Source organism: Pseudomonas violetae (assembly GCF_023072615.1).
Lineage (GTDB): Bacteria > Pseudomonadota > Gammaproteobacteria > Pseudomonadales > Pseudomonadaceae > Aquipseudomonas > Aquipseudomonas violetae.
The window spans coordinates 170816-282678 of record NZ_JAKNRW010000003.1; the positions used below are offsets into that span (position 1 = coordinate 170816).

The following is a 111863-nucleotide window of genomic DNA, read 5'->3' on the forward strand; positions in this document are numbered from 1 at the left end:
GCCACTGATCCTTGCCGTTGTCCTGCTGTTCTGGCTGCCGGAATCGGCGCGCTATCTGGTGGTACGCAATCGTGGCACCGATAAAGTGCGCAAGACCCTGGCGCCTATTGACCCGGTGGTTGTTGCCCAGGCTGCAAGCTTCAGTGTGCCGGAGCAGAAAACCGTGAAAGCACGCAATGTGTTCGCGGTGATTTTCTCCGGCACCTATAGCACTGGCACGTTATTGCTGTGGTTCACCTATTTCATGGGACTGGTGATTGTCTACCTGCTGACCAGTTGGTTACCGACCTTGATGCGCGATAGCGGCGCCAGCATGGAACAGGCGGCCTTCATTGGCGCGCTGTTCCAGTTTGGCGGGGTGTTGAGCGCTGTGGGTGTGGGGTGGGCGATGGATCGTTTCAATCCGCACAAGGTCATCGGCACTTTCTACCTGCTGGCCGGGGTGTTTGCCTACGCGGTTGGGCAGAGCTTGGGCAACATCACGCTGTTGGCGACGTTAGTGCTGGTGGCCGGGATGTGCGTCAACGGCGCGCAGTCGGCCATGCCGTCGCTGGCGGCGCGGTTTTACCCGACGCAGGGGCGGGCGACGGGCGTCTCCTGGATGCTGGGAATTGGCCGCTTCGGGGCGATTCTCGGAGCGTGGATGGGCGCGACGTTGCTGGGCCTGGGCTGGAACTTCGAGCAGGTGCTGACGGCGCTGGTGATACCGGCGGCGCTGGCGACAGCGGCGGTGGTGATCAAGGGCATGGTCAGTCATGCGGATGCGACCTGATCTGGGTTGACGCACCAAGATCGCAGCCTTCGGCAGTTCCTCCAGTAATTCGCGTACACCGTAGGAGCTGCCAAAGTTTGCGCTCTTTTGCAGGTGAAACAGAACGATAGCTCAACAACAATATGTTCGATAATCGAACGATTAGTCGATTATCGGATTGTTTGGCGAATTCGTGAGGCTTACTCTTCAGTCACTCCGGCGCTGCGTATCGCGCCCTTTTAATCCACTGTCGGTTTATAACAAAACGGGAGCCTGCCCCATGGCTGAAATCCTTTCGCTGCACGAAGCGGTGAAGCAATTCGTAAACGACGGCGATACCGTCGCGCTCGAAGGCTTTACCCACCTGATCCCTACGGCGGCGGGTCACGAAATCATTCGCCAGGGCAAGAAAGACCTGACGCTGGTGCGGATGACGCCTGACCTGGTCTACGATCAATTGATCGGAGCCGGGTGCGCGCGCAAGCTGATTTTCTCCTGGGGTGGCAACCCTGGTGTGGGCTCGCTGCACCGTCTGCGTGACGCCGTCGAGAAGCAGTGGCCGCATCCACTGGAAATCGAAGAGCACAGTCATGCCGACTTGGCCAACGCCTACGTTGCCGGCGCCTCCGGACTCCCTTTTGCGGTACTGCGTGCCTACGCCGGTTCCGACCTGCCCAAGGTCAATCCCCTGATCAAGACAGTCACTTGCCCGTTCACTGGCGAAGTATTGGCGGCGGTGCCTTCGGTACGCCCGGACATCACCGTGATCCATGCACAGAAAGCCGATCGCAAGGGCAACGTATTGCTCTGGGGCATTCTTGGCGTGCAGAAAGAGGCGGCGCTGGCAGCCAAGCGTTGCATCGTTACCGTTGAAGAAATCGTCGACGACCTGAACGCGCCGATGAACTCCTGCGTGTTACCAACCTGGGCGCTTAGCGCGGTTTGCCACGTACCAGGCGGTGCGCATCCGTCCTACGCCCACGGGTACAACGAGCGGGACAACCGCTTTTACCAGGCTTGGGATCAGATCGCCCGCGACCGTGACACTTTCACGGCGTGGATCAACGAGTACATCCACGGTAGCGCTGACTTCAGCGAGTTCCAGGCCAAGCTGGCCGCCGCTTCGGAGGCCAAGTAATGACTTACACCACCAATGAAATGATGACCGTCGCTGCCGCTCGCCGCCTGAAAAACGGTTCGGTGTGTTTCGTCGGCATCGGCCTGCCGTCGAAAGCCGCCAACCTGGCGCGCCTGACATCCTCGCCAGACGTTGTGCTGATCTACGAGTCGGGGCCGATCGGTGCCAAGCCTAGCGTGCTGCCGCTGTCGATTGGTGACGGTGAGCTGGCGGAAACCGCTGACACTGTCGTCCCAACCGGTGAGATCTTTCGCTACTGGCTGCAGGGCGGACGCATCGACGTCGGGTTCCTAGGTGCCGCGCAAGTCGACCGCTTCGGCAACATCAACACCACCGTGGTCGGTGACTACCATTCGCCAAAGGTCCGCCTGCCGGGTGCCGGCGGCGCTCCGGAAATCGCCGGCTCGGCCAAGAGCGTACTGATTATCCTCAAGCAGTCGTCGCGGTCGTTTGTCGACAAGCTGGATTTCATTACCTCGGTGGGACATGGTGAAGGCGGTGATTCGCGTAAACGCCTGGGCCTTCCGGGCGCCGGTCCTGTAGGGATCATTACCGACCTGTGCATCATGGAGCCTGAAGAGGGCACTCATGAATTCGTGGTGACAGCACTGCACCCGGGCGTGACCCGTGAACAAGTGGTCACTGCCACCGGCTGGGCCATTCGCTTCGCGGACACGGTTGAGCACACCGCCGAGCCCACCGAAGTCGAACTCAAGGCGCTGCGGGATCTGGAAGCCCGCACTGCCGCCGCCCACGGCCAAGCACCCGGAGAAGCCTGATGCGTGACGTTTATATCTGCGACGCGATTCGCACCCCCATCGGCCGGTTTGGCGGTGGCCTGTCGGCAGTCCGCGCCGATGATCTGGCCGCAGTGCCGATCAAGGCCTTGATGGAGCGTAATCCATCAGTCGACTGGAGCGCAGTGGACGAGGTGTTCCTCGGCTGCGCCAACCAGGCCGGCGAGGACAACCGCAACGTCGCGCGCATGGCTTTGCTGCTGGCCGGGCTGCCGGAATCCATTCCAGGCGTTACGCTCAACCGTCTCTGCGCTTCGGGCATGGACGCCATCGGCACCGCGTTCCGTGCGATCGCCAGCGGTGAAATGGAACTGGCTATTGCCGGCGGAGTCGAGTCGATGTCCCGCGCGCCGTTCGTGATGGGCAAGGCCGATGCCGCGTTCTCGCGCAACATGAAGCTGGAAGACACCACCATTGGCTGGCGTTTCATCAACCCGTTGATGAAAGCCCAGTACGGTGTGGATGCAATGCCGCAGACCGCCGACAACGTTGCCGACGATTATCAAGTCTCCCGCGAAGACCAGGACGCATTTGCCCTGCGCAGCCAGCAGCGCACCGCTGCTGCCCAGGCAGCAGGCTATTTCGCGGAAGAAATCGTCGAAGTGCGCATTGCCCACAAGAAGGGTGAAACCGTGGTCAGCCAGGACGAGCATCCTCGTGGTGACACCACACTGGAAACCCTGGCCAGACTCAAACCGGTCAACGGCGCAGACAAAACGGTCACCGCCGGAAACGCTTCAGGCGTCAACGACGGGGCTGCGGCATTGATTCTGGCCTCGGCCGCAGCGGTGAAAAAACACGGTCTGACGCCTCGCGCTAAAGTGCTGGGGATGTCGAGTGCCGGTGTCGCCCCGCGGGTGATGGGCATCGGCCCGGTGCCAGCCGTGCGCAAGTTGACCGAACGCCTGGGGCTGGCGGTGAGCGACTTCGACGTGATCGAACTCAACGAAGCATTTGCCAGCCAAGGTCTGGCGGTGCTGCGCGAACTGGGCCTGGCGGACGACGCACCTCAGGTCAATCCGAACGGCGGCGCCATCGCCCTCGGCCATCCGCTGGGCATGAGCGGTGCGCGCCTGGTGCTGACAGCCCTGCATCAACTGGAAAAAACCGGCGGCAGCAAAGGCCTGGCGACCATGTGTGTCGGCGTTGGCCAAGGCCTCGCCCTGGCGATTGAACGCGTCAGCTAACAAGAACAGAGGAAAACGTAATGACTGACAAGCCTGGTTACCGCCGCCCGCAGGAGGGCACTCAGCCTGCCTACCTGCACCCGGCCTATCAATCCACCAATCTGCGTGCGCCGTCGCAGCCATTGGTATTTTTGCCACATTCGCTGTCGGAAATCACTGGCCCGACCATCGGTGCCGAGCGTATTCAAGAGCAGGACAACGACCTGACCGCCCAGCACTCGGGCGAACCCCAGGGTGAGCGCATCATCGTCCATGGCCGTGTGCTGGATGAAGACGGCCTGCCGGTGCCGGGTATCCTGGTGGAAATCTGGCAGGCCAATGCCGCCGGGCGCTACAACCATGCGCGCGACCTGCACGACGCGCCGCTGGACCCGAACTTCACCGGCACCGGTCGCACCGTGACCGATGCCGACGGCTGGTACCAGTTCCAGACCATCAAGCCGGGTGCTTATCCGTGGGGCAACCACCACAATGCCTGGCGCCCTGCGCATATCCATTTCTCGCTGTTCGGGCCAAGCATACTGACGCGCCTGGTCACCCAGATGTACTTCCCGGGCGACCCGCTGCTGGCGTATGACCCGATCTACAACTGCGTACCGGATACCCGCGCCAAAGAGCGCTTGATCGCCAGTTTCGATCTGGAAAAAACCATCCCTTCCTATGCCCTCGGTTATCGCTGGGACATCGTTTTGCGCGGCCGTGAAGCCACGCCGATGGAGAAATAAGATGACGCTCAACGCGACCACATCGCACACTGTCGGGCCCTATTACCACATCGGCCTGACCTGGCTGAACCGTGAAGACCTGACCGTCGAACAGACCCTGGGCCAGCGCGTCGCTATCAGCGGCCAGGTGGTGGACGGCAACGGTGACTTCGTCAACGACGCCATGCTGGAAATCTGGCAGGCCAATGCCGCCGGTAAGTACGATCACCCGGAAGATGACCAGGCCAAGTCCCTGGACCCGAACTTCGAAGGGTTTGGCCGGGTGCCGGTGGATGCTGAGGGGCGCTTTCGCTTTACCACCATCAAGCCAGGTATTGTGCCAGGGCTCAAAGGCACGACCCAGGCGCCACATCTGGTGGTGCTGGTTTTCGCGCGGGGTCTGGTGAAGCATCTGCTGACACGGATTTACTTCGATGGCGAGTCGGCGAACGTCGATGATCCGCTGCTGGAGTGCGTGCCGGCCGAGCGCCGCAGCACATTGCTGGCGAAGCAGGATGCGGCGGGCGTGTATCAGTGGAATGTGATTTTGCAGGGCACTGAGGCAGAGACGGTGTTCTTCGATTATTGAGAACCGCACAAATGGCAATCCCAGTGCGGGTTCCCCGCACGGGATCGGCCTTGCCTCATGCATCTGTGGAACGGGACTGTTGCAAAGTATGTCTAGACTGTTACTGTCCCTAAAGAGTGAAGAACAATGACAACCCCCACCGCTACTACAGCGCATTACACCGGCGAAGAGCGCAAGAAAAGAATCTTCGCCATTGTCGGTGCTTCGTCGGGCAACCTCGTTGAATGGTTCGATTTCTACGTCTATGCCTTCTGCGCCATCTACTTCGCCCCGGCGTTTTTTCCGTCCGACAACCCGACGGTGCAATTGGTCAACACGGCGGGCGTGTTCGCTGCCGGGTTCCTGATGCGTCCCATCGGTGGCTGGATCTTCGGTCGCGTCGCGGACAAGCACGGGCGCAAGAATTCGATGCTGATATCGATTCTGATGATGTGCTTCGGCTCCTTGCTCATTGCCTGCCTGCCAACCTACAAGGACATTGGCGTCTGGGCGCCGATCATGCTGCTGTTCGCCCGTTTGCTGCAGGGCCTGTCGGTTGGCGGCGAGTACGGCACCACCGCCACCTACATGAGTGAGGTTGCCCTGAAGGGCCAGCGCGGATTCTTCGCCTCGTTCCAGTACGTGACGCTGATTGGTGGCCAACTGCTCGCGGTGTCGCTGGTCGTGGTCCTGCAGCAATTTCTCACCGAGGACGACTTGCGCGCCTATGGCTGGCGGATCCCGTTCGTGGTCGGTGCAGTGGCCGCGTTGATCTCGCTGTTCCTGCGCCGTTCGCTCAAGGAAACCTCTAGCAAGGAAATGCGCGAGAACAAGGACGCCGGCAGCATCCGTGCGCTGTTCCGCGATCATAAGGCTGCATTTATCACTGTGCTGGGCTATACCGCCGGTGGTTCGCTGATTTTCTACACCTTCACTACTTACATGCAGAAATATCTGGTGAACACTGCCGGCATGCACGCCAAGACGGCCAGCTACATCATGACCGGTGCGCTCTTCTTTTACATGTGCATGCAGCCGCTGTTCGGCATGCTCGCGGACAAAATCGGCCGGCGTAATTCGATGCTCTGGTTCGGCGCCCTCGGGACCCTGTGCACCGTGCCGATCCTGCTCAGCCTGAAAAGTGTCAGCAGTCCATTTCTGGCGTTCGTGCTGATTACCCTGGCACTGGCGATCGTGAGTTTCTACACCTCCATCAGCGGTCTGGTGAAAGCCGAGATGTTCCCGCCGGAAGTGCGTGCCTTGGGCGTGGGTCTGGCGTATGCGGTGGCGAATGCGATTTTCGGTGGTTCGGCCGAGTATGTGGCGCTGAGCCTCAAGGCCGGGGGGATGGAAAACTCCTTCTACTGGTACGTGACGGTGATGATGGCGGTGGCGTTCCTGTTTAGCCTGCGTCTGCCGAAGCAGGCGAAATACCTGCACCACGACCTTTGATTTTGACCCGTGGGCCTGAACGGCCCACGCTTCCAGGGATTGTTTATGAACGAGCGACCGGGCAATCAGTTGTTCGATGCCTATTTCACTGCCCGTGATATGCGCGGCGTATTCTGCGATCAGGGGCGCGTCCAGGCGATGCTCGACTTCGAAGCGGCACTGGCTCGGGCCGAGGCGCGAGTCGGCTTGATCCCGCAGACCGCTGTGGCGCCGATCGAGGCTGCTTGCCGGGCCGAACACTACGACTTTGCAGCGCTTGGCGAGGCCATCGCCACGGCGGGCAATTCGGCTATCCCGCTGGTAAAAGCTTTGGGCAAACAGATCGCGGCGACGGATGCCGACGCCGAACGTTATGTGCATCTTGGCGCGACCAGCCAGGACGTGATGGACACCGGCCTCGTGCTGCAGCTACGCCGGGCGCTGGAGCTGATTGAAAGTGACCTGGCACAGTTGGGCGCGACCCTTTCGACTCAGGCCGAACGTTACGTCGCAACACCGTTGGCTGGCCGGACCTGGCTGCAACACGCAACTCCCATCACGCTGGGCATGAAAATCGCCGGATGGCTGGGGGCGGTGACCCGCAGCCGCCAACGCCTGCAAGAACTCAAGCCGCGTCTGCTGGTGCTGCAATTCGGTGGCGCCTCCGGAACCCTGGCCGCCCTCGGCGAACAAGCGCTGCCGATTGCGCAAGCGCTGGCGGCAGAGCTGCAACTGGGCCTGCCGGATCAGCCTTGGCACACTCAGCGTGATCGTCTGGTGGAGTTCGGCTCCGTGCTTGGGTTGATCGCCGGCAGTCTCGGCAAACTGGGGCGCGATGTCAGTTTGCTAATGCAGACGGAAGCAGGGGAGGTTTTCGAACCCTCGGCACCCGGCAAAGGCGGCTCTTCGACCATGCCGCACAAACGTAATCCGGTGGGCGCCGCAGTGCTCATCGGCGCGGCTACGCGGGTGCCTGGCCTGCTCTCGACCCTGTTCAGCGCAATGCCGCAAGAACACGAACGCAGCCTTGGCTTGTGGCATGCCGAATGGGAAACCCTGCCAGAGATTTGTTGCCTGGTGTCTGGCAGCCTGAAGCAGGCGCTGCTGGTGGCGGACGGCCTGGAAGTGGACGCCCAACGCATGGCCCGCAACCTCGACCTGACCCAGGGGCTGGTGCTCGCCGAAGCCGTGAGCATCGTCCTCGCTCAGCGTGTGGGGCGTGACGCTGCGCACCATTTGCTGGAGCAATGCTGCAAACGAGCTGTCGCCGAGCAACGGCACCTGCGGGCAGTCCTCGGCGAAGCGCCGCAAGTGACGGCTGAGTTGTCCGCCGCTGAACTCGATCATCTGTTGAACCCTGCCCACTACCTCGGCCAGGCCCAAACCTGGGTCGAGCGAGCGGTCGCTGAACATTCTGCATTGACTGCCTAAAGGAGATTGCTGTGGCTTTTGTACAACTCGCCGAGGGCGAACTGCATTATCAACTTGATGGACCGCTGGATGCGCCGGTCCTCGTGCTCTCCAACTCTCTGGGCACCGACCTGCACATGTGGGACGCGCAGATTGCCGCTTTCACTGAACATTTCCGGGTGCTGCGGTTCGATACCCGCGGCCACGGGAAGTCCCTGGTGACGCCGGGGCCGTACAGCATCGAGCAACTGGGGCGCGACGTCCTGGCGCTGCTTGATGCCTTACACATTGAGCGCGCGCATTTCTGTGGCTTGTCCATGGGCGGCTTGATCGGCCAATGGCTGGGAATCAACGCCGGGGATCGCCTGCTCAAGCTGGTGGTGTGCAATACCTCGGCAAAAATCGGTGACCCGTCGGTGTGGAACCCACGCATCGAAACCGTCTTGCGCGATGGTGCGGCGGCCATGGTCGCCCTGCGGGATGCGTCGATTGCGCGCTGGTTTACCCCGGACTTTGCCGCCACCAATCCAGCGGTCGCCAGCCACATCACCGACATGCTCGCGGCCACTTCGCCTGAAGGGTATGCCGCTAATTGCGCAGCGGTGCGCGATGCCGACTTCCGTGATCAACTGGCCTCAATCAAGGTGCCACTGCTGGTGATTGCAGGCACTGAAGATGCGGTCACGCCGCCAGCGGGTAGCCACTTCATCCAGGAACACGTGGCGGGCGCCGAGTACGCGGAGTTCCATGCCGCACACCTGTCCAACGTTCAGGCCGGCGCTGCGTTCAGCGAGCGCGTCGTGGCGTTCCTGTCAGCTCACTAAGGGGAATGTCGTGGACGAACAACAACGTTACGACGAGGGCCTGAAAGTTCGCCGCGCGGTCCTCGGCGACGCCCATGTCGATCGCAGCCTCAATGCCCTGACCGAGTTCAACTCGGAGTTCCAGGAAATGATCACGCGCCATGCCTGGGGCGACATCTGGACCCGCCCAGGCCTGCCGCGGCACACCCGCAGCCTGATCACCATCGCGATGCTGATTGGCATGAACCGCAATGAAGAACTCAAGCTGCACCTGCGAGCAGCGGCCAATAACGGCGTAAGCCGTGGCGAGATCAAGGAAGTGATCATGCAGAGCGCGATCTACTGCGGCATCCCGGCCGCGAACGCGACCTTCCACCTGGCGGAGTCGGTGTGGGATGAACTGGGCGTTGAATCCCGGGCGTGATTTGGTGATTTTTGTTGCCTGAACTGACGTCATCGCGGGCAAGCCCGCGATGACGATAGTGAGGCTTACAACAGGCTGATCGGGTAGCTGACGATCACCCGGTTTTCATCGAACTCATTATTGCTGTAGTCCCGGCGCATGCTTGAGTTACGCCATTTGACGTTCAGATCCTTCAGCGCACCGCTCTGCACGGTGTAGCCCAGTTCGCTTTCGCGCCCCCATTCCTTGCCATCCGTTATCGTACCGGTGTGAACGTTGCTGCCCCTGATGTAGCGGTTCATCAAAGTCAGCCCGGGAACACCGATGGCGACGAAGTTGTAGTCGTGGCGCAATTGCCAGGATTTTTCCTGGGCATTGTCGTAGCTCGAGTTGTAGCTGTCGTTGGCCAACGTACCGCCGCTGGTGCCGTTGACCCGCATCCAGGGACTGTCACCGGTGAGTTTCTGCAGGCCAACGTAGAAGGTATTGCCGCCATATTTCGCCGAGAGCAGGCCGGACCAGGTCTTGTTCTCCAGCTCGCCGGCGCGAGCCCTGCCATCGTCTTTACCGTAGAAAAAGCCGAGGTTGGCGCCCAGGGTCCAGTCGCCGAGGGGCTGGCTATGGATCACATTGACGAACTGCTGGCTGTAGATGTCCTTCAACTCGGCGTTCCACAGCGCCAGCTGGGTGCGTTTATCGTTGAAAACATATTCGCCGCCCTGGAAGTTGAATCTATCCGAAGTAAAGGCCGGCTTCCCGGTCATCGACAGGTCGCTCATGCTGCTGTCGTCCCGCGGGCTATTGGCGCGGAACTGGCCGCCGTACAGCGTAAGTCCGGCCAGCTCCCTGGAAGTGATCTGGCCGCCACGAAAGGTTTGGGGAAGAGATCGGCCGTCGTCCGAGCGCAGGATCGGCAGCACCGGCATCCATTCGCCGACCTTCACTTCGGTTTGCGCCAGCTTCGCCTTGAACGCCACATTGGTGCGACCGAAGTTGTCAGCCGGACGGCCGTTGTGATCCAGCGGCAACAACTGTGTCCCACCGGAACCCTTGCCGCCGTCGAGCTTTACCGAGTAACCCCCCAGCACATCCATGCCAAACCCGACGGTACCTTGGGTGAACCCGGACCTGGCATCCAGGATGAAGCTCTGCGTCCACTCTTCAGCCTTACCCTGCGCTTTGGTCGGGTTGGTGAAGTTGCGGTTGATGTAGAAATTGCGCAGGTTCAGGTTGACCTTGGCGCCTTCGACGAAACCCGCTTCCTCGGCGGTCGCGGTGCTAGCCGTTGCGGCCAGGGCGACGGCGACCAGGCTGGGGAACAAGTATTGCGCAGTGGAAGGCGTCATGGGCTCGGGTCTCTCTAATTCTTTGGGATGCAACGGGGGGATGCCGCAGCTTGAGGCTGCAGTTGAAGATGCAAATGGGGGGGTAGCGGAACGGAATCAGCCGGACAGGGTAGGGCGGTGGGACATGGTCGAACCTGGAGGTTATTGGTGTTGTGAGGCGAATGGTGCGGGGAATGTACTAGATGGTTCAATCGGTGATAGAGAGTTTTGGGCGATTATCGAACCATAAGATCAAAAGATCGCAGCCTGTGGCAGTTACAGGAATCTGTGCCGGTAGGAGCTGCCGAAGGCTGCGACCTTCTGATCCTGAGCCCTAATAAAAAGCCCACCTATAAGGTGGGCTTCGATGTTGCAACAAGCGCTATCAGAACAACTTCAGCTTCGGCGCTTCTTCCTTTACCGGCTCGTTCTGCGCAGTTTGCGCATTCCAGCCACCACCCAGTGCCTTGTACAGATTCACCGCGCTGACCAACTGCGCGAGACGGTCAGTGATCAGCACCTGTTGGGCACTGAACAACTGACGCTGGGCATCGAGGAAGGTCAGGTTGCTGTCGACGCCAATGCGATAACGACGCTCAGCCAGACGGTAGTAGTCTTGGTTGGCGGTGACGAAATCACGCTGTGCTTGCAACTGTTGGGTGTAGGTCTGGCGTGCGGCCAGGCCGTCGGCGACTTCCTGGAAGGCCGTTTGAATGGACTTCTCGTAGTTCGCCACGCCGATGTCTTTCTGGATTTTCGAATAATCCAGGCTGGCACGCAGGCTGCCGGCGTTGAAAATCGGCAGGTTGATCTGCGGCTGGAACAACCAGGTGCCCGAGCCCCCCTTGAACAGGCCGGACAGGTCCGGGCTCAGGGATCCGGCGTTGGCGGTCAGGCTGATGCTGGGGAAGAACGCCGCCCGTGCGGCGCCAATGTTGGCATTGGCGGCTTTGAGGTTGCGCTCGGCCTGGAGGATATCCGGGCGCCGTTGCAGCAAGTCCGACGGCAGGCCCGGCGGTACATCACTCAGCAAGTCGTCAGCCAGAGGCCGCGTGGGCTTCAGGTTCGCCGGGAGCCCGGTACCGAGCAGCAGCACCAGGCTGTTTTCATCCTGGGCGACCAGGCGGGTGTACTTGGCCCGTTGCGCCCGGGCGTTTTCCACCGAGGTGCGCGACTGGGCCAGGTCCAGTGCCGAGGCTACGCCCACTTCGTTGCTGCGCGAGGTGAGCTTATAGCTCTCCTCGAACGCACCGAGGGTGTCCTGGGTCAGCTTGAGCAGTTCCTTGTCGGCTTGCCAAGTGAGGTAGGCGTTGGCCACGTTGGCCACCAGGCTGATCTGCGTGCTGCGACGACCTTCTTCTGTGGCGAAGTACTGTTGCAGGGCTTCTTCGCTCAGGCTGCGAACCCGACCAAACAGGTCGAGTTCATAAGCGCTGATGCCGACGGTAGCGGAGTAGGAACTGGTGATCCCTGCCTCGCCGGTTTGCGAAGCGTTGGCTGGAACACGCTGGCGGCTGCCAGTGCCGTTCGCCGACACCGCCGGGAACAGGTCCGCACGCTGGATGCGGTACTGCGCGGCAAAGGCGTCGATGTTCAACGCGGCGACTCGCAGGTCACGGTTGTTTTCCAGGGCCACCTGGATCAGCTGTTGCAGGACCGGGTCATGGAAAAACTGCTTCCAGCCCTGTTCTGCCGCGGCCTGACCAGGCGCCTGGGCCGGCGAATATGCCGGTCCTTGCGGATACTGGCTCGCCACCGGTGCTTCAGGCTGCTGATAATCGGGTATCAGCGAGCAGCCACCGAGGACGAACGCGGCGACCGCTAGGGAGAGTAGCGACTTGCTCATTGGCCAGCCTCTTTAGGAGTTTCAGTGGTGTCATCCTGGTCGGTTTTTTTCCGCTGACCAATGGACGACACGGTAACGAAGAACAGTGGGACCCAGAAGATTGCCAGGACTGTGGCCGTGATCATACCGCCAATAACGCCCGTACCGATTGCATGCTGGCTACCCGAACCGGCACCGGTGGAAATCGCCAGGGGCACCACGCCCAGGACGAAGGCCAGCGAGGTCATGATGATCGGGCGCAGACGCATGCGGCAGGCTTCGATCGCTGCCTCGCGCAGGCTCTTGCCCTGCTCGTGCAGTTCCTTGGCGAACTCGACGATCAGGATGGCGTTTTTCGCCGCCAGGCCGATAGTCGTCAACAGGCCCACCTGGAAGTAAACGTCGTTGGACAGGCCACGCAGGCTGGTCGCCAGCAGTGCCCCGATGATCCCCAAAGGTACCACCAGCATTACCGCAATCGGAATCGACCAGCTTTCGTACAGCGCTGCCAGACACAGGAACACCATCAGCAGCGACAACGCGTATAGCGCCGGAGCCTGCGAGCCGGACAGGCGTTCCTCGTACGACAGTCCGGTCCAGGAAATACCCACACCCGCCGGCAGTTTCTTGGCCAGTGCTTCGACTTCGGCCATGGCCTCACCGGTGGAGTAACCGGGGGCTGGGGCTCCGAGAATCTCCATCGCCTCTACACCGTTGTATCGCGACAGCTTGGGTGCGCCGTAGATCCACTGACCCTTGGCGAAGGCCGAGAAGGGCACCATGGTTCCTTCGGCGTTACGCACGAACCATTTCTTGATGTCTTCCGGGCTCATTCGCGAATCGGGCTGGCCTTGCACGTACACCTTCTTCACCCGACCGCGGTCGATGAAGTCGTTGACGTAGCTACTGCCCAAGGCAATCGATAGGGTGGAGTTGATGTCGCTGAGCGTGAGGCCCAGGGCCCTGGCCTTCTCGTCATCGATTTCCAACTGGTATTGCGGTTCGTCGTTCAGGCCGTTAGGACGCACCTGCGACAGCACTTTGCTCTGCGCTGCCATGCCGAGGAACTGGTTGCGCGCTTCCATCAGTTTTTCGTGACCGATACCGGCACGGTCCTGGAGGAATACGTCGAAGCCCGTAGCGTTGCCCAACTCCAGTACCGCGGGTGGCGCGAACGCGAACACCATGGCATCACGGAACGAGAAGAAGTGCTTTTGGGCCCGAGCGGCCAGGTTGAATACGCTGTTATCGGCGTTACGCTGGTCCCAGGGTTTAAGCATGATAAAGGCCATGCCCGAACTCTGGCCCCGTCCGGCGAAGTTGAAGCCGTTCACGGTAAACACCGAGGCCACCGCATCGCCTTCACCGCCGTCCTGGGTCGGACGCAGCAGGAATTCGCGCATTTCGTCGATCACCACCTGGGTCCGCTGGGCGCTGGAGCCGGCCGGGGTCTGCACTTGGGCGAAAAGTACGCCCTGGTCTTCTTCCGGAAGGAACGCCGTGGGAATGCGGGTGAACAACCAGATCATGCCGACTACGATGATGACGTAGGCCAGCAGGTACGGGGCCTTGTGCGTGAGCATGTTGCCAACGCCGCGCTCGTAGCTTTTGACGCCGCGGTCGAAGCTGCGGTTGAACCAGCCAAAGAAGCCGCGTTTCGGAGTGCCGTGCTCGCCTTTCGGAATTGCCTTGAGCATGGTTGCGCAAAGCGCCGGAGTGAAAATCAGGGCGACCAGTACCGACAGGGCCATGGCCGATACAATAGTGATCGAGAACTGCTTGTAGATCACCCCGGTAGAGCCGCTGAAGAACGCCATCGGCAGCAGTACCGCAGAGAGCACCAGGGCGATACCGACCAGTGCACCCTGGATCTGCCCCATGGATTTCTTGGTGGCCTCCTTGGGTGACAGGCCTTCTTCACTCATGACCCGTTCGACGTTTTCCACCACGACGATGGCATCGTCCACCAGCAAGCCGATGGCCAGCACCATGCCGAACATGGTCAGGGTGTTGATGCTGAAACCGAACGCCGCGAGAATCCCGAAAGTACCCAGCAGTACCACCGGCACAGTCATTGTAGTGATGACGGTGGCGCGGAAATTCTGCAGGAACAGGAACATTACCAGGAACACCAGCACAATTGCTTCGACCAGGGTTTCAACCACACCCTTGATCGATTCGGTCACCACCGGGGTCGTGTCGTACGGGAACACCACTTCCATTCCTTGGGGGAAGAAAGGCTTGAGCGTATCGATGGTGTTGCGCAGTGCCTTTGCGGTGTCCAGAGCGTTGGCACCGTTGGCGAGTTTCACCGCCAGGCCGGAGGCCGGCGCGCCGTTGAACTGGGCGTTGATGCTGTAGTTTTCACCGCCGAGGCCGACAGTGGCGACATCGGACAGGCGCACTTGGGAACCGTCCTGGTTGACCTTGAGCAAGATCTTGTTGAATTGCTCGGCGGTCTGCAGGCGGGTTTTGCCGATGATGGTCGCGTTCAACTGCTGGTCAGGCGCAGCTGGCAAGCCGCCCAGTTGGCCAGAGGACACCTGGACGTTCTGCGCCGCGATGGCGGCCTTCACGTCCACTGGGGTCAGGCTGAAGTTATTCAACTTGGCCGGATCGAGCCAGACCCGCATCGCATACTGGGAACCGAAGACCTGGAAGTCACCGACACCGGCGGTCCGCGAGATCGGATCCTGCATGTTCGACACGATATAGTTAGACAGGTCGTCCTTGGTCATGCTGCCGTCGCGCGACACCACACCGATCACCAACAGGAAGTTTTTGACCGCCTTGGTCACGCGGATTCCCTGTTGCTGCACTTCTTGCGGCAGCAGCGGGGTGGCCAGGTTCAGCTTGTTCTGCACCTGGACCTGCGCGGTATCGGAGTTTGTGCCCTGCTCGAAGGTCGCGGTAATGGTCATGCTGCCGTCGGAGTTACTTTCCGAGGATACATAACGCAGGTTATCGATACCGTTGAGCTGTTGCTCGATCACCTGGACCACGGTGTCCTGCACGGTTTGCGCGGACGCACCTGGGTAGGCCACGGAGATGGCGATCGCCGGAGGGGCAATGCTCGGGTATTGGTTGATCGGCAGTTTGAGGATCGATAGAGCCCCGACCAGCATGATCACCAGGGCAATTACCCAAGCGAAAATCGGACGGTCGATAAAAAATTTCGACATGAGTTACTCCCCTTTGCCGCTGGAGGCCTTGTCAGCTGCCTGTGCGGGGACCGGGTTCTTGGTGCCTACATTAGTCGCTTCACTGGCTTTTACTTCGACGCCAGGTTTGACGAATTGCAGCCCTTCAGTGATCAGTCGATCGCCAGCCTTCAGGCCGTCTTCGATCAGCCACTGGCTGCCCACGGTGCGACTGGCCTTGAGCTGGCGCAGCTCGACCTTGTTGTCCGGGCCGACGACCAGTGCGGTCGGCGCGCCTTTGAGGTCGCGAGTCACGCCTTGCTGGGGGGCCAGGATCGCTGCGCTGTTCACACCGGCCTGCAGCTGGGCGTGCACAAACATGCCTGGCAGCAGGGTGTGGTCAGGGTTCGGGAACACGGCACGCAAGGTCACGGAGCCGGTGGTCTGGTCGACCGAGACTTCGGAGAACTCGAGCTTGCCATCCAGCTTGTACTGGCTGCCGTCTTCAAGGGTCAGCTTGACCGCCGCAGCGGTATCACCGGCCTTTTGCAGGCGCCCGCTTTCCAGTTCGCGGCGCAACTCCAGCAGCTCCACGGACGACTGGGTCACGTCAACATAGATGGGGTCAAGTTGCTGGATAACGGCCATGGCGTCGGTCTGGCCGTTGGTGACCAGGGCGCCTTCGGTCACATTGGAGCGACCGATTCGGCCGGTGATAGGCGCGTAGACTTTGGTGTAGCGCACATTGATCTGGGCGGCTTGCAAGGTCGCTTCCGACTGCAGGCGGTTAGCCAGCGCCGTGTCGTATTCCTGACGGCTCACAGCCTGCTCGTCGACCAGTTGCTTGTAGCGATCGGAAATAGACTTGGTCTGCTGCAGATTGGCTTCGGCACTTTTCAGCGTTGCTTCATAGACGGCTGGATCGATCTGATACAGCTGCTGGCCGGCCTTGACGTCGCCGCCTTCCTTGAACAGGCGCTTGAGAATGATGCCGTTGACCTGTGGACGAACCTCTGCGATGCGGAACGCACTGGTCCGGCCCGGGAGCTCGGAAGTCAAGGTAAAGGATTGTGTCTGCAGCGTCACGACGCCGACCTGAGGGGGTGGTGCGGCGGGGGCCGCCTCTTCCTTTTTACATCCGCTGAGCAGCGATGCAAGGGCGACGGCAGTGACCAGAGCGGTAACAGCTGGCTTGAATTGCATGAAAATCCTCGGGTCAGGCGCGCTAGGTGCGCACTAGAAAGTGTGAAAGGTAAAAAATGTGCGCTGAGTGGATAAGTAGCTTGCTAAGGAATATACTTACGTTCATGGTTGTTTGTAAATACCTTTTGCTGTGTACTCATCCCGTTACAAATACCCCGCAAAGGTTTGAATTGTAGGCCGCAGACGAGTCCCAAGAGCGCTCGCTGCACTTTTATTCAGCGGATATTCAGATCGCTGAAGCATCCTGATTGAGGTTGTACTGCCATGGTCCGTCGTACCAAAGAGGAAGCCCAGGAAACCCGTAGCCAGATACTCGAAGCGGCTGAAAAAGCCTTCTACGAGCGGGGTGTGGCGCGCACGACCCTGGCCGACATCGCGACCCTGGCCGGCGTCACTCGCGGCGCCATCTACTGGCATTTCAGTAACAAGGCCGATGTGGTACAGGCGATGCTCGATACCTTGCACGAGCCACTGGATGACATGGCCAGGGCCAGCGAGAGCGAAGAGGAACTCGACCCCCTGGGCTGCATGCGCCAGCTGCTGATTCATTTGTTTCATCAGATTGCCCTGGACCCGAAAACCCGGCGCCTCAATGAGATCCTGTTTCATAAGTGCGAATTCACCGATGAAATGTGTGACCTGCGTCAGCAGCGTCAGGCCGCCAGCCTGGACTGCAATGTGCGGATCGGCCTCGCGTTGCGTAACGCAGTGAACCGTGGGCAATTGCCGGAAGACCTCGACACCGTCCGTGCAGCCATCAGCCTGCATGCCTACATCGATGGCATCCTGTATCAGTGGCTGCTGGCTCCGGACAGCTTTGAGCTGCATGCCGAGGCCGAGCGCTGGGCCGATACAGGGTTGGACATGCTGCGCTTCAGCCCCAGCCTGCGCAAATTGAAACAAAGTGCGTAATTGGATCTTGTTGTGTCAATAGAAGCGGGCGAAGACGACTCTTCGCCCGCGTTGGCTGTGGGTAACGGTGGCTTTTATAATCGGATGCGCTCCGGGATGACAGCCGCAGGTCTGATTTTTTTGTAGGAATTTTGTGTCGTGACCCGACCGATGTGGGGAAAATCCATTTTTCCAGGCTACCCGGGGTTTGGGTTATCTATATAAATGGCCATGCTGTAGCTATAAGGGCTTCCAGCCATGCTGCGTTTGAGCTCGTATTCGCAGTTCAATCGGTACCTGCCTACCGATCGTAGACTGTGCTCCCTGATGACCGAGGGCCCATTAATATAATGGTGTCTTATGTACAGCTGTGTTGAGAAGTCGAAAGCAAACTTTGCGCTGCGGTAAGTGAAACCGTGATTCACTTTGCTGGATACCCGGACTTTCCGGTCGGGGTGGCGTTGCGGTATTGCGCTGCGTAGGGTGAACGACAGATATTGCAGGGGGCCTATTTCATACTCTTTCGCAGATTGGCGATTACTGTCCCAGCTGGAATAGTCAATCTTGAATGTTTCATTTGTGCTGTTGTAGATAAAAAACAGTACGCTGGTGTGGGAGGCGACAGGTCGAATAGACGCCCAGGTCCGCGCCTCCTCCCTCAAGCTCTTGCGCATCACCTCTTCCAGCTCCTCTCGCAGTTTTCGGTGTTCAGCGAGTCGTGCCTGTTCTTTCTCATTAGCCTCTTTGAAGTTTTTCCACATCCTTTCCTGTTCTTTCTGAGTGAACAGTGTGCTCGCAGCACTGCTCAACAAGTTTACGAGTGGGCCCAAGCCTGTCATCGTGGCAATGCCACTTAACTGGTCATAAACGTTTTTCTTGATGGTGACATCTTTAATGACTTCGTAGACCTCCTGGTCTTCGGAGTTTTCGTCGTTTTTGGTTTCGTCCATGATGTCGAGTACTCTTTAGTTCATTGGAGTGTTCGACGGTATCAGCAGTTTAAAGAGTGCGCGTTGTAGGTATGTGTTTTTTTATTGCGTAACCTTGACGAAAAAACCCCGGCGTTTTCGGGCCGGGGCTTTTTGCATTTAAAACATTATTACATCACTGGGTAGTCGATATAACCCACAGGCCCCTTGGCATAAAACAGTTCCGGACGCGGCTCATTCAAGGGCGCATCCGCCTTCAGGCGCGCTGGCAGGTCCGGGTTGGCAATGAACGGCACGCCGAAGGCCACTGCGTCAGCCTTGCCGGCTGCCAGCCAGGCGTTGGCGCTGTCCTTGGTGAAACGTTCGTTGGCAATGTACGGGCCGCCGAAGGCTTCTCTTAGTTGTGGGCCGAGGCTGTCGGCGCCTTCTTTTTCCCGTGAGCAGATGAACGCGATGCCGCGTTTTCCCAGCTCGCGAGCAACGTAGGTGAAGGTTTCAGCCAGGTTGTCATCGCCCATATCGTGGGAGTCGGCGCGGGGTGCCAGGTGCACACCCACACGGCCCGCGCCCCAGACTTCGATCGCGGCATCGGTCACCTCCAGTAACAGGCGCGCACGGTTTTCCAGGGAGCCGCCGTAGTTGTCGGTGCGCTGGTTGGTGCTGCTCTGCAGGAACTGGTCGAGCAGGTAACCGTTGGCGCCGTGAATTTCCACTCCGTCGAAGCCGGCGGCCTTGGCGTTTTCGGCACCGGTGCGGTAGGCGTCGACGATGTCGGCGATTTCAGCGGTTTCCAGGGCACGTGGGGTCGGGTAGTCGGCCAGCGGGCGCACCAGGCTGACGTGGCCCTTTGGTTGAATGGCGCTGGGTGCCACTGGGCGTTCACCGTTCAGGTACGACTCGTGGGAGATCCGGCCAACGTGCCAAAGTTGCAGGAAGATCTTGCCACCTGCGCCGTGAATGGCCTTGGTCACGTTGCTCCAGCCGCGCACTTGGTCGTTGGACCAGATTCCCGGGGTGTCCGGGTAGCCGACGCCCATCGGCGTGACCGAGGTGGCCTCGCTGAGGATCAGGCCAGCCGAGGCCCGTTGTACGTAGTACTCGGCCATCAACGCATTCGGCACCCGGCCTTCGTCGGCGCGGCAGCGGGTCAATGGCGCCATGATGATGCGGTTGGCGAGTTCGACGTCGCCCAGTTTGATCGGATCGAAAATAGTCGTCATGAAATACAGGCCTCGTGGGAGATCAGTGGGTAGCAGGGGCCAGTTCGGCATTGCCGTTCTGGCGGAAAGTAATCAGGGTCACCAGCAGGGCGAGCACCGCAAGGGCCGCAGCCGCCAGTGGCACGCGAGTCAGGCCGAAGCCGTGGGCGATGACGCTGCCGCCGACCCAGGCGCCCAGCGCATTGCCGACGTTGAACGCGCCGATGTTCAGGGTCGACACCAGGTTTGGTGCGGCCTTGCCGAAGGTCACCACGTTGATCTGCAGCGCCGGGACGGCGGCGAACGATGCGGTGGCCCAGAGAAACAGGGTGATTTCGGTGGGGATCAGCGCGACGCTGGTCCAGGTCAATACGGTCGAGACCACGGCCATCGAGATGAAGACGCCAATCAGGGTCGCCGCCAGTCGCTTGTCCGCCAGCTTGCCGCCGATGATGTTGCCCACGGTCAGGCCCAGGCCAATCAGCAGCAGGGTCCAGGTGACGCCGTTGGGCGAGACGCCGGTGACGTCGCCGAGCAGCGGCGCGACATAGGTGAACAAGGTGAACATCGAGGCGGAAAACAGTGCGGTCATGCTCAGGGACAGCCATATGCCGGCGCCCTTGAGTGCTCGCATTTCGGCGCGCATGTCGAGTTTCTCTTCGTCACGCTTGGCGGGCAGGAAGCGAATCAGCCCGATCAGCGCGATCACGCCAATCACGGTCACTGCCCAGAAGGTCGAGCGCCAGCCGGCTTCCTGCCCGAGGGCGGTGCCCAGCGGCACACCGAGGACGTTGGCAAGGGTCAGCCCGGTGAACATCAGGGCCACGGCGGAGGCGCGCTTGTTGGCCGGGACCAGGCCTGCCGCCACCACCGAACCGATGCCGAAGAAGGCGCCGTGGCACAGCGCGGTCACTACACGGGCGAACATCAGCACGTTGTAGTCACTGGCCAGTGCGCAAAGTAGATTGCCGATGATAAAAATGCCCATCAACGCTACCAGGGCGGCCTTGCGCGGCAATTTGGCGGTGGCCAGTGCCATGAATGGCGCACCGATGGCCACGCCCAGTGCGTAACCCGTCACCAGCCAGCCGGCGCCAGGAATCGACACCCCGAGATCGACCGCCACATCTGGCAACAGGCCCATGATGACGAACTCGGTGGTGCCGATGGCGAAGGCGCTCAAGGCCAAGATGAGGAGCGAGAGGGGCATGTTGATTCCTTGTTGGCTGGCTGACTGAAAGGGTCAGAGCTCTTTACTGAAGGTGCTGAGAAATTCCTGGATGGTTTCCTCGTTGCGTTTGAAAAAGTGCCATTGACCAACCTTGCGGCTGCTGATCAGGCCGGCGCGCTGCAGGGTCGCCAGGTGTGCGGAGACGGTGGACTGCGACAGGCCGCAACGTTGATCGATCTGTCCGGCGCAGACTCCGTGTTCGTTGCTGTGGGTCTGGTCGGGGAATTCGACAGTCGGGTCTTTCAACCAGTGCAGGATTTCTCGCCGGACTGGGTGTGCCAGGGCTTTTATTATTTCGTCGAGATTGATAGGCATGGTATTGGGCTCGTGATGAATAAAACGCTATATCGCGATGAACCGAACTTTAAATCGTTATTTCGCGATATACAAATACGAATTGGGTCTGACGGCCGCGTAATTCGGTATATCGGGTTGTAACGATACATTGGCTGTAACGATTCGAGTGTGCAGTGCTAAGCTGCTCGACATGAATTATCTCGCACATCTGCACCTCGGTGGCCAGCGCCCCGGTCAATTGCTCGGCAGCCTGTATGGCGACTTCGTCAAAGGGCGGCTACAGGGGCAGTTTGATCCGGAAGTCGAGGCGGCTATCCAGCTGCATCGCAGCATTGACGTGTTCACCGATCGGCATCCGTTGGTAGACGTTTCGTTGTCGCGTTTTTCCCTGACTCGCCGGCGTTATGCCGGGATCGTGCTCGATGTGTTTTTCGATCACTGCCTGGCGCGGGACTGGGCACTGTATGCCGAGCAGCCGCTGGAGCGGTTCACCTCGGATGTGTATCGGGTGCTGTCCAGTGAGCGGCAATTGCCGGAACGCCTGGCCAGGGTTGCGCCGCACATGGTGGCTAATGATTGGCTGGGGTCTTATCGGCAGTTCGAAGTGCTGGAACAGGTACTGCGAGGGATTTCGCGGCGGCTGACCCGGCCAGAGGAACTCGCCGGGGCGATGCAGGAGTTGCGGATGCTGTATGAGCCGTTGAGCGAGGATTTCCGGTTGTTCTACCCTCAACTTCAGCTCTTTGCGCAGAACCATCCAGCAAAATAGACCCTGTGGGAGCGAGCCTGCTCGCGATTTCGGTCTGTCATCCAACTTAAGTGTCGACGGATACACCGCTATCGCGAGCAGACTGTGCTCCCACAGAGGATCTGCTTTTTTCCGGGGAATTGTGTCAGGCAGCGATAGCAGGGCGCATCGGCCTGTGCTGCTGTTCCGGTACCGCCCCAAACAATGCTTTCTGCACCGCCTGCTGCGCATCAAACGCCAGCGCGGCGCGCTCGCGGCCTTCGCAGGCGATCGGCTTAAGCAGATGAACTTCCACATCACCGCGATCATTGCCGAACAAACGCATCAGATGCGACAGCAAGTCATCATCGCCGATAAAAGGCGCCAGCGAATCCAGCTCTCCCTCACGCAAATAACGAATCGCCACCGGTTGCAGCTTCACCTGCGAATCAATCGCCGCTGACAGCAGGCGACCGTGGAAGGTACGTAACGAGCGGCCATCGGTGGTGGTGCCTTCGGGAAACATCAGCAGGGGATGTGCCTGCTGCAAATGACGAGTCATCTGCTTGCGGATCAACTGGCTGTCGCCCGAACCTCGACGGATGAACAGGCTGCCGGCCTTGGCAGCCAACCAACCAGCCACCGGCCAGGTGCGCACTTCGGCCTTGGACAGAAATGACAGCGGCGTGAGCATACCCAACAGCGGAATGTCGGTCCAGGACACGTGGTTGCTGACCCAGAGCATCGGCTGCTGGGGCAGTTCGCCGTGGACTGTCACGCGAAAGGGCAAGGCATTGGCCAGCCGCGCCATGAAGAAACGCGACCAGCGCTGGCGGCGAGTCATGGAATGAGCAATGCCCAGGCGCTCGAATAACCCGAACATACCCGCCATGCTCAACCCCAGCGTGACCACTACCAGCACTCGCGCAATCCGCGCGTACACCCGTAACCGGCTCATCACATGGCCGCCTTGAAGTGCTTGGCGTAACGTGGGCAGAGCTCATCGCGCTTGAGCAGGATAAATACGTCGGCCACTTGGAAGTCTTCATCCCAGCAGGGCTCGCCGCAAATCTTCGCGCCCAGGCGCATGTAGGCCTTGAGCAGCGGTGGCATTTCGGCGATGACGTTGGAGGGGATGGCCAGTGCCGGCAGCGGCTTTTTCGGCTCGGCGCGCAGGTGTTCGGTGCACAGGTAGCGTTCGCGCAGGCGTTGCATGATCGCGTGGGCCTGAATTCCGCCATCCTGCATCGGGATGCTCGCGCAGCCCATCAGGTAGCTGTAGCCGCCCTGGTTCAACACTTCGGCCAGTTCACCCCAGAGCACGGCGATGGTGCCGCCGTTGCGATAGGCGGGATCGACGCAGGTGCGACCGATTTCCAGGATCGGGCCCTGCAGGTGGACCAGACCGTGCAGGCTGAATTCTTCTTCGCTGTAGAACTTGCCCAGGCTGCTCGCGGCTTGGTGGTCGAGTAAGCGGGTAGTTGCCACCAGGCGCCCGGTGTTCAGGTCACGCACCCCGATGTGGGCGCAGTGAGCGTCGTAGTCATCCATGTCCAGACCCCGCTCCGCGCCTTTGAGCTTGGCGTTGAATTCGCCGCTGAACACGTTGAAGCGCAACGCCTGGGCTTCCTGCAACGCGTTGGCGCCTACCAGGCGTTCGGCTTGCAGGCGGCGTTCATTGCCGGTGTCGCGGATGCGGGCGATCTGAGTCATGGCGAATCTCCGTGCGGGCTGGTCACCGGTCTTGGGTGGCAGTCGATCGACTTTCTTTATGGAGCCGTGTTGTGCAAAGTCAGGCTATGTAACCCCGGTGTCATCGCCATGAAGCTTTGGTGATGCTTGTATGACAGCCTTTGAGGAGCCTTCCATGCCTTGGCAGAACCTGCTGAAACGTTGTGATCGCGTGCCCGCCAGTCCAGACCCGGCAGACGGGTTTGCCAATCTGTTGCAGCAACTGGGGAGCGTCACGCCGTTCGAACTGGCGGTTGTCGGCGGACGGTTGATGGCGACGCCCGGGCTGGCGTTTCTGGTGGGGTATCAGGCCGCGTTGCGCATGCTCTGGCCAAGCGCGCCACTAAGCCTGGGCGCCATGTGTGCGACCGAGCAGCGCAGCCTGCGGGTGGCGGACATGCAGACTCGCCTGGGCGATCTACGCCTGAGCGGACGCAAGGATTTCGTTACTGCGGGTAATGCCGCTGAATGGCTACTGGTCGCCGCTCGCAGCGAGCAGCCCGGCGAAGAGCCTCGCCTGAGCCTGGCGGTGGTGTATCCCGGCGAGCCCGGCGTGCGCCTCGAACCGTTGCCGTCGATCCCGTTGATGCCGGAGATCAGCCACTGCCGGCTGTTCCTGGAAGAAGCTCCATGCGAATTACTGGCGGGGGATGGCTGGGACGCTTACGTCAAACCGTTCCGCACTCTGGAAGATATCTATGTGCTGAGCGCAATGACGGCGTGGCTGTACGGTATCGGACAGGACAGTGACTGGCCGCAAACTCTGCAGTTGCGTTTGCTGGCTTTGCTCGCCGGATGTGCGCAAGTCAGCCGGCAAGCGCCTGACAATCCGGCGGGGCATGTGTTACTGGGTGGTTTGTTCGCCCAGTTCGACGGACTCAAAGGCGAGATTGATCTGGCGCTGGCGGAGGGGCCGCAGCATTGGGCGGCGATGTGGCAGCGCGATCAAACGGTGATGGGGCTGGCGGCGGTGGCGCGGGGCAAACGGTTGGCGAAGGCGTTGGCAGGATTTGCATTGGATTGAGTGGCCCCGTTTCGATTTACGCATACTCCAAAACTGTCATCAACCTTGGCTAGGCTCACCAGGTGCAACCCTCCGAGCCCCCGCCATGCCCAAAGGCTTGTTCTTCTGTTTCATGCTCCTGCTCAGCTTTACGGCTCACGCCGACAACTGGCCGGCGGAGCATTGGTCAACTGGTCCGGTCATTTCGGGTCCGACGCTCCAGACGCTGGAGGCTTACGCCTTTGCATCGAGAGACGACACCACCCGAGCAGGCATCCGCACCGATGCCTTGCTGGTGATCCGCGATGGTCAACTGATCTACGAGCGCTACAGCGCGCCGACCACTGCCGACACCCCGCACCTGACCTGGTCGATCAGCAAGAGCCTCATGGCGGCGGTCCTGGGTGTGGCTTATGGCGAAGGTTTGTTCAGGCTTTCGGACCCGGTGCTGAAATTCTATCCGGCGCTGGGAAAATATCCGGCAATAACCATGGCCGACCTGCTGCACTGGGCCTCCGGTCTCGACTGGCAGGAAGATTACGAGTACGCCCCGCTGAAGTCCTCCGTAGTCGCGATGCTATATACCCGCGGCCACTTGGACATGGCCGCGTTCACTGCCGCCCATGACGCGTACGCCGAGCCAGGCCAAGTGTTTCGTTATTCCAGTGGCGACAGCAATCTGCTGTCTGCTGCGTTGAGAGGCATCGTCGGGCCGGCGCGTTATGCGGATTATCCATGGACAGCCTTGTTCGAACCGCTGGGCATTCACCACGCGACCTGGGAGACCGATGCCAGTGGTACGTTTGTCGCGTCTTCCTACGCCTACCTCACCGCCCGCGACCTGGCACGAATCGGCCTGTTGATGGCGCGCGACGGACGCTGGGGCGATCGGCAATTGCTGCCCAAGGACTGGGTTGCTTTCAATCGTGAGCCTTTCACGCACTACAAGGCGAATCAGGACGTCACTGTCCCGGGCGGGCATTGGTGGCTAAACCGCGCCGTCGATGGAGCCGCTTCACCCTGGCCTGATGCGCCTGCCGATACCTTCGCGGCACTGGGCCATTGGGGCCAGGCAATGTACGTGATCCCCAGCGAGCACCTGGTGATTGTGCGCTACGGTGATGATCGCGATGGCCGCTATAACCACAACACATTGCTCAAACTTGTGCGCCAGGCAGTCGCCGGGCAGGTGCAGCCATGACCCGCCGCAACTTTGTTCGGCGCCGGCCTCTCACGACGCTTTGGTTGATGGTGCTGCTCGCCCTGCTTGGCTGGATCTGGCAGGAGCGCGTTGCACTGTGGTCTTTTGCGGACATCATCAGCGCCTACACGGCGAAGGAGTATTGCTCGTGCCGGTACGTGATGAACAACCCCGCCGAGTACTGCCACAGCTATGTGAAGCAGTGGCTACCCACCACCTATTTTGCTGATGACTCCGCCAGCAAGCTTATTACCGTCAGCGGCATGGGCCGCAGTAGCCGCGCGCAATGGCTCGGCAAACACCAGGGCTGTCGCCTGATTCCTTGAAGACTGCACCTGCTGCTGGCGAAGCCCTGTGGGAGCGGTCTTGCCCCGCGAAGGGGCGCCACATTCCATATCTGTGTCAATTGACCCACCGCTATTGCGGACAAGACCGCTCCCACAGGGGACCCATGCAGCGCAGATCCCCTGTGATGTGAGCCTGCCGCCTGGCTGTATGCAATTGGTTCAGGGGCGGTTAATGTTCGCTCAAGTTTATCTGCCCCACGAGTCTTTATGTTCAAACGGCCCCTTTGCAAAACCTTCGTTTTCCTGCTGCTGGTCGGTGCTACTGCGTCGGCCCAGGCCAACTGGTACCTCGATGGCGAGTCCTCGCGGCTGTCGTTCATCAGCACTAAAAACGCCAATATTTCCGAAGTACAGCGCTTCCTGGTGTTGCACGGCAAGGTCAGTCCCAAGGGCCTGGCCGAGGTGGAAGTCGAGCTGGAATCAGTGAACAGCGGCATCCCCCTGCGCGATGAGCGCATGCGCAAGGAGCTGTTTGAGATCCAGACCTTCCCTGAAGCCCTGATCAGCGCGCAGATCGACTTGCGCCCGATCAACGACCTTGCCCCAGGTGCGCAACTGGAATTGCGCTTGCCGGTGACCGTCAACCTGCACGGCAAGATGCACGACTACAACGCCGAGCTGTTGGCGACTCGGCTCGATGATCGGCGCTTCCAAGTAGTGACCCTCGAGCCGCTGATCATCAATGCCGCAGACTTCGACCTGGCGCCTGGCCTTGAAAGCTTGCGCAAGGTGGCCGGTTTGTCGGCCATCAGCCTGTCGGTGCCGGTGGGTGCGGTACTGATCTTCACGGCGCGCTGATCGCCATGGCCGGTGCGATCTTTCCCTGGCGTGAAGGCAACAGCTTCGAGCTGCTGATCGATGGTCCGCAGTTCTTCCCGCGAATGCTGGTGGCAATTGCCCGCGCCGAAGAACAGGTCGGACTGGAACTTTACCTGGTGGAGGCGGGCGCCTGCGCGGAGGCCTTGGTGCAGGCGTTGACCCAGGCCTCCGAGCGCGGGGTGCGTGTGCGCTGCCTGTTCGATGACTACGGTAGCCTCGCTTTTACCCGCGCCCTGCGTCAGCGTCTGATGTCCTCAGGCGTTGAGTTGCGCTTTTATAACCGCTTGAGTTGGCGGCGCTGGGTGAGCAACTTCTATCGCGACCACCGCAAGCTGCTATTGGTCGACCAGAGACTGGCGGTGGTCGGCGGCATGGGCGTCACCGATGAGTTCTGGAACCCGGGCGAGGACGTCAGCGAGTGGCACGAGGTGATGGTGGAGATTTCCGGTCCCCTGGTGGTCGACTGGCAGTTGCTGTTCGACCGACAATGGATCGCCAACCGGTATCGCCGCGCCTGGAAACCCGCCGCGCATTTCGGCTTGCCGCGCCTGCCGCGAGTGCCTTCCACGGGAGAAGGCATGGGGCGGGTGGCGTACGCGGACGCCCGCCAGCACCGCGACATTCTGCAATCGCTGATCCGCGCGCTGAACAGCGGGCAGAAACGCATCTGGCTTGCCACTCCCTATTTCCTGCCGACCTGGAAAGTCCGTCGCTCACTGCGTCGTGCCGCCTCGCGAGGGATCGATGTGCGGCTGCTGCTGACCGGCCCGCGCACCGATCACCCGTCGGTACGGTACGCCGGGCATCGTTATTACCCCAGGTTGCTCAAGTCCGGAGTGAAGATCTTCGAGTACCGGCCGTGTTTCCTGCACTTGAAAATGGTCGTCGTTGATGAATGGGTAAGCATCGGCTCGTGTAATTTCGACCACTGGAATTTGCGGTTCAACCTGGAAGCCAACCTTGAAGCCCTGGACCCCGGGTTGACCCGAGCCGTGGTTGCCAGTTTCGAGAAGGATTTTGCCTTGAGCCAGGAAATTAGCCTGGAGGCCTGGCAGCGCAGGCCACTGTGGCGGCGGGTGAAGCAGCGGGTTTGGGGATGGGTGGATCGGTTGGTGGTGAATCTGTTGGATCGCAGAGGGTAGTTTTTTTAGATCAAAAGATCGTCCGAACGCGGGCCGAGCCTTCGGCAGCTCCTACGGGTGTACACAAAAATGTGTAGGCGCTGCTGAAGGCTGCGATCTTTTGCTTCTTGCCAGGGTTACAGCAGTTCAAAACTCTGTTGCGTCACATCCTGGGAGTCCAGGCCGATCTGCACGTTGAACGTGCCAGGTTCGGCCACATACTTGAGTTGGGTGTTAAAGAACTTCAGGTCATCCTCGGTGATGGTGAAGTGCACGACTTTTTGTTCGCCGGCCTTGAGCATGATTTTCTGGAAGTTCTTCAGCTCCTTCACTGGCCGGATCATCGAGCCGGTCACGTCCTGGATGTACAGCTGCACCACGGTCTCGCCATCACGCTTGCCAGTGTTTTTCAGCATGACACTGGCATCCAGCTTGCCGGTCTTGTTCAGCGTGGTCGATGACAACGCCATGTCGCTCAGGCTGAAATCTGTGTAGCTCAAGCCAAAACCGAATGGAAACAGAGGGCCGGTGGTGTCGTCGAAGTACTGTGAGGTGTAGTTGCCGGGCTTGCCTGGGGTGAATGGCCGGCCAATGCTCAGGTGGTTGTAGTAAGTCGGAATCTGGCCTACCGAACGCACGAAGGTCAGGGGCAGCTTGCCCGACGGGTTGTAGTCGCCGAACAGCACGTCGGCGATGGCATTGCCACCTTCGGTGCCGCTGAACCAGGTTTCCAGAATCGCATCGGCCTGCTCCTTTTCTTCCAGGATCGACAGCGGACGGCCGTTCATCAGCACCAGTACCAATGGCTTGCCAGTGGCTTTGAGGGCCTTGATCAGCTCGCGCTGGCTGGCGGGGATGTTCAGGTCCGTGCGGCTGGAAGATTCGTGGGACATGCCGCGCGATTCGCCCACCGCCGCCACCACTACATCGGCATCCTTGGCCGCTTTGACGGCTTCGTCGATCAACACTTGGGCAGAGCGCGGATCATCCACCACTTCTGGTGCGTCGAAGTTGAGGAAGTTCAGGTAATCCAGGACCTTCTTGTCGTTGGTGATGTTGGCACCACGGGCGTAGATCAGGGTCGACTTGTCGGCCATGGCCGCGTTCATACCGTCGAACAGGGTCACCGATTGCGCGGGTTTACCGGCGGCCGCCCAACTACCCATCATGTCAATCGGCGCCTTGGCCAAAGGACCGACCAGGGCGACCTTCGAGGTTTTCTTCAGTGGCAGGGTCTCGTTCTGGTTTTTCAGCAGCACCAGGCTGCGACGCGCCACATCACGGGCTTCGGCACGGTGCAGGCGGCTCTCGGCGTAGGTGTCGGTTGGGTCGTCCTCAGCCTTGCCGATGCGCAGGTAAGGGTCCTTGAACAGGCCCATGTCGTACTTGGCGTCGAGCACTGCCCGCACGGCGTTGTCGATGTCGCTCTGCTCGATCTCGCCAGCCTTCAGCAGCCCCGGCAGTTCCTTGCCGTAGAGGGTGTCATTCATGCTCATGTGGATGCCGGCCTTGATCGCCAGCTTCGCCGCTTCACGGCCATCGCGAGCAACGCCGTGCTTGATCAGCTCGAAAATCGCCCCGTGGTCGCTGACTGCCAGGCCTTTGAAGCCCCAGTCCTTGCGCAGCAGGTCATTCATCAGCCAGGTGTTGGCGGTGGCCGGCACGCCATTGATCGAGTTCAACGCCACCATGACCCCGCCAGCGCCGGCGTCGATCGCTGCGCGGTACGGCGGCAGGTAGTCCTGGTACATCTTGACCGGGCTCATGTCGACGACGTTGTAGTCGCGACCGCCCTCTACCGCGCCATACAAGGCAAAGTGCTTGACGCTGGCCATGATGCTGTCGGCCGCATTCGCGCCGGCTCCCTGGAACGCCTTGACCATGACCCCGGCGATGCGCGACACCAGATAGGTGTCTTCGCCGAAGCCTTCGGAAGTGCGGCCCCAGCGCGGGTCGCGGGAGATGTCGACCATCGGCGCGAAGGTGATGTCGAGGCTGTCTGCGGCGGCCTCTTTGGCGGCAATGCGCCCGGACAGGCCGATGGCGTCCATGTCCCAGCTCGACGCCAGGGCCAGCGGAATCGGAAAAATCGTACGGTGGCCGTGGATCACGTCATAGGCGAAGAACATCGGGATCTTTAACCGGCTGCGCATCGCCGCGTCCTGCATTGGACGGTTTTCCGGGCGGGTGATCGAGTTGAACGTGCCGCCGATGTTGCCGGCTGCAATTTCCTTGCGGATCAACTCGCGGGGCATTTCCGGGCCGATACTGATCAGGCGCAGTTGGCCGATTTTTTCATCGAGGGTCATCTGCTTCATCAGATTACTGATGAAGGCATCCTTGTTTTCCAGGGGTGCGGGCGTCGTGGCGGCCAGTACGTTATGACTGGCCAGGCTGACGAACAGGCCCAGCAAACACAGCTTCTTCATGAATTGTTTTCTCGAAAGCCTGAGCCGCGGTGACTTCGCGCCGGTCAGCCAAAATTGAGGGAGCGACTATTGTTGTTCAAGTAAATGCAGCAAACTTCTGAACTGTTTTAATCCTGGAGCATCTTTTAGCCCATCGGCAGGATGCAATCCAGTGGCGGCGCCGATTATGCCCCAAGAGCCGTGTTCAAAGTTCGCAGGTTGTTTTTTCAACGGAATGTGCAAGGGAGCGTCAAGCAGATGAACGTAAGACACCACTATCGGTCGAGCCTGCAGGTGGCCGCCTTGATGTTGCTGACCACGCTGTTGGCCGGCTGCGGCATCAATAATATTCCAACCCTCGACGAACAGGCCAAGGCAACCTGGGGTCAGGTGCAGAACCAGTACCAACGCCGTGCCGACCTTATCCCCAACCTGGTGGAAACGGTCAAGGGCTACGCCAAACATGAGGAAGAAACCCTCACGGCAGTCATCGAAGCCAGGGCCAAGGCGACTTCGATCCAGGTCGATGCCAGCACCCTCGACAACCCGCAAAAGCTCAAGCAGTTCCAGCAGGCCCAGGATCAGTTGACCGGTGCGCTCAGTCGTCTGATGGTGGTGTCCGAGCGTTATCCGGACCTCAAGGCCAACCAGAATTTCCTCGCGCTGCAGTCGCAACTCGAAGGCACCGAAAACCGGATCGCCGTCGCGCGTCGGGATTTCATCCTGGCGGTGCAAAAATACAACACCGAGATCCGCACTTTCCCTGGGCGCCTCTGGCACAGTGTGATGTACAGCGATCTGCCTGTGCGTGAAACCTTCGAGGCGACCAGCCCCGATGCCGATAAAGCCCCTCAAGTGAAGTTCTGATCGGGCTGCATTACCACGGATGAGGTTGCCAATGCGCGTGTTGAGAGTGGGTCTGGTGCTGCTGCTTTGGGTTTTTGCCGTGGCGGCCCAGGCCGAGTTGAAGTTTCCCCAACTGACCGGGCGGGTGGTTGATAACGCCCAGATGATCGAGCCCGCGGTTCGCGAGCAACTGGCCCAGCAGCTCCAGGCCCACGAAAAAGCCACCGGTGAACAGCTGGTAGTGGTCACCGTGGCGGATTTGCAGGGCACGGACATTGCCGACTTCGGCTATCAACTGGGTCGGTATTGGGGCATCGGCCAGAAGGACAAGAACAACGGCGCGCTACTGATCGTGGCCCGGGATGATCGACGGTTGCGGATCGAAGTCGGCTACGGGCTGGAAGATCGCCTAACCGATGCGCAGAGTTCGGTGATTATCAATCAGGTGATCACGCCATCGTTCAAGACCGGCAATTTCACCAAGGGCATCAGCGACGGTGTTGCAGCCATGCTGGTGGTGCTGGGCGGCAATCCGCTGGACGAGCCGTCCACGGTCTACGAGCCTCGCGCGGATCAGGGCGCCGATTTCCTGTCTCGGCATCCCGGTGTGTTCGTCTTCCTCGTCATGTTGTTCATCCTGACCGTGTTCGTCTGCCAGATGCTCGGCATTCTGCCCAGTGGCGGCGGTGGGCGAGGCGGTTCGGGCGGCGGTTTTGGCGGTGGCGGATTCGGTGGCGGTGGCGGCGGTGGCTTCAGTGGTGGTGGGGGCAGTTTCGGGGGCGGTGGTTCGTCGGGCGGCTGGTGATGACAATAAGTGAGCGAGCGTTTCTGATATGGCACTACTGAATGAACACGAACAGCGCAAGGTCGCCGAAGCGATCGCCCGGGTGGAGCGCGATACCGACGCCGAACTGGTCACCGTGCTCGCCGCTCGTGCTGACGACTACGCCTACATTCCACTGCTGTGGGCCAGCTTGTTGGCGCTGGTGGTGCCGGGTGTCATGCATTACCTGACCGGCTGGCTGACCCTGCACAGCCTGTTGCTGGTGCAATGGGCCAGTTTTGTCGTGCTGTGCCTGTTGTTTCGCATCCCGCGCATCACCACCCACCTGATCCCGCGATCGGTGCGGCACTGGCGCGCATCGAACCTGGCGCGCCGGCAGTTTCTCGAGCAAAACCTGCACCACACGGTGGGCAGCACCGGCATGCTGATTTTCGTCTGCGAAGCCGAGCGCTATGTGGAAATCCTGGTGGACGAAGGGATCTCCAGTCGCCTGGACGACAAGAATTGGGAGGCGATTGTCTCGGCGTTTACCCGGCAGGTGAAACTGGGGCAGACATTGCAGGGGTTTGTGACCTGCATCGAAGCCTGTGGCGAATTGCTCAAGGTGCATGTACCGGTTACCCATGCCAGGAACGAGTTGCCCAATCGCCTGGTGGTATTGGGTTAGATTTTTCCCTTGATTGTGTGACGCGGCGCTACAAGCGCTGCGCATTGTTCGGATTCCGGCTTGTCTTCAACATCTCTCTCCAATAGCGAACGCCCGGTATCGGGTGTTCTGACCAGGAGGGAGTTCTTGTCATGTCAGCACATCAACCGCTCAACTCTGTCACTCAAGGGGTACACAGTGCCGCCGGGCAACTGCCTGCCCGACTGACGGCCAAAGAAACACAAATCCTGCAATGGTGCTTCCACGGGAAGACGTCCTGGGAGATTGCCCGGATCCAGAATTGCTCGGTGTCCACGGTTAATTTTCACTTCACCAACATCCGTCGCAAGTTCGCCGTGCATTCGCGCGTGGCTGCCTTGTACAAAGCCATTGAGACTGGAGTGATCACGGTTGCCACAAGCAACCCTGGAGGCGCGCATGAACATGGCTGATTCGACCTACAACAGTATTAGTGGCCTGCTGTTGGGGCTGGGGATCGGCACGCTGCCGTTGATTGACGGGGAGGCGTTGTTCGGCGCAGCGCTCGGCGCCTGGCTGGTCACTACGACCCGGGTCAACTTCAAGGCCTGGCAGCGCATGGGTTCTCTGCTGCTGTCAGCCGGTGTCGGCTACCTGTTCACCCCCGTAGCGTTGCCGCTGGTGCCTTCCCTGACGGGCGGAGTAACGGCGTTTATCTGCGCGCTAATTGTTATTCCTGTCAGCATCAAGCTCATGCAGTGGATTGATGGCGCCGGCATCGGCGAGATCATTCGACATCTGAGGGGGCGAGGATGATGGGGAATGTGTCGATGCTCCTGGTGTTCATAACAGCCATTGCCCATTTGCTTAGCGCGCTGAGGCTGGCCTGTTACCGACGGGATGAGGGGAGCAACTGGCGGCGTAATGGACTAATGAACAGTCTGTGCGGAGGCGCGTTTTGCCTTGCCGGCATGGACCTGCTCCTGACGGCAGCGTCGGTCAGTCCCTGGCATGCAGGTGTGAGTGTCCTCGCCTGCGCCCTCATTATCCGTAGTGGCGGCAACATCATGGTGCTGTGGCGTGCTGTGAAATAGCGTCATTCCTGCTCTTACCCTTGGTCAGATTGCTGCAGCGCGGACAGGTTTGCCGACATTTGCTCCAGTTTAAGTTCAAGGTCCCGCAAACGGCGTTTGTCTTCCAATACGCTCTGAACGACCACACGGTCCTCTTCCTTGAGCCGTCGCCAGAGCGCCAGCACGGTACTTTCCTGCAGGGTCCGTTCTGAAGTGTCGTCACGGGTATCGTTTGGTAATTGTCGCAACATCGGCCCTTCACCGAGCAGCAGCCAATCGAGGGAAATGCCCTTGGTTCGAGCTATATCTATGCATATTGAGTATGGCGTGCTGTCTCTTCCTTTCCAACTGCTAAGGGTCTGAGGGCTGATCTTTAGCGCCGAAGACAGTGCTGCATCGGTCTTGGTGCCGGTGATTTGCTTCAGGCGCGCCAGAACGGCTTGGGATTTTTTGTTACGCAATTGGAGCCTCTGGCTTTTGACATATGCATTTCTAGTAATTAACGTATGCGTATTGAGTTGTTTTTATCTTGTGAGTAATCAGACTGCAACTATGAATCAGAAGAGTACGATGTCGAAACTTCCTAATGGTATCAGGGTGATTTCCTACAAGCTTAGCTTGTACCCGCTGCGCGGCTGCGCGTCGCCCTTCTTTGCGTCTGGCAAACGTTTAACCCATGACCGCAGTAATGCGATCAATGCATCCGGCAGTATTGCTTTTGCTCCAGTTGATTACCACCAGCTGACTTCGGGGAGCCAATCGTGAGTACCTATAAAATGGTCTGCCCGCATTGCCTCAGCCGGATGCGCATCCGCACTAGCGAAGGGAGACATATTTTCCTGCGGATCGCCTATTTGCAATGCACCTCGGAAGCCTGCGGATGGTCGGTTCGCGCTGAGTTTGAAATGACCCATGAACTGTCCCCAAGCGGAATGCCCAATCCTGCGGTGCGCCTGCCCTCCGCCGGTTCTGACTTGCGCAGTGCAGCCCGCCCCATGGTGCCGGTTGAGCCGCCGGCGGAAAGAGGAGAATGAACGTAGATGATGATTATTTCGAAATGAATAAGGATCTGCTGGACATTGCCGGAGCGTTTCTCGCTCGCCATGAAAGCCAGGCCTTGAACGATGATCAGGTGTTGTTTTGTCGTGCCGTAAAACACCTGCAAGACCTGGATGTACCCATGTACCTGGCGGAAAAACTGGTCAGTCATGCCTACGGAATACTCAAATCCTGTAATGATCGCCGTCGCCTGGACATCGCTGCCAGCACGGAAACCATTGCCGTGGTCACCGATCCGGCCAATGGCCTGACGTGGGCGGTGCCGGTGGGGTTGATCGTCAAATACGTCATCAACGCGCCGATCAATCGTAAACTGCGGCTGGTCGAACCCTGAGACAGCCGCGTAAACCAGGGGTCCTGGCCTCGCTACCAGGACCTGTGGCAAATAAGCCCGTGCCCAAAGCGGCCATCCCCCTTAAAATACCGGCACTCCCTGTTTCGCTCCGCCCGAGGCCGTTTCTGCCATGTCCATTGTTGCCACCCCAGCCAGCCTCGCGCCGGATCACCACGCACAGTTCATCGATCTGTTGCGATCGAGCCTCGAGCAGAATGCGTTCATCAAGTTGGTACTGGCCAAGTACGTCGGTGACGAGCCGGATTTGCAGCGCCTGATCATCAAGCAGTTGACGGTGAAGGATCAGCCTTGCCTGTCCTTTGTGTACCGCTACAAGACCCGCGATATCACCAAGAACCTGGCGTTGGCGGAGGGCGTGGCCAGCATTGGCGCGTTGCTGCCGGTCTCGTTCAAGAATGCGCACTTGCTGTCGCTGACTGACGAAGCCCAGCTCGAATACAGTAAGAAGGGCAAGAGTTCGCTGTTCAAGAGCAAGCCTCAGCAATTGCGCGAAGTGCCATCTGCCGACCACAACCGTGAGAAAAACCGTTTTCTGGACCTTAGCCGACCGTTCCTCGCCGACCTCGGAGTGACCAACGCAAAGCACGAGCTCATCCCGGCGATGTCGCGCAAGTGGAAGCAGATCAACAAGTTCATCGAAGTGTTCAGCCATGCGCTCACCACATCGCCCCTGGCGCTGGATAAACCGGTGCGGGTCGCCGACTTTGGCTCCGGCAAAGGCTACCTGACGTTTGCGATTCACGATTACCTGCGCAACACCCTGAACGCCGAGGGTGAAGTGACGGGGGTCGAGTTGCGTGAAGACATGGTGACCCTGTGCAATGCCGCTGCTGCCAAGCTGGAGCACCCGGGGCTGGCGTTCAAGTGTGGTGATGTGCGCAGCGTGGCTCCGAGCGAACTGGATGTAATGATCGCGTTGCACGCCTGCGACATCGCCACCGACTATGCGATCCATACCGGCATTCGTTCCGGCGCCTCGATCATCATGTGCTCGCCGTGCTGCCACAAACAGATCCGCTTGCAGATCCAGAGCCCCGCACTGCTCAAGCCGATGCTGCAATACGGCCTGCATCTGGGGCAGCAGGCTGAAATGGTCACCGACAGCCTACGTGCGCTGTTCCTGGAAGCCTGCGGCTACGAGACCAAGGTGTTCGAGTTCATCTCACTGGACCACACCAACAAGAACAAGATGATCCTGGCCGTTAAGCGCGCCGAGCCGGTGGATCCGGCGCAGATGCTGGTGAAAATCCAGGAGTTGAAGGATTTCTATCACATCAGCGAGCACTGCCTGGAAACCTTGCTGCGGGCTGATGGCTACCTCTGACCCTGGGAGTAAGCTTTGCTCCTGCAGGGGCAGCGGGGTGTCATGAGGTGGCAATGCGGGCAGGTTTGACTGCAGTCTTTCGTCCGAGCATCACCGTCACAATCACCCCGCCAGCAAACAGCCAGGTTATCGGCTCGATATGTTCGCCGAAGAACAACGCAGAAAACGCAATGGTGAAAAAAATCTGCAGCAACTGGATCTGACTGACCCGGGCTATTCCGCCCATCGCCAGCCCGGCATACCAGGCGAAAAAGCCGATGAACTGCGAAAAGAGTGAAACGTAGCCGAAGGCCCACCAAGTCCTGGTGGAAATCTCGCCCTGATGTTGCAGTGCCAGATAAAACACTGGCCCGATCAACAGCGGCGTCGACAGCACCAGCGCCCAGCAGATCACTTGCCAGCCGCCCATTTCCCTGGCCAGCCGACCACCCTCCGCATACCCCAGGCCGCCCACGGCAATCGCACCCAGCATCAGTAAATCACCGGCCTGGATGGTGCCCGCGCCGCTGATCAATGCATACCCGAGCACCAGTGCGCTGCCCAGCGCGGCATAGGCCCAGAAAGCTTTGGACGGCCGCTCATGGGACAACCAGGCGGCGTACAGCGCAACGCACAAGGGTTGCAGGCCGTTGACCAGCGCCCCATGGGAAGCCGGCAACGTTTGCATGGCCCACGCGGATAGCACCGGAAAGCCGAGAATCACCCCGGCGATCACCAGTGTCAGGCCTTTGACCTGTTTCCAGGTTGGCCATTTCTCCCGCCGCCACAGCAGAAGCAGCGCCGCCGGTATGGCGGCAAACAGCGCTCGGCCCAGGCCGTTGAGCAATGGATGAATTTCCTGCACGACGATCCGTGTGAAGGGCAGAGTGAGGCTGAAGATCACTACGCCAAGCAGGCCTAGGGCCATGCCGGTGTTTTCGCGCGAGGACATGATGGTGGACCAGGATTGGAGGTTATGGACGTGGCTTCATCTAGCCACAAACCTCAGTGCCTGGGCTGCTACAGATTGGCGCAGAATTGGGCGTACAGTTCGGCGAATGCCCGAACGTAGGAGCTTCCGAAGGTGGCGATGTCCTCTCCAACACCGCCAAAAAATCGCAGGCTACGCTGTTCGCATGCAACCGCAACCGCAGTTAGGCCGGGAACAACCCATATCAACTCCTGGGCGTAATAGCAGGCTATTACCCACCCCCACAGATAAAGACTACCTTCAATACTCCCCTGTACTGCCAAAGGAGAGCTCCCATGGCTGCCAAGAAAATCCTGCTGCTGGTCGGCGATTACGTCGAAGATTACGAAGTGATGGTGCCGTTCCAGGCATTGCTGATGGTCGGCCACACGGTGCATGCGGTGTGCCCGGACAAGGCCGCAGGCCAGACCGTGCGTACAGCGATTCATGACTTCGAAGGCGACCAGACCTACAGTGAAAAACCTGGTCACCTGTTCGCCCTGAACTTCGACTTCGCCCAGGTCAGGGCACAAGACTACGACGCGCTGGTGATTCCCGGCGGCCGCGCACCGGAATATCTGCGCCTCAATGAACAGGTCCTGGATCTGGTGCGAGCGTTCGACCAGGCCGGCAAGCCGATCGCTGCCGTGTGCCACGGTGCACAACTGCTGGCGGCCGCCGGGGTTCTCGACGGTCGCGAGTGCAGCGCCTACCCGGCCTGTGCCCCGGAAGTGCGCCTTGCGGGTGGTACGTTCATCGATATTCCGGTGACGCAGGGCCACGTTCAAGGCAATCTGGCCACCGCGCCGGCCTGGCCAGCGCACCCGAACTGGCTCGCGGGCTTTCTCGGGTTGCTGGGTACCAAAATCACGCTGTAACGAGGATATCCCAATGTGCGAGCTCTACGTCAAAGCCGATCCGATCCTCTATGAATCGCGCTCCCGCTCGCTGCGCATTTGCGGGGTGGTGACCACTTTGCGCCTGGAAAACCAGTTCTGGGACATCCTTGGCGAAATCGCCGAAGTCGATGGCATGACCACCAACCAGTTGATCGCCAAGCTGTATGAAGAAGTGATGGACTATCGCGGCGAGGTGGTGAATTTTGCTTCGTTTCTGCGGGTGAGTTGTACGCGGTACCTGAGTCAGCGGAGGGGGCAGGCGCCGGAATTATCGGTGGTGCGCACGGCTGCGAAGTAGCGCAGACCGTGTCGCGCCCATCGCGAGCAGGCGACAAAGATACTCTGCTGGTCTTTACTCTGAAGCGCGAAACCTTTTAATCGCCCAGGAGAACCAGCATGTCCGGATGGTACGAAGTGAGCAAAAGCAGCAACGGTCAGTTCAAGTTTGTACTGAAGGCCGCCAACGCTGAAACCATTCTGGTCAGCGAGCTATACACCACTCGCGCCGCTGCCGACAAAGGCATTGCGGCGGTGCAAAGCAACAGCCCGCTGGACGAACGCTACGAAAAGAAAACCACCAAAGACGGTCATCCTTACTTCAACCTCAAGGCCGGCAATCACGAGGTCATCGGCAGCAGCGAATCCTATGCCAACGCCTCCGCACTGGAAAAAGGCATCGCCAGCGTCAAGGTCAATGGCCCGACCACGGTGATCAAGGACAAGACTTTGCCGGTGCTCTGAATATACCTTTCAAGACCAGCACAAATACTTCCTGTGAGAGCGGGTGTACCAACAGTTCAATGCAGTGCTTTTCACCGATCCTGCAATGGGCTGATACCCGCCTCACCCAGCGTAAATGCCGGCAACCGTGGATCACCCGTTGCCTGCCCGGTCCCGCCCACTCCTTCAGGCCTATACATGCAAGTGAGCCCGCACGCGAGGGCGTAAGCCGCGTTGCCGCTAAACCTCGACCGGGACGGTAAGCTTCGGGCTGCCTAATGCATGGGTTTTCGAATCAAAAAAACGCAACTCCGAGCCGGTTCCCTCGAACACCTTCGAGTAATGGCGCTTCTGATGCTGGATAAACGCCTTGCTGCGCGGATAGATCGAAATCGCCACCACCTTCGGTTGCGCCTGGCGTAGCGCCTGGATGAGGTGGTTGTCCTGCTCGCCCAAAGCATGGCCAAAGATGCACAAGCCCTCGCCATGCCCCAGCAGTTGGTCATAGCAGAACGACAGGTAGTCCGAGCTGCGGATGGTCCTGAGCTTGTCCTGGGACAGGCCCTCGTTGACGAACAGTGGCACATCATCAAGGGTCTTTATCGTGTTGTTGATGGCGAAACTCCCCAGCAACGTGCCTTCGGTCGTCATCAATTTGCGTGCGGTACCGTCCTGGTTGCGCACCAGGTGCAGGCCGCCGTGCAGGTACAGCAAGCGGGTTCTGTCGGCCACAGTGGTGCTCAGGTCAAAGCGTGGCTCGGCGCCCTGGAACAGGTCGCTGATCGCGTCTGGTTGGTGCTGGATCGCCCAGTGGTTGAGCAGATCATAATTGGTGGTGAATACCGTCCGATATCGGCCCAGCTCCTGACTGATGGCAGCCAGTGTCGCAGGCACGACCAACCGCCAGGGAATATGCACCGCGTGCACGGTGTTGATCAGTGCTTCCTTGATCGCGTAGTAGCGATTGCGCGGAGCGGCGGAGCTCACGGCCAGGGCCTTATTCACCCGGCTGGTGGTCTTCAGTGCACTGAGTACCTGCTCGAAACTGCGGGTCTGCAACGCGTCGAATACGCTCAGCTCGGATTGGCTCAAGGGCTTTTCTTCAACGGTGCGGGCATTTTCAAACAGCGAGTCATAGCCGAAGTCGTCCCACACGGCGCGACTGGCGCCATTGCCAACCAGCAGGCCATCGAGCGAGGCGGTGGCGCGCAAGGCATTCCAGTCTTCAAGTTGGGCATCAACATCCTGGAAATCGGTCATTGCGGTGAAAGTCTCGAAGCAAAAGGTCGGATGGGCGGCGACTTTATCACGCCCCGACGTTGAGCCAGGTCAAGTTAGTGCATCGCCAATGGGTCGATCCTGTGGGTACCCACTCGATCGGCTCCACCGGTTCGGCCCTTGTCAGGAGATTCACTCATGAGCAGCACATTTTTCATCCCCTCCGTGAACATCATGGGCATCGGTTGCCTCGACGAAGCCATGGTTGCCATTGGCAAGTACGGGTTTCGCAAGGCACTGATCGTCACCGATACCGGGCTGGCCAAGGCGGGCGTCGCCGACATGATTGCCGCAAAGCTGGCGCAGTTGGACATCGAGTCGGTGATCTTCGACGGAGCCAAGCCGAACCCAAGCATCGCCAACGTCGAACTGGGCCTGGGCTTGCTCAAGGAAAGCCGGTGTGATTTCGTGGTGTCCCTGGGTGGCGGTTCACCTCATGACTGCGCCAAGGGTATCGCCCTGTGCGCCACCAACGGCGGGCAGATCCGCGACTACGAAGGCGTTGATCAATCCCGCCAGCCGCAACTGCCGCTGATCGCCATCAACACCACCGCCGGCACCGCCAGCGAGATGACCCGCTTCTGCATCATCACCGACGAATCCCGTCACGTGAAAATGGCCATCGTCGACCGCAACGTCACGCCGCTGCTGTCAGTCAACGACCCGGTGCTGATGGTCGCGATGCCCAAAAGCCTCACCGCAGCCACGGGAATGGATGCGCTGACCCACGCCATTGAAGCCTACGTGTCGACCGCCGCCAACCCGATCACCGATGCCTGTGCGCTCAAAGCCGTCGCCCTGATCAGCGATAACCTGCGCCTGGCCGTGCGCGACGGCAGCGACCTGGCGGCCCGGGAAAACATGGCTTACGCGCAGTTCCTCGCGGGCATGGCGTTCAACAATGCTTCCCTGGGATTCGTCCACGCCATGGCGCACCAGTTGGGTGGTTTTTACGACCTGCCCCATGGTGTGTGCAACGCCGTACTGCTGCCTCACGTGCAGAGTTTCAACGCGCTGGTCTGCGCCGACCGCCTGACCGACGTAGCCCACGCCATGGGCGCCGATACCCGTGGTTTCAGCCCGGAGGAGGGCGCCCAGGCCGCCATTGCTGCGATTCGCACCCTGGCGCAGGACGTCGAGATTCCCGCTGGCCTGCGCGACCTGGGTGCGAAGCTCAGCGACATCCCGATCCTGGCCACCAACGCCCTGAAAGATGCTTGCGGCCTGACCAACCCAAGGCCGGCAGATCAGCGCCAGATCGAGGAGATATTCCGCAGCGCGTTTTAAGTACTTTTGCGGCCAAGGTTGTGCCGCACCCTGTAGCTCGCGATGGACGATAACGATGAACCTGGCTTTGTGAATGAGCGTGGCGCATTCGAGTCCATCGCGAGCAAGCTCGCTCACAGAAACGCGGGTCCGCGCAGTGCGTAGATAGCCCTTAGCTGGCCGTCACCAGCGCTTTCGCCGGCGTACTGCTGAACTGAATCACCACCACCCCGGCAATCAGCAACACGGCCCCCATCACCCGCGGCAGCGTCATGTGTCGTTCCACCAAGCCGAACCAGCCGAAGTGATCCAGCAACAGCGAAGCCACCACCTGTCCCGCCAGTGCCAGCGCAATAAAACCCGACGCCCCAAGCTTGGGCAGTAGCATCAATGCCAATGAAATGAAGCACACCCCAAATGCGCCACCTGCCCACATCCACAGCGGCGCCTTGGCGATGAAGGCGAGCGACGGCAGGGGCAAGCGCAGCGCCAGGATAATAGGCAGCAACACCAGAACGCTCACCACCAACGAGGCCAGGGTCGCCCATAGCGGATGTCCCAACCCGCGGGTGAGGTTTGCGTTGATCGCACTCTGGAAGGGCACCACTGCCCCGGCTATCACGGCCAGCAATAACAGGCCGGCCCAATGCAACGTACTCATGAGCAATTCTCCAACAAATTTTGCTGGACTCTAGAGTATTCGTAGCACAGATTTAAATTCCAAATTACTATCAAGAACATGCATCAGGTGAATGATCTAAGGCGCATCGACCTCAACCTGCTGGTGATTCTCGAGGCCCTACTGAGCGAGCAGCATGTCACCCGCGCCGCCGAGCGCCTGCACCTGAGCCAGCCGGCAGTCAGTCATGCCCTGGCCCGGTTGCGCGACTTGCTCGGTGACCCATTACTGGTGCGCGCAGGCGCCGGCCTGATTGCCACCCCGCGCGCCCTTGAGCTGATCGCACCGCTGGCCGAAGCGCTGGCACAGGTGCAAGCGCTGCTGGCGCCGAACGCTTTCGACCCGGGTACCGCCAAACGCACCTTTCGCCTGGCGATGTCGGATTATGGGGCGGCCATCGTATTGCCTGGGCTCATCCGCGCGTTGCGGCGGGACGCGCCAGGCATCGACCTCCAGATCAGCCACGGGAGCCGCGAAGGCATGCTCGACGCCGTGCTCAATGGCGACATCGATCTGGCGGCGGGCGTGTTTCCAGAGCTGCCAAACGAACTGCGCAGCACACCGCTTTTCGAAGAACGCTACGCGTGTCTCGTCGACCGCGAGAGTCTTGGCGCCGATGGCGTCCTCGATCTGCCAACCTACCTGGCCCGCCCGCATGTCCTGCTGGAAATGCGCGGCAGCGGCCCCCCGGAGATTGAACGTGCGCTAACGGTGTTACGTGAGCGCCGCCGGATCGCGGTCAGCCTGCCACACTGGAGCGTGGCGCCGGAAATCATTAGTGGTACAGACCTGATTCTCACCGTGGCCTCCCGCGGGTTGCGCGACATTGATGAGCGGACGCTGGTGGTGGTCCCCCCACCGTTTCATATTCCGTCATTTACGTTCGTGTTGGCGTGGCACATGCGGCGCGGCGGTGATCAGGCGTTGAACTGGTTGAATGGGCGGATTGGGGAGGGGATAGTGCGCAAGACGTGAGCGTGTTGCACTCGTGAGGAAAAAATGTGCTGACCGGCCTCAACCACCTGACCTTCGCCGTCACCGACCTGAAACGCAGCCTTGCTTTCTACCGGGACACGCTGCATTTTCAGCTCGAAGCCGAATGGGAGCGTGGTGCTTATCTTTCGTTGCCAGGCCTGTGGCTGTGTCTCTCGTTTGATCCGCTACGCAGTACCCTACCTGCCGCAGACTACACCCATTACGCCTTTTCGATCAGCGATGTCGACTTCCCGCATTTCGTTGCACATCTGCGAGCAGAGCGCGTGGGGGAATGGCGCGACAATCACAGCGAAGGCGCATCCTTTTATTTTCTAGATCCGGACGGCCATAAGCTTGAAGCCCACGTCGGCAATCTGACCTCCCGCCTCGCAGCCTGTCGCCAGCGGCCCCATGCGGGCATGCAGTTTCGAGACGATCAGTGCGTCGGCGAGACCTGAGATAGACTTGCGTCCAGTCACCCCGTCGTTAACAAGGATTTCGCCGATGACCCCATCGTTGCTAATGGCCGTTCTCGCCTCTGGCTTTATATACGGCATTACACCCGGGCCCGGGGTGTTGGCGGTATTTGGCATCGGTGCGGCGCGTGGGCGGCGGGCGGGAGCTGGTTTTTTGTGTGGGCATTTGCTCGGGGATGTGGTCTGGTGCAGTACTGCACTGATCGCTATTGTGGGTGCGCGGGAGATCGGTAGCACCGCCTTCGATGTACTGGGTGTGCTCAGCGGGCTTTATCTGTTTTGGCTTGGCTGGCGTGCAGTGCGGGCCAAACGTGGCAGCGGCGAGGTACCCCAGGGCGCGGCGCGGCAGCCGTTTTGGCATGGCATTCTGTTCGGCCTGACCAATCCCAAGGCTTATCCGGTGGCGGTTGCGACGTTCACGGCGCTGTTGTCCAGTCGGGCAGAATTGCTCAACTGGTCGATGCTACCGTGGTTGATCCTGCTGAGTTTCGTCGGTGGCCTGATTGCATACGCTATCCTCATTGGCATCGTCGGTGCCCGTCAGGTGCGCATCTTGTATCAACGTCATGAGTTATTGATCACCCGGCTGTGCGGGGTAATGTTTATCGGTTTCGCCATCAACGCCCTGGCGCATGCATTGCCCGGGCTGGTGACTGACAGGACTTGAGGCGAATCGCCGGAGTATCATGGCTAGCAGAAATTCCGCGCCTCTGGCGAGCTACATCGATCTCCTGCTGGACGCGGTTTGCGCCGTCGACAAGCAAGGCCGTTTCGTATTTATCAGCGCGGCTTGCGAACAGATTTTCGGCTATACCGCCGACGAACTGATCGGCCAGAGAATGATCGATCTGGTACATCCCGCCGATCAGTTGCGCACCCTAGACGCCGCGCGGGAAATCATGGACGGCGAGTCCAAACTCAACTTCGAAAATCGCTACATGCGCAAGGATGGCCGCGTCGTGCACCTTCTCTGGTCTGCGCGCTGGTCTGAAGTCGATCAACTGCGCATCGCTGTGGCCCGGGACATTACCGGGCGCAAGCAGGCCGAGTCCCGACAAGCCGCGCTGTACGCGATTTCCGAGGCTGCCCACGCCGCTGAAGATTTACTGGCATTGTTCGAGCGCATCCACTTGATCATCGGGGAATGGCTGCCGGCGCTGAATTTCACCGTGGCCCTGTGCGACGAGCATGGCTCACAGTTGCACTTTCCTTATCACGTTGACGAAGCAGGGGGGGCGCCTGATCTGCCGGGAGCGGTGACCCGGTGTCTGTGCACGGAGGTCATTCGCAGCGGTCAGCCGATGTTGCTGACACCAGGCCACGACCATGCGGCAGCGGGCTTCGAAGCGCTGGTATCGAGCCAACATTCACCCTGCTGGCTGGGCGTGCCGTTGAGCTCGCAGAACGGCACCATCGGCGCCGTGCTGGTCAAAAGCGGCCCGGACGGCCAGCGCTACACCGAACAGGACCAGGAACTGCTGCAATTCGTCTGCGCCCAGGTTGCAACAGCGATCGAGCGCAAGCAACTGCACGCGCGTTTGCATCACATGGCCCGGCATGATGCCCTGACCCAGTTACCCAACCGCACCCTGTTACGCGAGCGCCTGAAAACTTCGCTGGCAACGGCGCACCGTGATGACGGTCGAATGGCCCTGCTGTATGTCGATCTCGATCGCTTCAAGGAAGTCAACGACACCCACGGTCACGCCGTCGGCGACATGCTGTTACAGGCTGTAGCCAATCGAATCAAAGGTTGCGTGACTGATTCGGACACGGTGGCACGCATGGGCGGAGATGAGTTCGTCGTGCTGCTGCACCGCATCAATGCGGCGCAAGACGCCGAACAGGTTGCCGCAAAGATCCGCCAGGTGCTGGCTCAGCCGCTTCGACTGGACGGGCATGGCATGACCATTCAAACCAGCATTGGCATCGCACATTACCCTGAGCACGGCACCGAAGAGGCGCAGTTGCTCCGGCATGCTGACGAAGCGATGTATGGCGCCAAACGTCGAGATCGCCGCCGCCTGGATGCCTGAACCAGGGCCACCGTTCGTCGTACTGGCGTGAGTTTTACTAAACCTTTCAAACTCTTGAACTTCCTATGTGGTGCGGGCTGCTGCCCGCCGCAATGATCACCGAGAGGCGTGAGCGCAAGTTCGCGCTTGAATTTTTCAAGAGGAGGGCGCGACCATGAGCCGGATGGCCACCCGTTTACGCACCATCAGTTTTGCCACGTTACTGGGGCTGTTTGCTACTCATGCCTTTGCCCAGTCACCTGCCGAATTCATCAACGATGCGTCTGCCAAAGGCATGGCCGACATCGAAGCCAGCCGCTTGGCGCACCAGAAAACCGAATCCAAGGAGGTCAAGGATTACACCATCGTGGTCATCAATGATCGCACCACGGCCAACCAGCATCTGGCCAAAATCGCCAAGCAGTTGGACTTGCCAGTGGCTCCGCGTGAAGAGGTGGTGGATAAAGCCAAGACCCTGATGCCTGAGGTGCAGGACGGCGCTTCGTTCGACCAGGCCTATGCAGCCAGCCAGGTGAAAACCACCGAAGAAGCCATCCAGCAACTGCAGCAACAGGCGCAGTCCACGGATGTGCCGCAAATCAAGGCATTTGCTGAAGAAACTCTGCCCAAGTTGCAGAATCATTTGCAGATGGCCAGGGCCCTGCAAGCCAGCCGATAAAAGCTATCAACCACGAACAACGAACAACAAACGGCGCCAATCAGGCGCCGTTTTTTTGCTCAGCATTCGTTTAAGTTCTGCTTGCGTTTGCTCGCAGTCGCCAGTCCGTCGAGAGCCTGCACGTCTTTTTCACCCATGGCTCGATAGTGTTTGCGCAAGGCTTCCAGTTGTTTTAGATCGAGCAATTCGAGGCCCAGCATGGCGTTATGCGCTTCCTTGTTGACCCGCAGCAATTCGTCGATTTTCAGGTGCAGAATGTCGGTGTCGCGGTTTTGCGTGTTCTGGATCAGGAACACCATGAGGAACGTGATGATGGTGGTGGAAGTGTTGATGATCAACTGCCAGGTGTCGTTGTAACCAAAAATCGGTCCGCTCAAACCCCAGAGAAATATCAGGATCAAAGCGCCCATGAACGTCTTGGGACTGCCGGCCCACAGGGCAAGTTTCTGCGAGATTTTTGCGAATTTCATTGCCGTATACCTTATTGGGATGCGCCTGAATTTGTGACAGCGCCGGCGTGCGGAAAATTCTGCTTACATGTTGTGTGCGTAAAAAAAAGCACCGCTATAGGCAAGCAGGCGGCGGACAAGTAGGTCTGTGCTATTTTGCTGATGCGCAGCGGCTGCCAAGTGTGTGCAAAACGCTTCGCATCGACAGGAGAACCCAATGAGTTGGTCTGCCAGGCAGTACACCGCTTTTGAAGATGAGCGCACCCGTCCCGCCCGCGACCTGCTGGCCGCTATACCGTCGGCGCAGGTGCATTCGGCCATCGATATCGGCTGCGGTCCGGGCAATTCCACGGAGCTGCTGGTGGAGCGGTTTCCCCACGCCACAGTGCGCGGGCTGGACAGTTCCAGCGACATGATCGAAGCCGCACGCAAGCGCTTGCCGCAGGTGCGGTTCGATGTTTCCAATATTGATCAATGGAGCGAGACCGGTCCGTTCGATGTGATTTTCGCCAACGCGGTGTTGCAGTGGTTGCCCGATCACGCCTCATTGCTGCCCGCATTGGTCGATAAATTGCCGCCGGGCGGCAGTCTGGCGATACAAATGCCGGACACACTCAACCAGCCATCTCACCGTTTGATGCGCGAGGTGGCTGCTGCAGGGCCTTGGGCAAATAAATTGTCCGGCGCTGCCGGGCAACGCACCGAGGTCGCCAGCGCCAGCGATTATTACTCCGTGCTGCGCCCGCATTGTTCGCGGGTCGACATCTGGCTTACCACTTACCATCATCCTCTGGCTGCGGGGCCTTCGGGCATTGTCGAGTGGTTCAAGGGCAGCGGGTTGCGACCGTTTCTCGAACCTCTGAATGAGCGCGAGCGCGAAACGTTTTTGCAGGCGTATCTGGCGGGCGTAGAGCAGGCTTATCCGGCGCTGGAGGATGGGTCGGTACTGCTGCCGTTTCCGCGATTGTTTATTGTCGCTACCCGTTAGCCTCCAGAAGGGGTTTTTTAAAGGTGATCAACGCTCCACACTCAGCAGCATCATCATCGGTCTCTCCCGTTCCTCAGCCAGCGCGGGTAGAGCCGCCACTTCGGCTTCGTTCGGACCCCATTCGTTAACGTGCCTGATGGTGAATCCCGCGGCGATCAAAGTATTCAGCAAGGTGCCGACCGTTCGATGTTGCTTTATCACGCCATCGGCTAACCAGTTGGTCACGCGTTCGCCTTCGTGTTGATAGCTATCTACCGGCCAGCGCTTGTGGCCGTCGCTGTCCGTCAGCCAGCCGGGATTGCGCGGGGCCATGAATATGGGGTGTTCGATCGAGAAGACGAAACGCGAACCCGGTTTCAGCGCTGCGTGAATCGTGGCAAATAGCGTTGGCAAATCCTTGATGTAGTGCAGCGCCAGCGAGCTGTAGGCCAGATCGAACTGCGCGGCCGGCAGGTCGAGGTGTTCCAGGTCGGCGCGCTCGTATCGCACGGCGGCGCTGGGGCTGGTCTGACGGGCCCGCTCGAGCATTTTTTCCGAGAGGTCGAGCCCCAGCACACTGGCTGCGCCTTCATCACTCGCCCAGCGACTGAACCAGCCATAACCGCAGCCCAGGTCCACCACCTTCAGTCCTTTCATGGGGGGCAGCAGCGCCTTCAAGGCAGGCCACTCCGGTGCTGCCTCGAGGCCTCCGACAGAGCGGCCCAACTGGCTGTAGGCCTGGAAAAACCCGAGATCGTCGTAGATGTTTTGAGTCATGTTCGATGTGCTCTGTCGTGTTGGTTAGCACGGGTGGCTGGTGCATACGTCGGCGAGATGGCAATATGCTACATCTGCTGGCGCAAACCCGATCGATCAGGGTTTGACGTCTGCATTTCTGACAAGGATCAGTTGGATGTCTGCCGTACCCGTGGTTTGCAGTGCCTTCCGCTTGCTCCGTCACCCTACGTTAAACGCCCTGTTCCCGAACAGGGCGGCGCAGTCATTTTGCTCGAAAAAAAGCTCCGTTCTTAACAGCTTCGGCCGCCTCCGGCCAACGCCCGCCAGCCATTCGCCGGCGCGGCATCAGCGCCATGGCCGCTCGCGGGCATCCGCATCAAATCCTCACCAACCTCTGCTTGACGCAGAGTGAACCTGAAAAAGGGAGTGTCACCGTGCGTAAAAAATTTGTCGTCGCCGCCCTCGCAGTGTCCATTGCCGCAGCCTCCGGTTGTGCGCAATTGGGCATCAACAAGCAGCAGGCCGGTACTGCGGTTGGCATGGTTGCCGGCGCGGTCGTTGGCTCCTTTATCGGCAACGGCAATGGCAAGGTTGTCGCTGTTCTGCTGACAAGCGCCATCGGTGGTTTCATCGGCAACAAGATCGGTTCGATGCTCGACGACCAGGACAAACAAGCCCTGGCACTGCGTACCCAGGAAGCCTTGAGCCTGCCAGCCAATGACTCGGGTAAAGCAGTGGCCTGGACGTCCGGCCATTCCGGCGCAACCGCGCAGATCGTCCAGGGCAAGGAGTACACCGAGACCAAGACGGTTGAAGTGAAGCGCGCACCAAAGATCGCCGCAGTCCCGTCGATGAAACTCATCAACGAGCAATACCTGACCAAGAGTAGCTCCAACGTGCGGGCGGCGCCCAACAAGACGGCCGAGAAGGTCGGGGGGCTCAAGGCCGGTACCGAGTTCACTGCAGTGGGTTCTACCGGTGACTGGATTCTGGTCGGCCGCAAGGGCGTGACCGTGGGCTACATCAACAAAGACCTGGTCGCTCCCAAATCTGCAGCCGTGGTCCGCAGCGTGAAACCGGCGGCCAACCTCGACGAAATGGACGTGGCCGCCAACAGCGAAACCAAGGCCTTCGACCTGGACGCGATCCCGGCGCTGCCGACCCAGCAGGTCGCCGCAGAAACTGCCTGCCGCCCGGTCACCGTTAGCCTGAAAGCGGCTGACGGCAAGAGCGAGCAGGAACAGAACACTTTCTGCAAACAAGCCAATGGCACCTGGGAACTCATTTAAGGATCTCCATGAAAAACCGCGCACTCGCGCTCGCTGTGATGAGTGCTTGCGGCCTTGCGCCGCAAGCTTTTGCACACGAGATTGCCTTCTCGAAAACCGAGCAGATCCACGTTGTCGTCAACGGCGAAGCCACCACCTGGTGCCAGCCGGAAATCGCCATCACCATGCAGCGTCCCACCTGGGATGATCAAAAGCCGTTGAATGGTCTGTTGAGCAAGCTGCCTTTCATTCTCGGACAGGAATGCCCCCAGGCGAAAGTCAGCTGGAAAGCTGTCGATGCCAAGGGCGTGGTTTATGCCTCGGGTGCGGGCAATGCGAGCAACCTGGGGATAGCGACGCTGGCTGTTGCGCCTGCGCCGGTGGCAGCGCCTGTTGCTGTGGCGGCGGCACCGGTTCCTGCTCCGGTTGCAGCAGTTCTGGCACCGGTACCGGCTGCTGCTCCTGCTCCGGTTGCAGTCGCTGCGGCGCCGGCGCTGGCACAGGTTCCCGCTCCGGTTGCAGCAGTTCCGGCAGAGGTTGCACCGGTGGTTGAGGCGCCAGTGGTGGTTGCACCGCCAGCACCCGTTGCAGCACCTGTTGCCCCTGTTGCCCCTGTTGCAGTGGTTGTTGCTCCAGCGCCAGCGCCAGCTCCCGCTCCAGTTGAACCTGTCGCTGTTGCTCCAGCCCCACAAGCCGTCCCCGCAGCCCCCGTCGCATCGCCAGCAGCCGTCGCTGCCGTGCAGACCACCGATCTCGGCCGCTCACTGGTCCTGGCCAACAAGAACCTCGTCAGCATCACCGACGCCAGCGGCTGCAAATGGCTGATCAGCAAAACTGCAATCGACGAGAACGACCCAAGTTTTGCCTTCGCCTCCACGCCAGCGATGCCCTGTGGCATCTCCGGTTATGCCGAAGGCGCGTTCGACAAGTTGCGCTGGTCGATCCCCAACACCTATCGCGGGGACAGTTGGTCGCGCACCTATGTACACCCGAGCGGGTTGATGTTCAGCCACTCCATCAGCGCCGCCGTCAAAGGCAAGTCGCTGTCCTTCCTCAGCCACAACGCTGACCAGGCGCTGTTCCAGCTCGGCGAAATCCCGGCGCGCGGGATGAAGGTGTACCTGGCTTACCAGCGTTCCACCTATCGCATCCTGTCGCCCTTCAGCGGCAACCCCTACTACGTCGCAATCACGGCGGACGAAAGCTTCGCCCTCGATCCGGCGGAGTACAAACGCGCGGTGCTCGAGGTGTATCAACTGGTGAAGGCGACTTCGCCAACCACCGTCGACCTGTCGAACCTGTTCATCGCCAAGAACCTGGAAACCCTCTACCCGGCGTCCGGCTACTCCAATGACGACAAGGACAAAATCGTCCGCAATCGCATGGGTGAAAACCGTGGCGAGTTCTACTTCGATGCACGTGAAGGCACCAACTACGCCCAGCGTCGCGAGGAGACTCGCCTGCGTGAAGCCCGTCGCCAGCAGCAACAGATGGCTGAACTGCACAACCGCGTACTCGCCCGTTACGAGCAGCTCAAGGACGGCATGACCGCGTTCAAGGGCCGCGAGACCGAAGCGCTGGCGCAGATGGCCGGGATCAAGGTGGCGTTCGCCGCACCCATGACCATGCTCGACCCGTCGTCCTCGACCTCGGCGGTGCCGATGATGATTCACGTCACCGGTAAACGCGGCGACTTCTACGAAATCGACTTCCCGCGCAAGGGCCGGGTCCAGGCCGATGTCGAGTTGGAGGATCAGTGGTACGTGATCCATGCCGCGAACATGACGCCTTACCTGCCCCTGGAAGACGGCCGCGCCATCCCGACGTTCCGCGTCTACGCCGCCGGCACCCCGCAAGCTTGCAAGCAGGACCACTGCGCCGACCGCGTGTCGTTTGGTGCCGTGCTGGCCAAGGAATTTCCCAACGCTGGCATCGACTTCAGCTGGACGCCGGAAGTCTCCGAGCGCTACGTGACGGCTTGGCAGCAAGCTTCCGCCCAAATTCAGTAAGGCCACGCCAATATGAAATCGATGAACAAGAAACAAATCATCATCGCCGCCGCGGCTGCCGGCGTCGTGATCCTCGGCATTGCCGGCTCGATGCTGTCCAGCGCCGGAAAAAAGGAAACCCTGGGTTATTACGACGAACTCAAGGAACAGTTTTTCCTTGAGAACGTGCTGAACGAAGGGGACGTGTCCTATTCGTTCTGGTCCGGCAACCTGACCGTGGAGGCCCCGGAGATCCGCCTGGTCGCCGGCAATACCAATGGCGCTGACAAATTCCTCAAGAGCATGATGGGCATGCTTGCCGGTCTCAACGGCAATACGGCGGAAAGCGGCCTGGCCGCCTGGTCCCGCTACCTGATCACGTCCACCACAGGTGGCGGTAAAGCGGGTGGCGTGTACCTCAAGGCAGACGCGCTCAAGGTCAGCCGCTCCGGCGACAGCAAGGACGGTGAGATCCACGTCCAGTTGCTGGGCCTTGACATGAGCAATCCCTACCTCTCGCAAAAAGGCGGCGATGTGGTGCTGGTGTCGGAAGTAGCCGACGAAATCCAGCCGCGCGCTGAGGTCGATCAATACGGTCGCGTCGTCAGCTCAAACTTCTCGTGGGGCAGCAACATGGTGGCCCGCCTGCCGTTCACCGGTGCTTTCATCAGCGGTGCCACCGGCGATATCGGCACCAAGGTCGACCTGGATTTCACCCTCAAGCGCTCCGATGACGGCGAAGGTTCGATGAAATTCGTGGTAGTGCACCGCAACGACGGCAGCGAAGTCGGGCGCATCGTACGCGAAGCCTCATTCGCCTCGATCCCGCCGCTGGACGACGTCCAGGAACAACTCAAGGCAGTGTTCAGTGGCTTCATCGTCGGCGCCTACAGCACCTCCACCGGGCAGACCGTCATCGCCGAAGCCGTTGGCAACTTCGCGCGCAAAGCCAAGGTCGCCAGCTACTCGCTGACCTACAAAGGCTTTGATGAGCTCAAGGATGGCTTCGACGAATACCAGGCTACGACCCAGCAGAAGGAATTCGCCGGTTACTGTGCAGCGGCGGGCCTGTCAACGTTCCAGAACGACTTCGGCGCCAAGGCCAAGCAGCACAGCGACTCGGAATGCGCGATTGCGCAGAAGCTGGTTGCCGATGGCAAGTTCAAGGAGGCGTACAGCTTCAAGGAAGACAAGTCGTTGTTCGCGGGGTTGTTTGTGAGCAAGAGCTATACGCTTGAGACGGACTGATTGAGGTGGGTGCTGCGCTTGGGCGCCTGGTTATCCAGGTGTCCGAGTGTGGTGCCGGGGAATCTGTGGAAATAAAAAAACCGGCCATAAAGGCCGGTTTTCTGTACCTGCATCCCCCGTCAACAACCAACGTGAGAGCGAAATCTGAGTGGAGCGGGTGAAGGGAATCGAACCCTCGTTATCAGCTTGGGAATCTTGGGCGGGTGGTGTTTCATTTGGGCGCCGGTTGTATGCTTATGTTCCGAATAGCCCCGTACTAAAAGGGTTAAAGGGGGACTCACGATTTCAGTTTGTTTCATCGGTTTACCCCATATTTCAGTCATACAGCCCCCAGCTACGGCCCCCAAATGCTCACAGAGAAACAAATCAAGGCAATGAAGCCTGCGGAAAAGGAATACACAGTCTCGGATGGCCGTACAGCCCGTGGTGAGGGTGTGCTGTTTCTGCGAGTGCGTCCGAACGGGACAAAGGAGTTCTACTTCCAGCGATACAGCAGCGGCAAGAAAATCAAGAGCAAGCTTGGTACTTGGCCAACACTCGGTTTAGCTGACGCCAGGGATCTGTGCCGCGCTGAAAAGGAAGTCGTGATCGCGGCGGGCACCTTTCAGGAAGTGATGAACGGTTACATCACCAAGCTGACGGGTGAGGGCGCTGCTTCCGCTGAGGATGTGAAGTGGTCTTTCAAGCGTTACGTTTCTGAACCCTTTCCGAATTTGGTAACGCTTCCGGCTGTTTTAATCGGCCCAGGTGAAATCCGAGACATCATCGCCAAGATGATCGCGAATGGTGTGACCACCTACTGTAATCGGCTTCGATCACAGCTGCACGCGGCGTTCCAAGTTGCCTTGGAGCAGGAGTTCAATCCGCGCAGCTACCATAAAGACGATGTGAAATTTGGAGTCAAAAGTAATCCGGTGGCCAGCGTCCCGGTTCAGGCTGACTGGGAGCAGCCTGGCGACCGAGCCCTATCCTCCACGGAGCTTGCCCACCTTTGGCAAATGCTGCCTGAACAGTTGAGCGTGGTCACAGCAGAGTTGATTAAGTTTCTGATCGCCTCTGGTGGGCAGCGTCCGGAGCAGTTACTCGCGACCGAGCGTCGCCACTATCTGAAAGACCACATGATCATTCGCAACAAGAAAGGTCGTGCGGCGGAAGGCGAACGCTCGTTGCACGTCGTGCCCTACAACAAGCTCATGCGCCTGAGCCTGAAGGCCATGGATGAAATCAATGCTACGAGCGTTTACCCGTTCGAGGGCAAAGTGCCCGACAGTTCCCTGCACGCCAACTCACTGTCACGTGCGGTGACCAAACTATGCAGCCGGCATCCGGACAAATTCAATGGACCCTTTACCCTGCGGGACTTGCGTCGTACCTGTAAAACTTTGATGGGTGCGGCTGGGATTACCAAGGAGCTTCGGGACAGAATTCAAGGTCATGCTTTCAATGACGTTTCTTCAAAACATTATGATCGCTACGGCTATTTTCCGGAAAAACAGCGAGGGCTTCAACGTTGGGCACAGTGGCTGCAAAAAAATGTTATTGCGCTGAATTTGGAGTCGGGTCGATAAGAGTGGATGGTTCAACGCGCTGAAAAAGTGAATTCTTAGGATGAGTGAGATGCCAATCGAAAATTATCTTTATCCGGTTGATCAGTGTGATGTCGATAAGTCACGGCAGAAAGCGTTAGACCACTACAGGCAACTGCGGAGTAAGTGTTTAGAGGCCATTCGGGGTTCTGCTGAGAACTCGATCGCAAACCAGATACACCAGTTGACATGGAATTCAGCTGTCTTTCATGCGTTAAACGAAGCTCGAAGGATCGAGAGCGAGAGGAAGGTAAACGGCGCAATGTGGAATCTCATTGTCGATGGTTACGCTCACATTGCGGCGCTTGGCATTCGTAGATTGGTAGACCATCACAAGGACTCAAACTCGATAAAGCGGGTCCTATTGGACCTGGAAGCCAATAAGCATCTTATTTCGAGGGAAATGTTCGTCTGCTACGACGGACTTTCTTATGATCACGAAGCGGCTGAGCTTCGCCGCTTGGCTGCGCGGGATCCAAAGTCTCTTGGGAAAGCCACTTGGATTTCAACAACGGGGCCTGATGCTGGTTTTAACTCGAAGCTGCGCCACGATATTTTCGACTCGATAGCTGACGGCAGACGCAAAGCCGGGAGGTCTCAACCAATATCGGCGGAGATTTTCGATCGGCTCAAAGCGATGTTGAATTCCGATGTGGTAAAGAAGGTTTGCACTATGGCGGATAAGGTGTTTGCACATCCAGAGAAGCGAGCCTCTGGCGTTCCTGTACAGGCTAACTATCACGAGGTGATCGAAGCTTTAGGGATCGTGAGCCAGGTGACGCAGTTCATATCAGCGACACTTCTCGATGACGCCGCTTTTGGCTCACTTGTGGCAACCCCTCAAGGTGACGTGTTCGAACATTTGGATCAAGCATGGGTGCGGAAGGCATCAATAGATGAGTTGAATTCTTTCTGGAACGATCTCACTGCGTCACTAGATCTCTGGCTAGATACAGATGGTCTCCTGAAAGGCTAAATAACACTTCACTTTGGATCACAATACGCGTGTAAATGAGGCCGCTTATGCGGCCTCGATGTTGGCATTACCTTGCCAGTTTCCAGGATTGACTTGCCAGGCTTCGATCGCCGACTCTCGCCATCCGACGCGCCCTGCCGAAATTACAACCGACTTAGGGAATCGACCGCGTTTGATTTCCCGCCAGAGCGTGGTTCTGGAAAAGGAGGTTACGTCCAACACTTCTCTTTCCCTCATGAATCGATCCAGTTTTTTCGTCATTGGGTGGTTTTCGCGAATTGATCGCGCCTTTTCATCTGTGTTTCTTCCCTTGATGATGTCAGGCAGCCTGGAAAATCCAGCACCGCACGGTTTTCGGTTTGTCGGCAGCATCGGTATCCCATGCCGAGCAGACGTTTCTGTTGGTCTCAATGAACTTGGGGCACTTGCTTGTTTTCAGGTGGCGCTTGAGCTCGGTCAAGTCCGGGACTTTCTGGCGTTTCTCAGCGGCTTCCTTGGCGAAGTCGTTGAGGTTCACCGCGATTAGTCCGTCATTGCGGGAGTGGTTGAGCCCACCTGCAGTGCTGTTCAAGTATTCGTACAGTTCCCAGAATTCGACGACGATCGGGTGATCAGCGTTGATCGCCAGCTGGCGTTCCTTGGCCATGCTCTGGATCTCGGCGTGAGCCGCATCCACCTGGTGTTTTTTCAGGGGGACAACGTGAACCAGGGCGTCGACTAGGGCGTGCAGCTGGGCGTGATTCTTCGCGATCCGGACGGTGCGGATTTCGGGCAAGGCAAGCAGCTGCTGTTCGTATTTGGGCCCCTTTTCGCGGACGGTCTCCATCACCTTGCTTTCCATCATGGTGGCCTTGACCAGGAAGCCGCTGACGCGGTCGACCGGCATACGCTCGAGCTTTTCCACCAGCAATTTGGTTTGTGGCGTCTGCCCGTCCTTCGTCATGGCGATGTGCACCAGGCGTTGCAGAATCGGTTCGGAAGCGTTCACCGCGTGGTTTTGACCGATGACCACAGCGCCACGGAAAGGAGGCTCGCGGGTGTCGTTGCCGTTGTTCTTCACACCGGTGGAGCGGACGCTGCGGCCGTTGTAGGCGGTTTTCAGTTCGTCCCAGTCGTACTGTTTGGTTTGGCTGCCATCAGTCTTTTCCCGCTCTGATTCGATCAGCACCACAGGCAAATTGCCGACCTGGGCGAAGTTACGTGCTCGAGCAACTGGAGTGCCCTTGGTTGGGTCGAAACCCTCGTAGTCGATACGACCGCAGAGCTTCCATAGGAACTCGATCAGCGTGGACTTACCGGCGCCTGGCTCACCGATGATTTCCATGAAGGGGTAGCTTTTTTGGTGCTGCCGGATCTGCTCGGCGAACAGCGAGCCGAACCAGAAGGCGAGGGCGACTAGACCCTTGGCTCCGAAGCATTGCCAGATGATGTCCAGCCACTCGGTGTCGAACTTCTCCAGATCCGTGTTCAGGTTGAGGATCACCGACTGGCTGAGGGTTTTGATGCTCAGCCGGTCCATGTCGAAGAAGTCCTCTTCGTTCAGCTTGAACACCTTCCCATCGCGCACCGCCACGTCGCCGTAGACGTACGCACTGTGCTCACGGGTGTAGCCGGTGAAGTCGATGGTCTGGACGGTCTTGAGGGCGTCGGTTTGCTCCTCAATGAAGGCGTCCAGCTGCTGAGTGGTACCAGTGAACATCCCGCCCGGGGCGATCCCGAGAAGGCGCTTCTTGAACTCTGCCGAAGAGGCGATCTGCGAGCTGGTGAAGGTGTTCTTGATCGGTGCAGCATCGTGGGCGAACGTGATCCGGAAGTAGTACCAGGACTCGTCGGTGAGCTTGTTTTCCTGGTAGTACAGGGCCTTTGGGTTACAGGTGGCGATGCGCTGCAGCGCGCCGCACTGTTGCATGGCCTTGGAGCGCATCTGTTTGTTGTTCAGTTGCTGGTCATCGTGGTGGTCGCTGTCCTCGAGCTCCTGGATCGCCTTGTTGTACTTCTCAAGGTCGAGCTTGAACCAGTACAAGCGGTTGCCGAACTCCAGGTGGAATTCGCTGCGGCGCTTCCAATCGAACATCACTAAGGCCTTCTCAGTGGCGTTCTCAGCGATCAGTAGGGCACCGTGGTGCCGGGCGGTGGTGATGTCTTTGTCGACCTGAGCATCACGCTTCTCGCCTTCGTCCAGGAATTGCCAGCGCTGGTGCAGATCGTTCCAGTCGACCTTTCTGTTATCCCGTTGGGGGATTTGGGCTGCTTCGCAGGTGAAGCCCAGTTCACGGGCCATGCGGACCCAACGCTTGGTGTAGGCGTGTGCACCTGGTTCGTTATCCAGCGCCCAAACCAGCTTTGGCAGGTTACCTGGGCGAGCCGCCACCAAGGCTTGCAGAGAGTCGGCCGGGAAGGCGTTTGAAGACATTGCTGATACGGCGGCAATATTGTGGTGTACCAAGGCAAGTGCGTCGAAGATCCCTTCGACAATCCAGATCTCTTTCGCCTCGAGCACGTCGACGCACGGCGGGCACCACCACACGCCTTTGTAGGACTCACCCGGCTTAAAGCGGGCTTTCATTTTGCCGAAGCGCGAGGGCCTATCGATCAAGCGTTCCCAATAGCCGCCTTTCTCTAAGGCAAAGCGCACCGTCGCGCTGCCAGCGTTGTGCTGGGACGAATAGTACGTTTCCTGTGTGAACCAACCGCCGATCAATGAAATATCGAAACCACGGGCAAACTCAAGGTATGCACGCGCGGTCGCTGTTGGAGCGCTATCGGTAGCGGGAACACGCTTGCTCCAATCTTCAAAGAGGTCGTCGTAGATTTCTTTGACGTGCACCGTGTGACCGCACTTTTCCTGACGTCCACAGATGAGCTGCCACGGACTGTCGAAACGGGTGTACAGCTCTTTTTTGTTGCACTTGGGGCAAGTCCCTCCACGCATGTAATTGGTGGGCGCACGGTGTTTGAGGCCAAATTCGGACTCGATGCGCTGCAGAACGTCGTGACGCAGATCGTCTCTCATAATTACTTCACTGCCTTGAGGCTAAGGCCGAGGCTTTGGGTTAGGGCGCCGATCAGGTGCTTCTGGGCAGCCATCACAGGGCTGTTGGCCAGAATGGATCCGTGGCGCAAGCCATCAGGAATCATTCGGTACTGATCCGCGTACCAGAGGTCATTGAGGCTGAGACGGTATTGCTCGCGCAGGTTGGCCAAGAGCGCTTGGGCCTGACCTGGTGTCAGTTTTGCGTTGATGTTCATGGCGTTTTCCATCGTCAAACCTCTATTCCGGGCGCAGCTCACCCAAACCCACAGCGGCGGGACGGGCGATTCAGTGGGTGGGTATTACGGTGCGGCTATGCGGAAACGACCGTTGTCCGGTGCGTTGAGAATGCGTTCGTAGATCAGGCTGACAGGAACAGCCCAAGCGTTACCGGTGGCGGGATCGATGATGACTGTGTGCGTCGACGTGCTGCTGGCCATGTCCAATCGCTGCCGATCGCGGATCGCTGACATATCGCTGCACGCCAGGTGAACGAGCTTTTCGGCGGTGGTCGTCAAGACGTCGTAGTCGGTTACCAGGTGCTGCACTGCACGATCAAACAACTGCTGATCGTCGCCCAGATGCTCGCATTGGTGGCGCTCCAGAAATGCGAGCGCAGCGGCTTTGAGCACGTCTTGGTATTCAAGTACCGCAGGCAGATGGTTCATTGAGCACCCCCTGATTTATTGCGGTACAGGTCGATGGCTGCGCGCACTTCGGCGTGACGTGCTGCCATGTGCAGGTTGTGGGCATTGAGGATGTGTTCGGCTTCGGTCTCGGAAATGCAGCCATCCGCTAAAGCCTTTGCAATCTCTTGGTCAACACATCCGCGTTTGGCCGCAACGTTCACGGAAAGGGTGTACATCTCGACGTTGTCCAGGCTCTCCGGATCTGCCACAGGCACGAACAAACCGCCGTACATTGCTGCAACGTAGTTTGGGAAATGCTGAGTGCCAGCTTCCTGTTCCAACTGGTAAAGCTGGGCGTCTGATAGCGGGCGACTGCTGTTGTTTTCGTAGGCGTGGTTGTCGAATTTTTTCAGCGCCAAACCTATGCGCGCCGCAGCGCATTCCCGTCCACCTGGATAACTACAGATAATGGCGCTGACAACTTCCCGGCGAGTCTTTAGAACTGAACTTTTCATGTTCTGCTTTTCCCTGTGGCTCAGTGCCATTACTGTTCGATTACGCCGTTTTTGATACCAAGCAATACCGCGGCGCGATGTGCCTCCCCACGGCGACCTTTTTTACGACCGTTCAAAAGGTCGCTGACCAAATTCTTATTTAACGAATGAGTACGGCAGAACTCCGCGATGCTCATTCCTTTGTGATCAAGGGCCTCACGGGCTTGATCGGGTGTAAGGGTGGCGGGCATAGTGTTTGCTCGTGTGCGTTTGTGTGCATTCGTGTTCATACGATGCTGATTATGCCCAATTGTTTGGTCTTGTAAAGGATCTGAGCTTGAAAAATTGTGCGTCCGGAGAATTCTCGACGTTGAGTGCAGGCGAATGCTTGCGCGAAGAACGAAATCGATTAGGTCTCAAACAGGAGGAGTTGGCCCAGATCGGAGGGGTAAATCGCAACACTCAAGGCAGCTACGAGAAAGACGAGCGCAGACCCGACAGTGCGTATCTCAGTGCGATAGCTGCAGCAGGAATTGACGTGTTGTACGTGATAACGGGGGACCGCACGCCAGCGCCGATCGAGGATATAAACGCCGAAGAAGAAAGTCTTTTGAAGCAGTACCGAAGCATCCCGGCTGATGATCAAAAAGCCATTCGCCGTTTTCTGAAAGCGCTGGCTGATGATGCTGCCGAATCGCGGAATTAACTTGTAACAAACCATGTATGACATTCGTCGCCCCCATTACTAAAGCCTGTTCCTGCCCCGATAACGTCGATTCAGCAATGCACTTTATGGAGCAGTAAGCATGTTGGATCGCACGAAAAACGACTTTGGCAGCCCCCAAACCACCGACTTTGAATGGCTTAGCCTGACCAAAATCGAACGTCGTCTCATTCGGTTGTATCGTCTGTTGAATGAACAGGAACAAGTTCATTTGCGCCGGATGTCGGAGGTCTTGGCGACCCATCCAGAAGAGGAACCAGTCGGTTCCTAACCCACATGTAATTGATCGCCGGCGATTTTGAGTCGGCGATTTGCACCTCACCCCGCCGCCTGTGAACCCAACTGCTCAAACAGCTCCCGCTGTTTTTCCCTAGGCAGATCCCTCAAGCGATCAAGCAGCATCCTTTCGTAGGTCTGAGCCGATGGACTCACCGTGTGAGAAAACGTCAGATGCGCAACCCAGCTATGCGCGCACGCCACGTCCAAACATAGGCAGTAGAGCGTGACGAAATCCGGTGAATGCTTTTTGCTGTCCCGAATCAAACCCTTGTTTCCGCATTTGCATGTAACTCGCATTGTGTCCCTCCCCAGGGCAGCCAATCGCCACTATATTGCCACAATAAGTAGTGGCAATCTCTTAGTTACGCACCTGATGTAGTGGAATCAACTAGATCTTTAGGTACTCTCCAGGAGAATCGCCTGTCCTCGCGTAACGAGTCGTTCAGCTGATTGAACAGCTGGCAGATAGGCCGAATCTCGTTGCTGGTGTACACCCGATCGATCTTTTCGATATCGCCGAAGCCGGAGCTGTTTTCCGGGATGATGCCGGCCAATGCAGGGTTCATTCGCCAGGCCGCGATTACATCGTTGCGCGTGATGTTCTTCACCTTCTCCAGTTCGTCCTTCGCCTGGAAGTCCCCGACCGGGATGATCTGAATCGCTTTCTCGGTGCCGCCCGGGATGTTCACGAACAACGATCGGAAGTTGCCCACACCTTTGCTGGCGCTGATCTGTTCCCGCAGTGACTCTTCATCGGCCTCGGTCAGGTTTGGGTCGTTGGTGTAGAAGATGTACCCCGCATGCGCGCCGTTGCTGTAATAGCGCCGGCGGAACAGAGTCGCTGCCTCGTTGAGCAGCAGTGCTTGCATGCCGCCCAGGTAGTCGGGCACGCCGTAGATGTTCTGTTCCACGTCGTAGTTCATGACGTGCTCGACTTCGTGCTCCTCGAACTCCACTTCTGTGCTGTCCTTCTGCAGCATCACGAACCCGCCACCCACCTTTACCCGCATGTTGATCGTGGGTAGGTGATCCATCTGCAGCACTTGGCCGAAGGCGTTACGGTTGCGCCGAAAGTACGCCTCTCCAAACACCATGAAATCCAAACCGGCACGGCTCATCGTCTGGACCGAACAACCCGGTGAGGCGATGAACTCACGCAGCAGCAGGTTGCGCTTGAACCCTGGAATGGCGCCGTGGTGCGCGTTGGCGCGCAACAGTTTCGCCAGACCTTGGCGCGACACCGGTGGCGTGTACGTGCGTCCATCGTGAGTGGCAAACACGCCCAGGTAGTGTCCGATGTTTTCGGTCAGAACCTGCTCCGGCGCTCCGAATTGAAATGCTCGCATCGGACCGGTGGCCGGTTTTTGCTGCTGGGTTTTTGCTGGTTTGCCCATGGGTGCTTGATCCGCTGAAGGTGTAGCGGCTGCGCCGCTGCTTGTTGGTGTTAAGAGGTTCATGGGCCAGGGCATGCATGATCGCCCAGGCAATGTCCGCGTGGCCCGAGGCGTCGGTCCGCGATGCGCTGTAGGTAACTTGGCCGCCGCCAGTGGTGCCGCGCTTGATCGTCAGGAAGGCCTGGGCGATGTCGTTCCAGCCAGCGTCCCATTCGATCCGGCTGCCCTGAATCGTGTCCTGAGCCTTGAGTACCAAGGTGTTTTTGGTTTCGAGGCTGTAGTGGATCGAGGTCGCACGCGGGTAGAAGTCGCGCACCAGGTCGAACACGCCGTACCCGATGCCGGTGGTATCGATGCCGATGTGCTGGACGTTGAAGCGCTCGGTGAGCTTCTTGACCTGGTCGGCTTGGTACTTGAACGACTGTCCCCGCCAGCTGTACTTCTCCAGGATCCGAAACTTGCCACCATCCTCGAGCGGCGGGGCGATGACCACGCAGCTGGCGTCGTCGCGGGTACGACTAGGGTCGTACCCGATCCACACCGGGCTGTTGCCAAATGGACGCGGGTCATCCGGGTCGTAGTCGGTCCACAACGACAGGTCGGAGTAACAGCGCTCCAGGTCGACCAGGGAAAACGCACTCTGCGTGCTGTCGATGAACTTGCACATGAACAGCTGTTGAAATTTGTCCTCGTCGTACTCCAGCTGCAGCTGCTCGAGGTCGAACAGATCGCAGCCGCCGGCGATGGCGTCGAGGATGGTGATGACCTTGCGCCATTGCCCGTCCGGACACAGTGAGCCAGCTGCAACTTGGGCTTCGTTGGGCCACGGATCTTTGGCGTTCTTGCGTTTGCTGTTGCGGAATTTCTCTCCGGTCCAGAACGGGTACGCTTGGTGTGACACCGCGCTGGGCGTGGAGAAGTAGGTCTTTCGCCACTTCTTGTGTGTGGCCATCGCACTGGCGACAGTGTTGAGTTTTTCGAAGTCGCGAATCCAGAAGTACTCGTCCACGTAGACGTGGCCATGATGGCCCTGGGCGGTGCTGCTGTTGGTGCTGAGAAAGCGCAGCTCGGCCCAGGGCTTGCCGTCCTTGCTCAAAACGATCGGGTTGCCGGTCAGCTCCAGGCCGAACCATTCCTGGGCAAATGAAATGATGTAGCTGCGGAAAATCTCGGACTGTGCGCGACTGGCGGACAGGAAGATCTGGTTGTCACCCGTGAGCACGGCGTCCATGAACGCTTCGCCGGCGAAGTAATACGTCAGACCCACCTGGCGGCTTTTGAGGATGTTGCGGATACGGCTCGTCAGCGGGTTCTGTTTGGCGGCAAACAACTCCTTCTGGTAGCCGTACATTTTGCTGATGAACTTGTCGAGAAAGTCCACCTCGGTCAGCTCTCCGACCTCGTTTTTAGCTTTTTTCTCGCGCTTCTTTCCGCCCTTGTCGTTGCGATCGCCACGCTCACGACGCTCGCTGCGTTGTCCTTCTTTGCGCTGGCCATCGTCCGCCGGCGGATCGCCGATCGGCGTCGGTACCAAATTAACGGATTGTTTCAGCAGCCGATCGCGGACGGTGGTCAGGCGGTCGAGCTCGTCCAGGTCGCCCTTGGTCAGCGACGTGGCTTTGTCCAGGATGAGAGTGATGCGCCGGCCAACGGCCGTCAGCGGCTCTTCATCCGACAGCATGTCGTCCCACTCACCCTGACGGATCCAGTAGTAAACGATCCGGATGTTGGGCAGGGACAATTGCGCCTGAATTTCACGCGGCTTGCAGCGGCGTAAATAGAGGCGTTTGGCGGCTTCTTTAAGTTCGGGGGCGTATGGCATGACCCGCAGTCTATGCGGCGAAAACACCTGAAACGCGGGATTAAAAACCACGTTCTTCGTAGAAATAGATTCTACGAATGGCGCCGCAGCAAAGCGTTTGTTGGGTGGTGTGTCGGTGCATATCGTGGCGGCTCAAATCACCGATTGAGCGCAGTTATCGCCCATGCCCCGTTCCCTTGTTTCGTACTGGAAACGTGTCGCCACTAGCGGCCCGACCGCTGATGGTCGAGAAATCCTTCCCCAGGAACTGCGCGATCTCGCCGAGACCTACGACATTGCCAAGTACACGGCGGTGATCTGGTGCGAGCACGAACGCTGGTATGGCTCGTTCGGTACGGTGTTTGCGGTACGGCTGGTCGAGGACGACGCTGGCTTGGCGCCGGGTCAAGTCGCACTGGAAGCGCAACTCAAACCCAATGACCGGCTCCTGTCGCTCAATGACCAAGGCGAGAAGCTGTTTACCAGCATTGAAATCACGCCGAACTTCGCACAAAGCGGAAAGGCATATCTGTCCGGGCTGGCCGTGACCGACTCACCGGCAAGTCTGGGCACCCAGGAACTGTACTTCTCCCGCAAGACAGGCCAGCCGGTGTACTACGCCGCAGCCATTCCCCTCGGCCCGTTGGTCGACGACGAACAAAAGGGCGAAATAGGCATGCTCAGTGGCCTGCTAATCCGCCTATTCAAGCGTTTCGGCATGGAAGAAAAAGCCGAGGACACCCCGCAAACCACTACCGAGAAAATCCCAATGGATGAAGCTACAGCCAGTGCGATTCAAGCCCTGATTGAGCAACAGACGATCGTCACCGCGGGCCTCCAAGCCCTGGTCGATGCGGTCGCAGTCGAAACCCCGGCGCCGGATCAGACGCCAATCGACGACGTACAGGCAGCAGTAGACGCCATCGTTACCCCGGTTGAAGAAGACAAAAACCTCAGCAGCAACAAAGTGGTCCTGGCCTACCTGGCGAAGCTCGACCAGAAATTCAACGCGCTGGCCAATACCCCAACAGGTAGCCATCTGCCAAAAACCACCGGTTCCACCGACATCAAAAAGCGGGTGCTGTGACATGAGCCAGCAATCTTTAAGCAATCGTGCAGCGCTGCAGTACACCGCCCTTTGTGTGGCCATTGCGGCGACCTACAACGTCGACGTGTCTCGTCAGTTCAACGTCGAGCCGAGCATCGCCCAGGAACTGAACGACAAGATCACCGAGCGAGCGGACTTCCTCGAACGCATCAACGTCGTGCCCGTGACCGAAATCAAGGGTGAGAAGGTCATGTTGGGCGTCACCGGCCCGGTGACAAGTCGCACCAACACCAAGACCACTGACCGTGAAGCCAAGGACGTTTCCGACCTTAACGGCCTGGGTTATGAGCTTTTCCACACTGAATCGGACGTTGGTCTGCCGTTCGCCAAGATCGACAGTTGGGCCAAATTCCCGGACTTCGCCGATCGCTATTCTGCCGCTGTACAGAAGCAAATCGCCCTCGACCGCATCATGATCGGCTGGCATGGCGTTTCGGCTGCGCCACAGACGAACCTGGCCACCAGCCCGATGCTGCAGGACGTCAACAAGGGCTGGCTACAAATCGCCCGCGAGCAGATTCCTGAACAGGTGCTCGAGGAGGGCGCGACTGCCGGGAAAATCACTCTCGGTACCGGCGGCGATTACGAAAACCTCGACGCCCTGGTGCACGACGTTAAGCAGATGGTCAGTTCGGTATTCCGTGATGGCGGCGACCTGATTGCCATCGTGGGCAGTGACCTGCTGGCCGCTGACAAGGCCAAGCTGTACTCCAACCAAGCCGGCAAACCCACCGAGAAAGAGCGCATTGAAAGTGCCCAGGTCATCGCGACCTACGGCGGTCTGCCGACCTTCACCGTGCCGCACTTCCCGGTTAACGCCGTGGTCGTCACCAGCTGGGACAACCTGTCGATCTACTTCCAGGACAGCAGCTGGCGTCGTCACTTGATCGAGAACCCGAAACGGTCTCGCGTCGAGGATTACAACGGCCGCAACGAAGGCTACGTGATCGAGCAGCTGGAAAAATTCGCAGCCGCTGAAAATGTGGAGCTCGTCTGATGAGCCTGGCACTGGCGCACAAGCGCCGCGTCCAAGCCGAAGGGCCAGCTGCTGCCCGTACCGGTGCCGAGGTGATGGTTTATTCCTCCGCCACTGCGCTCTCGAGTCCAGCCAACGGCAAGAAACACCTGAGGCTGATGGAAGACGCGCTGGCTCAGGACCTTGAGCGTATTGGCGCGATCAACAGCCGCGAACTGCGTCAGCAGCTCAAGCGTGACGAGCTGCTGCCCAAGTACCTGGACTACGTGCAGCGATACCGCGATTCCGGATTGAGTTTCCCGAACTCGGTAGTGATGCAGGTCCTGGTCTGGCTGTTCGACACCGAGCAGTTCGAAGCGGGCCTGGACCTGGCGAGCTTCGCCATGTCGCAAGACCAGCAACTGCCTGAGCGCTTCAAACGCGACGTGCCGACCTTCGTCGCCGACGCGGTGATCGACTGGGCCGAGGCTGAGTACAAAGCCAAGCGCAGCTCTGAACCGTACCTGTCCAATCTGCTGCCTTTGGTAGACGGCGAATGGAAGCTCTTTGAGCGCATTCCGGCTCGCTACCACAAGCAGATTGGGATTCTGGCGCTGGATCAACGGGAGTTTGCGAAAGCCATCACCCACTTCGAACGTGCGGAAGCGCTGTACGAAGGCATCGGCGTGGGTACCCGCCTGGAAGGGGCTCGCAAGGCTTTGACAAAAGAACTGGCTGAAAAAACCGCCGAATAACCGACTACCCCCCCCGGCGAGAAACTGTGGATGTGAGCCAACCATTTATGGCCTGACCCACTGAAACAGTTTTCCCGCCCCTATTTGAGTGCCCAGCAATGAGCTTTTCCGGGAAACCCACCACCTTTGTGGATCAGGCGATCGAGAACGACGGCTTTTGGCCGAACCTCTCCTTGTCCGAATTCCAGAAGGGTTACCGCCTGCCGGCGGAGTACCTGGTAGACATGCTGGCCACTGATCTGACCACGGCGATGATCGAGGTCAACAAGGATCTCGCCAAGCGCAAAGCAGCCTGGCACTCCGTAGGTATCACCTCTGTAGAGGCTGCAGACCCTACGGTGCTGCAGGAGCGCACATTTCACGCAGCGACGTACAAGCGCGCCGTTTACTGCCGCGCCAAAGCCAGTTTGCTGACTCAGTTCGCCACCGTGACCCGCCGTGAAAGCGCGGAAAATACCGGCAAGGAATTGCCCGAGCGTGGCGAAACCTTCCTGGAGTTCAGCCAGCAGGCCGTCCGCTCGCTGCAGGGCCGTGGCCGCATTACGGCGGCACTCCTGTGATCAAGCTCAAAGCCCTCACCACGTACTTGATCGGGCGCCAGTTGGTGCTGCCGGAGCAGCTCGATAGTTGGACCGACCAGGTGAGTTTGGAATTGGTCTGGAAGCCGGACCTGCAGGGCATGCACATGGGCGACATGAACTACACCGCGACCATCGTGCTCGAGCGCTTTGCAGACCACCCCGGCCGATTGATGGCGCTGGTAGGCAGCTGGCTGGAAACCAACGACGAAGATCGCGACGAACTGCCCGCCGTGCAGTTCGACATCACCATGCTCGATGACGACCTGGCCGATGTCGACATCAAGCTGGAATTCAGCGAACCCCAGTACCTGGCCGAGGAACCGGGCGGTGAAATCATCGCGTTCGGTAAGACCTGGTCATTTATCCCCTTCGATTTGTGGGTGGCTGAGCGCGGCGAGGTAATCGGCGATGGCGCGTAGCACCTTTGAACTCGACGTCCGGGGCTATTTGGGTGTCCAGGAACAACTGGCCCTATTGAGCCTTCCACCACAGCTGCGCCGGCGTCTGCTCAACAACGTCACCAAGCGCGTGCGCAGCATGAGCCGTCAGCGTATCCGCGAACAACGCAACGTCGACGGCAGCGCTTTCGCTCCGCGCAAAGGATCGGCCAAGGGCAAAAAGAAGATGGAAGCGGGCCTCGGCAAATTGCTGATGGTCACCCGCGTGAATGCCGACGAGGCCGAGCTGGGATGGCGCAACACGCTGACCCGCTGGGTTGCCTCCCAGCAGCACAACGGCGTGTCCGAGCGTCGCACTGCTGCCCAGATGCGCAGATGGAACAAAGTCCCTGCAGGTCTGGCGGCGACGGAAAAACAGGCTAAGCGTTTGCGCCGTCTCGGTTTCAAGGTCCGCCAGGAAGGCAAGAAAAGCCTCACACGCCCGACTGTGGCGTGGATTCAAGAGCACGTGAACTACGCCAAGGCGGGTTTGTTGATTCGCATCCTGGACAACGAACAAACCGAATCCACTGGTGCGCAAAGCTGGGACATCACCCTGCCAAAACGCCAGTTCCTCGGCGCGGGCACCGAACGGGACACCAGCTTGCTGGTTAACCAGGTGCTGCAACAAATCCTTAATTCTCCCCGCTAGCGAGGCACTGCATGGCACTCGGTCAAGTCAGCGTTAACAACCTCAATCTCAGCCAAGGCGCTGTGACGGCGGTTGAACGCTATTTCCTTTTCATCGGCGCCGGCGCGAAAAACATCGGCTCGTTGATCCCTTTGAATACTGATAGCGATCTGGACGTTCAGCTGGGCATTCCTGCCAGCGACCTGAAAACCCAGATCACCGCGGCTCGCTTGAATGGTGGCGATCGCTGGGCCTGCCTTGCCGCGCCTATCGCCGCCGATGGCGACTGGAAGCTGGCACTTGATAAGGCACAGCAACAGGGCTACTCGGTCGAGACCGTAGTCATTACCACCCCAGTGGTGGCCGGTGCAGAGCTGACCGTGATGCACGATGAAGCCGTGGAGCTGGCCAACACCTACAAGCGCAACGTCTTCGTGATGACCGCTTCCAAAGGCATCGATCCTGCGACGACCTGGGCGGCTTACCTGACCGCGCAAAAGGCAATCACCAAAGACGTGCTGGCACCGCTTGTGCTCGTCGTGCCGCTGCTGCATGGCAACGACCTGGGCGTACTGGCTGGCCGGCTTGCCAACGCGGCAGTGAGTATCGCCGACAGCCCAATGCGTGTGGCCACTGGCGCGCTGCTGGGCTTGGGGCCAGTGCCTTCTGACTCCGAAGGTGTGCCCCTGCAGTCTGCGTTGCGCGCGGAGCTCGACAAGGCTCGTTTTTCTGTCAGCCAGACCTACCCGGACTACCCAGGTGTGTATTGGGGCGACGGCAACATGCTGGATGCACCGGCCAGCGACTTCCAGGTGGTTGAGTACGTGCGCATCGTGCACAAGGCCGCACGCCGGATCCGTCCATTGCTGATTCGCCGCGTAGCCGATCGCCGTCTGAACAACACCCCCAACAGCATGGCCGTGAACATCAACGCCCTGATGGCGCCGCTGCGCGCTATGGCGAAGTCCACAACCTTCGCTGGCCAGGTATTCCCGGGTGAGATCGAGCCGCCAAAAGACGGCGACATTGTTCTGTCCTGGACGAGCAAAACCGCTGTCGAGGCCTACATCAAGATACGCCCCCTCAACTGCCCGAAAGACCTGACCGCGAACATCGCGCTGGATCTTTCCACCGACGATACGGAGTAACCCCATGGCGGCAAAGATTGGCGGTAAGAACTTTGACGTGACCTTGGGCGACCTGCAGGTACACGTCGAGAGCTGCACCCTGGATATCACGGACAACACCGCCGTGGCACAAACCCGGGGCGTGCCCAACGGGCACGTCGACGGCGACGTGGCGGCCGCCGGCGAGATTGAACTGGACACCACCAACTTCAACCTGGTGATCGAAGCGGCCAAAACCGCCGGAAGCTTCCGAGAGCTGGAACCGTTCGACGTGGTGTTCTACGCCAAGGCTGGCGATGAAGAGCTGCGAATTGAGGCCTTCGGCTGCAAGTTGCGCCTGTCCAGCCTGCTCAGCATCGATCCCAAGGGTGCCGAGAAGAACAAGCACAAGATCCCTTACGACGTCACCAGCCCTGACTTCGTGAAGATCAATGGCGTGCCGTACTTGGCTGCTGCGGAAATCGAGGGTCTGACCTGATGGTTTGCCCGTTCGACCGCGCCCAGGCAGTGGAGCAACGCCAGCGCGACCAGGCGATTGCCGCTCAGTTGGCCAAACCGCGCCCGATCGGGCCAAGCCGTAGCGAATGCCTGGACTGTGACGGCGAGATTCACAAAGCGCGCCAGGCGCTCGGCGGGATTCTGCGTTGCGTGCCATGCCAGTCAATTTTTGAGAAAGGGGGTCGCCGATGAGCACGAATCAGGCCGCTCAGGACACCGCCATTGCCTTCGTAAAAGCGTCACCCGCGATCGGCGTGGCCGCTACCGGCGTAACAGGTGCCGTCGACTGGTCAGCAGTGGCCTACATGCTGACCGCGCTCTACATGGTGCTGCAGATTGTGCTCTTGGTCCCCAAGTACCAACAGATGCTGCGTGACTGGAAGGGCAAATTATGAACTTGCGCATCAAGATCGCCACCGGCGTTATTGCGCTGGCCAGCGCCACGCTCATCTCCTTCCTGGGCACTTGGGAAGGCACCGGCCAGAACGCCGTTTATGCCGACCAGTTGGCCGGTGGTTTGCCGACCGTATGCATGGGCATCACCCGGTACACCAGCCCGCAACCAGTGATTATCGGCGACTACTGGTCCGCCGCTCGCTGCGCCGAGGTGGAAGCCCTGGTGGTGCAAAAGGCGCAGCTGCAGTTGGCGGAATGCCTAAGCAACCAAGCGATCGGGCAGAACACTTTTGATGCCCTGAGCAGCCACGGGCACAACGTCGGCACGCCCAACACCTGCGCCAGTCGAGCCGTAGGGCTGATCAACGCGGGACGCATTGCCGAGGGATGCAAAGCATTGGCTTGGGCGGCTGACGGAAAGACGCCGGTTTGGGCGTACGTCACCAACGCCCAGGGCCAAAAGGTATTCGTCCGGGGGCTGCACAACCGGCGCCTGGCTGAAGTGGAGCTTTGCCTCAAATGACCATCAATCCGCTACGTCTCGTGCTGCTCCTGGTACTCGCCAGCTTGTTGGCCTGGTGCACGTTCGATTGGGTGGCGGATCAACGTGACACCGCCCGGAGCGAGCGCGACAGCGCCCAGTCCGAAGCTCAAGGCCTGCGTGAAGCGGCCCGGATCAGCGGCGAGATGCTGGCCGCCCGCGACCGTATTGACCTTCAACGCACCGAGGAACTGAACAGTGCTCAAGAAAAAAACGATGCTCTGCAGCGCGATGTTGACGCTGGCAATCAGCGGTTGTCAGTCCGTGCCACCTGCAGACCGGTCGTCTCCGCTGCCTCCAGCACCGGCAGCGTGGCTGATGCAGGCACCGCCGAACTCGCAACAGACGCTCGACAAGATTATTTCACCCTCCGCAGCCAGCTCGCCCTTAGCAAGCAAATGATCCTCGGCCTGCAGGACTACATACGCCAGGTGGTCATGCGATCGCCGGCAACCGATTCATCTCAGCAATCAATGGAAACCACCCCATGAGCGAAGTAAACCGCGACATCACCTTGGAAATTGGCGGCGCCGAATTTGTGTTCAGCCTGACCCCGCAGGACGTGACCAAGTACTTCAACTCCACCACCAACAACAACAAGGTGGCGCCGGCGAACAATCTGCTGGTGAACACCGTGCACCAGGAACAGCGCGCCTCGCTCAAGCCGTTGTTGGCCAACCCGGTCACCGTAATGGAGTTGGTCGGTGCACTGCTCGAGGAGTACTCGCCGGACGTTGAAATCATCGTAAAAAAGTCCTCGGGCACGCTGAAAGCCTGAAGGACGATGGGTTAGGCCAGCTCGCTGCCCTGACCACCCGCTGGCTACCTTGTGCAGAACCCACGATTGAAAACATGGGCACGGCCAAGTGGCTGGAAGAAGAACACTGGCGCCGGATGGAAATTGCCGTAGCAAACGGCATCGCCTTCGCGTTGAACGGATAGGACACCCATGGCTGACCGCGCTGCCCGCTTGGCTTTCATCCTCAGCTTGACCGACAAGGTCACTGCCCCGTTGGGCAAGGTGAAAACCAGCTTTTCCGACCTGGCCAACCAGGGACAGCAGAACATCGTGAAGATGGGCGCAGGGCTGGCCGGCATGGTGGGCGCTGGTGTGGCAATCACCGAGTCACTGGAACCCGCGCTGGAAATGAATCGGGCACTCGGTGAAGTTCGTTCACTGGGCGTCGCTGAAGAGGCGCTGAATGCGCTCAACCGTAAGTCACTTGAATTCTCGGTGGCTTATGGCGAGAACGCCCAGGCTTTCGTTGCTTCCGCGTACAGCATTTCAGGTGCAATCAAAGGTCTGGCCGGCGAGCAGTTGGCCACGTTCACCAACACCAGCAACCTGTTGGCCAAGGCGACCAAATCCGACGCCGAGACCATGGGGGCCTACGTGGGCACGATGTACAACCTGTTCAAGTCTTCGGCTGACGCCATGGGCAAAAGCGAGTGGGTTGAGAAGTTGGGCGGTCAGACGGCGCTGGCGGTGAAGCTGTTCCGTACTGACGGCGCCCAACTAAAAGATGGCTTCAAGGAATTTGGCCAGATCGCGAACACCGCCGGCGTCGATATTGCCGAACAGTTCGCAGTTCTCGGCACACTGAGCAGCACCATGGAAGGCGGGGACGCTGGCGGGCTGTACAAGTCGTTCTTCGAGAACATCGGCGCCGCCTCCGACAAGCTCGGTATTAAGTTCACCGACCAGAATGACCGGCTAATTCCGATGGCCGACATTCTGGCAAAGCTGCAGGGCAAGTTCGGCGATCTGAACAGTGCGGCTGCCGGCACCAAGTTGACCGAGGCATTCGGCGGCGAAGGCGCGCGCGTCATCACCGCTTTGGCAAAGGACACCGATCGGTTCCGCAACGGCCTGGATCAACTGGGCAAAGTTCGCGGGCTGGAGGACGCCGAGAAGATGGCCCAAGCCATGGTCGACCCGTGGCAGCAATTTGGCGCAGCGGTGCAGGCACTGCGTATTGCCTTCGGTCAGGCGTTGATTCCAATGCTCACACCGTTGATGGACCGCTTGGTGGGCATTGCGTCGACTCTGACCCGCTGGACACAGCTGTTTCCCAACATCACCCGCGTGGTGGGTATCACTGTCCTGGTGATCCTTGGACTGGCGGGTGCAATGGCGGCACTGACGTTCGTGGTGGGCCTGAGCAAGATGGTTTGGCTATCCCTGGTGACGATCTGGAAGGTGCTGACCTGGACGGGGTTTCGCAGCATCGCCATGTTCCTATTCCACACCGTAATGATCACCGCCTTCGTCGTCGGCCTGGTCGCGCTGTACACCTGGATGGGCCTGGTTCGTGGCGCGATGCTGCTGTGGCAGGGCGCCATCTGGCTGGTGAACGCCGCGATGCTGGCCAACCCGGTGTTGATGATCATCGCCGGGGTCGTCGCCTTGATCGCGTTGGTGGTTGCCGCCGTTGTGTATTGGGATCAATGGACAGCGGCGCTGATGAATACCGCGGCGTTCAAGTGGGTGGCCGACCAGCTCCAAGGACTTTCAGACTGGTTCGGTTCGATGGCCGGTTGGACCGGCATGGCCCGCGCCGCGTGGGAGGGCATCGTCGCGATTTTCAAGAACGCGATCAACGGGCTGATCGAAATGCTGAACAAGATCCCGGGTGTCCAGATCGATGCCGCTTTTGGTGATCTGCCCAGCCCTTCGGAGATCGGTGGCCTGTCCGCTCCGATCGCGGAGGAAGCACGCAAGCGCATGAATGGCGCCATGACCAGTATTTCCCCCAATGGCCCGACTGCCGTTCCGCCAGGTGGGCTGTTGCGCAGCATCCAGAACAGCAACACCCAGACCCAGAACAAAGGGACGCACGTGGAGAAGGTCGAGATCCACACGGCCAAGCCTATGACCCCACTAGAGCTTGAAAACATGGTCGCGATGGGAGTAGGCGGATGAGCCTCTACATCGACCTGCTGATCACCAACAACGACCTGACTCTGGACCCCTCGAACCAGCCACTGCTGGTGGACGATCGGGCCAGCATCGCCCAGGACATCGGTCACATGATCCGCGAAAGCGGCCTGCTGGTGACGCTGGTGGCTGAGCGCGATCGCTTCCGTCAAGCCGATTGCATCCAGCAGTTGGAGCTACTGGTAGAGGCGGACGTGCGCCTGGTACCGGGCACCGTCCGGATCCTTGAAGAGGAAAAGGGCAAGTACCTGGTTACGGCCAAAACCGTTGAATTCGGATCTGTCGAGGTAGTGCTGTGAGTGACGTAGATTTCAAACAGGCGTTGAGTGACGCCGGCATTCCGACAACCGAGGCCAAGTTGCGCGCTGCCTGGGAATTGGAGGTCATTGCCCAGGGCAGCAAATTGAGCAACACCAGCGCCTGGTCGCCGTTCTGGCGGGTGATCACTGCCCTGGTGACCAAGCCAGTCATGTGGCTGATCGAGTTTATCGCCGGCACCGTGTTGCCGAATTTCTTCGTAAAAACGGCTGAGAAGGCGTGGCTGGATATGCTGGCCTGGGCGGTTAACGTCACCCGCAAGCCGGCGACCAAGGCCGAGGGGTGGTTGCTGTTCACCCGCAGCGCGCTGGCTGGCCTGCTGGAAGTTCCAGCGGGTACCCGCGTGCAGTCGATTGCGATCAACGGCAACGTGTACGAGCTGGTGACGGTGGCAGCGGTCAGCTTTGCCGATGGCGAATCGCAGATCCGCGTGTTGGCCCGTGCGAAGCAGGCCGGCAGTGGATTCAATCTCGCACCAGGTTACTTTTCTATTCTGCCTGAGCCCGTGCCCGGGGTTGTCCAGGTGGTGAATGCTGACGGCTGGCTGAGCCAACCCGGCGCCGATACCGAGCCCGACGACGAACTGCGCCTGCGTGTGCGTAACCAGTTCTCGGCGGTCAACCAGTGGCACACCGACGCGGTATACCGCGCCATGATTGCCGCCTTCCCGGGCGTACAGCCCGACGGCGTTTACTTTGAGCACAACGCGCCCCGGGGCCCCGGCAGTGCCAATGCCTTTGTGCTGTTCGAGGCTGACTCGCCGGCGGACACCTTCCTGGCTGAAATCAACAGCTACATCCGCGACCAGGGCAACCACGGCCACGGTGACGACCTGCTTGTGTTGGAGATGCCTGCCACGCTGCACGCCATCAGCTTGACGGTCTGGCCCAAGGCCGAGGTGGGCGCCGAACGTCATCCAGCCTTGAAGGCCGACATCGAGCTGTACATCCGCGCTGCGTTCCGCGAAAGCACAGACAGTGACTTCAAGCCGGCGCCGACGCTGACCCATCCCCAGTCGCGGTTTTCCTTCAGCCGATTGGGCGAGGAACTGCACCAACAATTCCCGGGCATCGACTCCCTGAAATTCGACAACGTCGACATCATTTCCGAGCTGACCATCCCGCGCCTATCCGGTGTTGAGGTGGTTCTGAGTGCTTAAGTTGAGCCTTCCTTTCTGGCTCGACGGGCCGGAGTTGGCCAAGCTCAAAACGGCCGCGCAAGCCTGGTGGAGCAAGGTCGAAAACTGGCTGCACTGGCCCTTACTGCAGATGGACGCCGAGACCTGCCACCTGAGCGTGCTCGATCTGTTGGCTTGGCAGCGAGACATCCAGCGCTTTCACGGCGAGCCGGAAAAGCTGTACCGATTGCGAGTGAAGTACGCCTTTATCAACGCGGTGGACGCCGGCAGCACCGCGGGCATGGTGCGTGTTTTCGAGCGCCTGGGCGTCGGTTACGTCGAGATCCAGGAGCGCCTGGACGGTCTCGACTGGGACGTGGTCCTCCTGCACCTGTCCGACACGCAACTGAGTGAAAACCCGGTGTTGTTGCGCGTGCTGATGCAGCAATACGGCCGCACCTGCAGGCGATACGACTTCGTCACGATCACCCCCGTGAAGCTGAACATAGGCGTGGCTGACTTCAACGATGACCAGCAGACCCTGATTGCAACGCTGGACGACAGCGCAAGCCGCCTGGTCGTGATCAACGAGCTCGCAATTCTCACCTTTTTGAACCCATTTTAGGAGCACCCATGGGAGCTAGCATTACCCTTGCCGGCGAGAGTCTGATTGCCCAAAAGCAAGGTGCTGGGGAGAAGCTTGAGATTGCTCGCTTCGTCTTGGCCCTTGTGCCAGGCCTTGATCCGAACGCGCCTGTCGATCGTGCAGCCGGCAAGCCTCCGGTGGCGCAAATCGTATTTACCAAAGCCTACGATCGCAAAGGCTATGTCAGCCCCAACCAGGTTATCTACAGCCTGATGGTGGGCTCTGATATTGGTGACTGGGACTTTAACTGGATCGGCCTGGAAGCCGCCGGTGGTGAACTGCTGGCCGTGGCGACCGTGCCCGTGCAGCAAAAGCGCAAGAACATCCCGCCGCTGCAGATCGGCAACAACGTCACTCGCAATTTCCTGGTGGAGTTCAACGGGGCTCAGGCGCTGACGGGAATCACCGTCGACGCCAGTACCTGGCAGCACGACTTCACGGTGCGACTGAACGGCATCGATCAACGCGAGCGTCTGAGTAATCGCGACGTGTTTGGCCGCGTCTGCTTCCTGGCCGACAGCCTGCAGATGGAACGCAGTTTCGGGCTGTACCAAGTGAAAGCGGGAATTGCCTATGTCGAGGGCGTCCGCGTTCAACTGGCCGAACCTGTCCAGGCGCAGTTGCCGGCACTTCCGGCCAAAGCCTGGCTGGATGTGGCACTGGTTCGCGAAGGCAGTGACACGGTCGCGGCCTGGAAGGTTGTTTTCGGTGAGGCGAAAACTGATTACGTCGATAGCAACGGGACGGCCCATTACGTCGTGCAGCTGGCCAGCGTTGCGGTGACTGGGGAGATCACCGATCTGCGTCAAAGCGAGCCCATAACCGGGGCTCTGGTCAAACAGTTTGCGTTGCGCAATGGCGACTATCCGGAACTGCGCGCCCGTGCGACGACCAAGGAAGACGTAGATCTGGGCGAGCTGCCAAACGCCAAAAGCGACGATCCGAGCACTAACAGCAGTGAGATCTTGGCGACCACCAAGGCGCTCAACGCACTGCGCCAAATTATCGCTGACTCGGAGGTCGGGGAAGTCTTCATGGTGGCGATGGATACACCGCCGCCGGGGTCGTTCAAGGCCAACGGCGCGGCGGTATCTCGTACGGTTTATGCCAGATTGTTCGCCAAAATTGGCACCCGTTATGGCGCCGGTGACGGGGTCAATACCTTCAACCTGCCCGATCCACGCGGTTTTTTCCCTCGCTTCTGGGATGACGGACGGGGGATCGATGCTGGGCGAGTGTCGGGCAGCACCCAGGCGGATTTAATCCGCAGCCACACCCTCACCGGTAGTACCAGCGCCGCCGGTGCCCACACCCCCACCGCGTATACCGATGTTCAGGGTGCCCACACCCACGGGGTCAAAGAAGGTTCCGTCGGTCCTGCAGGCACTACAGGAGAAATCCTTACCTCTGGCGATGACCTGACCTATGTCGTTTACAGCTACTCGACTACGACCAGTGCTGGCGAGCACGGCCACAACATCACCGTGAATCCAGTACCCGACCACGTTCATCCCGTCACCGTCAGCTATGTCGGGGGCCTCGAAACGCGCCCGCAAAACATCGCTTTCCTTGCCTGCATTAAGTACTGAGACCCGCCATGGACACCAAAATCGTCTATCAAACCGATCATCTGGGCATCTACACCGGGAAAACTGTGGCCGATCGTTCGCCATTGGAACCGGATGTTTGGTTGATCCCCGGCGGATGCGTCGAAGTTGCGCCGCCGGCGATCCCAGACAAAAAGGCTGCGTTTTGGGATGGCCGACGCTGGCAGCTGGTGGATTCCTATCGTGGGTTGACCGCTTACAACATAGAGACGCGTGAGCCCCTGGTGATCGAGCGTGCGGGATCGTTGCCGACGGGATACACCCTGGAAGTGCCCGGTCCTGGTCAGATCTGGGGCAATGGCCACTGGGTAGACGATGTGCCGGCAGTAATTGAACTGCGTTACGTCGCCCAGCTGGCGGCGGTCAACATGATGTGTCTTCAGGAGATCACCGGCGGATTCTGGTCGGCGGCGTTGGGCGATCGCTTTTTCTATGACTCGGCGATCGAGGACCAGTTGAATCTGACCGGCTTGATCCTGCGCGGCCTTGGTGGCGGTTACTCCTGCCGTGATGAATCAGGGCGCTCTGACTTCCGGGATCACTCCAGCGATCAGCTGCTACAGATCGGCAACGAATTCACCGAGTTCAAGCTGCAGCGCCTGCGCAAGTCCAACGAGCTCAAGCAAGCCTTGTCAGCGGCGCGAGCAGCTTCGGATCTGGCCGCCCTCAATGCAGTGTCGTGGGAGTCCGCGCCAGTATGAATTGGGCCCCCATCACCATGCGCTGGCCGGAGCAGTCCACGCAGTGGCTCGACGACCTCGAGGACGCCAAGGGTTTGGCCAGCAGCGAGCTGATCAGCACCGGGCAACGCCTCGAAGGCCTGGCTGACTTGGCCACGACCTCACCCGGTCCAGTAGGCGCTGCAGCAGAGGCCGCCGTTGCGGCTGGTCGTGCAGGGTTGAGCGATGCCCTGGGCGAGGTGCCGGCGTGCCTGGTGGTGACGCCGTTTCAAAGTGGTGTGGGGCAGGGCCGTGGCTATCAGCGTTATCTGTCTGCGCCCAATTTGCTGCAGCAGCTGGGCGAGAAACTGGAAGACACCGGCGACGATAATCGTCCGGCTGGCTCGCAATACGCCTTGGTGGTGATGTTCCTGGGTACGCGTTACGACAAGTTCGCGGCGACCTTGTCTCGATTCAACGCTGTGCTGCCCACGCCGGACCTGCAGCGCGCCGAGCGCCGAGCGAAAAACCTGTTCGCGCTGGACGCTGAAAAGTGGGAACTGCCCACCGCCGGCACGCTGCCGCGCTGGGGGACTCTGCCCCTGGAGCGTTGCACCGTGACCAAGACCGCTACCCAAGCCTTGAACAGTCAGCTGTCGGCCTTGGAAAGCTATGCGGACAGTTCGCCGATGGCCGATCTGGCCAAATTGGCCGCTCGCAAAGCCAGTCAGGCCCAGTCGCAGGCGCAGAAGTTGGCCGACCTCAAGTCGCAATTCGCCGGCGGCGCCGCAGACGACACCATGCGCGCACGCCTGATCGGTCCTGGTAATGCCGCCGAGTTGCGTCGCCAGCTGCTGCAGGGCGATGCACCCGGTCACGAGTGGGGGCTGTCTGCTGGAGTGCTCCTGGTCGGATCCCTGAAAGGGTTGGGCTTTGTTCGGGAACTGGTGGGGCTATGAAGTTACTACTGGATGGCGAACAGGTGCGCGGCAAAAACCTCAAGGTCACGGCGAACCTGCGAATCGAAAGCGATGACCTGTCCGGACAGACCAGCAACACCGATTCGGCGCACAAAGGGTTCAAGCCCAAGACACTCACGGTCACCTTGCTAATTCGGTTTGTCGATGAATCGGACTTGCGCAACCTAATGCGCCTGGCCGAGGCGACCGGCACCGGTGGCCAGCTCAAAACATACCGACTGGTGAACGACACCGCGTCTGCGTTTGGTGTGCGCCAGGTGCAGTTTTCCGATGGTGTCAGTGCTCGGGAAGACGACACACTTCGGGCCTGGCTTGTGCAGTTCACCCTGTCGGAAAAGCTCTCCAACCCCGAGCGTGTCGAGACTCGTCGAGCGGCCAAGGGTGTGACGCAACAAGGCGCCCCAGGGCAATCGGTGACTGCACCAGGTGCAGGCGAAAGCGGCGCGGACGGGCAAGAACTGAGCGGATTCGAAGCGACGTTGAAAAAGCTCGATAACTACCTGGGCGGTGGGTCATGAGCATGAAACTGCACAAGGTGCTGACCATCGGCGGGGTGGTGTATCCCTTGATCACCGATGACGTGCGCCTCGAGCTGCGATCCCCTGGCCGTGCAACGCTGACCATTGAGGCAGCGGCGCCGGTGAAGGGACTGGTCACGCTCGATATTGGCTACAACGACAACCCGCTGCAGCGCCACTTCATTGGCTATGTCGAGCGCTGTACGTCGTCCAACGCGATCGAGCAGGTCCTGTTCTGCCGCGAGCTCGCGGCGATCCTAGCCAACTCATTGCCACTCAATCTGCGCCATGCCGACCTGAGCACGGTGCTGGGAGAGATCAACGTCAAGACCGGCTTGAGCTTTCGAGTGCCGGATAAGGCGTATGCCAAGACCAAGGCGCCGTTCTTCTACAGCCTGGCCGCCGGCTACCAAGCCATGGACAGCTTGGCCCGGGTGTTCGGGATCTCCGACTTCATCTGGCAGCAGCAAGGCGACGGCGAAGTGTTTGTTGGCAGTTGGGTCGACAGCTTCTTTGGTACCCGATCGCCGCTACAGCTGCCCATCGAACTGTTCAACGGTTACCAAAACAATCAGAGCGCGATGATTGCGGCCCTTCCCGGGTTGCGACCAGGTGCATCCATCAACAACGGCGAGCGCATCACCCAGGTGACGCTGACCGGCAACCAAATGGCGATCCGATGGAAGACGCAATCCGCCGCAGCGTAGAGCGGCAATTTCCCGAACTCACCGGCGGCTACCACCTGCCGCGCTTTGCCCGTGTGGTGGGTGTGGCCGATGCCCCTGCCGGCGCCGGCATCTGCGACGACTTCCGTCCGCGCTTCGCGGTCGACCTCGAGCTGCTGGGAGAAGACGACGAGCCGGATCCGCAATTGCCCGTGCTCGCCGGCGTCCCTCTGCCCATGCCGATGGGTGGCGATGAGATGGGGTTTTTCGCGTTTCCTGAGGAAGGCACTCGCGTAGTCGTTGCCTTCGCCTACGGATTGCCGAACAAGCCGTTTATCCAGGCGATCCTGCCTCATGGCCTGAGCCTGCCCAAGGTGCCGAAGGGTGACCAGGTATGGCAGCACAGCGACGCGGTGCAGCAGCGGGCCGACGCGGACGGTAACTGGCTGCGCCAGACCGATGGCCGGATTCGAGACAAGTCGATCGATCGGCAAGTTGAGAGCCTGACCAATGCCGAACGTCACCAGAGCAGCACGGTGGAGGTTGACGACCATTCGACTGAGTCAATCGGCGGTATCAAGACAATCGAGGCGATCGGCGCGCTGAAGCTGCTGTCGGGCGGATCCGCCAGCCTGGCCGCACTGGACGACCTGCACCTGGCCAGCGGCCGCGACCTCAACCAGGTGGTGGGCCAGAAGCTGAACCTGATGGTGGGAGGTGATCTGCAGGAGCGCGTTGAAGGTCTGCGCCGCAGTGTCGCTCCCACGACCTGGTTGGGATCGGAGTCGGTCAACGTGCTGCAGGTGCTGTGCGATCTGATCGACCTGGTCACGCAGATGAACACCGAACTCGCCGCACACGTTCACGGCCCGAGCCCTGTCCCGACCACTGCTGCGACCTTCATTGAACACGCCGGTACCGGCCTACAGCTTATTGGGCAGCTTAAGCCCATCACCGGAGCCTAATTTGGAACTTAAGAATTTCTTCGCCCTGGACGACCAGGGCAACAAGCTGCCAGGTGCCACTTGTTATCTGTATCACCGTGGTGTCGAAAGCCTCGCCACGGGCCTGCAGAAAGCCAACGGTGTTGCGCTGTTGAATCCTTTTACTGCCGACCATAACGGCCTGGTTCAACTTGCCGCGCCCAACGGGCTTTATGATCTTCGTGTCATCAGTGGCGCACGTGACTACCGGCTGCCCGTGCAGTACATCGATGTCGCCGAGCACGTTGCATTGGCACAGGCAGCGTCGACGATGGCCGCGATTGCCCGGGACGCAGCGCTGCTCGCTAACGGTGTTTTTACCAGCATGGCGAAGGCGCTCCAGGCTACCGTTAACGATGAATTTTTCAGCTTGGTTTCATCCGATCCAAATGAAGCTGTGATTTTGTACCGCAACAATGCGGGCGCTGCGGTAGTGGAGAAGCGCTACGCCAGCGCAGAGGCGGTCGAAAGAATCAAGAACATCGCTCTCCGTGGAAGCTACGTGCTGTCGGGTAACGCGACCAAAACTACGAAAGTGGGCAACTCCCTGGATTGGACTGTTAGCTGGGGCCGGCTCTACCTCTTTACCGGTACCGGCAAGGCTCGAGCAAACATTCAGGCCGTCACTGACTTGCTTGTTCCAAACGGACAATGCGCTTACGTCGACCTCGCCGAGGTCCAGGTAAATGGCGAGTACATCGTGCATGTCTCAGCGATTCCGTTGACGGCGGTCGCCAATCCGCCGGGGTCGTACATCGATGACAGCAAGATCATCTTGTTCACATGCCTGAACGACGTGCTGGGCGGTGCTGCCAGCCCTGCGCTGCCACAGATCGGCTCCGTATCCAAGGCCACGCTCGATCCTACTGTCACCAATCGGACCAATCGTTCGGCCTATCAATTGGTGGGCAGGCTGACGCGGTTTGCGCTCAATGGCACCACGTGCGTGCTGAGCGCCAGCGATTTGCGTGTCGCCCGTGGTGTGGGCAATACGACCTTAATCATTGCAGCGCTGTCGGCAGTCGCAGTGCCGCTTGGGCAGGCGCTGTACGTCGACTTGGACGCGCCATTGGTGGATGGAAAGCTGATTGCTCAAGTCACCACGGCGGGCTACTCGTCGGCAGCGGGTGGGCTGGTGGCCGGAGCCTTTGTTGATGACAACAAGCTCTATCTGTTTATCAATGAGACGGCGGGACACAGCGGGCTTCTGGCTGACAGAAAGCCAGTAGTGAGCAGGGTGGGCGAAGTCTGGCTGAAACAGACGGCGGTCGTTACGTTCGATCCGGCGACCCGAACTCTGTCCTGGAGCAAGTCGTTGATCTTGCCAGTCAGTGGCGGGCAAAGCCGGATCACAGTTGCCGCCGGCTCATATACGTTTTCCGATCTTGATAACAACGTCGCTTACCTGGATCTCGATGTTGCGTTGACGACGGGAACCACCCCGGCTACTGCAGTGAAGGGCGGTCGCTACTACGACACCACCAACGCGGATCGCTTCTTGGGGCTGCCTAACCAGGTTCCGATGTTTTATTGGAACGGCGCTAATGACTTTGGGTCCTTGGGAGGCTTTCCGGCGGCATCCGTGCCCAACGCTCCGACGGGGGCGCTGGCGCAAGATGACGTCGTGGTAAAAGTTGGTATCAATACCGTTAGCGTGTTTGTTAAAGGGGCTAAGTCGGGATCGACCAAGTACCTGGAGCAAACCATTGGTTACGAAAACAGGCCTTTCGACCCGACGGGCGCAGACGTATTTGGCAACTCGGACCTGTGGCGCCTGAAGCACCAATATGAGTGCGACCTGACTACGACGACCATGGCCTTCACCCGGACCCGTGCGGGCCAAGCGATAGTCAATGGTGGTGAGATTAGCTGTGCGATCAAACAGAAAGGGGCCGAGGATTTTATCGGGGGTTACCACGGCGATGAAATTAAAACCTACGTCGTGTTGTTGCTCGATGGTGTGGAAATCCCGTTCAACACGGTGGCGACCTTTGTCGGGAAAAAGCTGACCCTGACACAGCACTCCAAGCTGTTTAAGTGGAACACGCAGGAGGAAGTCGCCACCCACTCGAAACGGGAGACCATCAGTTACGCTGATGGCGGCATGAAGATCGATTTGATTCAACAAGTGAAGTGGTCGCAGGTACTGGAGCTGGAGGCGGCCATGCTAACCATGCTGCCGATTAAGCGGCTCATCGCGGACACAACAGGAGAGGTCATCACTAACGCCGCCATGCGCGCACCCTATGCCTCGAAAGAAGACGTATCGACTACGGGCTTTGAGCAAGTCATCACGTTGGGCGCGCTGCCGGATTGCCAGCTCTGGGGGCCAACTGGGATCTCGGCTAGCATACAGATGCTCAAGCACCCAGGTTTTGACGATTGCGGTTTTTATATTGCCAGCCCGCTGTATTACAACAAGCCTTATTACAGCGTGGCCGGCAGTAAGGTCAGCACCATGGCAGGTGTCACGCACGTCACCACCATCGGCGAAACGTGGGACGTGGAAAGCGTGATTAGGATGACCACTGCGAATTAAAACTCAGGTTTTCAAAGCCCGCCAAGTGCGGGTTTTTCTTTACTTATAAATGTTGGCGTTGCTTAACGAAGGATGAAATATCTATAAATTGGATGTTTAATTCGTCAGTGTACTTGTCCAGCAGATCGATTTCGTGAAATTCCATCATGTATGGTTCTGAGTTGATTGAGCCATCCCAACTTCTAAGAAGAAAAAATGCAGATGTGCTTTTACCAAGCTGCCACCAATCCAGAACATATGCGTTAAGAAAAGCGGTGAATATATTCAGTGCTTGTTTTGCGTCGGCATGCGTGAAAGTTGAAAAGTGCGAGTCTAAGAGTTTGGTTTGTTTTTTTTGAATCTTGCTTGGCACTTTAATTTCGTTATGAAAGTAAGAGATCTTGGTGTCGCCAGCAGTTGTTTCTACGGTGGTTATTTCTGATGTGACCTTCGGGTGGACCATTTCATCTCGGTTCCTTATCAGCATCCTAATGTCTTGGCATATCTTATCGCCTCTAGGGATTATTCTGTCTTGGTGTGATTGAAGTACAAAGTCGAATTTGTCCAGGGTGGGGAGTCGGTCTTTCGTTTTTAGCTCGGCTTCATCTAAACGGATGGTGGCGAGAAATGAGTTGGCGGCAGCTTCAAGTGCATAGTTTGTGGAGAGAATCGAGGATTTTGCTAAAGTGTTTTTATGGTTAATATTACTTGCCTCTAAAGACATTTCGTACAGAGTAATAGCGTCGGTGAAAATTGTTATAAAGTTGTTGCTTGTAATGTTTACTACTTTAATCATTCCTTAACTCCATTTGGCAAGAAATGCTACTTCGGATTTTTTATAGTTCAGTGCTTTACTGATCCCACACGGTGCGATGTCCGATGGTACGGCCATCACTGTACTCGGCACCACCAGGATTGTGCGTAGACGCATCCATCAATGCACTCGATGCCGCTTAACACGAACCCAGTAATTGCCATCCCTGCCAGTGTGGCGTCAAGCAACTTGGGCAACGGATCCGGGTCATTGGGCATCCCTACATCGACGCAAGCGACATTGGCGCAGCGACCAAGCACGCTATTGTTTTCTGAATTCACCATCACATTCCCCTTAATTGGAGGATAGAGCCGCCGTTCTTGAGGTGTGAGCGCTATGCCACAGCGCCGCATGGGGGTAACGAGCATGTGCATGAGACGGCCCCTATCTACTCATTATTTTGACGATCGAGCAGCGCTTCCACCGCGTAGGCCAGCGCGCCATCCGCTTGCTCCAACAGATCGCTGAGATCCTCCTGATCAATCACCTGTGCGCGGTGTAGAGCGTGTGCCTGAGTGAGCAGAGCTTTATGGTGAGCGCCGGGGTGATCGAGCAACGCGGCATCGTCCCGGAGCATTATCTCCCACAGCGCGATTTCCCTGGTCCTATCAGCCGCCCCTTTCACGTGTTCATGGTTCATCACTTGCATCCCCTTCGCTCATAAAACACTGTGTGTATGAACAGTATATCAATGAGGGATGGTCGGACTGTATTTGTCCGATGAAAATCCTACCGAGGCGACCAGCGACAAGGCAAAATCGCTGGGTGAAGAAAAAAACAGTTGAAAAAGCACTTATCCCCCTCCCGCCGACAGGCTTTGTGTCCTTTTTTTGTGCAAATCCGGATGTAGTGCAAACGCACCTGCAGTCCAGGCGGGCCGTGGGGCTCTGCAGGTGATCGGCCATTTCACAGAGTGCAAAGTTTTGAAAGGAAATGCAGTGTGGTTGCACAGCGGCGCAGGTACGGACACAGAAAGGGTAGCGCTGGAGTGCCCGGTTTCATTGGACGAAAACTTTTAAAACGTGGGTTTCATGGTGTTTTCAAATTCTGCACACAGGGCGCCAAGCTCAAAAAACCTCTCATCCAGGCTGTGATGATCCACTGTATAAGCCACAGCCTGCGGGGCCTGTGGCGTAGTGGAGCGGTTTCATTAAACCAGAATAATTTGGGATGAGATTGGTGCCCTAGCAGCGGGAGGAATGCAGGAAAAATTCTGCTTTTTGAGCAGCAACGTCACCTGGCTTTGATTTTTCGGCAGAACCTCGATAACTCGGGAATCTCCATTGCAAACGGCTCAAGTGGTTCATGAGGATTCATAGGGTGCCAGACAGCCCGGGCTTCGTACTGCCCGGCAAAGTCTTCACCTTTTAGCCAGGTCGGAGTTTCCCCAAAATCATTCCCATTGCATATTTCCGTTCTTGAGGCGTAGCGGACGTCCCTAAGTCCTCCCCATCTGACCGGAACACGCTTGTTTATGGCAGCTGTCAGGCATTCATAGAAATTTTGAAGTCGATAGATTTCTACACAAGAATCCGCTCCTTCAAATTGGCTCATGACATCTTTGTGAAGGCGATGAGATGTGCAGTAGATAAAGCAATTTGGGACTTCGACGACGCGTTCGGAGGAGCATCCAGTGAATCTGATTCCCCCAGTATTAGGGCCAATACTAAACATACCCATCAGTTCAGTTGCCTTCGCGTGATAGCTTGGACTCCCGTTTACCTCATCATCGAGATCCCAATCGTCGATCTCGTGCAGAAGTCTTTTCGTTCCTTCAAATGGGTCAGAAATACCAGGCTTATGCTCGGTTTTACGAAAGTCTTGCAGGGTGCCAACTCGTATGCTGCCACGCTCTATCAGAGCGTTACTCCATTTTTTTTCCGAGTAGCGATAAAGACTTTTTCTTTCCATCGTGCCTCCCTGGGCAACTGTCCTTGAAAGCGTCCATTGTTGTGCAGCGAGCACGAGAACAATAGTGGGTGAGCGAGTTTTTCTTGTAAACCCACATGCAGCCGACCAAAGCTTTATGAAAAAACGTCGTTTTGATTGAGAAATGCTCCTGAGTGGAGGGTGGTCGTTTCAAAAAGAGCGATATCAGCTATATGGGAGGGCAATGGGGCTGGAGGTCTCGGATTTACTGGGCTTTCGGTATTACATTGCAAAGTAATATGAGGCGATATGAAAAGTAATAAATCCGCCAACCCCCCGGTTTCATGGGGTTTTAAGGAATGGAAATATAGCTTTATAGAAAGGTAATAATATCGCCTCCCTATCGCTCAAATATCGCCTTCCAATAGAACGGCTGAAGGCCTTGATCTATGCGGGCTGTAGCTGATTTCCGGAGGGGGTATTACTAATATTACTTTTTTTTCACCCCCCCACGAATTTTAGGATTGGCGCCTATGCGGGGTGGGGCACAAATTATACGGCTTTCAACTTTGCGGATGTTTTCACGAGTCCAAAGCGATTGGTTAAGGCATCTGAAGTTATAGGTTCGGATACCTTGTTAAATATTTGGATTATTAGGGCTGTTGAGGATCTGTGCCTGGGGGCTGAATTGAAGGATTTATAGTCGGGCGTAGAAACTTGTGGCTGGGAAAGGTTCGTTTAGCAATTTCCCACGTTTTCTGATGTATCAGTTGGTTGTCGATTATATTTTTTTGGACAAATTCGTAAGCGTTGCTGGTATAGGCAAACGCGCCATGAAAAATATGATTCCCCAAGATCTCCCGCATTTGTTCAACTGTATATTGTCCCTCGTCTTGAAGCTTCTCCTGTGCTACCGGACCTAGAGTCTCTGTATGAAATTTGGCTCTGAGCTCTACGCTTACTACTGCAGTTTCGAAGCCGTATTGGAGGTCGGTCAGCTCCATCAGGTGCTTGATTTCGCCAAGCTCACTTAAAAAATTCAAGTCTTCAAATTTTATCTTATTATCTTTTTGATCCCCTAGTGATCCAGCGGGCATGAATAATGCGCGGGCAAACTCATCGGAGTACTCATCATAGTGACTTTTTACTATGGTCATGGCTTTGTGCTGTCTGAATAACGTAAATATACAGGCATCCAGTGCAGCTTTTCTTTCATCCAACTTCGCTTGCTTTTCTTCATACCGTCTAAGCATAAATGCAAAGTAAGAACCGCAGAATGCGCCAAAACCTGCTGTAACAAACGGTAAGATAGCTCCGGCAGTCGGCACTATTTTCTTATCGATTGCCAGGCTTGAGAAATACCAAAGAATTAGGACGGCTAACCCGGTGAGTGCGCCCATCCACACAGGCTGATAACTTTTTGCGCTGTTCATCACAACTCCTGTACGAAATGATTTCCATAAACCTCGGTATCAGCTTGTCTGGAGTCCCAAAGCCTCGCGCTCGGCCTCGGAGAGACGTTCACGCTTTTGCAATTCCAGCGAAACCGTGAGTAGCGAATTCATCCCGCCGCATAGGAAAGAAAGGCTTCCGTTCAACGTGTCTGACCCCGATAAGGACATCAGTGCTTTGCGACACTTATCAAACTTGGCCTGGTCTGGTTCCAATTCATGAGCCATCAGGTTTCTTAGCTTGTTCAGTTGGTCGATCATTCCCCAATAACAATCGAGCCCTGGAGTCGTAAAAAATATGAGCGACCTAGCTAAAGCGACTATTTGGTGAAAATTGAGCCGCGATCCACGCAAATGCTGAGGGTTCCGAACTGATCTGTAGCTGAAGTCTCGGATGACCCCCTCGATAAGAAGGTGAGCTTTCAGGACAGCGGATTGTTCATCCAGATCTTCCGAAAAATACTTATCAAAAAGATCCCCATGCTTTTGGAGTAGCCGCATCATCTCGGGGATTTCGGTAGGTTCGGTAGGTTCGGTAGGAGTGGTGGACAATGGAAACGGCCCCCAAAACGGCCCCCAGAGTAGTGGGCCTTGATCCCAGCTACGCTGAAACCCTTGAAAATAGTGGAGCGGGTGAAGGGAATCGAACCTTTATGGGACTAAAACGGAGGGGAAGTGTGTAAGTGTGTAAGTGTGATGGGCTCGATGCCCCCGTCGCAGCGGGGAGTTTTGGCGACGAGCCGTCCATCCACCGTTCACTAACTTGGTTAGTAAAGCGGCTTGCGGTGGTCTGCTGATTGCTAATCGTTTGCCAAGCTCACGAGAAGTCTTCCATCTCATTAATGGTTCGCAGTTGCATCGCTTTAGCGATAAATTGCTCAACGTGTTATCAATTTGCTGGTATCTGAAGCCCGGGCATATTCTTCAGATGGGCTGGATAATGCACCAGCCGTCCAGGATCGCATCCATTAGGCTCGGATCACCCTTATATATCGGTTGCCTTATGCCAAAGGCGTCCCCGACAGTCGATCTCGGCATCCCCAGCATCCGCACCACTTCCGCCTGAGTGTGCCCGTTGCTCTTCAAATCCAGAACAGCCTGTCACTTTTCCTCAGCATCCTCGGTCTGAGGCGAACCCTTATGGGACAGCTCTCCACAGAGTCTGTGTAGGTGTGTAGCCATACTGGTGGATGGCTACGAGGAGTTACAGGGTCAGCAGCAAGCTATCTGCTGGTGTCGCAAGCTCGGTGTTACTAATTTTTGACGTTCCACAAATCAGCCACTGTGGATTTGGGAAGCTGTAGCTTTTCCGCCGTCTCTCGCTGGGTCATCCCGATCCTCCTACACTCTTGAACTGCCAGCTGCTTTTCCAATCGGCGGTTTGCCCGAGACGCTACTGCACCATCCTCTACCTGGCTAGTTAGCTTTTCCAAGCCACCTTGGCTTTTAAATTCCGCCAGCTCCTCCTCTACACATTTCAGTATTTGCTCTGGCGTTTTACCGTTATTCGCCACTGCGCGGAGCACCATCAACGTCACAGTGTCAAGCCCGGTCGCTAAGGCGATTTCATCAAGCTTGCTAAGTGTCACATCCGACTTGGCCCGCTCGATCCTAGATAAAAATGTACGGCCTGCTGCAGATGCTAGGTCGCTCTGGGCGAGGTCTTTGGTGGCTCTAATCGCTCGTAGAACGGCTGCTAAGCCTTGGCTCAGTGACATAGGAGTTCCTCGAAAGGCGAGGATGTAGCCACGTTGCGCTGCCCGGATCGACTCTATATAGTGTTCATCCGGGCAGATGCCTGCGCTCCAACGTATCTTTCGCCGCCGGTTACCGCTGGCGGTGACAATCACCGTCAAGAGCGTGGACGGCATAGGTACTGAACATATCACATGTATTGACAGAGGCTTTTTGATTGGAACTCGAAGATAACCAAGCAGCCAGCGAGCTCCTCTCCACCACTGGAGAGGCACGCTTTGGATCTGGAGAAAGCCAAGAAGCGCTAATTCATATCGCGCAGACCCGCTTCCCAAGCAAAGGCTTTTGCATCGTCCAGCAGTGGACGATCGTGCGCGCGATAGCGAGCGATGGGGATCTCACCAAGATCCACGTTCACGGTCATCTGCCGCTCTTTGTTTTCGCCGAAAAAGTCATCCTGGACAGCCGAGGACGCTTCGCTCACGGAAATTGGGTGCGCAGCACCATGGCCATTTCATTCCAAGATGGCTTTCTCTTTGAAACCAAAAATACGGTGTACGTTTTGATGGGCGACGGCGACGAAAGGTCAGCCAGTCTCGCAGCGATACTGTCCCTTTATCAGTGATGTCAGCTGCAACAGCGGTCTGTAGATCCACGGGAATGTGAAATGTTTAGAAGTCATGAAACTGTTGCCGAGGGCACTCCTAATATCTTTGGGGATGGGTATTCGAACTGGCGGATGTTTGAACGCCACTTGGCTCATCCGTGGTATCACGTCGTCATTCAAGAGCGCTTGGAGGGTAAGGTATGGACACGCACCATGATGATTAGTGACGTCGATATGCTCGAAGAAATACTTTCCCAACAAACCAGCGAGTTTGTCGTTACGGAAATTCAGGTCGTCACGCCTGGGTGGATGAACAAAGACGGCAAATGGATTATGGAGGGGCTTTCGGGGTTGCTGGTGGGATATGACTCCACAGGACGTAGGGTTTGTCTACACAATATAGATGACGAAAAAGCTTATACCGATGCGCCTGGACAACTGATCGACGCCCATTCCCTGAAGGGAATGCGAGTTATTTTTTGATCTGATCTCGTACATCTGCAGCGATGAAATGATCGCGTAGCGCCCATTGCTGGAGACTCATTTGTTTAGAACGACTCGGGGAGACCTCCAAGGCGGGCCTGATGAGCAACTGCTTCATTGGAAAACTGTCGACCTTTCCTTCAGTACGTACTCCTTTTTTGTAGAGGGTGTAAGTTCGATTAATGGAAAGATCGGGCCGTGTAGGAAGCTTGTGAGTGACGAAGAGACTCTTCTGGAGCTATGGCTAGGCGAGTCGGATTTTTTGGTTAACCAGGTGTCACTGATTTCGCCACCCTGGATGAACCATCAAGGTCAGTACCTTATGGAACCTCTTACCAAAATCATACTGCGTAATACTGAAAGAGACCCGCCCCTTTATGAATTCGTGACAGAGACCGGACGGATTTACACCAGCGTCCAAGCCTCGTAGAGAGGGGGTGGATGGAAATCGAAGAAGAAGGGAATGACTTAGGAGGGCATTTTGTCTGAAGTTATTAACGTGGAGTTCCACAGCAAATGGCTAACCGACTTTGAGTTGATTCGTCTGGTGCGAGCAACGAATCAAAAGTACACCATTGTCATCACGGCATTTATTAGTGGTGCGATGATCATAGATAACACGTGCTTGGGGGTGGTCTTTGGCCATCTAGATAAAGATGACTTCGGGCGTCACGCTGATTGCTCAATCATCCAAACAGGAAAAATCCAATCGGCTCGAAAAGAAGGCCGGTTCTGGGTGCTATCGACGCACGAAGGACACTACGTTGTAGGTACCTTTAAGCGAGGCGGCGGAAGAGCTAGCCTTCTCCAGTTCCTCAAGTCCGGCGAACGCTTCTGACGATGCTTAGATCTCAAAGGAAATGGCGGATCGCAGGGAAAATCGCGTCTTCCATTTAGCCCCAAGCGTTAGATTGGTGGGTATCAGCACGATAGCCACCAGAGCTGGCTCGGGCGAGGCACCTTAGCCACGTCAGATTATTAAAGGATGGAAATTTATCATGCTCGACACGAGCGACGCAGGCCGTGATGACCGCAGCCTGACTGACTTTCAACTCAAAAGGATCATTTGCGCCCAACAGTGGCCTTACGATTCACCGATCACTGGGTATCTTAGCGATGCGCTGTTCGTGGGCAATACGTGCATCGCTATAGTCTTTGATCATTCACGGAAAGGGCCCCGTGAGCAGTTCAAGGATGGGCACATGATTCGAACCTCCCACATTTTATCTTTGCATAAAGAAGGTCGGTTCTGGGTTCTTACGACGCTGAACAGCTTGTACGTTATTGCCAGCTTCAAGCGGCAAATGGGCAGGCCGACGTTCAAGAAATTGGATGCCTTTGAACGCTTGAAGACTTGCGTCGGGTAGCCGTTGATATTGATCTCAACGAAAAGGGTCTGGCAGCATGGCAAATGAGGAACGCTGGAGTGTTACTCGGGCAACGATCCATTTCGATGAGTTGCTAGAGAGGGTAATCACGACTCGTAAAGGGGTTTTCATCGAAGGGGAACGCAGGACTGCGGTGCTCATTTCAATGGAGGAATGGGTGTCGATTCAGGACAAACTCACCGCTCGAGTTTCGTCAGACCTTTAGAAGTCGCCGACTGCAACAGCTTCTACGCGAATCGTGTGTATGCATGCCGGCCCGATCCAGCCAAGACACCAATCGTGGTGCCTTCGAACAGCGATGAGAGTGGGGATCGTTAGTGAATCTGATAAGCCTGCTGGCGAGGTATAGAGACTGGTAGAACGGGGAATTGGGGCTTGCCCCCGGCACAGTAAATAGGGCTCAGCTTCTCTCGTTTCATGCTCCATTCCGGAAGGCATAGCGTGAATGAAGGTTGTAGTGGCACACTGTTGCCAGGTCACAGGTGAGCTTGGAGCGAATATGGAAATATGGGAAGCAGACAAGCTAGTACTTTTTATTGCTTTTGTGATTCCTGGCTTCATAAGCATAAAATGTTATCAGTTGTTCTATCCAGGTGTGCTGCGAAATGCATCTGATCAGCTTATTGATGCAGTCGCATATAGCTGTATAAATTATGCGTTGCTTCTCTGGCCCATAATGGCCATTGAGCAAAGCGTTCTTCGTACGGTGCATCCGATGCTGTACTGTATGTTCTATGTACTGGTTCTATTCATCGCGCCGATTTTTTGGGTTGTATTGTGGAAATGGATGCGGACATGGAATGTTTTCCAGAAAAATGCACCTCACCCTGTAGCTAAATCCTGGGATTTTGTTTTTCAACAGCGAAAACAGTATTGGATTATCGTCCATTTCAAGAGCGGCGAAAAAATCGGTGGTAAGTACGGTACTAAGTCTTTTGCGTCAAGCTCACCAGCTGTTGAACAGATTTATCTGGAGGAAGAGTGGTTGGTTGAAAATGGAGTTTTACAGCGAGCAGTCAAGGAGAGTGCCGGGGTTCTAATTGGGGCATCCGAAATATCTCACATCGAGTTTCTGAATTATCACGGTTAGGAGTAATACATGAGCAAAGAGAGTGATCGACCCGTTCTTGTAAATAATGGCTACCAACCAGAGCTGCTAGAGAAGGGCTATCAGCCTGTACAAAGTGTTCCGATCAACCGGCCTGAACCTGGAGCTGGTTACCAACCTACCAGTCATGGTGAGAACCCGTCGAATGTACCCTCTCCACCGAAAGAACGTTGATACGAAGTTAGATTGAATCCTGCGGAATCGGTTCGTTATATGTAGCCGAGACACACGGGATATGACAACCCAAAAGGGGATGCGGCACCATGCCGATCTCCTTCTGGCTGTGGATTAGTTGGTGATATCAACTCGCTGCCTGATTCAGTTCCAGAATTTGGGATGGCGGGTGTGGAATATGTCGTTACGCTCGCGCACTCGAACTCTGTCGCTGATCGATTCTTTTGAGTGTCTTCGAAGGAAATCATTCTTCGCTCATGGCTTTTGATAAAGTCTCAAATACGTCATTAGCAAATTTTTCGATAATTTCAATACTGCCTATGATCAATGCCGTGTCCACACTGTGATATTCGCCAGTGACAGTTTTGCCATTGCGATGAACAAAATCATGACGTATTTCGATTACTTTTTTTATTTTTGCCATGTGAGTATCCGGCAACACCTCACCAGTGACGAGGTTTACATAGTTTTTCACAGTCAGGGGGTTGTGGAATGTTTGTGCATTTATGATATTCATCACAATGCCATTGATTCCCAATTCGGCGATTTCTTTGACTGTGAATTTAAGGCTTTTATCTTCCGACAGTTTCCCAATGAATCTGTTCATTAGGTGCGGAAAACTCAGTAGCGTGGTTTTTATAATGTCACCAACCATAGCTTCGAATAGTGTAACGGCGTGAGCATAAGCCATCCTGTGAATAGTCTTGTCGTCAAAGGGGTTGGATCGTTGATTGATCATGACCTTTAAAGATTTTAAATTTTCAGTAAAAATACTGTAGGTTTCGAGGTATGGATGTTCCTCATACCACTTCATGTGAGCTTCGTATTCTTCTCTTTCATGCTCATGTTCATACATTGCAGCCATCCCTCCGAAGCCGGGATAATCCTCATCAATCTCGACTTCCTCTGGGATATTGTAGTTTTCACGCATCCATTGAATCATGCGTCCGTCTTCCAACTCCATCATCCATTCCTTCGTGCTACCCATAGCGAATCCCTAATCAGTTAAGGGTGAAATCAGACCATGCAAAAGACCGGTGAAATTCTTCGTCTAAAGCTTTCACAGTCTCGGAAATATACGTTGATCTAGTCTTTGATGTCAGCCATCGAGGGCGAAACCTTCGCTGGCGATCTCAACGCATTGGGAGGACGTATTCGAGATCAAGTTTATCGGAGTACCGGTATCCCGGTCGGAGTGGGTATCGCCGGCACGAAACCTTGATCACGCTCACATAACAGGGATCTTCGATTGATGACGAAGGCAGGGGTACAAGCTGTTGATCGAGTGTTCCGGACAGGTTTCAAGTACGCCAAAGCAGAGGTGCTCTTGCTCATCCTTTGTCAGAAAGGTGAGTTCACCCATGATCTCCTTTCCATCTCGCAATCGGTCGCTACTGGAAAGGTCACGGACGTGTTGGATTCCGTCAAGGAGCGGTGAAGTCGGGGAACACTGCGCTTGGTGAGCGTTCAATCCTGACTGGGGGCTACGCCGGGAAATGACCAGAGCTTCACGGTGCGGATTGATCAGCTATGGACGGTGTACTGTAAATCGTAGGGCGAACAGAGCTCCAATGACAGGTCACGCTAGCGTCGTTAAAAAGGATAGGACGTTGAAAGTATTCCTAGATTGTGAATTTACCCAGCTCAATCAGTACTCGAAGCTGATATCTCTAGCACTGGTATCGGAGTCAGGCCAAGAGTTCTACGTCGAGCTGACGGACACCTATTCGGTTGAGGACTGTAGTGATTTCGTCATCCAGTACGTACTGCCGCAGCTCGAGCTTCCGCGATTCGGTCAATCGCTTGTCGAAACTCAAGACTCGCTTCGAAGATTTCTGGGTGGCTTCGCCGAGGAGCTTGAGGTGTGTTCCGATGCGCCACACTGGGATTGGGGTTTTTTCTGTGATCTCGCTTGTGCAGATCATCAGCCCTGGCCAGTCCAGGTTGTGAGTCAACCGACCAACCTTACAAGCCTCTTCAATCAGGTGAATGCGGAAGCTCTTGAGCAGGTAGAGCTGTGCGAACTACCGCACCATGCGTTGCTAGACGCGCGAATGCTTGCAGAGCTTTTCAAGATCTTGGCCTCCAGCCTTATTTTGTCACCATAGAAGCGCGTCACGACGTAGGCCGTTCAGCTTTGGATGGTCTACGGCAGGAGATCCGAGTTACACCATCGGTGGAGAAGCGGCAAAACTGGATTATTTCAAATTATGGCTCAGCCATAATTATTGCTGAGCCATAATTTTTTGCTTCAAAGGGCATCGAAGCATCGCGTCGTCATCGAAACAGGAGAGGAATTCTTGAAGTTCTCACGAATTCTGGGGTTGATAGAGGATGTCGCGACCCCTCGTTCTTCTCAGGTGTCGAGCATGTCCCATTCCTCACCCAGTACCCACCGCAATGCGGAGAGCTTTCCGTTAAGCATGCCCCATTCGAAATCGCTCCAAGGCCCCGTATCTTCGTATTTTTCTCTAACGCGTTGCGCTGCAGCCTTAGCCCTGATCAAGACATCTTCGTGGATCACACCATTGCCGTAGCGTGGTGTGCCTGCCGGGACGATTTCTGTTTCCCCCTCCTCGATGTGGTACATCATGTTCATGTGTCGGTTGTACCAGACCTTGTCGAACAGCTCGTCCATGGATGACATTATTTCCTGGAGACCACGAGTCTCGTCCTCCCAGGCAAAGCTGTACTCAGAATGGAATTCTTCGAGGTCTAGTAAGTCCTCGATGGCGGCGCTGGTCGAGTTGAAGAACAGCGAGGTTTTGTCATCAAAGATTTCTGCAAAATCATCGTGTGGTTTTCGGTGATCCTTTGCAGAAAAGTCGGTGACATTGTGGGTGACAAAACGGAAGCTCTCGTATTCGTCCGCGTGTTGTGTCCGGAACTCTTGGAAGGCCTCAACCAGCACTGCATCAGCAACGCTATTCTTCTGTTTGTGGAAAGGAGCTCGCTTGGCGATTGCTCGCTCTGCAGCTCTGATCTTCGAGGCATCTGAAATCTGAAATTCAATGGCGTTCTCGAACAGCTTCAGAACACGGTTCACCGTCACTTGAGTCGCTTCAGAGAGGATTGGCAACCTTTGATTCACGTCATCCAGGGTGTCGAGCGCAGCTTCTTTCCCATCACCACCGAATGACTCAATCACACCTTTCACCACCCGGAACTCGTTAGCGAGGCGCTTACGTGTGGCTTCGATAACCCTGTCCTTGTTTCGCTCATACTCCATGCGTACCAGGTCGGGCAGCAAGATCTTGATTGCTTCATTCTGGACTAAGTGCTCCAAGGCGGTAAGCATAGGAAGCTCGGCCTTTTGTGATGACATATCAAGCCAGACGCAGGTGTCGAGCATTACTAGATGCATTGAAGCTCCTTTTCAGCTTGCTGATTGCTAGACTTGGCCTTGGCCATCACCGGATAATGGCCCAATACCTTACAGGAGCGTCAAATGTCTCGCCTCGCAGAATTCCGTGCCCTTGAGCAGCAGCTCGCAGCTCAACTTGCCGAGCTCGAAACCCTGAAAAATGACGATGGCCTGAAGCGCGAAATCGAGTTCGAGCAGAAGCTTCGCAACCTGTTGGGTGAGTACGGCTACAGCTTGCGTAACATCATCGCCATCCTTGACCCGCAAGTCTCGACTCGCCGTGCTGCAGCCGCTGCAGAGCCCAAGGCAGGCACTCGCAAGCCCCGTGACGTTAAGATCTACAAGAACCCGAACTCAGGTGAGTTGATCGAGACCAAGGGCGGCAACCATCGCCAATTGAAAGAGTGGAAAAACGAATTCGGCGCGGACGTTGTTGAGTCGTGGCGCACTCAGTAAGACTGTTTGAGTACAAACAATCAGGGCCCTGCGGGGCCCTTTTTCGTGGAGATATGGATGGAACATTCTCGTGCAGATAAAATGGCATGTGGTTGGTTAGCCACCTTGCTTCTTTGAAACCGCGTGTGCGGCCCTGAGATATTCGCGTGTACTTTGGATTAGTTTACGTAGCGGTTCGTTTTCAACGGGAACAAGCCCCCGGACTGTATGCTGACGCTCACCATCAACAATTTTCAGGGTGATGTATTGATAATCTGCAGCGCCCGGAGCTGGCGTGCCTATAGAGTCAGCTAGGTCAAAGAAACGTGCTGCGTCAATCAGAAGCCTCAACTCTGCCTGTTTTGCTTCTGTCAACAGGTCGGCATCAAGAGTCACCGGTTTACTCAGTCCGGGGAAATAGCCGATGCCGCTCGTTTGCGACAACTCGATATACACGCCAGCTTCCTCCTCTAAATGTGAATACCGAAGGCTGCTCACCCTTCACTTCTTGCTTGGTGTACGGGGTTATCCTACTCCATAGGCACGTCGCGTTGGCGACTGGTGGGCGGCATTTCCCGTCGTACTTCGACCGAGAAGCGGGCGTGGCGAAGGTGTCGTAAGCGGGCATCCATTATCCAGCTACCATCGATATGTTTGGCAACAGGGCAATCATCGATGTCACTAATCAACAGGCACAGCGCGGCTGGTCTGCAGACGGTCGAAGTCTATTCATGGCGGATCACTACAGGGCTGCAGCGAACATAGTGGTGTAATGTCACTGCACCATTATCGATAGAAATACGACCTGCTAGCTGCAAGCTGGACGAGGGAATCTCAGCTTAGCCCTCTTGCCCAACCGGCCAGACCTTGAGGGTGAAGGTCTGACGCACAAGTCAAAGTCCGATCAAGGGGGCCGCGAACGCGGTGCTCAAAGCCAGCAATGATAGATTTCCAACCGGCACGACAGAGCGAGCCGGTCTTTCTCATCACTTCAGTCTTATTTTTTAATGGAAACGATTGCGGCTTTGCCACCCTCGAGCCTAAAGGAGAACGATACACGGTCTCCGACTATCAGCCCTGCCAGCTGTTTCTCCGTTACGGAAAAAGCCATTGTCATTGGCGGCCACTGTACGGCTGGAACAGCTCCGTGGGAGATGGTCACCGTATGCTTCGTAGTATCTATACCCTTGATCGTTCCCTCGGCATTGGCAACTTGAGCCTGTTTTGTATCCTGCTTCATCTCCATGCCCGCCATACCGTCCATTTTCATGCCAGGCATGTCCTCCGCGTGGACAGAAAGTGAAAGCGCAAATACGGTGCTTGCAACTGCAATCATGGTCAGTTTCATACGACTTTTCCTTGAGGGTTGATGGGTTCAACTATGAGGTGCCGGCGACGCATCAGGCGATAGGCTGCCGGAATGACAAACAGGGAAAGCAAGGGGGCCGTGACCATGCCGCCGACCATGGGCGCGGCAATGCGGCTCATCACTTCGCTACCAGTACCGCTGGCCAACAAGATGGGTAGCAGGCCAGCAATAATGACCGCCACGGTCATAGCCTTGGGCCGAACTCGCTGCACAGCGCCTTCACGAATCGCCGCAACCAGACCTGATTCAGTGCTGTCGCCGAGATCTTCACGTTCGGCCCAGGCGTTCTTCAAGTAGAGCAGCATGATCACGCCGAACTCGGCAGACACACCGGCCAATGCGATGAAGCCGACTCCGGTGGCGACCGACAGGTTGAACCCCAATAGATAAAGGAACCATGCTCCACCGGTCAGTGCGAATGGCAGAGTGGCCATGATCAGCAAGGCCTCATCGAAGCGGGCGAAAGTCAGGTAGAGCAGCACGAAGATGATCAACAGCGTGGCAGGTACCACCAGTTTGAGGCGTGCGTTGGCCCTTTCGAGAAACTCGAACTGTCCTGAGTAGCTCAGACTCATGCCTGGCTGCAACTTGACCTGCTCATTGACGACCTGGCGTAGATCGGCGACCACAGAAGCAATGTCCCGACCACGCACATCGATATAAACCCAGCCTGAAGGCCGTGCGTTCTCGCTCTTGAGCATTGGGGGGCCGTCCGTGACCTTGACCTTCGCTACCGTGCCGAGGGTAATCTGGCTACCTAGCGGAGTGTAGATTGGCAACTGCTCCAAGGCGCATAGCGAGTCGCGCCACTCACGGGGATAGCGCACGTTGATCGGAAAGCGTGCGAGCCCTTCGATAGTCTCTCCGACGTTTTCACCCCCGATAGCACCGGCCACAATGGACTGCACATCGGCGATATTCAGCCCATAGCGGGCGGCGGTTTTACGGTCGATATCCACATCGATATAGCGGCCACCGGTCAGTCGCTCAGCCAAGGCCGAACTGACACCGGGCACCTCTTTAGCCACGCGTTCGACTGCCTGAGTAGCTGCATCGATTTCCGTCAGGTTGGTGCCAGCAACTTTCACCCCGATGGGACTCTTGATCCCGGTGGCCAGCATGTCGATACGGTTGCGAATCGGTGGTATCCAGATATTCGTAAGCCCAGGGACTCGTACAACTCGATCCAGTTCTTCCACCAACTTTTCCTGGGTCATGCCAGGACGCCATTGCTCCTGTGGTTTGAACTGGATCGTGGTTTCGAACATTTCCAGCGGTGCGGGGTCGGTGGCGGTTTCGGCACGACCAGCTTTACCGAAGACATGTTCGACCTCTGGCACGGTCTTGATCAGGCGGTCGGTCTGTTGCAGTAGTTGCGCCGCTTTCTGTGCCGACAACCCTGGTAAAGCGGAAGGCATATAAAGCAGATCGCCCTCGTCCAACGGTGGTAGAAACTCACCACCTAGGTGAGACATCGGCCACACCGCGCTGACAAATACCAATAATGCGACAAGCAGCGTGAGCTTTGGTCGACGCAATACTGCGTCCAGAGCCGGCTGGTAGATCCGGATCAGCCAGCGGTTTAGCGGGTTTTGTTGCTCATTGGGAATTCGACCACGAATCCAATAGCCCATCAGCACTGGCACCAAGGTCACTGACAATCCAGCCGCTGCGGCCATGGCGTAGGTCTTGGTGAAAGCCAACGGGCCGAACAGTCGCCCCTCCTGCGCCTCCAGGGTGAACACCGGAATGAACGACAGGGTGATGATCAACAAACAGAAGAACAGTGCTGGGCCTACCTCTGCCGCCGCTTCGGTCATTACATGCCAATGACGCTCACCCTTCAGTTCCTCACCAGGATTGGCCGCGTGCCAGGCCTCAACCTTTTTGTGGGCGTTCTCGATCATGACCACGGCGGCATCGACCATGGCGCCGATGGCGATGGCAATCCCACCTAAGGACATGATGTTGGCGTTGATCCCTTGGTAACGCATGACGGTGAAGGCAATCAACACTCCCACCGGCAGCGAAATGATCGCCACCAGCGATGAGCGCAAGTGCCAGAGAAAGATCCCGCAGACCAACGCGACGACGATGAACTCTTCGATTAGCTTGTGGCTGAGGTTTTCCACGGCACGGTCGATCAGCTTGCTGCGGTCATAGGTGGTGACGATTTCCACCCCGACCGGCAAACTTTTTTTCAGCTCGTCAAGTTTCGCCTTGACCGCCGCAATGGTCTCGCGAGCATTCTTGCCGCTGCGCAAAATCACCACGCCGCCGACTGTCTCGCCTTCGCCGTCGAGTTCAGTAATGCCACGCCGCATTTCCGGCCCCAACTGGATCGTGGCGACATCGCCAAGACTCACCGGTACACCTCCAGCACCGAGCTTCAACGGGATAGCACGAAAGTCATTAAGCGTTTTTAGGTAGCCTGAGGCCCGCACAATGAACTCGGTCTCTGCCATCTCCAGCACGGCACCACCGGTTTCCTGATTGGCCTTGCCGATAGCCTCGGTTACCTCAGCTTGAGTGATACCGAGGCTGGCCAGTTTGAGCGGATCAAGCTGCACCTGGTACTGCTTGACCATACCCCCCACAGTGGCCACCTCCGCAACGTTCGGCAGGGTCTTGAGTTCGAACTTTAGAAACCAGTCCTGAAGTGCACGAAGCTGTGCCAGGTCGTGTCCGCCACTGCGATCTACCAGTGCGTACTGATAGATCCAACCCACTCCCGTTGCATCCGGCCCCAACGCTGGCTTGGCGCTGGCTGGCAACCGACTTTGTATCTGACTTAGATACTCCAACACCCGTGAGCGGGCCCAGTACAGGTCAGTACCGTCCTCGAACAGCACGTAGACGAAGCTGTCACCGAAGAAGGAATAACCGCGCACCGTCTTTGCGCCTGGCACCGAGAGCATGGTGGTCGCCAACGGATAGGTCACCTGGTTTTCGACAATCTGCGGCGCCTGGCCTGCGTAAGGTGTACGGATGATCACCTGCACATCGGAGAGATCCGGCAGCGCATCGATGGGCGTGCTCTGCACCGACCAAATGCCCCAAGCCGTGACGAACAGTGTCGCAAGTAATACCAGGAATCGGTTGGCCACCGACCAACGAATGAGGGCAGCAATCATGGCTGGCTCCCCGATTTAGCTAGGCGCTCAACACGCAAGCCATCGTCAGTCTGGCTCACCGCGACCCGAACCTTGTCGCCCGTTTTAAGGCCCTGCATTAGAGCCGGGTTGGCGAGTGGGAAAGTCATCGTCATGCCAGGCATGCCCAGCGTCTTGAAGGGGCCATGGGCGAGCGTGACTTCTTTGTCGTTGATCTCAACGATCTGCCCATCCGCCTCATGAAAACTGGAGGTTGCTGCGCTGGGCGGTGACTCTTCCTCCGAGCTTGCAACGATGCCCTTGAGACTGGCCTCCGAGTCGAGCAGGAACTGGCCAGACGTAACCACCTTCTGGCCTTCTTCCAGACCTTTCACTATCGCCGTCTTGCCATCGCTTTCCTGCCCGAGGTGCACTTCCACTGGACGGTAGCGGCCCGCGTCTTCGGCGAGCATCACCAAGGCACGTCGGCCAGTGCGAATGACAGCCTCGCTCGGCACCCACAACACACTTTGCCCGGTCGAGCGATTCAGGCGTACCTGCGCCGTCAAACCCGGTCTGAGGCGCCCGTCGGGATTGGGGAGTTCTACCCGCACGCGAAGAGTACGGCTGTCCGGGTTGGTCTCGGGCAAAATCGCGCTGACTTTGCCGCTGAGCATTGTCCCTGGGAAGGCTGGCAGACGCGCTTCGACCGCCTGCCCCACGGTGATCGATCCGGCATCCGATTCTGGAACGGCCACGGCTAGCCAGACACTGCTCAAGCCATTGACGCGTGCCAGAGTATCGCCAGTAGCCACAGTCATACCCGCACGTACATTCAATTCTTGCAGCACACCACCAATAGGGCTGGTGAGAGTCAGGTAGGGCTGAACCTTACCGCCACGCTCTACCTGAGTAATCAGTGCTGCCGGCATCCCAGTGAGCTGTAGTCGCTGGCGGGCCACAGTCAACAAATCAGCATCCCCGCTGCGCTTCAATGCAAGAAACTCTGTCTGGGCAGCCGCCCATTCCGGCACAAGGATATCCGCCAATGCCGCGTTGGCTTTGAGCACATCACCGGGAGCGTGGGCATATACCCGCTCCACAAAGCCAGTGGTGCGAGCCTGAATCACAGCGACATCACGTTCGTTGAATCCCAAGACTCCCGTCACATCGAGGCTGGAGTCAAAGATTCCACGGGTGACTGTTGCAAAACGCAGACCGAGATTCTGGGTCAGACTCGGATCGATACTTACGGTCGCACGATCCCCTGCGCCACCGGCGTACTGAGGAACCAGTTGCATGTCCATGAAGGGGGATTTACCCGGCTTATCGAACTTTTGCTGCGGGTACATGGGGTCATACCAATACAGTGCTTTGCGTTCGCCCTGTGAATTGAGACTCTGCTCCTGTGTGGTATTTGGTAGTCCACTCATGCGCTGATGTGCCAACCAAAAACCACCGGCAACACCCAATGCCAGCGAGATGCCTACCAGCAATGCCCCGTTCCCTTTTTTAAGGATCATTGGCTGGACTCCCCATAAGCAAAATACAACCGCGCACTGGTCAGCGCTCGCTGCTCTTCCACGTCGATCTGTTTGAGGCGGGCCTCGATGAGTTCACGACGGGCGGCAACAACGGCGTTCAAATCGCCTTTTCCCGAGCGATAACTGGCCATGCTGAGTTCGACCTTTTCCTTAGCCAGCGGCAACAGGCTTTCCTGGTTACGGCGTACCGCACGATTCAGGCGCTCATAGTCAGCCAGTTCGTTTTCCAGTTGCTGGGTATGCTCGCGTGACAGGGCTTCGCGCTCGGCCTCAAGCTGACTGAGTTCCGCCTGTTTGGCTGCGATTTTGGGGTTTTGGCGAGAGTCAGGAAACAGCGGTAGATCCCAGGAAAATTGCACGCTGACCATATCGCCGAACTCACGGCCACGGCGCTGGTAATCCAGTTCCCAGCTCCAGTCTGACTGCTTCTCCGACACAGCTTCACGAACCTTGGCTTGCGCTTCGCGGGTCATCGGTGCAAACGCTGCCAACTCGGGATGGTGTTGCAGTTTATGAGAGTAACTTGAGGTGTCGACGGGCCATTCAGGCAAGCTGCCCACAGGCTTGTCGTTGGCGGCGGAGCCAATCCAGCGTTTGAGGGCCGCTCGAGCCTGTGCTCTCTGGAGAATCAGATCGTCCTGCTGCTCCGCCAGTTGAGCTGCTTCCTGCTTGGGTGTCACCGCATCGGCGGGTTGAGCGCGGCCACCGGCAATTTGGGCCCGGACGGTATCGCTCAGCAGGCGGTTTTCTTTGTAGAAGTCCTGGAACAGCACATCTTTGCGCTCAACCGAGTAGCTGCTGATCCAGGCCAACGCCGTGGACTGGCGCACTTTCAGACGTTCGACTCGACGCTCCGCAGAGGCACGATCAATAGCTGCATCGGCGACTTCGATACGCGCTTTGCGCTTGTCGCTATTGGGCATCTCCTGCCTGACCCCGACCATCCGCATAGTCATGAAGTCTTGGTCGATACTCCAACGATCCGGGCCGCCGATGGGGTAGTTCTGCACGCCCACCAGGAGCTTGGGATCAGGTAATTCACCAGCAGGGATGGCTGCATTGCTGGCAGCCTGAATTTTCGCGTCTTGTGCGGTCAGCGACGGCGCATTGTTTTCTGCCAGCCGCAACGCTTCATCGAGCGTTAAGCCGGCAGCGAGGCTCGGCAATGCCAGCATGCATGCCGCCAGGCCGGCCACGAGTGACCAACCTGTGCAATAGCACTTAGGGTTCATGTTTACGATTCCTGTGATGATCCACTGCGCGCTTCATAAGACATGCACGCAGATATGCCATTCCGCTAAAGCGGAATGAGGCTCAGTGTGGTACAGGAATCAAACGCGAGGGGGTCGCCAAACCCAGGACGAGGTCTTTACAGGCAAGGAATCGCTGAAGAATGAAATCACTTCGGGGCTGAATACGGTTACAGGAGGCTTTAAGATCGAGACTTGCAGCATGCCGCCCGACTTGCATTCCTGGCCCGGCTTACAAGGTTTGCCGTGATCGGAAGGGCCTTTCATATCGTTGCAGCAGTCCATCCCCATATCGTCCATCATCGCCATGCCCATCGTCTTCATTGGGCACGGTTCTGTCGGTGCCTGAACGCCCGCCATCCCGCTGAGGGGAAACGCCAAGCTGATCATGAAGATGATGCAAAACCGCAGATAGCGTTTCATGGTCTGGAGTCTAGTCGCTGCAAATGGCTCTTACAATTGGAAGCGGTCGACCCAATAGGCCTGCCAAAGGTGATAAAACAAATCCTAAGTTAAGCCAACATTACCGACGCGAAATAAAGTTTCTGACACGCAGTTTCTAGATCTGCAAGTGGTTAAAAAACGATCAAGGCATCACTCAAGCCAATCCAGCCGAGACGCATTACTTCGCCTGCACAGTTGCGTGGCTAGGTTAACTGGCCTCCACAAATGTGAAGAAGCCAGCTTGCATCAACGCCCAGCCTCAAGCTGGGCTTTTGCCGTTTAGTGGCAGTGGTAGTCGTTCGTTTTATGGTTGCGATGGCAACCTTTTGAATCAGTACCTCCGCTATGCGCGAAGGCAGCAACGGACGAAATCGAAAGTAAAGCGGCGATCAAAAGGGCAGACAGTTTCATCAGGGCTTGCTCCATGCTCATTTTTATACTTGTGAGACCTCTCACGCATCGCAGCGTATGGCCAATTGCCTTCATAGGGCAAGCAACTTCCTCGCCGCCTCCCTGACATTCGATGAAAGGCTATGTGCCTATTTCTTGAGCTACTACTGGCTGTAGTTTAGGATGGCCCTACATCCCCCTAGGGGGGATATAGCATCATCTGTAAACGAGAAGCTCGTCGCTCTCTTTCTTCGAGAAATGCTCGACAACCAGATGGGCACGCGCCTTTCCATTTGAGATTTCTCATGCTGAAAATCCTATCAAACCGCACCTACCGTCATCTCTTTCTGGCCCAAGTGATTGCGCTCGTGGGGACGGGTCTTGCCACGGTCGCACTGGGCCTACTGGCGTTCGACCTAGCAGGCGCCCAAGCGGGAGCCGTCCTCGGTACAGCGTTGGCGATAAAGATGACGGCCTACATCGGCGTTGCACCCATTGCAGCGGCTTTTGCAGAACGCCTACCTCGTCGAGCAATGCTGGTCTCGCTGGATTTGGTGCGTGCCCTGGTCGCACTTGCACTGCCGTTCGTGACGGAGGTCTGGCAAATCTATGTACTGATTTTCGTCCTTCAGTCGGCCTCGGCAGCGTTCACCCCTACGTTCCAGGCAACCATTCCAGACATACTGCCGGATGAAGACGACTACACCCGTGCCTTGTCGCTATCGCGTCTGGCCTACGATCTTGAAAGTGTCGCCAGCCCGATGCTCGCCGCCGCATTGCTGACCGTGATCAGCTTCCATAACCTGTTCGCCGGCACTGTCATCGGTTTCCTCGCCTCAGCGGCTCTGGTCTCCACGGTACTGTTACCGAAGGCGAAGCAGACGCCTCGGCGAAGCATCTACGAACGAACTACCCGAGGCATGCGCATATTCCTGGCTACGCCCCGCTTGCGTGGGCTTCTCGCTCTCAATCTGACGGTAGCAGCCGCCAGTGCCATGGTCATCGTCAATACGGTGGTGCTGGTGCAGTCGCGCTTCGCTCTGCCTCAGAGTTCTACGGCATTTGCACTGGCCGCGTTTGGTGGCGGCTCTATGGTCGCGGCCCTTGTCTTGCCACAGCTGTTGAAGAACATCAAAGACCGAACGGCCATGCTGTTTGGCGGAGGCATATTGGTCGTAGGCTTAGCGGTAGGCATAAACCTGACCACCTACAATTTCCTGCTACCGCTGTGGATGGTGCTCGGCGTTGGATATTCGCTGGCCCAGACCCCAAGCGGTCGACTGTTGCGTCGCTCGGCACATGCCGAAGATCGCCCGGCGCTGTTTGCCGCCCAATTTGCTCTATCCCATGCCTGCTGGTTGATTACCTACCCATTGGCGGGATGGCTGGGTGCCAATATCAGCCTCACTGCGTCGTTTGTTGGGCTCGCTGTCGTGGCAGGTAGTGCACTGGTGGTCAGCATCGTGATCTGGCGTCCAGCTCATGACCAAGAGACTATCAGGCACAGCCATGAGAACCTGCCGGGCGATCACATTCACCTCGACGGCCAGGGTGTGGATCACGAACACCCTTATGTGATCGACGACCAGCATCGTCGATGGCCCAACAAATGATCTTAAGTTCCTAAGATTCGCCAAGGCTGATTGGTCAGCCTTCAGATCAGAAACCGTAGCGCTTGCAGAGCGGCAAGGTGCCCCGGATAGAACCAGTAGCCCCATTGCCGCACCGGCCAGACCTTGAAGGTGAAGGTCTGACGCAGAAGCCAGAGTCCGATCAGGGGAGCCGCGAACGCAGTGCTCAAGGCCAACAATGAATAGACTTCCAAGTCCAACGCTCTGGTTACGATGCTACTGCGGGTATTGCTCAACAGGCATAGAGCCGCTGGCAGCAACCAAAGAACACCGGGGCTCTTAATTGCTACTAAGACAGCAGCTGGAACAAGTGCACCGTAGAAACCGTACATCAGTGGATCATCCAGCACGTAGGCAATCGCGGCGGCCATCAACGCCATAGCGCTGCTCAACAGGGTACGATGTTGCCATCCCCAGGCAATCACCAGCCCCAATGCCAGGGTAACCAACACGTTGAATGATCCCGAGGTGCTGATGTAGCGATAAGGCACTTCTGAAATGGCGGCGAACAACAGCATCAACGCGAGGTATCGACCGTTCGCGATAGTCAGCCATTCGCCCGATTTGGAGCGCGTCACGTTGGCGGCAATGGCGACACAGAACAGCGGAAAAGAGAGCCGCCCCAGAATGAACAGATTGCTCATCTCCGGCCACACCAAGCGCAAGTGATCAATAACCATGGTCAGCATCGCCAGCCACTTGATTAGATCCAGGCTACTGCTTCGGCTCTTGAGTGGGGAAAGCGGGACTGTAGGAGTCGTCATGCCCACCCCAGTGTGACGGCGGTCAGCACGAGATAACGCATGCCCTTGGCTAGGGTGACGATCAGTAGGAAACTCCAAAGTGGTTCGCGCATGACTCCGGCGACGACCGTCAGCGGATCGCCAATGATGGGCACCCAGCTCAGCAACAGTGACCAGCGCCCGTAGCGCAGATAGGACTGCTGGGCTTTTTCTAACTTGCTCTCGCTCACGGGGAACCAGCGCTTGTGGCGGAATCGCTCAACAGAACGGCCCAGAAGCCAGTTCATTGCGGAGCCAAGAACGTTGCCAAAAGTGGCGACCGCCAAGAGCGTAGAAACGACGTACCGGTCGGAGAGCAACATCCCGACCAGCACGGCTTCAGACTGCATTGGCAATAACGTGGCGGCACCGAATGCAGCCAGGAAAAGACCAACGTAGCTGGTGAGTTCGAACACTCAGACGTCGCCTTATGCGTTCAGGCCGATCCAGCCATGGAAGCCGACGTACAGACCAACACCTATGATCAGCACGCTGGACAGGTACGGTGCACGACGCGCCACGGTGCCCAGCCACGGCCAGCGGTTGGAGGCCTGTTTAGCACCAATAGCTGCCGCAGCACCGACAGTGACCAAGGTGAGCGCCAATCCGATGCTGAAGCACAGGACAAGCATGCCTCCTAGCGCGACTTCTTTTACCTGAAGACATAGCAACAGAACGGTGATGGCAGCTGGACAAGGAATCAGACCACCAGTCAAACCGAACATGACGATTTGGCCCGTGGTGACCTCGCGATTGGTGAAGCGATTACGGATATCGTTGGCATGCGCACGTTCATGCGCATCCTGGTAGCCATCAATCGACAACTCCAAGCCTTCCAATTCGGAATGAGCATGCCCGTGATCGTGTTCCTGATACTGGAGATCGTAATCATGGGAGTGGCCTGCATGCCCAAGACTCAAGCGAGCACTGAACTCGTGTGGTTCCGGAATATCGACCGTCGACTCCAGGAAGCCTACGCGCTCAACGAAAGAGAACGATTGGGTGCTACCGTCCGGACGAGTAGTCATCAGGCGAACATCTGAGGCTGCCCAGGCGTGTCCGGTCAGTGTCTTCAGGCGCCAGTGCGGTGGCATGCCTTCTTCGAAGATCGACAGTTCGATGCGACCATGGCCTGTATCGATACGATGAGTCTCATCGTGATGACCATGGTCATGCTCGCCGTGGTGGTGCTCATCACCTTGCTCGAACTTGAACATCTGCTCGCCGCGCCAGGTACGCCATAGCATCCAAAGTGCAATCACGATGATCAGAGCAGAGGACGCGAGTTGGAAGTAAGGCTCGGTGGTTTTAGCGTCCAGACCTTTGCCCAGGTACATGCCGCCGATAGCGACCAACCACACCACAGCGGTGTGCGACAGCGTCGCGGCCAAGCCCAACAATACGGCTTGTTTTACCGAGCCACGAATGGCCACGATGAAGGCTGCCATCATGGTTTTTGAATGGCCCGGTTCAAGCCCATGCAAGGCTCCGAGCAGAATAGCGCTCGGGAAATACAGCCAGGCGTGAGCCCCGCCTTGTTGCAGCAGTTCAGCGAAGTTGGGCATATCAGACCTAGAGGTATTTGGTGATTTGTTTGAACGCTTCCAGCGGTGAGCGCTCGCCATTGCCCAAGGCCGAGACGGTGTCCTCCAGACAGTGATCGATGTGATCCTGAATGAGCGTGCGCTTGGCTTGACACACTGCTTTTTCGACAGCGTGCAACTGCTGAGCAATGTCGACGCACTGACGACCTTCTTCAATCATGGTGATGATGCCGCGTAAATGGCCGTCCGCCCGCTTGAGGCGCTTGATGATCGCCTCGTGACTTTGGTGGGTATGGGGATGGCTGTGTTCGTGTTCGTGCTCACTCATGACTTGAGCCTCAGGCCTCAATGAATTACGCTGGCATCCTATCCCCCCTAGGGGGATGTGGTCAAACGCATCAAAGCCCTACAAAACGAGTTGAAACCCGAACACTATGTTCAGCAGAACACTGACAATGATGGTGGTAATCGCACTTGCTCTCGCCATGTTTGTGGCTTGGGCCGGGCATACCTATACGTTGTCGGTGACATCGAAACAGCCAGCCTGGGAGATTGCACAAGACGCCCATCACTCCCATGAGCAGCAGGCAGAGATGTCGAGCGCGAGCTACTCGGATCACTACCACTCGCCGTTGACCCCTGACCATCAGCACGAAACGCCACAGCTCACGTCCGCGTTGAGTTTGGCTGCACAGCCGAAGCTGTCCATACGAGTTGATGCGCGCCGATATTCCGTTCCTCGTCCGCCGATTTTCTTGATCGAGCGTCCACCCCGTCCTTCGTTCGCATCCTGACCATGGCCGCACTGCGGCCTTTGATCCCTGCAACGTAGGATTGATCTATGCATTCGCACTCGATGAGCGGCGTTGACGCATTTACTGCGCCTTCGCGTCGCCTGCTACTGCTGCTGTTTTTATTTGTCGCGTCACTTTTCCTCGCAATACCCGAGGCGATGGCTCATGCCGTCGCCGAAGGTGATAAAGGATTCATCCAGGAAAGCTCCGGCGTCATGTTGCTGCCCTTCATCTACATGGGCGCCAAGCACATGATGACGGGCTACGACCACCTGCTGTTTCTGTTCGGGGTGATCTTCTTCCTCTACCGCCTGAAAGATGTTGGTCTCTACGTCACGCTATTCGCTTTAGGCCACTCAGTCACGCTGCTGCTGGGTGTGCTGACTGAGATCAGCATCAGCTCCTACATCATCGACGCCATCATCGGTTTTTCGGTGGTGTACAAGGCGCTCGACAACCTGGGCGCATTCCAGCGCTGGTTCGGTTTCCAACCCAACACCAAGGTGGCCACGCTGATCTTCGGCCTGCTCCATGGTTTCGGTCTGGCCACCAAGATCCAGGAGTACGAGATCTCGCCCGACGGCCTGATTCCGAACCTCATCGCCTTTAACGTCGGTGTCGAGATCGGCCAATTGCTGGCCCTCAGCGCGATTCTCATTCTGATGGGGTATTGGCGGCGCACCGGCAGTTTCTGGCGCCACGCCTATACCGCCAACGCCGCCATGATGAGTGCCGGCTTCCTCCTGATGGGTTACCAGATCACCGGCCTGTTTGTCTCCGCGTAAGGAATTCTGACCATGTTCAATACTCCGCTTCCAACTGTTAATGAATTGCCTAGCACTCGCAAACTGGTGCGTTCGACTGTCATTGCAATACTGGTTGCAGCCGGCCTTTTGGTGACCGTGGTCATGCCCTCGGAATACGCCATTGATCCGACAGGCGTGGGCCGGACACTGGGTCTGACCCAGATGGGCGAACTGAAGATCACCCTGGCCCAAGAGGCGTTGGCGGATGCCGCGCCACCGCAACCAGCAGCTCCAGCTCCAGCTCCGCAGGTCGCACAAGTCCAACCTACTGCGAAACCTGCTGCCCAGCCGGTGGCGACACCTGACCCTGCTTTAAAGACAGATCAAATGACCGTCACGCTCAAGCCAGGTGAAGGGACAGAAATCAAGCTGGAAATGTTGAAGAACAAAACCGTCAGCTATGAATGGACAGCGGCTGGTGGGCCTGTGAACTACGACACCCATGGCGAGCCCTACAACGGTGAAAAGGGTTACTTCCACAGCTACACCAAGGGCAAGCAAGTCAAAAGTGACAAAGGTGAATTCACCGCCATTTTTGACGGCACCCACGGTTGGTTTTGGCGTAATCGCAGCAACAACGACGTGACCATCTCACTGAAAACGACCGGTGATTACTTGAGCGTCAAACAGTAATCCGAAGCAGCGATGGCTGCTCTACGGCCACAAATACAGAGTTCAGCCTGACCAC

The 111863-nt window shown here is 57.7% G+C and carries 123 protein-coding genes (1 of these 123 cut by a window edge); 78 read left to right on the plus strand and 45 right to left on the minus strand.

Annotated features, from left to right (window positions below):
* The 10 genes from pcaK to pcaC all read left to right on the plus strand — a co-directional run.
* Positions 1-772, plus strand: the 3' portion of a protein-coding gene (pcaK, locus tag L9059_RS05110) for a 4-hydroxybenzoate transporter PcaK (RefSeq protein WP_247288773.1). Its footprint begins 575 nt before the window's first position; the window shows 772 of its 1347 coding nt (coding positions 576-1347); its start codon lies off the left edge, out of view; its stop codon occupies positions 770-772.
* A gap of 259 nt (positions 773-1031) precedes the next feature.
* On the plus strand, positions 1032-1889 hold the full coding sequence (locus L9059_RS05115; protein ID WP_247288775.1) for a CoA transferase subunit A: 858 nt from the start codon (positions 1032-1034) through the stop codon (positions 1887-1889).
* Positions 1889-2668: a CoA-transferase subunit beta gene (locus tag L9059_RS05120; RefSeq protein WP_247288776.1), complete on the plus strand. Its 780-nt coding sequence runs from the start codon at positions 1889-1891 to the stop codon at positions 2666-2668. Before L9059_RS05115 ends, L9059_RS05120 begins: the two co-directional genes overlap by 1 nt.
* Positions 2665-3873 carry a 3-oxoadipyl-CoA thiolase gene (gene pcaF, locus L9059_RS05125; RefSeq protein ID WP_247289454.1) on the plus strand — a complete coding sequence of 403 codons (1209 nt, stop codon included), beginning with the start codon at positions 2665-2667 and terminating at the stop codon, positions 3871-3873. The genes L9059_RS05120 and pcaF overlap by 4 nt, the downstream gene beginning before the upstream one ends.
* Before the next feature lie 20 nt (positions 3874-3893).
* Positions 3894-4598 carry a protocatechuate 3,4-dioxygenase subunit beta gene (gene pcaH / locus L9059_RS05130; RefSeq protein ID WP_247288778.1) on the plus strand — a complete coding sequence of 235 codons (705 nt, stop codon included), beginning with the start codon at positions 3894-3896 and terminating at the stop codon, positions 4596-4598.
* Position 4599: 1 nt separating this feature from the next.
* Complete coding sequence (gene pcaG, locus L9059_RS05135; RefSeq protein WP_247288780.1) at positions 4600-5166, plus strand: protocatechuate 3,4-dioxygenase subunit alpha; 567 nt, start codon at positions 4600-4602, stop codon at positions 5164-5166.
* 126 nt (positions 5167-5292) lie between these two features.
* Entirely contained in the window at positions 5293-6597 is a 1305-nt protein-coding gene (locus tag L9059_RS05140; RefSeq protein ID WP_247288782.1) for an MFS family transporter, read from the plus strand.
* Between the two features lie 45 nt (positions 6598-6642).
* Entirely contained in the window at positions 6643-8007 is a 1365-nt protein-coding gene (locus L9059_RS05145; RefSeq protein WP_247288783.1) for a 3-carboxy-cis,cis-muconate cycloisomerase, read from the plus strand.
* An 11-nt stretch (positions 8008-8018) separates the two neighbouring features.
* Positions 8019-8810, plus strand: coding sequence for a 3-oxoadipate enol-lactonase (pcaD, locus tag L9059_RS05150; RefSeq protein ID WP_247288785.1), 792 nt, complete (start codon positions 8019-8021; stop codon positions 8808-8810).
* A gap of 10 nt (positions 8811-8820) precedes the next feature.
* A complete protein-coding gene (gene pcaC, locus L9059_RS05155; protein ID WP_247288787.1) occupies positions 8821-9213 on the plus strand; it encodes a 4-carboxymuconolactone decarboxylase in 393 nt (130 codons plus the stop codon).
* A 65-nt stretch (positions 9214-9278) separates the two neighbouring features.
* Here the strand turns inward: pcaC and L9059_RS05160 are convergent, their stop codons facing one another.
* The 4 genes from L9059_RS05160 to emhA all read right to left on the minus strand — a co-directional run bounded on the left by L9059_RS05160 (position 9279) and on the right by emhA (position 16685).
* Positions 9279-10538, minus strand: coding sequence for an OprD family porin (locus L9059_RS05160; protein ID WP_247288789.1), 1260 nt, complete (start codon positions 10536-10538; stop codon positions 9279-9281).
* Positions 10539-10902: 364 nt separating this feature from the next.
* Positions 10903-12363, minus strand: coding sequence for an efflux RND transporter outer membrane subunit EmhC (gene emhC / locus L9059_RS05165; protein WP_247288791.1), 1461 nt, complete (start codon positions 12361-12363; stop codon positions 10903-10905).
* Positions 12360-15524 carry an efflux RND transporter permease subunit EmhB gene (emhB, locus tag L9059_RS05170; protein WP_247288793.1) on the minus strand — a complete coding sequence of 1055 codons (3165 nt, stop codon included), beginning with the start codon at positions 15522-15524 and terminating at the stop codon, positions 12360-12362. Before emhB ends, emhC begins: the two co-directional genes overlap by 4 nt.
* A 3-nt stretch (positions 15525-15527) precedes the next feature.
* Positions 15528-16685 (minus strand): efflux RND transporter periplasmic adaptor subunit EmhA, encoded by a 1158-nt coding sequence (emhA, locus tag L9059_RS05175; protein ID WP_247288795.1) that lies wholly within the window; start codon positions 16683-16685, stop codon positions 15528-15530.
* Positions 16686-16949: 264 nt separating this feature from the next.
* On the opposite strand from emhA, the gene emhR reads away from it, so the two are divergent.
* Positions 16950-17597 (plus strand): efflux system transcriptional repressor EmhR, encoded by a 648-nt coding sequence (gene emhR / locus L9059_RS05180; RefSeq protein WP_247288797.1) that lies wholly within the window; start codon positions 16950-16952, stop codon positions 17595-17597.
* Between the two features lie 176 nt (positions 17598-17773).
* On the opposite strand, the gene L9059_RS05185 is transcribed toward emhR, so the two are convergent.
* From L9059_RS05185 to L9059_RS05200, 4 genes are all read right to left on the minus strand, one after another.
* Positions 17774-18526, minus strand: coding sequence for a hypothetical protein (locus tag L9059_RS05185; RefSeq protein WP_247288799.1), 753 nt, complete (start codon positions 18524-18526; stop codon positions 17774-17776).
* Between the two features lie 149 nt (positions 18527-18675).
* Positions 18676-19725, minus strand: a complete 1050-nt coding sequence (locus L9059_RS05190) for an alkene reductase (protein ID WP_247288801.1) — start codon at positions 19723-19725, stop codon at positions 18676-18678.
* 22 nt (positions 19726-19747) lie between these two features.
* Positions 19748-20914, minus strand: a complete 1167-nt coding sequence (locus L9059_RS05195) for an MFS transporter (RefSeq protein WP_247288810.1) — start codon at positions 20912-20914, stop codon at positions 19748-19750.
* A 33-nt stretch (positions 20915-20947) separates the two neighbouring features.
* A complete protein-coding gene (locus tag L9059_RS05200; RefSeq protein WP_122837770.1) occupies positions 20948-21250 on the minus strand; it encodes an ArsR/SmtB family transcription factor in 303 nt (100 codons plus the stop codon).
* Positions 21251-21422: 172 nt separating this feature from the next.
* On the opposite strand from L9059_RS05200, the gene L9059_RS05205 reads away from it, so the two are divergent.
* A complete protein-coding gene (locus L9059_RS05205) occupies positions 21423-22001 on the plus strand; it encodes an acyl carrier protein phosphodiesterase (protein ID WP_247288812.1) in 579 nt (192 codons plus the stop codon).
* Positions 22002-22125: 124 nt separating this feature from the next.
* Here L9059_RS05205 and L9059_RS05210 read toward each other — a convergent pair whose 3' ends face one another.
* Entirely contained in the window at positions 22126-22917 is a 792-nt protein-coding gene (locus L9059_RS05210) for a lysophospholipid acyltransferase family protein (protein ID WP_247288821.1), read from the minus strand.
* Complete coding sequence (gene olsB / locus L9059_RS05215; protein ID WP_247288823.1) at positions 22917-23672, minus strand: L-ornithine N(alpha)-acyltransferase; 756 nt, start codon at positions 23670-23672, stop codon at positions 22917-22919. The genes L9059_RS05210 and olsB overlap by 1 nt, the downstream gene beginning before the upstream one ends.
* Positions 23673-23826: 154 nt before the next feature.
* On the opposite strand from olsB, the gene L9059_RS05220 reads away from it, so the two are divergent.
* The 5 genes from L9059_RS05220 (at position 23827) to L9059_RS05240 (ending at position 28202) form a co-directional block, all read left to right on the plus strand.
* Positions 23827-24714: an acyl-CoA dehydrogenase middle domain-containing protein gene (locus L9059_RS05220; protein WP_247288825.1), complete on the plus strand. Its 888-nt coding sequence runs from the start codon at positions 23827-23829 to the stop codon at positions 24712-24714.
* Positions 24715-24799: 85 nt separating this feature from the next.
* Entirely contained in the window at positions 24800-25894 is a 1095-nt protein-coding gene (locus tag L9059_RS05225; RefSeq protein WP_247288827.1) for a serine hydrolase domain-containing protein, read from the plus strand.
* Positions 25891-26220 (plus strand): amidase, encoded by a 330-nt coding sequence (locus tag L9059_RS05230; protein ID WP_247288829.1) that lies wholly within the window; start codon positions 25891-25893, stop codon positions 26218-26220. Before L9059_RS05225 ends, L9059_RS05230 begins: the two co-directional genes overlap by 4 nt.
* A 228-nt stretch (positions 26221-26448) precedes the next feature.
* On the plus strand, positions 26449-27039 hold the full coding sequence (locus L9059_RS05235) for a YceI family protein (protein WP_247288831.1): 591 nt from the start codon (positions 26449-26451) through the stop codon (positions 27037-27039).
* 5 nt (positions 27040-27044) lie between these two features.
* Positions 27045-28202, plus strand: a complete 1158-nt coding sequence (locus L9059_RS05240) for a phospholipase D-like domain-containing protein (RefSeq protein WP_247288833.1) — start codon at positions 27045-27047, stop codon at positions 28200-28202.
* 116 nt (positions 28203-28318) lie between these two features.
* Here the strand turns inward: L9059_RS05240 and bglX are convergent, their stop codons facing one another.
* Positions 28319-30610, minus strand: coding sequence for a beta-glucosidase BglX (bglX, locus tag L9059_RS05245; RefSeq protein ID WP_247288835.1), 2292 nt, complete (start codon positions 30608-30610; stop codon positions 28319-28321).
* Positions 30611-30847: 237 nt separating this feature from the next.
* Between bglX and L9059_RS05250 the strand changes: the two genes are divergently transcribed.
* The 5 genes from L9059_RS05250 (at position 30848) to L9059_RS05270 (ending at position 33660) form a co-directional block, all read left to right on the plus strand.
* Positions 30848-31456: a LemA family protein gene (locus L9059_RS05250; RefSeq protein ID WP_247288837.1), complete on the plus strand. Its 609-nt coding sequence runs from the start codon at positions 30848-30850 to the stop codon at positions 31454-31456.
* 31 nt (positions 31457-31487) lie between these two features.
* A complete protein-coding gene (locus L9059_RS05255) occupies positions 31488-32240 on the plus strand; it encodes a TPM domain-containing protein (protein ID WP_247288839.1) in 753 nt (250 codons plus the stop codon).
* Positions 32241-32268: 28 nt separating this feature from the next.
* The gene (locus L9059_RS05260) at positions 32269-32886 is read left to right on the plus strand and encodes a TPM domain-containing protein (protein ID WP_247288841.1); all 618 of its coding nucleotides are present in this window, start codon (positions 32269-32271) and stop codon (positions 32884-32886) included.
* Positions 32887-33017: 131 nt separating this feature from the next.
* Positions 33018-33317, plus strand: a complete 300-nt coding sequence (locus L9059_RS05265; protein WP_247288843.1) for a helix-turn-helix transcriptional regulator — start codon at positions 33018-33020, stop codon at positions 33315-33317.
* The gene (locus tag L9059_RS05270; RefSeq protein WP_247288844.1) at positions 33304-33660 is read left to right on the plus strand and encodes a putative holin; all 357 of its coding nucleotides are present in this window, start codon (positions 33304-33306) and stop codon (positions 33658-33660) included. Before L9059_RS05265 ends, L9059_RS05270 begins: the two co-directional genes overlap by 14 nt.
* A gap of 292 nt (positions 33661-33952) precedes the next feature.
* On the opposite strand, the gene L9059_RS05280 is transcribed toward L9059_RS05270, so the two are convergent.
* Entirely contained in the window at positions 33953-34378 is a 426-nt protein-coding gene (locus tag L9059_RS05280; protein WP_247288855.1) for a helix-turn-helix domain-containing protein, read from the minus strand.
* A 109-nt stretch (positions 34379-34487) separates the two neighbouring features.
* Here L9059_RS05280 and L9059_RS05285 point away from each other — a divergent pair, with 109 nt between their 5' ends.
* The 4 genes from L9059_RS05285 (at position 34488) to L9059_RS05300 (ending at position 36655) form a co-directional block, all read left to right on the plus strand.
* Positions 34488-34682, plus strand: a complete 195-nt coding sequence (locus tag L9059_RS05285) for a hypothetical protein (protein WP_247288856.1) — start codon at positions 34488-34490, stop codon at positions 34680-34682.
* Entirely contained in the window at positions 34679-34951 is a 273-nt protein-coding gene (locus tag L9059_RS05290) for an Ogr/Delta-like zinc finger protein (protein WP_247288859.1), read from the plus strand. The genes L9059_RS05285 and L9059_RS05290 overlap by 4 nt, the downstream gene beginning before the upstream one ends.
* A complete protein-coding gene (locus L9059_RS05295) occupies positions 34948-35310 on the plus strand; it encodes a hypothetical protein (RefSeq protein ID WP_247288861.1) in 363 nt (120 codons plus the stop codon). Before L9059_RS05290 ends, L9059_RS05295 begins: the two co-directional genes overlap by 4 nt.
* Positions 35311-35440: 130 nt before the next feature.
* Positions 35441-36655: a class I SAM-dependent methyltransferase gene (locus L9059_RS05300; RefSeq protein WP_247288863.1), complete on the plus strand. Its 1215-nt coding sequence runs from the start codon at positions 35441-35443 to the stop codon at positions 36653-36655.
* Between the two features lie 40 nt (positions 36656-36695).
* On the opposite strand, the gene L9059_RS05305 is transcribed toward L9059_RS05300, so the two are convergent.
* Positions 36696-37586: a DMT family transporter gene (locus tag L9059_RS05305; RefSeq protein WP_247288865.1), complete on the minus strand. Its 891-nt coding sequence runs from the start codon at positions 37584-37586 to the stop codon at positions 36696-36698.
* A gap of 314 nt (positions 37587-37900) precedes the next feature.
* Between L9059_RS05305 and L9059_RS05310 the strand changes: the two genes are divergently transcribed.
* The 3 genes from L9059_RS05310 (at position 37901) to L9059_RS05320 (ending at position 39244) form a co-directional block, all read left to right on the plus strand.
* The gene (locus L9059_RS05310) at positions 37901-38482 is read left to right on the plus strand and encodes a DJ-1/PfpI family protein (protein ID WP_247288866.1); all 582 of its coding nucleotides are present in this window, start codon (positions 37901-37903) and stop codon (positions 38480-38482) included.
* Between the two features lie 13 nt (positions 38483-38495).
* Complete coding sequence (locus tag L9059_RS05315; protein WP_247288868.1) at positions 38496-38801, plus strand: ribbon-helix-helix domain-containing protein; 306 nt, start codon at positions 38496-38498, stop codon at positions 38799-38801.
* 98 nt (positions 38802-38899) lie between these two features.
* The gene (locus L9059_RS05320; RefSeq protein ID WP_247288869.1) at positions 38900-39244 is read left to right on the plus strand and encodes a YegP family protein; all 345 of its coding nucleotides are present in this window, start codon (positions 38900-38902) and stop codon (positions 39242-39244) included.
* Positions 39245-39463: 219 nt separating this feature from the next.
* Here L9059_RS05320 and L9059_RS05325 read toward each other — a convergent pair whose 3' ends face one another.
* Positions 39464-40483 (minus strand): DUF4917 family protein, encoded by a 1020-nt coding sequence (locus L9059_RS05325; RefSeq protein WP_247288871.1) that lies wholly within the window; start codon positions 40481-40483, stop codon positions 39464-39466.
* 156 nt (positions 40484-40639) lie between these two features.
* On the opposite strand from L9059_RS05325, the gene yiaY reads away from it, so the two are divergent.
* Positions 40640-41788: an L-threonine dehydrogenase gene (yiaY, locus tag L9059_RS05330; RefSeq protein WP_247288872.1), complete on the plus strand. Its 1149-nt coding sequence runs from the start codon at positions 40640-40642 to the stop codon at positions 41786-41788.
* A gap of 151 nt (positions 41789-41939) precedes the next feature.
* On the opposite strand, the gene L9059_RS05335 is transcribed toward yiaY, so the two are convergent.
* Positions 41940-42428, minus strand: a complete 489-nt coding sequence (locus L9059_RS05335; RefSeq protein WP_247288874.1) for a DMT family transporter — start codon at positions 42426-42428, stop codon at positions 41940-41942.
* A 78-nt stretch (positions 42429-42506) separates the two neighbouring features.
* On the opposite strand from L9059_RS05335, the gene L9059_RS05340 reads away from it, so the two are divergent.
* The 5 genes from L9059_RS05340 to L9059_RS05360 all read left to right on the plus strand — a co-directional run bounded on the left by L9059_RS05340 (position 42507) and on the right by L9059_RS05360 (position 46591).
* Positions 42507-43421 (plus strand): LysR substrate-binding domain-containing protein, encoded by a 915-nt coding sequence (locus L9059_RS05340; protein ID WP_247288876.1) that lies wholly within the window; start codon positions 42507-42509, stop codon positions 43419-43421.
* A 26-nt stretch (positions 43422-43447) separates the two neighbouring features.
* Positions 43448-43879 carry a fosfomycin resistance glutathione transferase gene (gene fos / locus L9059_RS05345; RefSeq protein WP_247288878.1) on the plus strand — a complete coding sequence of 144 codons (432 nt, stop codon included), beginning with the start codon at positions 43448-43450 and terminating at the stop codon, positions 43877-43879.
* A gap of 46 nt (positions 43880-43925) precedes the next feature.
* Complete coding sequence (locus L9059_RS05350; protein ID WP_247288880.1) at positions 43926-44564, plus strand: LysE family translocator; 639 nt, start codon at positions 43926-43928, stop codon at positions 44562-44564.
* A 19-nt stretch (positions 44565-44583) separates the two neighbouring features.
* Positions 44584-45933 (plus strand): sensor domain-containing protein, encoded by a 1350-nt coding sequence (locus tag L9059_RS05355; protein ID WP_247288900.1) that lies wholly within the window; start codon positions 44584-44586, stop codon positions 45931-45933.
* A gap of 154 nt (positions 45934-46087) precedes the next feature.
* A complete protein-coding gene (locus tag L9059_RS05360) occupies positions 46088-46591 on the plus strand; it encodes a DUF4142 domain-containing protein (protein ID WP_247288902.1) in 504 nt (167 codons plus the stop codon).
* Between the two features lie 59 nt (positions 46592-46650).
* Here the strand turns inward: L9059_RS05360 and L9059_RS05365 are convergent, their stop codons facing one another.
* Positions 46651-47061, minus strand: a complete 411-nt coding sequence (locus L9059_RS05365; RefSeq protein ID WP_247288904.1) for a low affinity iron permease family protein — start codon at positions 47059-47061, stop codon at positions 46651-46653.
* Between the two features lie 196 nt (positions 47062-47257).
* Here L9059_RS05365 and tam point away from each other — a divergent pair, with 196 nt between their 5' ends.
* Positions 47258-48028: a trans-aconitate 2-methyltransferase gene (tam, locus tag L9059_RS05370; protein WP_247288906.1), complete on the plus strand. Its 771-nt coding sequence runs from the start codon at positions 47258-47260 to the stop codon at positions 48026-48028.
* A gap of 27 nt (positions 48029-48055) precedes the next feature.
* Here the strand turns inward: tam and L9059_RS05375 are convergent, their stop codons facing one another.
* Positions 48056-48784, minus strand: coding sequence for a class I SAM-dependent methyltransferase (locus tag L9059_RS05375; protein ID WP_247288907.1), 729 nt, complete (start codon positions 48782-48784; stop codon positions 48056-48058).
* A 395-nt stretch (positions 48785-49179) separates the two neighbouring features.
* On the opposite strand from L9059_RS05375, the gene L9059_RS05380 reads away from it, so the two are divergent.
* From L9059_RS05380 to L9059_RS05400, 5 genes are all read left to right on the plus strand, one after another.
* Complete coding sequence (locus L9059_RS05380; protein ID WP_247288909.1) at positions 49180-50034, plus strand: SH3 domain-containing protein; 855 nt, start codon at positions 49180-49182, stop codon at positions 50032-50034.
* Between the two features lie 8 nt (positions 50035-50042).
* The gene (locus L9059_RS05385; RefSeq protein ID WP_247288910.1) at positions 50043-52022 is read left to right on the plus strand and encodes a hypothetical protein; all 1980 of its coding nucleotides are present in this window, start codon (positions 50043-50045) and stop codon (positions 52020-52022) included.
* A gap of 21 nt (positions 52023-52043) precedes the next feature.
* Positions 52044-53249 carry a hypothetical protein gene (locus L9059_RS05390; RefSeq protein WP_247288912.1) on the plus strand — a complete coding sequence of 402 codons (1206 nt, stop codon included), beginning with the start codon at positions 52044-52046 and terminating at the stop codon, positions 53247-53249.
* 347 nt (positions 53250-53596) lie between these two features.
* Positions 53597-54817 (plus strand): tyrosine-type recombinase/integrase, encoded by a 1221-nt coding sequence (locus L9059_RS05395; protein ID WP_247288914.1) that lies wholly within the window; start codon positions 53597-53599, stop codon positions 54815-54817.
* Positions 54818-54866: 49 nt separating this feature from the next.
* Complete coding sequence (locus L9059_RS05400) at positions 54867-55811, plus strand: AbiU2 domain-containing protein (RefSeq protein WP_247288916.1); 945 nt, start codon at positions 54867-54869, stop codon at positions 55809-55811.
* 45 nt (positions 55812-55856) lie between these two features.
* Here L9059_RS05400 and L9059_RS30705 read toward each other — a convergent pair whose 3' ends face one another.
* The 6 genes from L9059_RS30705 to L9059_RS05430 form a co-directional block, all read right to left on the minus strand.
* A complete protein-coding gene (locus L9059_RS30705) occupies positions 55857-56183 on the minus strand; it encodes a helix-turn-helix transcriptional regulator (RefSeq protein WP_345894264.1) in 327 nt (108 codons plus the stop codon).
* Positions 56131-58824, minus strand: a complete 2694-nt coding sequence (locus L9059_RS05410) for a toprim domain-containing protein (RefSeq protein ID WP_247288926.1) — start codon at positions 58822-58824, stop codon at positions 56131-56133. Before L9059_RS05410 ends, L9059_RS30705 begins: the two co-directional genes overlap by 53 nt.
* A gap of 2 nt (positions 58825-58826) precedes the next feature.
* On the minus strand, positions 58827-59072 hold the full coding sequence (locus L9059_RS05415; protein ID WP_247288928.1) for a hypothetical protein: 246 nt from the start codon (positions 59070-59072) through the stop codon (positions 58827-58829).
* Positions 59073-59144: 72 nt separating this feature from the next.
* The gene (locus L9059_RS05420) at positions 59145-59510 is read right to left on the minus strand and encodes a hypothetical protein (protein ID WP_247288930.1); all 366 of its coding nucleotides are present in this window, start codon (positions 59508-59510) and stop codon (positions 59145-59147) included.
* Positions 59507-59986, minus strand: a complete 480-nt coding sequence (locus tag L9059_RS05425) for a YmfL family putative regulatory protein (RefSeq protein ID WP_282615375.1) — start codon at positions 59984-59986, stop codon at positions 59507-59509. Before L9059_RS05425 ends, L9059_RS05420 begins: the two co-directional genes overlap by 4 nt.
* Positions 59987-60015: 29 nt before the next feature.
* Positions 60016-60216: a DNA-binding protein gene (locus L9059_RS05430; protein WP_247288943.1), complete on the minus strand. Its 201-nt coding sequence runs from the start codon at positions 60214-60216 to the stop codon at positions 60016-60018.
* Positions 60217-60353: 137 nt separating this feature from the next.
* Here L9059_RS05430 and L9059_RS05435 point away from each other — a divergent pair, with 137 nt between their 5' ends.
* Together L9059_RS05435 and L9059_RS05440 are read left to right on the plus strand one after the other, a co-directional pair.
* Positions 60354-60671 (plus strand): helix-turn-helix domain-containing protein, encoded by a 318-nt coding sequence (locus tag L9059_RS05435; RefSeq protein ID WP_247288946.1) that lies wholly within the window; start codon positions 60354-60356, stop codon positions 60669-60671.
* 100 nt (positions 60672-60771) lie between these two features.
* Entirely contained in the window at positions 60772-60960 is a 189-nt protein-coding gene (locus L9059_RS05440) for a hypothetical protein (RefSeq protein WP_247288948.1), read from the plus strand.
* A gap of 47 nt (positions 60961-61007) precedes the next feature.
* Here L9059_RS05440 and L9059_RS05445 read toward each other — a convergent pair whose 3' ends face one another.
* From L9059_RS05445 to L9059_RS05455, 3 genes are all read right to left on the minus strand, one after another.
* A complete protein-coding gene (locus tag L9059_RS05445) occupies positions 61008-61265 on the minus strand; it encodes an ogr/Delta-like zinc finger family protein (protein ID WP_247288949.1) in 258 nt (85 codons plus the stop codon).
* A 65-nt stretch (positions 61266-61330) separates the two neighbouring features.
* Positions 61331-62182: a phage portal protein gene (locus L9059_RS05450; RefSeq protein WP_247288951.1), complete on the minus strand. Its 852-nt coding sequence runs from the start codon at positions 62180-62182 to the stop codon at positions 61331-61333.
* Positions 62121-64184: a terminase large subunit domain-containing protein gene (locus L9059_RS05455; RefSeq protein WP_247288953.1), complete on the minus strand. Its 2064-nt coding sequence runs from the start codon at positions 64182-64184 to the stop codon at positions 62121-62123. Before L9059_RS05455 ends, L9059_RS05450 begins: the two co-directional genes overlap by 62 nt.
* 163 nt (positions 64185-64347) lie before the next feature.
* On the opposite strand from L9059_RS05455, the gene L9059_RS05460 reads away from it, so the two are divergent.
* The 25 genes from L9059_RS05460 to L9059_RS05575 all read left to right on the plus strand — a co-directional run bounded on the left by L9059_RS05460 (position 64348) and on the right by L9059_RS05575 (position 84162).
* Positions 64348-65250 (plus strand): GPO family capsid scaffolding protein, encoded by a 903-nt coding sequence (locus L9059_RS05460; protein WP_247288955.1) that lies wholly within the window; start codon positions 64348-64350, stop codon positions 65248-65250.
* A 1-nt stretch (position 65251) separates the two neighbouring features.
* On the plus strand, positions 65252-66268 hold the full coding sequence (locus L9059_RS05465) for a phage major capsid protein, P2 family (RefSeq protein ID WP_247288958.1): 1017 nt from the start codon (positions 65252-65254) through the stop codon (positions 66266-66268).
* Entirely contained in the window at positions 66268-66981 is a 714-nt protein-coding gene (gene gpM, locus L9059_RS05470; RefSeq protein WP_247288960.1) for a phage terminase small subunit, read from the plus strand. The genes L9059_RS05465 and gpM overlap by 1 nt, the downstream gene beginning before the upstream one ends.
* Before the next feature lie 98 nt (positions 66982-67079).
* Positions 67080-67541 carry a head completion/stabilization protein gene (locus L9059_RS05475; protein ID WP_247288962.1) on the plus strand — a complete coding sequence of 154 codons (462 nt, stop codon included), beginning with the start codon at positions 67080-67082 and terminating at the stop codon, positions 67539-67541.
* Positions 67538-67981, plus strand: a complete 444-nt coding sequence (locus tag L9059_RS05480; RefSeq protein ID WP_247288965.1) for a phage tail protein — start codon at positions 67538-67540, stop codon at positions 67979-67981. The genes L9059_RS05475 and L9059_RS05480 overlap by 4 nt, the downstream gene beginning before the upstream one ends.
* Positions 67971-68651 (plus strand): phage virion morphogenesis family protein, encoded by a 681-nt coding sequence (locus L9059_RS05485; protein ID WP_247288967.1) that lies wholly within the window; start codon positions 67971-67973, stop codon positions 68649-68651. Before L9059_RS05480 ends, L9059_RS05485 begins: the two co-directional genes overlap by 11 nt.
* Positions 68652-68662: 11 nt before the next feature.
* Entirely contained in the window at positions 68663-69778 is a 1116-nt protein-coding gene (locus tag L9059_RS05490; RefSeq protein WP_247288969.1) for a DUF2586 domain-containing protein, read from the plus strand.
* 4 nt (positions 69779-69782) lie between these two features.
* Positions 69783-70235, plus strand: a complete 453-nt coding sequence (locus L9059_RS05495; protein ID WP_247288971.1) for a DUF2597 family protein — start codon at positions 69783-69785, stop codon at positions 70233-70235.
* Positions 70235-70447 carry a TraR/DksA family transcriptional regulator gene (locus L9059_RS05500; protein WP_247288973.1) on the plus strand — a complete coding sequence of 71 codons (213 nt, stop codon included), beginning with the start codon at positions 70235-70237 and terminating at the stop codon, positions 70445-70447. Before L9059_RS05495 ends, L9059_RS05500 begins: the two co-directional genes overlap by 1 nt.
* A complete protein-coding gene (locus tag L9059_RS05505; protein WP_247288976.1) occupies positions 70444-70650 on the plus strand; it encodes a hypothetical protein in 207 nt (68 codons plus the stop codon). Before L9059_RS05500 ends, L9059_RS05505 begins: the two co-directional genes overlap by 4 nt.
* The gene (locus L9059_RS05510; protein ID WP_247288978.1) at positions 70647-71174 is read left to right on the plus strand and encodes a lysozyme; all 528 of its coding nucleotides are present in this window, start codon (positions 70647-70649) and stop codon (positions 71172-71174) included. Before L9059_RS05505 ends, L9059_RS05510 begins: the two co-directional genes overlap by 4 nt.
* Positions 71171-71683 carry a lysis system i-spanin subunit Rz gene (locus tag L9059_RS05515; protein ID WP_247288980.1) on the plus strand — a complete coding sequence of 171 codons (513 nt, stop codon included), beginning with the start codon at positions 71171-71173 and terminating at the stop codon, positions 71681-71683. Before L9059_RS05510 ends, L9059_RS05515 begins: the two co-directional genes overlap by 4 nt.
* The gene (locus tag L9059_RS05520) at positions 71680-71970 is read left to right on the plus strand and encodes a putative phage tail assembly chaperone (RefSeq protein WP_247288981.1); all 291 of its coding nucleotides are present in this window, start codon (positions 71680-71682) and stop codon (positions 71968-71970) included. Before L9059_RS05515 ends, L9059_RS05520 begins: the two co-directional genes overlap by 4 nt.
* On the plus strand, positions 71967-72134 hold the full coding sequence (locus tag L9059_RS30855) for a DUF6890 family protein (protein WP_428480251.1): 168 nt from the start codon (positions 71967-71969) through the stop codon (positions 72132-72134). The genes L9059_RS05520 and L9059_RS30855 overlap by 4 nt, the downstream gene beginning before the upstream one ends.
* 7 nt (positions 72135-72141) lie before the next feature.
* Positions 72142-74115 carry a phage tail tape measure protein gene (locus L9059_RS05525; RefSeq protein ID WP_247288983.1) on the plus strand — a complete coding sequence of 658 codons (1974 nt, stop codon included), beginning with the start codon at positions 72142-72144 and terminating at the stop codon, positions 74113-74115.
* The gene (locus L9059_RS05530; protein WP_247288985.1) at positions 74112-74429 is read left to right on the plus strand and encodes a DUF2590 family protein; all 318 of its coding nucleotides are present in this window, start codon (positions 74112-74114) and stop codon (positions 74427-74429) included. Before L9059_RS05525 ends, L9059_RS05530 begins: the two co-directional genes overlap by 4 nt.
* Positions 74426-75607: a baseplate J/gp47 family protein gene (locus L9059_RS05535; RefSeq protein WP_247288987.1), complete on the plus strand. Its 1182-nt coding sequence runs from the start codon at positions 74426-74428 to the stop codon at positions 75605-75607. Before L9059_RS05530 ends, L9059_RS05535 begins: the two co-directional genes overlap by 4 nt.
* A complete protein-coding gene (locus tag L9059_RS05540; RefSeq protein WP_247288989.1) occupies positions 75600-76190 on the plus strand; it encodes a phage tail protein in 591 nt (196 codons plus the stop codon). The genes L9059_RS05535 and L9059_RS05540 overlap by 8 nt, the downstream gene beginning before the upstream one ends.
* 8 nt (positions 76191-76198) lie before the next feature.
* On the plus strand, positions 76199-77800 hold the full coding sequence (locus L9059_RS05545; RefSeq protein ID WP_247288991.1) for a phage tail-collar fiber domain-containing protein: 1602 nt from the start codon (positions 76199-76201) through the stop codon (positions 77798-77800).
* An 8-nt stretch (positions 77801-77808) separates the two neighbouring features.
* Positions 77809-78519, plus strand: coding sequence for a DUF4376 domain-containing protein (locus L9059_RS05550; RefSeq protein WP_247288993.1), 711 nt, complete (start codon positions 77809-77811; stop codon positions 78517-78519).
* Positions 78516-79436, plus strand: a complete 921-nt coding sequence (locus L9059_RS05555; protein WP_247288994.1) for a hypothetical protein — start codon at positions 78516-78518, stop codon at positions 79434-79436. The genes L9059_RS05550 and L9059_RS05555 overlap by 4 nt, the downstream gene beginning before the upstream one ends.
* Positions 79433-79975, plus strand: a complete 543-nt coding sequence (locus L9059_RS05560) for a baseplate complex protein (RefSeq protein ID WP_247288995.1) — start codon at positions 79433-79435, stop codon at positions 79973-79975. The genes L9059_RS05555 and L9059_RS05560 overlap by 4 nt, the downstream gene beginning before the upstream one ends.
* Positions 79972-80682, plus strand: a complete 711-nt coding sequence (locus L9059_RS05565; protein ID WP_247288997.1) for a hypothetical protein — start codon at positions 79972-79974, stop codon at positions 80680-80682. Before L9059_RS05560 ends, L9059_RS05565 begins: the two co-directional genes overlap by 4 nt.
* Positions 80655-81605 carry a hypothetical protein gene (locus tag L9059_RS05570; protein WP_247288999.1) on the plus strand — a complete coding sequence of 317 codons (951 nt, stop codon included), beginning with the start codon at positions 80655-80657 and terminating at the stop codon, positions 81603-81605. Before L9059_RS05565 ends, L9059_RS05570 begins: the two co-directional genes overlap by 28 nt.
* 1 nt (position 81606) lies before the next feature.
* Positions 81607-84162 (plus strand): hypothetical protein, encoded by a 2556-nt coding sequence (locus L9059_RS05575; protein ID WP_247289001.1) that lies wholly within the window; start codon positions 81607-81609, stop codon positions 84160-84162.
* Positions 84163-84205: 43 nt separating this feature from the next.
* Here the strand turns inward: L9059_RS05575 and L9059_RS05580 are convergent, their stop codons facing one another.
* From L9059_RS05580 to L9059_RS05610, 6 genes are all read right to left on the minus strand, one after another.
* Positions 84206-84937, minus strand: coding sequence for a hypothetical protein (locus L9059_RS05580; protein ID WP_247289010.1), 732 nt, complete (start codon positions 84935-84937; stop codon positions 84206-84208).
* Positions 84938-85343: 406 nt separating this feature from the next.
* On the minus strand, positions 85344-85595 hold the full coding sequence (locus L9059_RS05590; protein WP_247289015.1) for a hypothetical protein: 252 nt from the start codon (positions 85593-85595) through the stop codon (positions 85344-85346).
* Between the two features lie 593 nt (positions 85596-86188).
* Positions 86189-86866: a hypothetical protein gene (locus L9059_RS05595; protein WP_247289017.1), complete on the minus strand. Its 678-nt coding sequence runs from the start codon at positions 86864-86866 to the stop codon at positions 86189-86191.
* Between the two features lie 611 nt (positions 86867-87477).
* Positions 87478-88257 (minus strand): hypothetical protein, encoded by a 780-nt coding sequence (locus L9059_RS05600; protein WP_247289019.1) that lies wholly within the window; start codon positions 88255-88257, stop codon positions 87478-87480.
* Between the two features lie 39 nt (positions 88258-88296).
* Positions 88297-88827, minus strand: a complete 531-nt coding sequence (locus tag L9059_RS05605) for a hypothetical protein (RefSeq protein ID WP_247289020.1) — start codon at positions 88825-88827, stop codon at positions 88297-88299.
* 701 nt (positions 88828-89528) lie between these two features.
* Complete coding sequence (locus L9059_RS05610; RefSeq protein WP_247289021.1) at positions 89529-89993, minus strand: helix-turn-helix domain-containing protein; 465 nt, start codon at positions 89991-89993, stop codon at positions 89529-89531.
* Positions 89994-90187: 194 nt separating this feature from the next.
* On the opposite strand from L9059_RS05610, the gene L9059_RS05615 reads away from it, so the two are divergent.
* The 5 genes from L9059_RS05615 (at position 90188) to L9059_RS05635 (ending at position 93538) form a co-directional block, all read left to right on the plus strand.
* Positions 90188-90595 carry a DUF6957 family protein gene (locus L9059_RS05615; protein WP_247289023.1) on the plus strand — a complete coding sequence of 136 codons (408 nt, stop codon included), beginning with the start codon at positions 90188-90190 and terminating at the stop codon, positions 90593-90595.
* A gap of 42 nt (positions 90596-90637) precedes the next feature.
* Positions 90638-91060: a hypothetical protein gene (locus tag L9059_RS05620; RefSeq protein WP_247289025.1), complete on the plus strand. Its 423-nt coding sequence runs from the start codon at positions 90638-90640 to the stop codon at positions 91058-91060.
* 481 nt (positions 91061-91541) lie between these two features.
* The gene (locus L9059_RS05625) at positions 91542-91898 is read left to right on the plus strand and encodes a hypothetical protein (RefSeq protein ID WP_095022985.1); all 357 of its coding nucleotides are present in this window, start codon (positions 91542-91544) and stop codon (positions 91896-91898) included.
* Positions 91899-92058: 160 nt separating this feature from the next.
* The gene (locus tag L9059_RS05630; protein ID WP_247289027.1) at positions 92059-92427 is read left to right on the plus strand and encodes a hypothetical protein; all 369 of its coding nucleotides are present in this window, start codon (positions 92059-92061) and stop codon (positions 92425-92427) included.
* 466 nt (positions 92428-92893) lie between these two features.
* On the plus strand, positions 92894-93538 hold the full coding sequence (locus tag L9059_RS05635) for a DUF6338 family protein (protein WP_247289046.1): 645 nt from the start codon (positions 92894-92896) through the stop codon (positions 93536-93538).
* A 436-nt stretch (positions 93539-93974) separates the two neighbouring features.
* On the opposite strand, the gene L9059_RS05640 is transcribed toward L9059_RS05635, so the two are convergent.
* Positions 93975-94718 (minus strand): HEPN domain-containing protein, encoded by a 744-nt coding sequence (locus L9059_RS05640; protein ID WP_247289048.1) that lies wholly within the window; start codon positions 94716-94718, stop codon positions 93975-93977.
* Positions 94719-95340: 622 nt separating this feature from the next.
* Here L9059_RS05640 and L9059_RS05650 point away from each other — a divergent pair.
* Positions 95341-95838 carry a 3'-5' exonuclease family protein gene (locus L9059_RS05650; protein ID WP_247289050.1) on the plus strand — a complete coding sequence of 166 codons (498 nt, stop codon included), beginning with the start codon at positions 95341-95343 and terminating at the stop codon, positions 95836-95838.
* A gap of 248 nt (positions 95839-96086) precedes the next feature.
* Here L9059_RS05650 and L9059_RS05655 read toward each other — a convergent pair whose 3' ends face one another.
* The gene (locus L9059_RS05655) at positions 96087-97094 is read right to left on the minus strand and encodes a PIN domain-containing protein (protein ID WP_247289052.1); all 1008 of its coding nucleotides are present in this window, start codon (positions 97092-97094) and stop codon (positions 96087-96089) included.
* 84 nt (positions 97095-97178) lie between these two features.
* Between L9059_RS05655 and L9059_RS05660 the strand changes: the two genes are divergently transcribed.
* Positions 97179-97550 carry a histone-like nucleoid-structuring protein, MvaT/MvaU family gene (locus L9059_RS05660; protein ID WP_247289054.1) on the plus strand — a complete coding sequence of 124 codons (372 nt, stop codon included), beginning with the start codon at positions 97179-97181 and terminating at the stop codon, positions 97548-97550.
* A 96-nt stretch (positions 97551-97646) separates the two neighbouring features.
* Here L9059_RS05660 and L9059_RS05665 read toward each other — a convergent pair whose 3' ends face one another.
* From L9059_RS05665 to L9059_RS30860, 7 genes are all read right to left on the minus strand, one after another.
* Positions 97647-97985, minus strand: a complete 339-nt coding sequence (locus L9059_RS05665; RefSeq protein ID WP_247289055.1) for a protealysin inhibitor emfourin — start codon at positions 97983-97985, stop codon at positions 97647-97649.
* A 541-nt stretch (positions 97986-98526) separates the two neighbouring features.
* Positions 98527-98877 carry a copper-binding protein gene (locus L9059_RS05670; RefSeq protein ID WP_247289057.1) on the minus strand — a complete coding sequence of 117 codons (351 nt, stop codon included), beginning with the start codon at positions 98875-98877 and terminating at the stop codon, positions 98527-98529.
* Complete coding sequence (locus tag L9059_RS05675) at positions 98874-102032, minus strand: efflux RND transporter permease subunit (RefSeq protein ID WP_247289059.1); 3159 nt, start codon at positions 102030-102032, stop codon at positions 98874-98876. Before L9059_RS05675 ends, L9059_RS05670 begins: the two co-directional genes overlap by 4 nt.
* A complete protein-coding gene (locus L9059_RS05680) occupies positions 102029-103513 on the minus strand; it encodes an efflux RND transporter periplasmic adaptor subunit (RefSeq protein ID WP_247289061.1) in 1485 nt (494 codons plus the stop codon). The genes L9059_RS05675 and L9059_RS05680 overlap by 4 nt, the downstream gene beginning before the upstream one ends.
* Positions 103510-104766, minus strand: coding sequence for a TolC family protein (locus tag L9059_RS05685; protein ID WP_247289063.1), 1257 nt, complete (start codon positions 104764-104766; stop codon positions 103510-103512). The genes L9059_RS05680 and L9059_RS05685 overlap by 4 nt, the downstream gene beginning before the upstream one ends.
* A 99-nt stretch (positions 104767-104865) precedes the next feature.
* Positions 104866-105207, minus strand: coding sequence for a hypothetical protein (locus L9059_RS05690; RefSeq protein WP_247289065.1), 342 nt, complete (start codon positions 105205-105207; stop codon positions 104866-104868).
* A 300-nt stretch (positions 105208-105507) separates the two neighbouring features.
* Positions 105508-105714 carry a YHYH domain-containing protein gene (locus L9059_RS30860; protein ID WP_348967358.1) on the minus strand — a complete coding sequence of 69 codons (207 nt, stop codon included), beginning with the start codon at positions 105712-105714 and terminating at the stop codon, positions 105508-105510.
* A 209-nt stretch (positions 105715-105923) separates the two neighbouring features.
* On the opposite strand from L9059_RS30860, the gene L9059_RS05695 reads away from it, so the two are divergent.
* Positions 105924-107231: an MFS transporter gene (locus tag L9059_RS05695; protein ID WP_247289066.1), complete on the plus strand. Its 1308-nt coding sequence runs from the start codon at positions 105924-105926 to the stop codon at positions 107229-107231.
* 41 nt (positions 107232-107272) lie between these two features.
* Here L9059_RS05695 and L9059_RS05700 read toward each other — a convergent pair whose 3' ends face one another.
* Genes L9059_RS05700 through L9059_RS05715 form a run of 4 tightly spaced genes read right to left on the minus strand, consistent with a single transcriptional unit; the run spans position 107273 to position 109903 of the window.
* Positions 107273-108013: a TraX family protein gene (locus L9059_RS05700; RefSeq protein WP_247289069.1), complete on the minus strand. Its 741-nt coding sequence runs from the start codon at positions 108011-108013 to the stop codon at positions 107273-107275.
* Complete coding sequence (locus L9059_RS05705; protein WP_247289071.1) at positions 108010-108447, minus strand: YqaA family protein; 438 nt, start codon at positions 108445-108447, stop codon at positions 108010-108012. Before L9059_RS05705 ends, L9059_RS05700 begins: the two co-directional genes overlap by 4 nt.
* Positions 108448-108459: 12 nt before the next feature.
* The gene (locus tag L9059_RS05710; protein ID WP_247289073.1) at positions 108460-109596 is read right to left on the minus strand and encodes a nickel/cobalt efflux protein RcnA; all 1137 of its coding nucleotides are present in this window, start codon (positions 109594-109596) and stop codon (positions 108460-108462) included.
* 7 nt (positions 109597-109603) lie between these two features.
* The gene (locus L9059_RS05715) at positions 109604-109903 is read right to left on the minus strand and encodes a metal-sensing transcriptional repressor (protein ID WP_247289075.1); all 300 of its coding nucleotides are present in this window, start codon (positions 109901-109903) and stop codon (positions 109604-109606) included.
* A 513-nt stretch (positions 109904-110416) separates the two neighbouring features.
* Between L9059_RS05715 and L9059_RS05720 the strand changes: the two genes are divergently transcribed.
* Together L9059_RS05720 and L9059_RS05725 are read left to right on the plus strand one after the other, a co-directional pair.
* Positions 110417-111154, plus strand: a complete 738-nt coding sequence (locus L9059_RS05720; RefSeq protein ID WP_247289077.1) for a HupE/UreJ family protein — start codon at positions 110417-110419, stop codon at positions 111152-111154.
* A 12-nt stretch (positions 111155-111166) separates the two neighbouring features.
* Entirely contained in the window at positions 111167-111808 is a 642-nt protein-coding gene (locus tag L9059_RS05725; RefSeq protein WP_247289079.1) for a transmembrane anchor protein, read from the plus strand.
* Positions 111809-111863 lie beyond the last annotated feature (55 nt).

Bases quoted from the DNA above. Each gene is read 5' to 3' on its own strand.
- L9059_RS05115 (WP_247288775.1), top strand. From the start codon at position 1,032: ATGGCTGAAATCCTTTCGCTGCACGAAGCGGTGAAGCAATTCGTAAAC.
- L9059_RS05120 (WP_247288776.1), top strand. From the start codon at position 1,889: ATGACTTACACCACCAATGAAATGATGACCGTCGCTGCCGCTCGCCGC.
- pcaH (WP_247288778.1), top strand. From the start codon at position 3,894: ATGACTGACAAGCCTGGTTACCGCCGCCCGCAGGAGGGCACTCAGCCT.
- pcaG (WP_247288780.1), top strand. From the start codon at position 4,600: ATGACGCTCAACGCGACCACATCGCACACTGTCGGGCCCTATTACCAC.
- L9059_RS05140 (WP_247288782.1), top strand. From the start codon at position 5,293: ATGACAACCCCCACCGCTACTACAGCGCATTACACCGGCGAAGAGCGC.
- L9059_RS05145 (WP_247288783.1), top strand. From the start codon at position 6,643: ATGAACGAGCGACCGGGCAATCAGTTGTTCGATGCCTATTTCACTGCC.
- L9059_RS05160 (WP_247288789.1), bottom strand. From the start codon at position 10,538: ATGACGCCTTCCACTGCGCAATACTTGTTCCCCAGCCTGGTCGCCGTC.
- emhC (WP_247288791.1), bottom strand. From the start codon at position 12,363: ATGAGCAAGTCGCTACTCTCCCTAGCGGTCGCCGCGTTCGTCCTCGGT.
- emhB (WP_247288793.1), bottom strand. From the start codon at position 15,524: ATGTCGAAATTTTTTATCGACCGTCCGATTTTCGCTTGGGTAATTGCC.
- emhA (WP_247288795.1), bottom strand. From the start codon at position 16,685: ATGCAATTCAAGCCAGCTGTTACCGCTCTGGTCACTGCCGTCGCCCTT.
- emhR (WP_247288797.1), top strand. From the start codon at position 16,950: ATGGTCCGTCGTACCAAAGAGGAAGCCCAGGAAACCCGTAGCCAGATA.
- L9059_RS05185 (WP_247288799.1), bottom strand. From the start codon at position 18,526: ATGGACGAAACCAAAAACGACGAAAACTCCGAAGACCAGGAGGTCTAC.
- L9059_RS05190 (WP_247288801.1), bottom strand. From the start codon at position 19,725: ATGACGACTATTTTCGATCCGATCAAACTGGGCGACGTCGAACTCGCC.
- L9059_RS05195 (WP_247288810.1), bottom strand. From the start codon at position 20,914: ATGCCCCTCTCGCTCCTCATCTTGGCCTTGAGCGCCTTCGCCATCGGC.
- L9059_RS05200 (WP_122837770.1), bottom strand. From the start codon at position 21,250: ATGCCTATCAATCTCGACGAAATAATAAAAGCCCTGGCACACCCAGTC.
- L9059_RS05205 (WP_247288812.1), top strand. From the start codon at position 21,423: ATGAATTATCTCGCACATCTGCACCTCGGTGGCCAGCGCCCCGGTCAA.
- L9059_RS05210 (WP_247288821.1), bottom strand. From the start codon at position 22,917: ATGAGCCGGTTACGGGTGTACGCGCGGATTGCGCGAGTGCTGGTAGTG.
- olsB (WP_247288823.1), bottom strand. From the start codon at position 23,672: ATGACTCAGATCGCCCGCATCCGCGACACCGGCAATGAACGCCGCCTG.
- L9059_RS05220 (WP_247288825.1), top strand. From the start codon at position 23,827: ATGCCTTGGCAGAACCTGCTGAAACGTTGTGATCGCGTGCCCGCCAGT.
- L9059_RS05225 (WP_247288827.1), top strand. From the start codon at position 24,800: ATGCCCAAAGGCTTGTTCTTCTGTTTCATGCTCCTGCTCAGCTTTACG.
- L9059_RS05230 (WP_247288829.1), top strand. From the start codon at position 25,891: ATGACCCGCCGCAACTTTGTTCGGCGCCGGCCTCTCACGACGCTTTGG.
- L9059_RS05235 (WP_247288831.1), top strand. From the start codon at position 26,449: ATGTTCAAACGGCCCCTTTGCAAAACCTTCGTTTTCCTGCTGCTGGTC.
- L9059_RS05240 (WP_247288833.1), top strand. From the start codon at position 27,045: ATGGCCGGTGCGATCTTTCCCTGGCGTGAAGGCAACAGCTTCGAGCTG.
- bglX (WP_247288835.1), bottom strand. From the start codon at position 30,610: ATGAAGAAGCTGTGTTTGCTGGGCCTGTTCGTCAGCCTGGCCAGTCAT.
- L9059_RS05250 (WP_247288837.1), top strand. From the start codon at position 30,848: ATGAACGTAAGACACCACTATCGGTCGAGCCTGCAGGTGGCCGCCTTG.
- L9059_RS05255 (WP_247288839.1), top strand. From the start codon at position 31,488: ATGCGCGTGTTGAGAGTGGGTCTGGTGCTGCTGCTTTGGGTTTTTGCC.
- L9059_RS05260 (WP_247288841.1), top strand. From the start codon at position 32,269: ATGGCACTACTGAATGAACACGAACAGCGCAAGGTCGCCGAAGCGATC.
- L9059_RS05265 (WP_247288843.1), top strand. From the start codon at position 33,018: ATGTCAGCACATCAACCGCTCAACTCTGTCACTCAAGGGGTACACAGT.
- L9059_RS05270 (WP_247288844.1), top strand. From the start codon at position 33,304: ATGAACATGGCTGATTCGACCTACAACAGTATTAGTGGCCTGCTGTTG.
- L9059_RS05285 (WP_247288856.1), top strand. From the start codon at position 34,488: ATGTCGAAACTTCCTAATGGTATCAGGGTGATTTCCTACAAGCTTAGC.
- L9059_RS05295 (WP_247288861.1), top strand. From the start codon at position 34,948: ATGAACGTAGATGATGATTATTTCGAAATGAATAAGGATCTGCTGGAC.
- L9059_RS05300 (WP_247288863.1), top strand. From the start codon at position 35,441: ATGTCCATTGTTGCCACCCCAGCCAGCCTCGCGCCGGATCACCACGCA.
- L9059_RS05305 (WP_247288865.1), bottom strand. From the start codon at position 37,586: ATGTCCTCGCGCGAAAACACCGGCATGGCCCTAGGCCTGCTTGGCGTA.
- L9059_RS05310 (WP_247288866.1), top strand. From the start codon at position 37,901: ATGGCTGCCAAGAAAATCCTGCTGCTGGTCGGCGATTACGTCGAAGAT.
- L9059_RS05315 (WP_247288868.1), top strand. From the start codon at position 38,496: ATGTGCGAGCTCTACGTCAAAGCCGATCCGATCCTCTATGAATCGCGC.
- L9059_RS05320 (WP_247288869.1), top strand. From the start codon at position 38,900: ATGTCCGGATGGTACGAAGTGAGCAAAAGCAGCAACGGTCAGTTCAAG.
- L9059_RS05325 (WP_247288871.1), bottom strand. From the start codon at position 40,483: ATGACCGATTTCCAGGATGTTGATGCCCAACTTGAAGACTGGAATGCC.
- yiaY (WP_247288872.1), top strand. From the start codon at position 40,640: ATGAGCAGCACATTTTTCATCCCCTCCGTGAACATCATGGGCATCGGT.
- L9059_RS05335 (WP_247288874.1), bottom strand. From the start codon at position 42,428: ATGAGTACGTTGCATTGGGCCGGCCTGTTATTGCTGGCCGTGATAGCC.
- L9059_RS05340 (WP_247288876.1), top strand. From the start codon at position 42,507: ATGCATCAGGTGAATGATCTAAGGCGCATCGACCTCAACCTGCTGGTG.
- L9059_RS05350 (WP_247288880.1), top strand. From the start codon at position 43,926: ATGACCCCATCGTTGCTAATGGCCGTTCTCGCCTCTGGCTTTATATAC.
- L9059_RS05355 (WP_247288900.1), top strand. From the start codon at position 44,584: ATGGCTAGCAGAAATTCCGCGCCTCTGGCGAGCTACATCGATCTCCTG.
- L9059_RS05360 (WP_247288902.1), top strand. From the start codon at position 46,088: ATGAGCCGGATGGCCACCCGTTTACGCACCATCAGTTTTGCCACGTTA.
- L9059_RS05365 (WP_247288904.1), bottom strand. From the start codon at position 47,061: ATGAAATTCGCAAAAATCTCGCAGAAACTTGCCCTGTGGGCCGGCAGT.
- tam (WP_247288906.1), top strand. From the start codon at position 47,258: ATGAGTTGGTCTGCCAGGCAGTACACCGCTTTTGAAGATGAGCGCACC.
- L9059_RS05375 (WP_247288907.1), bottom strand. From the start codon at position 48,784: ATGACTCAAAACATCTACGACGATCTCGGGTTTTTCCAGGCCTACAGC.
- L9059_RS05385 (WP_247288910.1), top strand. From the start codon at position 50,043: ATGAAAAACCGCGCACTCGCGCTCGCTGTGATGAGTGCTTGCGGCCTT.
- L9059_RS05390 (WP_247288912.1), top strand. From the start codon at position 52,044: ATGAACAAGAAACAAATCATCATCGCCGCCGCGGCTGCCGGCGTCGTG.
- L9059_RS05395 (WP_247288914.1), top strand. From the start codon at position 53,597: ATGCTCACAGAGAAACAAATCAAGGCAATGAAGCCTGCGGAAAAGGAA.
- L9059_RS05400 (WP_247288916.1), top strand. From the start codon at position 54,867: ATGCCAATCGAAAATTATCTTTATCCGGTTGATCAGTGTGATGTCGAT.
- L9059_RS30705 (WP_345894264.1), bottom strand. From the start codon at position 56,183: ATGCTGCCGACAAACCGAAAACCGTGCGGTGCTGGATTTTCCAGGCTG.
- L9059_RS05410 (WP_247288926.1), bottom strand. From the start codon at position 58,824: ATGAGAGACGATCTGCGTCACGACGTTCTGCAGCGCATCGAGTCCGAA.
- L9059_RS05415 (WP_247288928.1), bottom strand. From the start codon at position 59,072: ATGGAAAACGCCATGAACATCAACGCAAAACTGACACCAGGTCAGGCC.
- L9059_RS05420 (WP_247288930.1), bottom strand. From the start codon at position 59,510: ATGAACCATCTGCCTGCGGTACTTGAATACCAAGACGTGCTCAAAGCC.
- L9059_RS05425 (WP_282615375.1), bottom strand. From the start codon at position 59,986: ATGAAAAGTTCAGTTCTAAAGACTCGCCGGGAAGTTGTCAGCGCCATT.
- L9059_RS05430 (WP_247288943.1), bottom strand. From the start codon at position 60,216: ATGCCCGCCACCCTTACACCCGATCAAGCCCGTGAGGCCCTTGATCAC.
- L9059_RS05440 (WP_247288948.1), top strand. From the start codon at position 60,772: ATGTTGGATCGCACGAAAAACGACTTTGGCAGCCCCCAAACCACCGAC.
- L9059_RS05445 (WP_247288949.1), bottom strand. From the start codon at position 61,265: ATGCGAGTTACATGCAAATGCGGAAACAAGGGTTTGATTCGGGACAGC.
- L9059_RS05455 (WP_247288953.1), bottom strand. From the start codon at position 64,184: ATGCCATACGCCCCCGAACTTAAAGAAGCCGCCAAACGCCTCTATTTA.
- L9059_RS05460 (WP_247288955.1), top strand. From the start codon at position 64,348: ATGCCCCGTTCCCTTGTTTCGTACTGGAAACGTGTCGCCACTAGCGGC.
- L9059_RS05465 (WP_247288958.1), top strand. From the start codon at position 65,252: ATGAGCCAGCAATCTTTAAGCAATCGTGCAGCGCTGCAGTACACCGCC.
- gpM (WP_247288960.1), top strand. From the start codon at position 66,268: ATGAGCCTGGCACTGGCGCACAAGCGCCGCGTCCAAGCCGAAGGGCCA.
- L9059_RS05475 (WP_247288962.1), top strand. From the start codon at position 67,080: ATGAGCTTTTCCGGGAAACCCACCACCTTTGTGGATCAGGCGATCGAG.
- L9059_RS05485 (WP_247288967.1), top strand. From the start codon at position 67,971: ATGGCGCGTAGCACCTTTGAACTCGACGTCCGGGGCTATTTGGGTGTC.
- L9059_RS05490 (WP_247288969.1), top strand. From the start codon at position 68,663: ATGGCACTCGGTCAAGTCAGCGTTAACAACCTCAATCTCAGCCAAGGC.
- L9059_RS05495 (WP_247288971.1), top strand. From the start codon at position 69,783: ATGGCGGCAAAGATTGGCGGTAAGAACTTTGACGTGACCTTGGGCGAC.
- L9059_RS05500 (WP_247288973.1), top strand. From the start codon at position 70,235: ATGGTTTGCCCGTTCGACCGCGCCCAGGCAGTGGAGCAACGCCAGCGC.
- L9059_RS05505 (WP_247288976.1), top strand. From the start codon at position 70,444: ATGAGCACGAATCAGGCCGCTCAGGACACCGCCATTGCCTTCGTAAAA.
- L9059_RS05510 (WP_247288978.1), top strand. From the start codon at position 70,647: ATGAACTTGCGCATCAAGATCGCCACCGGCGTTATTGCGCTGGCCAGC.
- L9059_RS05515 (WP_247288980.1), top strand. From the start codon at position 71,171: ATGACCATCAATCCGCTACGTCTCGTGCTGCTCCTGGTACTCGCCAGC.
- L9059_RS05520 (WP_247288981.1), top strand. From the start codon at position 71,680: ATGAGCGAAGTAAACCGCGACATCACCTTGGAAATTGGCGGCGCCGAA.
- L9059_RS05525 (WP_247288983.1), top strand. From the start codon at position 72,142: ATGGCTGACCGCGCTGCCCGCTTGGCTTTCATCCTCAGCTTGACCGAC.
- L9059_RS05530 (WP_247288985.1), top strand. From the start codon at position 74,112: ATGAGCCTCTACATCGACCTGCTGATCACCAACAACGACCTGACTCTG.
- L9059_RS05545 (WP_247288991.1), top strand. From the start codon at position 76,199: ATGGGAGCTAGCATTACCCTTGCCGGCGAGAGTCTGATTGCCCAAAAG.
- L9059_RS05550 (WP_247288993.1), top strand. From the start codon at position 77,809: ATGGACACCAAAATCGTCTATCAAACCGATCATCTGGGCATCTACACC.
- L9059_RS05555 (WP_247288994.1), top strand. From the start codon at position 78,516: ATGAATTGGGCCCCCATCACCATGCGCTGGCCGGAGCAGTCCACGCAG.
- L9059_RS05560 (WP_247288995.1), top strand. From the start codon at position 79,433: ATGAAGTTACTACTGGATGGCGAACAGGTGCGCGGCAAAAACCTCAAG.
- L9059_RS05565 (WP_247288997.1), top strand. From the start codon at position 79,972: ATGAGCATGAAACTGCACAAGGTGCTGACCATCGGCGGGGTGGTGTAT.
- L9059_RS05570 (WP_247288999.1), top strand. From the start codon at position 80,655: ATGGAAGACGCAATCCGCCGCAGCGTAGAGCGGCAATTTCCCGAACTC.
- L9059_RS05580 (WP_247289010.1), bottom strand. From the start codon at position 84,937: ATGATTAAAGTAGTAAACATTACAAGCAACAACTTTATAACAATTTTC.
- L9059_RS05590 (WP_247289015.1), bottom strand. From the start codon at position 85,595: ATGAACCATGAACACGTGAAAGGGGCGGCTGATAGGACCAGGGAAATC.
- L9059_RS05595 (WP_247289017.1), bottom strand. From the start codon at position 86,866: ATGGAAAGAAAAAGTCTTTATCGCTACTCGGAAAAAAAATGGAGTAAC.
- L9059_RS05600 (WP_247289019.1), bottom strand. From the start codon at position 88,257: ATGAACAGCGCAAAAAGTTATCAGCCTGTGTGGATGGGCGCACTCACC.
- L9059_RS05610 (WP_247289021.1), bottom strand. From the start codon at position 89,993: ATGTCACTGAGCCAAGGCTTAGCAGCCGTTCTACGAGCGATTAGAGCC.
- L9059_RS05620 (WP_247289025.1), top strand. From the start codon at position 90,638: ATGTTTAGAAGTCATGAAACTGTTGCCGAGGGCACTCCTAATATCTTT.
- L9059_RS05630 (WP_247289027.1), top strand. From the start codon at position 92,059: ATGCTCGACACGAGCGACGCAGGCCGTGATGACCGCAGCCTGACTGAC.
- L9059_RS05635 (WP_247289046.1), top strand. From the start codon at position 92,894: ATGAAGGTTGTAGTGGCACACTGTTGCCAGGTCACAGGTGAGCTTGGA.
- L9059_RS05640 (WP_247289048.1), bottom strand. From the start codon at position 94,718: ATGGGTAGCACGAAGGAATGGATGATGGAGTTGGAAGACGGACGCATG.
- L9059_RS05655 (WP_247289052.1), bottom strand. From the start codon at position 97,094: ATGCATCTAGTAATGCTCGACACCTGCGTCTGGCTTGATATGTCATCA.
- L9059_RS05660 (WP_247289054.1), top strand. From the start codon at position 97,179: ATGTCTCGCCTCGCAGAATTCCGTGCCCTTGAGCAGCAGCTCGCAGCT.
- L9059_RS05670 (WP_247289057.1), bottom strand. From the start codon at position 98,877: ATGAAACTGACCATGATTGCAGTTGCAAGCACCGTATTTGCGCTTTCA.
- L9059_RS05675 (WP_247289059.1), bottom strand. From the start codon at position 102,032: ATGATTGCTGCCCTCATTCGTTGGTCGGTGGCCAACCGATTCCTGGTA.
- L9059_RS05680 (WP_247289061.1), bottom strand. From the start codon at position 103,513: ATGATCCTTAAAAAAGGGAACGGGGCATTGCTGGTAGGCATCTCGCTG.
- L9059_RS05685 (WP_247289063.1), bottom strand. From the start codon at position 104,766: ATGAACCCTAAGTGCTATTGCACAGGTTGGTCACTCGTGGCCGGCCTG.
- L9059_RS05690 (WP_247289065.1), bottom strand. From the start codon at position 105,207: ATGAAACGCTATCTGCGGTTTTGCATCATCTTCATGATCAGCTTGGCG.
- L9059_RS30860 (WP_348967358.1), bottom strand. From the start codon at position 105,714: ATGAAGGCAATTGGCCATACGCTGCGATGCGTGAGAGGTCTCACAAGT.
- L9059_RS05695 (WP_247289066.1), top strand. From the start codon at position 105,924: ATGCTGAAAATCCTATCAAACCGCACCTACCGTCATCTCTTTCTGGCC.
- L9059_RS05700 (WP_247289069.1), bottom strand. From the start codon at position 108,013: ATGACGACTCCTACAGTCCCGCTTTCCCCACTCAAGAGCCGAAGCAGT.
- L9059_RS05710 (WP_247289073.1), bottom strand. From the start codon at position 109,596: ATGCCCAACTTCGCTGAACTGCTGCAACAAGGCGGGGCTCACGCCTGG.
- L9059_RS05715 (WP_247289075.1), bottom strand. From the start codon at position 109,903: ATGAGTGAGCACGAACACGAACACAGCCATCCCCATACCCACCAAAGT.
- L9059_RS05720 (WP_247289077.1), top strand. From the start codon at position 110,417: ATGCATTCGCACTCGATGAGCGGCGTTGACGCATTTACTGCGCCTTCG.
- L9059_RS05725 (WP_247289079.1), top strand. From the start codon at position 111,167: ATGTTCAATACTCCGCTTCCAACTGTTAATGAATTGCCTAGCACTCGC.